The sequence below is a fragment of the Caulobacter sp. LjRoot300 genome (assembly GCF_964253875.1).
GTDB lineage: Bacteria > Pseudomonadota > Alphaproteobacteria > Caulobacterales > Caulobacteraceae > Caulobacter.
Genome location: NZ_CAXUSA020000002.1, coordinates 107,303 through 222,645, shown reverse-complemented (window position 1 = coordinate 222,645; position 115,343 = coordinate 107,303). Strand labels below are relative to the sequence as shown.

Annotated in this window: 91 protein-coding genes and 1 pseudogene (2 of these 92 running past the window's edge); 65 read left to right on the top strand and 27 right to left on the bottom strand. The window is 69.0% G+C overall.

Features of this window, described 5'->3' with window-relative positions; translation table 11 throughout:
- On the top strand, positions 1–1,777 hold the 3' portion of the coding sequence (locus tag ACSQ2G_RS06395; protein ID WP_436029265.1) for an EAL domain-containing protein. 647 nt of this gene lie to the left of the window's left edge; 1,777 of the gene's 2,424 nt are visible here — the last part of the coding sequence; its start codon lies beyond the left edge, outside the window; its stop codon occupies positions 1,775–1,777.
- A gap of 70 nt (positions 1,778–1,847) precedes the next feature.
- Here the strand turns inward: ACSQ2G_RS06395 and ACSQ2G_RS06390 are convergent, their stop codons facing one another.
- Together ACSQ2G_RS06390 and ACSQ2G_RS06385 are read right to left on the bottom strand one after the other, a co-directional pair.
- Positions 1,848–2,012, bottom strand: a complete 165-nt coding sequence (locus ACSQ2G_RS06390) for a hypothetical protein (RefSeq protein WP_436029263.1) — start codon at positions 2,010–2,012, stop codon at positions 1,848–1,850.
- Between the two features lie 237 nt (positions 2,013–2,249).
- Positions 2,250–3,794, bottom strand: coding sequence for a helicase HerA-like domain-containing protein (locus ACSQ2G_RS06385; protein WP_436029261.1), 1,545 nt, complete (start codon positions 3,792–3,794; stop codon positions 2,250–2,252).
- Positions 3,795–3,908: 114 nt separating this feature from the next.
- On the opposite strand from ACSQ2G_RS06385, the gene ACSQ2G_RS06380 reads away from it, so the two are divergent.
- From ACSQ2G_RS06380 to ACSQ2G_RS06370, 3 genes are all read left to right on the top strand, one after another.
- Positions 3,909–5,066, top strand: a complete 1,158-nt coding sequence (locus ACSQ2G_RS06380) for an AI-2E family transporter (RefSeq protein ID WP_436029259.1) — start codon at positions 3,909–3,911, stop codon at positions 5,064–5,066.
- Positions 5,067–5,323: 257 nt separating this feature from the next.
- Positions 5,324–10,174 carry an NAD-glutamate dehydrogenase gene (locus ACSQ2G_RS06375; RefSeq protein ID WP_436029257.1) on the top strand — a complete coding sequence of 1,617 codons (4,851 nt, stop codon included), beginning with the start codon at positions 5,324–5,326 and terminating at the stop codon, positions 10,172–10,174.
- Positions 10,175–10,447: 273 nt separating this feature from the next.
- Positions 10,448–11,680: a DUF418 domain-containing protein gene (locus ACSQ2G_RS06370; RefSeq protein ID WP_436029255.1), complete on the top strand. Its 1,233-nt coding sequence runs from the start codon at positions 10,448–10,450 to the stop codon at positions 11,678–11,680.
- Positions 11,681–11,713: 33 nt separating this feature from the next.
- Here ACSQ2G_RS06370 and ACSQ2G_RS06365 read toward each other — a convergent pair whose 3' ends face one another.
- The gene (locus ACSQ2G_RS06365) at positions 11,714–12,502 is read right to left on the bottom strand and encodes a dienelactone hydrolase family protein (RefSeq protein WP_436029253.1); all 789 of its coding nucleotides are present in this window, start codon (positions 12,500–12,502) and stop codon (positions 11,714–11,716) included.
- 294 nt (positions 12,503–12,796) lie between these two features.
- Between ACSQ2G_RS06365 and ACSQ2G_RS06360 the strand changes: the two genes are divergently transcribed.
- From ACSQ2G_RS06360 to ACSQ2G_RS06320, 9 genes are all read left to right on the top strand, one after another.
- Positions 12,797–13,546: an exopolysaccharide biosynthesis polyprenyl glycosylphosphotransferase gene (locus ACSQ2G_RS06360; RefSeq protein WP_436030534.1), complete on the top strand. Its 750-nt coding sequence runs from the start codon at positions 12,797–12,799 to the stop codon at positions 13,544–13,546.
- Between the two features lie 178 nt (positions 13,547–13,724).
- The gene (locus tag ACSQ2G_RS06355) at positions 13,725–15,059 is read left to right on the top strand and encodes a spinster family MFS transporter (protein WP_436029252.1); all 1,335 of its coding nucleotides are present in this window, start codon (positions 13,725–13,727) and stop codon (positions 15,057–15,059) included.
- Between the two features lie 183 nt (positions 15,060–15,242).
- Positions 15,243–18,539, top strand: coding sequence for a glycosyltransferase (locus tag ACSQ2G_RS06350; RefSeq protein WP_436029250.1), 3,297 nt, complete (start codon positions 15,243–15,245; stop codon positions 18,537–18,539).
- A 260-nt stretch (positions 18,540–18,799) separates the two neighbouring features.
- On the top strand, positions 18,800–19,999 hold the full coding sequence (gene sucC / locus ACSQ2G_RS06345; RefSeq protein WP_436029248.1) for an ADP-forming succinate--CoA ligase subunit beta: 1,200 nt from the start codon (positions 18,800–18,802) through the stop codon (positions 19,997–19,999).
- Positions 20,000–20,004: 5 nt separating this feature from the next.
- On the top strand, positions 20,005–20,889 hold the full coding sequence (sucD, locus tag ACSQ2G_RS06340; protein ID WP_028038794.1) for a succinate--CoA ligase subunit alpha: 885 nt from the start codon (positions 20,005–20,007) through the stop codon (positions 20,887–20,889).
- Positions 20,890–21,060: 171 nt separating this feature from the next.
- Positions 21,061–24,024 carry a 2-oxoglutarate dehydrogenase E1 component gene (locus ACSQ2G_RS06335; protein ID WP_436029247.1) on the top strand — a complete coding sequence of 988 codons (2,964 nt, stop codon included), beginning with the start codon at positions 21,061–21,063 and terminating at the stop codon, positions 24,022–24,024.
- Between the two features lie 62 nt (positions 24,025–24,086).
- Positions 24,087–25,307 carry a 2-oxoglutarate dehydrogenase complex dihydrolipoyllysine-residue succinyltransferase gene (gene odhB / locus ACSQ2G_RS06330; RefSeq protein WP_436029245.1) on the top strand — a complete coding sequence of 407 codons (1,221 nt, stop codon included), beginning with the start codon at positions 24,087–24,089 and terminating at the stop codon, positions 25,305–25,307.
- Between the two features lie 122 nt (positions 25,308–25,429).
- Complete coding sequence (gene lpdA, locus ACSQ2G_RS06325; RefSeq protein WP_310079912.1) at positions 25,430–26,830, top strand: dihydrolipoyl dehydrogenase; 1,401 nt, start codon at positions 25,430–25,432, stop codon at positions 26,828–26,830.
- A 78-nt stretch (positions 26,831–26,908) separates the two neighbouring features.
- Positions 26,909–27,235, top strand: coding sequence for a hypothetical protein (locus ACSQ2G_RS06320; RefSeq protein WP_436029243.1), 327 nt, complete (start codon positions 26,909–26,911; stop codon positions 27,233–27,235).
- Positions 27,236–27,378: 143 nt separating this feature from the next.
- On the opposite strand, the gene ACSQ2G_RS06315 is transcribed toward ACSQ2G_RS06320, so the two are convergent.
- Positions 27,379–29,376 carry a methyl-accepting chemotaxis protein gene (locus tag ACSQ2G_RS06315; RefSeq protein ID WP_436029241.1) on the bottom strand — a complete coding sequence of 666 codons (1,998 nt, stop codon included), beginning with the start codon at positions 29,374–29,376 and terminating at the stop codon, positions 27,379–27,381.
- A 266-nt stretch (positions 29,377–29,642) separates the two neighbouring features.
- Here ACSQ2G_RS06315 and ACSQ2G_RS06310 point away from each other — a divergent pair, with 266 nt between their 5' ends.
- Entirely contained in the window at positions 29,643–31,682 is a 2,040-nt protein-coding gene (locus tag ACSQ2G_RS06310; protein WP_436029239.1) for a sulfatase-like hydrolase/transferase, read from the top strand.
- Positions 31,683–31,745: 63 nt separating this feature from the next.
- Here ACSQ2G_RS06310 and ACSQ2G_RS06305 read toward each other — a convergent pair whose 3' ends face one another.
- Positions 31,746–32,696: a tyrosine recombinase XerC gene (locus ACSQ2G_RS06305; RefSeq protein ID WP_436029237.1), complete on the bottom strand. Its 951-nt coding sequence runs from the start codon at positions 32,694–32,696 to the stop codon at positions 31,746–31,748.
- 172 nt (positions 32,697–32,868) lie between these two features.
- Positions 32,869–33,549: a DUF484 family protein gene (locus ACSQ2G_RS06300; protein ID WP_310079906.1), complete on the bottom strand. Its 681-nt coding sequence runs from the start codon at positions 33,547–33,549 to the stop codon at positions 32,869–32,871.
- A 165-nt stretch (positions 33,550–33,714) separates the two neighbouring features.
- On the opposite strand from ACSQ2G_RS06300, the gene ACSQ2G_RS06295 reads away from it, so the two are divergent.
- A complete protein-coding gene (locus ACSQ2G_RS06295; protein WP_436030532.1) occupies positions 33,715–35,877 on the top strand; it encodes a primosomal protein N' in 2,163 nt (720 codons plus the stop codon).
- Between the two features lie 49 nt (positions 35,878–35,926).
- Here ACSQ2G_RS06295 and ACSQ2G_RS06290 read toward each other — a convergent pair whose 3' ends face one another.
- Positions 35,927–37,498, bottom strand: coding sequence for an MDR family MFS transporter (locus ACSQ2G_RS06290; RefSeq protein ID WP_436029235.1), 1,572 nt, complete (start codon positions 37,496–37,498; stop codon positions 35,927–35,929).
- A gap of 106 nt (positions 37,499–37,604) precedes the next feature.
- A complete protein-coding gene (locus ACSQ2G_RS06285; protein ID WP_436029233.1) occupies positions 37,605–38,381 on the bottom strand; it encodes a TerC family protein in 777 nt (258 codons plus the stop codon).
- Between the two features lie 117 nt (positions 38,382–38,498).
- On the opposite strand from ACSQ2G_RS06285, the gene ACSQ2G_RS06280 reads away from it, so the two are divergent.
- The 4 genes from ACSQ2G_RS06280 to ACSQ2G_RS06265 all read left to right on the top strand — a co-directional run bounded on the left by ACSQ2G_RS06280 (position 38,499) and on the right by ACSQ2G_RS06265 (position 42,696).
- On the top strand, positions 38,499–39,593 hold the full coding sequence (locus ACSQ2G_RS06280) for an acyltransferase family protein (RefSeq protein ID WP_436030530.1): 1,095 nt from the start codon (positions 38,499–38,501) through the stop codon (positions 39,591–39,593).
- A 70-nt stretch (positions 39,594–39,663) separates the two neighbouring features.
- Positions 39,664–40,368 carry a CHAP domain-containing protein gene (locus tag ACSQ2G_RS06275; protein ID WP_436029232.1) on the top strand — a complete coding sequence of 235 codons (705 nt, stop codon included), beginning with the start codon at positions 39,664–39,666 and terminating at the stop codon, positions 40,366–40,368.
- Between the two features lie 51 nt (positions 40,369–40,419).
- A complete protein-coding gene (locus ACSQ2G_RS06270; protein WP_436029231.1) occupies positions 40,420–41,379 on the top strand; it encodes a magnesium transporter CorA family protein in 960 nt (319 codons plus the stop codon).
- A gap of 69 nt (positions 41,380–41,448) precedes the next feature.
- Positions 41,449–42,696, top strand: coding sequence for a pentapeptide repeat-containing protein (locus tag ACSQ2G_RS06265; RefSeq protein ID WP_436029229.1), 1,248 nt, complete (start codon positions 41,449–41,451; stop codon positions 42,694–42,696).
- A gap of 5 nt (positions 42,697–42,701) precedes the next feature.
- Here ACSQ2G_RS06265 and ACSQ2G_RS06260 read toward each other — a convergent pair whose 3' ends face one another.
- Complete coding sequence (locus ACSQ2G_RS06260) at positions 42,702–43,562, bottom strand: crotonase/enoyl-CoA hydratase family protein (RefSeq protein ID WP_436029227.1); 861 nt, start codon at positions 43,560–43,562, stop codon at positions 42,702–42,704.
- Between the two features lie 97 nt (positions 43,563–43,659).
- Between ACSQ2G_RS06260 and ACSQ2G_RS06255 the strand changes: the two genes are divergently transcribed.
- Positions 43,660–44,451 carry an SH3 domain-containing protein gene (locus ACSQ2G_RS06255; RefSeq protein WP_436029225.1) on the top strand — a complete coding sequence of 264 codons (792 nt, stop codon included), beginning with the start codon at positions 43,660–43,662 and terminating at the stop codon, positions 44,449–44,451.
- 159 nt (positions 44,452–44,610) lie between these two features.
- Positions 44,611–45,519: an alpha/beta fold hydrolase gene (locus ACSQ2G_RS06250; RefSeq protein WP_436029224.1), complete on the top strand. Its 909-nt coding sequence runs from the start codon at positions 44,611–44,613 to the stop codon at positions 45,517–45,519.
- Positions 45,520–45,541: 22 nt separating this feature from the next.
- Here ACSQ2G_RS06250 and ACSQ2G_RS06245 read toward each other — a convergent pair whose 3' ends face one another.
- The 5 genes from ACSQ2G_RS06245 to ACSQ2G_RS06225 form a co-directional block, all read right to left on the bottom strand.
- On the bottom strand, positions 45,542–46,489 hold the full coding sequence (locus tag ACSQ2G_RS06245) for a thioesterase family protein (protein WP_436029222.1): 948 nt from the start codon (positions 46,487–46,489) through the stop codon (positions 45,542–45,544).
- 304 nt (positions 46,490–46,793) lie between these two features.
- On the bottom strand, positions 46,794–47,279 hold the full coding sequence (locus ACSQ2G_RS06240; RefSeq protein ID WP_436029220.1) for a transcriptional repressor: 486 nt from the start codon (positions 47,277–47,279) through the stop codon (positions 46,794–46,796).
- 45 nt (positions 47,280–47,324) lie between these two features.
- On the bottom strand, positions 47,325–48,098 hold the full coding sequence (locus tag ACSQ2G_RS06235) for an acid phosphatase (protein WP_436029219.1): 774 nt from the start codon (positions 48,096–48,098) through the stop codon (positions 47,325–47,327).
- Between the two features lie 60 nt (positions 48,099–48,158).
- Positions 48,159–49,211 carry a 1,9-bis(guanidino)-5-aza-nonane synthase gene (locus ACSQ2G_RS06230; protein ID WP_056754391.1) on the bottom strand — a complete coding sequence of 351 codons (1,053 nt, stop codon included), beginning with the start codon at positions 49,209–49,211 and terminating at the stop codon, positions 48,159–48,161.
- Between the two features lie 300 nt (positions 49,212–49,511).
- A complete protein-coding gene (locus ACSQ2G_RS06225; RefSeq protein WP_436029218.1) occupies positions 49,512–50,771 on the bottom strand; it encodes a type III PLP-dependent enzyme in 1,260 nt (419 codons plus the stop codon).
- Between the two features lie 247 nt (positions 50,772–51,018).
- Between ACSQ2G_RS06225 and phnC the strand changes: the two genes are divergently transcribed.
- From phnC to ACSQ2G_RS06190, 7 genes are all read left to right on the top strand, one after another.
- Positions 51,019–51,813, top strand: a complete 795-nt coding sequence (gene phnC / locus ACSQ2G_RS06220; protein WP_436029216.1) for a phosphonate ABC transporter ATP-binding protein — start codon at positions 51,019–51,021, stop codon at positions 51,811–51,813.
- Positions 51,789–52,850 (top strand): phosphate/phosphite/phosphonate ABC transporter substrate-binding protein, encoded by a 1,062-nt coding sequence (gene phnD / locus ACSQ2G_RS06215; RefSeq protein WP_436030528.1) that lies wholly within the window; start codon positions 51,789–51,791, stop codon positions 52,848–52,850. Before phnC ends, phnD begins: the two co-directional genes overlap by 25 nt.
- A 197-nt stretch (positions 52,851–53,047) precedes the next feature.
- Positions 53,048–53,875 (top strand): phosphonate ABC transporter, permease protein PhnE, encoded by an 828-nt coding sequence (gene phnE / locus ACSQ2G_RS06210; protein WP_436029214.1) that lies wholly within the window; start codon positions 53,048–53,050, stop codon positions 53,873–53,875.
- A 160-nt stretch (positions 53,876–54,035) separates the two neighbouring features.
- Positions 54,036–55,322 (top strand): OprO/OprP family phosphate-selective porin, encoded by a 1,287-nt coding sequence (locus ACSQ2G_RS06205; protein ID WP_436029212.1) that lies wholly within the window; start codon positions 54,036–54,038, stop codon positions 55,320–55,322.
- Positions 55,323–55,398: 76 nt separating this feature from the next.
- Complete coding sequence (locus ACSQ2G_RS06200) at positions 55,399–56,442, top strand: substrate-binding domain-containing protein (RefSeq protein ID WP_436029210.1); 1,044 nt, start codon at positions 55,399–55,401, stop codon at positions 56,440–56,442.
- Positions 56,443–56,551: 109 nt separating this feature from the next.
- Positions 56,552–57,844 carry a hemolysin family protein gene (locus ACSQ2G_RS06195; RefSeq protein WP_436029208.1) on the top strand — a complete coding sequence of 431 codons (1,293 nt, stop codon included), beginning with the start codon at positions 56,552–56,554 and terminating at the stop codon, positions 57,842–57,844.
- Between the two features lie 7 nt (positions 57,845–57,851).
- Positions 57,852–58,508 carry a GNAT family N-acetyltransferase gene (locus ACSQ2G_RS06190; protein ID WP_436029206.1) on the top strand — a complete coding sequence of 219 codons (657 nt, stop codon included), beginning with the start codon at positions 57,852–57,854 and terminating at the stop codon, positions 58,506–58,508.
- Between the two features lie 254 nt (positions 58,509–58,762).
- On the opposite strand, the gene ACSQ2G_RS06185 is transcribed toward ACSQ2G_RS06190, so the two are convergent.
- The gene (locus ACSQ2G_RS06185; RefSeq protein WP_436029205.1) at positions 58,763–60,235 is read right to left on the bottom strand and encodes a M20 family peptidase; all 1,473 of its coding nucleotides are present in this window, start codon (positions 60,233–60,235) and stop codon (positions 58,763–58,765) included.
- A 351-nt stretch (positions 60,236–60,586) separates the two neighbouring features.
- Here ACSQ2G_RS06185 and ACSQ2G_RS06180 point away from each other — a divergent pair, with 351 nt between their 5' ends.
- Positions 60,587–61,552, top strand: a complete 966-nt coding sequence (locus ACSQ2G_RS06180; protein WP_436029203.1) for an NAD-dependent epimerase/dehydratase family protein — start codon at positions 60,587–60,589, stop codon at positions 61,550–61,552.
- 89 nt (positions 61,553–61,641) lie between these two features.
- Here the strand turns inward: ACSQ2G_RS06180 and ACSQ2G_RS06175 are convergent, their stop codons facing one another.
- Complete coding sequence (locus tag ACSQ2G_RS06175; protein ID WP_436029201.1) at positions 61,642–63,537, bottom strand: class I SAM-dependent methyltransferase; 1,896 nt, start codon at positions 63,535–63,537, stop codon at positions 61,642–61,644.
- Positions 63,538–63,642: 105 nt separating this feature from the next.
- Between ACSQ2G_RS06175 and ACSQ2G_RS06170 the strand changes: the two genes are divergently transcribed.
- Both ACSQ2G_RS06170 and ACSQ2G_RS06165 read left to right on the top strand, forming a co-directional pair.
- Entirely contained in the window at positions 63,643–64,722 is a 1,080-nt protein-coding gene (locus ACSQ2G_RS06170; RefSeq protein ID WP_436029199.1) for a polysaccharide pyruvyl transferase family protein, read from the top strand.
- 58 nt (positions 64,723–64,780) lie between these two features.
- Positions 64,781–66,028, top strand: coding sequence for a phytanoyl-CoA dioxygenase family protein (locus ACSQ2G_RS06165; protein ID WP_436029197.1), 1,248 nt, complete (start codon positions 64,781–64,783; stop codon positions 66,026–66,028).
- Here the strand turns inward: ACSQ2G_RS06165 and ccrA are convergent.
- The gene (gene ccrA / locus ACSQ2G_RS06160; RefSeq protein WP_436029195.1) at positions 66,012–67,283 is read right to left on the bottom strand and encodes a crotonyl-CoA carboxylase/reductase; all 1,272 of its coding nucleotides are present in this window, start codon (positions 67,281–67,283) and stop codon (positions 66,012–66,014) included. The two genes, ACSQ2G_RS06165 and ccrA, sit on opposite strands and share 17 nt — an antisense overlap.
- Before the next feature lie 284 nt (positions 67,284–67,567).
- On the opposite strand from ccrA, the gene ACSQ2G_RS06155 reads away from it, so the two are divergent.
- The 6 genes from ACSQ2G_RS06155 to ACSQ2G_RS06130 all read left to right on the top strand — a co-directional run bounded on the left by ACSQ2G_RS06155 (position 67,568) and on the right by ACSQ2G_RS06130 (position 72,560).
- Positions 67,568–68,323 (top strand): enoyl-CoA hydratase/isomerase family protein, encoded by a 756-nt coding sequence (locus tag ACSQ2G_RS06155; protein ID WP_436029193.1) that lies wholly within the window; start codon positions 67,568–67,570, stop codon positions 68,321–68,323.
- A 391-nt stretch (positions 68,324–68,714) separates the two neighbouring features.
- Positions 68,715–68,840, top strand: a complete 126-nt coding sequence (locus ACSQ2G_RS06150; RefSeq protein ID WP_155856733.1) for a hypothetical protein — start codon at positions 68,715–68,717, stop codon at positions 68,838–68,840.
- A gap of 22 nt (positions 68,841–68,862) precedes the next feature.
- On the top strand, positions 68,863–69,195 hold the full coding sequence (locus ACSQ2G_RS06145; RefSeq protein ID WP_436029190.1) for a DUF6481 family protein: 333 nt from the start codon (positions 68,863–68,865) through the stop codon (positions 69,193–69,195).
- Positions 69,196–69,220: 25 nt separating this feature from the next.
- Entirely contained in the window at positions 69,221–69,469 is a 249-nt protein-coding gene (locus ACSQ2G_RS06140; protein WP_310083830.1) for a hypothetical protein, read from the top strand.
- A complete protein-coding gene (locus tag ACSQ2G_RS06135) occupies positions 69,466–69,780 on the top strand; it encodes a hypothetical protein (RefSeq protein WP_436029188.1) in 315 nt (104 codons plus the stop codon). Before ACSQ2G_RS06140 ends, ACSQ2G_RS06135 begins: the two co-directional genes overlap by 4 nt.
- Positions 69,781–69,917: 137 nt before the next feature.
- The gene (locus ACSQ2G_RS06130; RefSeq protein WP_436029186.1) at positions 69,918–72,560 is read left to right on the top strand and encodes a glycoside hydrolase family 3 C-terminal domain-containing protein; all 2,643 of its coding nucleotides are present in this window, start codon (positions 69,918–69,920) and stop codon (positions 72,558–72,560) included.
- Positions 72,561–72,705: 145 nt separating this feature from the next.
- Here ACSQ2G_RS06130 and ACSQ2G_RS06125 read toward each other — a convergent pair whose 3' ends face one another.
- A complete protein-coding gene (locus tag ACSQ2G_RS06125; RefSeq protein WP_436029184.1) occupies positions 72,706–73,797 on the bottom strand; it encodes a glycosyltransferase family 4 protein in 1,092 nt (363 codons plus the stop codon).
- A complete protein-coding gene (locus ACSQ2G_RS06120) occupies positions 73,797–74,621 on the bottom strand; it encodes a UDP-2,3-diacylglucosamine diphosphatase (RefSeq protein WP_436029182.1) in 825 nt (274 codons plus the stop codon). The genes ACSQ2G_RS06125 and ACSQ2G_RS06120 overlap by 1 nt, the downstream gene beginning before the upstream one ends.
- Before the next feature lie 261 nt (positions 74,622–74,882).
- Between ACSQ2G_RS06120 and ACSQ2G_RS06115 the strand changes: the two genes are divergently transcribed.
- A complete protein-coding gene (locus ACSQ2G_RS06115; RefSeq protein ID WP_436029181.1) occupies positions 74,883–75,512 on the top strand; it encodes a TetR/AcrR family transcriptional regulator in 630 nt (209 codons plus the stop codon).
- A gap of 15 nt (positions 75,513–75,527) precedes the next feature.
- On the opposite strand, the gene ACSQ2G_RS06110 is transcribed toward ACSQ2G_RS06115, so the two are convergent.
- Entirely contained in the window at positions 75,528–76,721 is a 1,194-nt protein-coding gene (locus ACSQ2G_RS06110) for an MFS transporter (RefSeq protein WP_436029179.1), read from the bottom strand.
- A gap of 127 nt (positions 76,722–76,848) precedes the next feature.
- Between ACSQ2G_RS06110 and ACSQ2G_RS06105 the strand changes: the two genes are divergently transcribed.
- Positions 76,849–77,442: a TetR/AcrR family transcriptional regulator gene (locus tag ACSQ2G_RS06105; RefSeq protein WP_436029177.1), complete on the top strand. Its 594-nt coding sequence runs from the start codon at positions 76,849–76,851 to the stop codon at positions 77,440–77,442.
- A 9-nt stretch (positions 77,443–77,451) separates the two neighbouring features.
- On the opposite strand, the gene ACSQ2G_RS06100 is transcribed toward ACSQ2G_RS06105, so the two are convergent.
- Complete coding sequence (locus ACSQ2G_RS06100) at positions 77,452–77,919, bottom strand: Lrp/AsnC family transcriptional regulator (RefSeq protein WP_436029175.1); 468 nt, start codon at positions 77,917–77,919, stop codon at positions 77,452–77,454.
- A gap of 118 nt (positions 77,920–78,037) precedes the next feature.
- On the opposite strand from ACSQ2G_RS06100, the gene ACSQ2G_RS06095 reads away from it, so the two are divergent.
- Both ACSQ2G_RS06095 and ACSQ2G_RS06090 read left to right on the top strand, forming a co-directional pair.
- Entirely contained in the window at positions 78,038–78,289 is a 252-nt protein-coding gene (locus ACSQ2G_RS06095; RefSeq protein ID WP_310083804.1) for a DUF6356 family protein, read from the top strand.
- A gap of 235 nt (positions 78,290–78,524) precedes the next feature.
- Positions 78,525–79,955, top strand: a complete 1,431-nt coding sequence (locus tag ACSQ2G_RS06090; protein ID WP_436029173.1) for an amino acid permease — start codon at positions 78,525–78,527, stop codon at positions 79,953–79,955.
- An 8-nt stretch (positions 79,956–79,963) separates the two neighbouring features.
- Here the strand turns inward: ACSQ2G_RS06090 and ACSQ2G_RS06085 are convergent, their stop codons facing one another.
- A complete protein-coding gene (locus tag ACSQ2G_RS06085; RefSeq protein WP_436029172.1) occupies positions 79,964–80,644 on the bottom strand; it encodes a phytanoyl-CoA dioxygenase family protein in 681 nt (226 codons plus the stop codon).
- Between the two features lie 157 nt (positions 80,645–80,801).
- On the opposite strand from ACSQ2G_RS06085, the gene ACSQ2G_RS06080 reads away from it, so the two are divergent.
- Positions 80,802–81,950: an acyl-CoA dehydrogenase family protein gene (locus ACSQ2G_RS06080; RefSeq protein WP_436029170.1), complete on the top strand. Its 1,149-nt coding sequence runs from the start codon at positions 80,802–80,804 to the stop codon at positions 81,948–81,950.
- A gap of 188 nt (positions 81,951–82,138) precedes the next feature.
- On the opposite strand, the gene ACSQ2G_RS06075 is transcribed toward ACSQ2G_RS06080, so the two are convergent.
- On the bottom strand, positions 82,139–82,450 hold the full coding sequence (locus ACSQ2G_RS06075; RefSeq protein WP_012284370.1) for a hypothetical protein: 312 nt from the start codon (positions 82,448–82,450) through the stop codon (positions 82,139–82,141).
- 347 nt (positions 82,451–82,797) lie between these two features.
- Between ACSQ2G_RS06075 and ACSQ2G_RS06070 the strand changes: the two are divergent.
- From ACSQ2G_RS06070 to ACSQ2G_RS06010, 13 genes and pseudogenes are all read left to right on the top strand, one after another.
- A pseudogene (locus ACSQ2G_RS06070) lies at positions 82,798–84,811 on the top strand (methyl-accepting chemotaxis protein).
- Entirely contained in the window at positions 84,811–85,098 is a 288-nt protein-coding gene (locus ACSQ2G_RS06065) for an STAS domain-containing protein (RefSeq protein WP_310083789.1), read from the top strand. The pseudogene ACSQ2G_RS06070 and the gene ACSQ2G_RS06065 overlap by 1 nt, the downstream one beginning before the upstream one ends.
- On the top strand, positions 85,095–85,460 hold the full coding sequence (locus tag ACSQ2G_RS06060) for a response regulator (RefSeq protein WP_028038734.1): 366 nt from the start codon (positions 85,095–85,097) through the stop codon (positions 85,458–85,460). Before ACSQ2G_RS06065 ends, ACSQ2G_RS06060 begins: the two co-directional genes overlap by 4 nt.
- Positions 85,461–85,507: 47 nt before the next feature.
- Entirely contained in the window at positions 85,508–87,766 is a 2,259-nt protein-coding gene (locus tag ACSQ2G_RS06055; protein ID WP_436029166.1) for a chemotaxis protein CheA, read from the top strand.
- Between the two features lie 4 nt (positions 87,767–87,770).
- Positions 87,771–88,238, top strand: coding sequence for a chemotaxis protein CheW (locus ACSQ2G_RS06050; RefSeq protein ID WP_310083785.1), 468 nt, complete (start codon positions 87,771–87,773; stop codon positions 88,236–88,238).
- Between the two features lies 1 nt (position 88,239).
- The gene (locus ACSQ2G_RS06045) at positions 88,240–89,121 is read left to right on the top strand and encodes a CheR family methyltransferase (protein ID WP_436029164.1); all 882 of its coding nucleotides are present in this window, start codon (positions 88,240–88,242) and stop codon (positions 89,119–89,121) included.
- Positions 89,121–90,149 carry a protein-glutamate methylesterase/protein-glutamine glutaminase gene (locus ACSQ2G_RS06040; protein ID WP_436029162.1) on the top strand — a complete coding sequence of 343 codons (1,029 nt, stop codon included), beginning with the start codon at positions 89,121–89,123 and terminating at the stop codon, positions 90,147–90,149. Before ACSQ2G_RS06045 ends, ACSQ2G_RS06040 begins: the two co-directional genes overlap by 1 nt.
- Positions 90,150–90,153: 4 nt before the next feature.
- A complete protein-coding gene (locus ACSQ2G_RS06035; protein WP_019847929.1) occupies positions 90,154–90,543 on the top strand; it encodes a response regulator in 390 nt (129 codons plus the stop codon).
- 26 nt (positions 90,544–90,569) lie between these two features.
- Complete coding sequence (locus tag ACSQ2G_RS06030) at positions 90,570–91,112, top strand: chemotaxis protein CheD (RefSeq protein ID WP_436030526.1); 543 nt, start codon at positions 90,570–90,572, stop codon at positions 91,110–91,112.
- 4 nt (positions 91,113–91,116) lie between these two features.
- The gene (locus ACSQ2G_RS06025; RefSeq protein ID WP_436029160.1) at positions 91,117–91,506 is read left to right on the top strand and encodes a chemotaxis protein CheU; all 390 of its coding nucleotides are present in this window, start codon (positions 91,117–91,119) and stop codon (positions 91,504–91,506) included.
- A gap of 3 nt (positions 91,507–91,509) precedes the next feature.
- Positions 91,510–92,094, top strand: a complete 585-nt coding sequence (locus ACSQ2G_RS06020; protein ID WP_436029158.1) for a response regulator — start codon at positions 91,510–91,512, stop codon at positions 92,092–92,094.
- Positions 92,091–92,561 (top strand): chemotaxis protein CheE, encoded by a 471-nt coding sequence (locus tag ACSQ2G_RS06015; RefSeq protein ID WP_436029156.1) that lies wholly within the window; start codon positions 92,091–92,093, stop codon positions 92,559–92,561. The genes ACSQ2G_RS06020 and ACSQ2G_RS06015 overlap by 4 nt, the downstream gene beginning before the upstream one ends.
- Positions 92,562–92,901: 340 nt before the next feature.
- Positions 92,902–95,901: a TonB-dependent receptor gene (locus ACSQ2G_RS06010; RefSeq protein WP_436030524.1), complete on the top strand. Its 3,000-nt coding sequence runs from the start codon at positions 92,902–92,904 to the stop codon at positions 95,899–95,901.
- Between the two features lie 89 nt (positions 95,902–95,990).
- Here the strand turns inward: ACSQ2G_RS06010 and nagA are convergent, their stop codons facing one another.
- The 3 genes from nagA to ACSQ2G_RS05995 are packed head-to-tail and all read right to left on the bottom strand — an operon-like array spanning position 95,991 to position 99,069.
- On the bottom strand, positions 95,991–97,130 hold the full coding sequence (gene nagA, locus ACSQ2G_RS06005; RefSeq protein ID WP_436029154.1) for an N-acetylglucosamine-6-phosphate deacetylase: 1,140 nt from the start codon (positions 97,128–97,130) through the stop codon (positions 95,991–95,993).
- On the bottom strand, positions 97,130–98,221 hold the full coding sequence (locus ACSQ2G_RS06000; RefSeq protein ID WP_436029152.1) for an SIS domain-containing protein: 1,092 nt from the start codon (positions 98,219–98,221) through the stop codon (positions 97,130–97,132). Before ACSQ2G_RS06000 ends, nagA begins: the two co-directional genes overlap by 1 nt.
- Positions 98,222–98,274: 53 nt before the next feature.
- A complete protein-coding gene (locus ACSQ2G_RS05995; protein WP_310083758.1) occupies positions 98,275–99,069 on the bottom strand; it encodes a GntR family transcriptional regulator in 795 nt (264 codons plus the stop codon).
- Positions 99,070–99,269: 200 nt separating this feature from the next.
- On the opposite strand from ACSQ2G_RS05995, the gene ACSQ2G_RS05990 reads away from it, so the two are divergent.
- From ACSQ2G_RS05990 to ACSQ2G_RS05945, 10 genes are all read left to right on the top strand, one after another.
- Entirely contained in the window at positions 99,270–102,041 is a 2,772-nt protein-coding gene (locus tag ACSQ2G_RS05990; protein ID WP_436029150.1) for a TonB-dependent receptor, read from the top strand.
- A gap of 213 nt (positions 102,042–102,254) precedes the next feature.
- Positions 102,255–104,612, top strand: coding sequence for a family 20 glycosylhydrolase (locus tag ACSQ2G_RS05985; protein ID WP_436029148.1), 2,358 nt, complete (start codon positions 102,255–102,257; stop codon positions 104,610–104,612).
- A gap of 27 nt (positions 104,613–104,639) precedes the next feature.
- Positions 104,640–107,156, top strand: coding sequence for a phosphoenolpyruvate--protein phosphotransferase (gene ptsP / locus ACSQ2G_RS05980; protein WP_436029146.1), 2,517 nt, complete (start codon positions 104,640–104,642; stop codon positions 107,154–107,156).
- A gap of 5 nt (positions 107,157–107,161) precedes the next feature.
- Positions 107,162–108,922 carry an N-acetylglucosamine-specific PTS transporter subunit IIBC gene (gene nagE / locus ACSQ2G_RS05975; RefSeq protein WP_436029144.1) on the top strand — a complete coding sequence of 587 codons (1,761 nt, stop codon included), beginning with the start codon at positions 107,162–107,164 and terminating at the stop codon, positions 108,920–108,922.
- A 41-nt stretch (positions 108,923–108,963) separates the two neighbouring features.
- A complete protein-coding gene (locus ACSQ2G_RS05970; RefSeq protein ID WP_436029142.1) occupies positions 108,964–110,559 on the top strand; it encodes a tryptophan halogenase family protein in 1,596 nt (531 codons plus the stop codon).
- Complete coding sequence (locus ACSQ2G_RS05965; RefSeq protein ID WP_436029140.1) at positions 110,556–111,272, top strand: DUF6445 family protein; 717 nt, start codon at positions 110,556–110,558, stop codon at positions 111,270–111,272. Before ACSQ2G_RS05970 ends, ACSQ2G_RS05965 begins: the two co-directional genes overlap by 4 nt.
- A 185-nt stretch (positions 111,273–111,457) precedes the next feature.
- Positions 111,458–112,294, top strand: coding sequence for an alpha/beta fold hydrolase (locus ACSQ2G_RS05960; RefSeq protein WP_436029138.1), 837 nt, complete (start codon positions 111,458–111,460; stop codon positions 112,292–112,294).
- Positions 112,295–112,496: 202 nt separating this feature from the next.
- Complete coding sequence (locus tag ACSQ2G_RS05955) at positions 112,497–113,276, top strand: prolipoprotein diacylglyceryl transferase (RefSeq protein ID WP_436029136.1); 780 nt, start codon at positions 112,497–112,499, stop codon at positions 113,274–113,276.
- A complete protein-coding gene (locus ACSQ2G_RS05950) occupies positions 113,182–114,627 on the top strand; it encodes a radical SAM protein (protein WP_436029134.1) in 1,446 nt (481 codons plus the stop codon). Before ACSQ2G_RS05955 ends, ACSQ2G_RS05950 begins: the two co-directional genes overlap by 95 nt.
- Positions 114,624–114,872 carry a hypothetical protein gene (locus tag ACSQ2G_RS05945; protein ID WP_436029132.1) on the top strand — a complete coding sequence of 83 codons (249 nt, stop codon included), beginning with the start codon at positions 114,624–114,626 and terminating at the stop codon, positions 114,870–114,872. Before ACSQ2G_RS05950 ends, ACSQ2G_RS05945 begins: the two co-directional genes overlap by 4 nt.
- Here ACSQ2G_RS05945 and ACSQ2G_RS05940 read toward each other — a convergent pair.
- Positions 114,859–115,343 carry the end of an alpha-glucosidase gene (locus tag ACSQ2G_RS05940; RefSeq protein WP_436029130.1) on the bottom strand. The gene runs 1,198 nt beyond the window's last position, so only the last 485 of its 1,683 coding nucleotides appear in the window; the start codon falls outside the window, past its right edge — the gene reads right to left on this strand; it ends in the stop codon at positions 114,859–114,861. The two genes, ACSQ2G_RS05945 and ACSQ2G_RS05940, sit on opposite strands and share 14 nt — an antisense overlap.

The window sequence follows — 115,343 nt, the reverse complement described above, 5'->3', positions numbered from 1 at the left end:
GACCCTGGCCGTGACCTCGATCACCGGCATGATCATCCTGGGAGGGCTGGGCGCGGTGGCCATCGAGTCGTCGACCAGCCGCTCGGCCCTGGACCGCATCCGCCGCCTGGCCAACGCCGCCTACGAAGGCATCGTGGTGGTCCAGGACGGCCGTATCAACGACGCCAACGCCGCCTTCTGCGAACTGGCCGGCGCCGAGCTGGACGCCCTGCTGCGCACGCCGCTGTCCGACCTGCTGACCCTCGACAGCGACGCCCCGACCCGCGAGGGCCTGCGACGCGAAGGCGTGCTGCAGCCCGCCGACGGCGACCGCGCGATTCCGGTCGAGGTGTTTTCGCGCCTGATGGACGACGGCGCCCGGTCCGAAACCTCGGGCCTGACGGTGCTGGCCGTCCGCGACCTGCGCGAGCGCCGTTCGGCCGAAGAGAAGATCCGCTATCTGGCCGAGCACGATGGCCTGACCGGCCTGCCCAACCGCAATTCGCTGCAGGCGCGCCTGGCCGCGGCCCTGGATCGTGTCGAGGCTTCGGGCGAGAGCCTGTCGTTGATCTGCATCGACCTGGACCACTTCAAGGAAGCCAACGATCTGCACGGCCACCTGGCCGGCGACGCCCTGCTGGTCGAGACCGCCCGCCGGCTCCAGGACAGCCTGACCGGTTCGTCCTTCGCCGCGCGTCTCGGCGGCGACGAGTTCATCGTCGTTCAGGTGGCGGCCGGCGACCAGCCCGCGGCCGCCGCCGAACTGGCGGGCCGACTGCTGGAGACCTTGTCGACGCCGGCGACGTACGAGGGCCGGGAGCTGGCCATGGGCGCCAGCCTGGGCGTTTCGCTGTTCCCCGACGATGGCCGCACGGCCGAGGCGCTGCTGGCCAACGCGGACATGGCGCTGTACCGCGCCAAGGAAGGCGGCCGCGGCGCCTATCGCTTCTTCAAGCGCGAGATGGACGAGTCGATCCGCGAGCGCCGGACCATGGCGCGGGAGCTGCGCCAGGCGATCGCCGACGAGGAACTGACCGTCCACTACCAGCCGCTGGCCAGGGCGTCAGACGGCGAGGTCTGCGGCTTCGAGGCCCTGGTGCGCTGGAACCACCCGGCGCGCGGCATGGTTCCGCCGCTGGAGTTCATCCCGGTCGCCGAGGAGAACGGCCTGATCGCCCAGCTGGGCGAGTGGGTCCTGCGCCGGGCCTGCGCCGACGCCGTCGGCTGGGAACGGCCGCTGCGCATCGCGGTGAACCTGTCCCCGCTGCAATTGAACCAGCCGAACCTGCCGGCCCTGGTGCACGAGGTGCTGGTCCAGACCGGCCTGTCGCCCCGGCGGCTGGAGCTCGAAGTCACCGAGAGCGCCCTGTTCAAGGACTACCAGCGGGCGCTCGACAACCTGCGCCGGCTGAAGGCCCTGGGCGTGCGGATCGCCATGGACGATTTCGGCACCGGCTTCTCGTCGCTCTCGACCCTGCAGTCGTTCCCGTTCGACAAGATCAAGATCGACAAGAGCTTCGTCGAGAACATCCACCGTCACGACCGCGCGACGGTGATCGTCCGCGCCGTGCTGGGCCTTGGTCGGAGCCTGGATATCCCCTGCGTCGCCGAGGGGGTGGAGACCCAGGAGCAGATCGACTTCCTGCGGGGCGAGGACTGCGCGGAGCTGCAGGGCTATGCGATCGGTCGTCCCGCCCCGGTCGACACGCTTTCCGCCTGGACGCTGGCGAGCGAAGCCGCGGCGAAGCCGTCCGTGGCCGTGGCGGACAGGAAGACTTTAAAGCGCAAACGCGCCTGATCGGTGGAAGACCGTCTCACCCACCTCGTGCGCGGGCGAGCCTAATTCGAGACCACAGATGCGTGTCGGTTCAGCGGCCCATGACGACGAAGCCGAAGATCACCGCCACCCAAACCGCCAGGCTGAAGCCGGCGCAGAGGATCAGCGGCCATCGGATCTTGTACCGACGCGGCGCAGGCCGGGTGGCGCGCAGAAAAGGAGTGTGCGTTTGAACGTTCGAGGGACCGAACTTCATTTGCGTTTCCTCCGGCGCCCAGCTTGATCCAGGGTCTCTGCCCCGCCCGCCATGTACGCTCATCGATAAGAGGCCTAGATTAGCTCTAGCGCAAGGCATACACACGCATAGGGCGTGGAAAAATGCGTCAAATTCGCGCAATTCCGGCTGAGTGCCGCCCTTTCCCGCGGACAGGCTTCGATTTTCTCAGGCGAATCCGAAGCGTCGGCCCGGTTCACCGCAAGCTTTGCCTTTGATTTAGCGTCTCCGACTCATGCCGCCCATCAGGCCGCGCATGATCTCGCGGCCAGCCTGGTTGGCGATCGTCCGCAGCAGCGAGGTGGCGAAGGCCTCGCCCATCGACTGGCGGCTGGACGCGCGTGGACGCGGCGCGGCGCGCGTCTCCCGCGCCTCCTCCCGTTCGCGCACCTTCTCGGCGGCGACGCGCTGGCGCTCGGCCTCGGCCTGGGCGGCGGCGGCGTCGGCCTGCTGCTGGGCCTGGGCGGCGCGTCCTTGCAGGGTCTCGTAGGCCGAGGCCCGATCCAGCGCGGTGTCGTAGAGGCCGGCGACCGGGCTCTTGGCGATTAGGGCCGCGCGCTCTTCGGGGGTCAGGGGACCCAGGCGCGAGGCGGGCGGCCGGACCAACGTCTTCTGGACGACGCAGGGCGCGCCCTTGGCGTCCAGGGTCGAGACCAGGGCCTCGCCGACGCCCAGAGCCTGGATGGTCTCGGCGGTGTCGAAGGCCGGATTGACCCGGAACGACTGGGCGGCGGCCTTCAGGCCCTTCTGGTCGGCCGGCGTGTAGGCCCGCAGGGCGTGCTGCACCCGCGCGCCCAACTGGCCCAGGACGGCGTCGGGGATGTCGGCCGGGTTCTGGGTGACGAAATAGATGCCCACGCCCTTGGAACGGATCAGCCGCACGACCTGCTCGATCTTCTCCAGCAGCGGCTTTTCGGCGTCGTTGAACAGCAGGTGGGCCTCGTCGAAGAAGAACACCAGCTTGGGCTTTTCGGGATCGCCGACCTCGGGCAGTTCCTCGAACAGCTCCGACAGCAGCCACAGCAGGAAGGTCGAATAGAGCTTGGGCGACTGGATCAGCTGGTCGGCCGCCAGCAGGTTGACGTAGCCGCGACCCGCGGCGTCGGTGCGCATCAGGTCGGCCAGCTTCAGGGCAGGCTCGCCGAAGAAGTTCTCGGCCCCCTGGCTCTGCAGGGTCAGCAGCTTGCGCTGGATCGAGCCAACCGTGGCCGGGGCGACGTTGCCGTACTGGGTGCCGATCTCGGCGGCGTGATCGGCGACATATTTCAGCGCCGCCTGCAGGTCCTTCAGGTCCAGCAGCAGCAGGCCGTCCTGGTCGGCGACGTGGAAGACCACGGTCAGCACGCCTTCCTGCACGTCGTTCAGTTCCAGCAGCCGCGACAGCAGCAGCGGGCCCATCTCGGAGATGGTGGTGCGGATCGGGTGGCCCTTCTGGCCGAACAGGTCCCAGAACACCACCGGCGGGGCGGACGGCGTCAGGGTCAGGTCCATGGACGCGGCGCGGGCCAGCATCTTGTCGTTGGGGACCCCGATCGCGCCGACGCCCGAGAGGTCGCCCTTCACGTCGGCGGCGAACACCGGCACGCCGGCGTCCGAGAAGGCCTGGGCCATGACCTGCAGGGTGACGGTCTTGCCCGTTCCCGTCGCGCCCGCCACCACGCCGTGACGGTTGGATCGATCGAGACGCTGGGTCACCGGTCCGCTCTCCACGCTCCCTTGGGCCAGCCCGATGAGGATTTCGCCTTCGCCGATCGTCAGGGTCATACGCAACGTCCTTTGCCTTGAGAGCTTAAGCCTAGACCCGGCCTTGCGCCGCGCCAATCGCCTCGCGCAATGTGGCGACAGTCTTTTACAGACCTTTCGAGAGAGATCCCGCCGATGTCCATCTCCCCGTCGATCACCGGCCGCAACGCCCTGGTGTTCCTGGCGGTCATCGCCGGAGCCGCCGCGTTGTACTGGATGCGCGGCATCCTCACGCCCCTGGCCATGGCCGCGTTCCTGGCGGTGATGATCGACAGCTTCGCCCGCGTGCTGGTCGAGCGGTTGCCCAGGTTCCACAGGAACCTGGCCCTGCCGGCCGCGATCTTCCTGTCGATCGCCATGTTCGTCGCCGCGGTCTGGGTGGTGACCGCCAACGGCGCCAGCTTCGTCGGCCAGATTCGCGACTACGCGCCGCGCCTCAACGAGGTGATCGCCAAGGTCGCCTCGCTGGTCGGGATCAAGGTGGCGCCGACGATCGGCGACCTGATCAACCAGCTCAATCCCAGCAAGTACGCCGGGGCGGCGGCCCAGAGCCTGCAGAACTTCGCCTCCAACGCCATACTGGTGCTGATCTATCTGGGCTTCATCATCGCCTCGCGGCGGGGCTTCAGTCGCAAGATCGTCGCGCTCTATCCGCATCATGCCGAGCGCGACGGAGCGGTTCAGCTGTTCCAACGCATCCGTAACGGCGTCGAGCAGTACCTATGGATCCAGACGGTCACCGGCCTGATGATCGCCGCCGCCGCCTGGGTGGTGATGATGCTGCTGCGGCTGGACAACGCCCTGTTCTGGGCCTTTCTGATCTTCGTGGCCGCCTACATCCCGATCATCGGCGGGGCGGTCGGCTGCATCCTGCCGCCGCTGTTCGCCCTGGTGCAGTTCCCCGACAGCTTCTGGCCGGCCCTGATCCTGTTCGGCGCCTTGGAGCTGATCTTCTTCGTCGTCGGCAACGTCATCTATCCGCGCATGCAGGGCGACAGCCTGAACATCGACCCGACGGTCGTGCTGCTGTCCCTGGCGGTGTGGGGCGCGCTGTGGGGCGTGACGGGCATGTTCCTGTCCACGCCGCTGACCGTGGCCCTGATGCTGATCATGGCCCAGTTCGAGGGGACGCGCTGGATCGCCATCCTGCTGTCGGAGGACGGCGACCCCAGCGGCGCGGGCCTGGACCGCAAGACGCCGGGCGCGCCCGACAAGACTTCGTCCGACAAAAAAGCAGGTTCCACGTTGGCTTCGCGACAGAAGTCGACCAGGGGGACTTCAAATCCCAAATGACCTTCCTATCTAGATCCTGTCGGCAGCCCCCCATGCCGACCCCGCACGACGCAGACCGATTTTCTGGAGCGTCCGATGCGGAATCGCCCGCCTCCCCCCGGGCGGGCCCGCGCCGCCGGTTCCCCCCAACCGGCGGCGCTTCCGCGTCCGCGGCCGGTGGATATCCTTCGGTAAGATATTCTGTGCCTTTCCCGAGCTACGGTTGAAACCGGGCCCGAAAAGGCTAGGTTGTCGCCAAAAATTCGCGAGGAAATCCCATGGTCGGTGCAAAACTTGACCCCAAGGCGGCCGCTGCTCAATCCGACGGTTTGATTTCGGCCTTCGGCGCGGCCCTGGGGCAGGAGGCTATGACAGGGCCCCAGGCCCGGTTCGCGGCCCAGGTCCAGGAGGACTGGTCGGCCGAAGAGCTGCCGGGCTTCGATCCCACCGATGTCGCCCACGCCCTGGCCGACTTCTGGCGCTTCGGCGAAAGCGCTTCGGAGCCCCTCTCGATCCGCGTCCGTCCGGCTGTCCGCGCCGACGGGACCGACCTGAAGAGCGACCTGCTGGAGATCGTCCAGCCCGATCGTCCATTCCTGGTCGACAGCATCATGGGCGCCATCGCCGAGCACGGCTTCTCGGTGCGGGCCATGTTCCACCCGGTGATCGACACCCCGGACTTGGGCGAGGGGGCTGGCCGGCGCTCGATGATCCAGGTCTACCTGGCCCCCGTGGGCGAGGACCGCGAGGCCGCGCTGGTCGGGGCCGTCCGCGAGGCCCTGGCCGATGTCCAGCTGGCGGTCGACGACTTCCACGCCATGAAGGCCCTGATCCGCCGCTCGATCGAAGAGCTGCGCGCCTCCCAGGCCCCGATCCCCGAGGGCGAGCGCGAGGAGGGCCTGGCCTTCCTCGACTGGCTCGAAGGCGACCGCTTCGTGTTCCTGGGCGCGCGGGTCTACGACTATCCCCGCACCGCCGAAGGCGGCTACGCGGCCGAGGAGCCGCTGTATCAGCCCGAGGGCAGCCTGGGCGTGCTACGCGACCAGACCCTGACCGTGCTGCGCCGGGGCAGCGAGCCGGCGATCCTGTCGCCCCAGGTCCGCGACCACCTGCTGCTGGGCGCCCCCCTGGTGGTGGCCAAGTCGAACCTGCGCTCCAAGGTCCATCGCCGCGGCTACATGGACTATGTCGGCGTGCGCCGGTATGGCGCCGACGGCAAGCCGTCGGGCGAGGTCCGGTTCGTGGGCCTGTTCACCGCCGAGGCCTACGAGACGCCCGCCCACGAGGTGCCGGTGATCCGCCGCAAGGTCGAGCACGTGCTCACCGAGGCCGGCAAGGATCCGGAAGGCCACAGCGGCAAGCGCCTGCGCAACATCCTGGAGACCTGGCCGCGCGACGAGCTGTTCCAGATCTCCGAGGACGAGCTGCTGTCGATGGCCATGGGGGTGCTGCACCTCTACGACCGGCCGCGCGTGCGGCTGTTCGCCCGCCGCGACCCGTTCGACCGCTTCATCTCGGTGCTGATGTTCGTGCCGCGCGAGCGCTACGACAGCGGCGTGCGCGAGCGGGCCGGCAAGATCCTGGCGCAGGCCTTCGAGGGCCGGGTCAGCGCCTACTATCCCAGCTTCTCCGACGCGCCCCTGGCCCGTGTCCACTATGTGCTGGGCGTGACGCCGGGCAAGCACGGCGATCCGGACCTGGCGGCGCTGGAAGCCGCCGTCGCCGAGACCGCCCGCACCTGGGACGACCGCTTCGAGGCCGCCGTGCGCGACGGCGGGGCTCCGGGCCGTGTCGCCGAGACCCTGGCCCGCTGGCAGGGCGCCTTCCCGCCCGGCTATCGCGACCAGTACGACGCCGCCGAGGCCCTGGCCGACCTGGCCGTGGTCGATGACCTGGCCGCCGACGAGGCGGTACGGGTCCGCGCCTTCCGCCTGGCCGACGACGACAAGCTGACCTTCCGATTCAAGCTCTATCGCCCCGGCGCCGCCGCGCCCCTGGCCGACGTCCTGCCGATCCTCGAACACATGGGCCTGAAGGCGCTGATCGAGGACGGTTTCAAGCTGACGCCGGCCAGCGACACCCACGCCAAGGTCTGGGTCCACGAGTTCACCCTGCGCGACGAGCGCGGCGAGAACCTGTCGTTCGGCGACATCAAGACCGCCTTCGAGGCCGCCTTCGTCGCCATCTGGACGGGCCGGGCCGAGAGCGACGGCTTCAACCGTCTGGTGCTGGAGCTGGGCGTCGGCTGGCGCGAGGCCGCCCTGGTCCGCGCCCTGGCCCGCTATCGCCAGCAGACCGGCCTGGATCCCAGCCAGGGCGTGCAGGAGCAGGCCCTGTCGGACAATCCCGGTGTCACCCGCCTGATCCTCGACCTGTTCCGCATCAAGTTCGACCCGGCCGTGCGCGCCGACCTGACCGCCCGCGAGGAACAGGCCAAGGCCGTCGAGGCCGACATCAACGAGGCCCTGCAGGCGGTCGCGAGCCTGGACGCCGACCGCGTCCTGCGTCGCATCGCCGCCCTGATCGGCGCCATCCAGCGGACCAATTTCTTCCAGGTCGGCCCGGACGGCGAGCCCAAGCCCTATATCAGCTACAAGATCGCCTCGCGCGAGCTGGAGGACCTGCCGGCTCCCAAGCCCTATCGCGAGATCTATGTCTCGGCCCCGCACGTCGAGGGCGTGCACCTGCGGTTCGGTCCCGTCGCCCGCGGCGGCCTACGCTGGTCCGACCGCCGCGACGACTTCCGCACCGAGGTGCTGGGCCTGGTCAAGGCACAGCAGGTCAAGAACGCGGTGATCGTGCCGGTCGGCTCCAAGGGCGGCTTCTATCCGAAGAACCTGCCGCGCGGCGGAGATCGCGACGCCATCCAGGCCGAGGCGATCCGCGCCTACAAGACCTTCCTGTCGGGCCTGCTGGACATCACCGACAACATCGACGCCGACAACCGGATCGTGCCGCCGGCCAGCGTGATCGTCCATGACGGCGAGGACCCCTACCTGGTCGTCGCCGCCGACAAGGGCACGGCCACCTTCTCCGACATCGCCAACGGCGTGGCCGAGGACTACGGTTTCTGGTTGGGCGACGCCTTCGCTTCCGGCGGTTCGGTCGGCTACGACCACAAGGTCATGGGCATCACGGCCCGCGGGGCCTGGGAAGCGGTCAAGCGCCACTTCCGCGAGCTGGGCAAGGACATCCAGACCGAACCCTTCACCGTGGTCGGCGTCGGCGACATGAGCGGCGACGTGTTCGGCAACGGCATGCTGCTGTCCAAGCAGACCAAGTTGCTGGCCGCCTTCGATCATCGCCACATCTTCCTGGATCCCGATCCCGATCCCGCGACCTCGTGGGCCGAGCGCGAGCGGATGTTCAAGCTGCCGCGCTCGTCCTGGGACGATTACGACAAGAGCCTGATCTCCAAGGGCGGCGGCGTCTTCGCGCGCTCGCTGAAGACCATCGCCCTGTCGCCGGAAGCGCGGGTCCTGTTCGAGATCAAGGCCGAGACGGTGACCCCGGCCGAACTGCTGACCGCGATTCTGAAATCCAAGGCCGAGCTGCTCTATCTCGGCGGCATCGGCACCTATGTGAAGGCCAGGAGCGAGAGCCAGGCCGAGGCGGGCGACAAGGCCAATGACGCCATCCGCGTCAACGGCGCCGACCTGCGGGTCAAGGTGGTGGGCGAGGGGGCCAACCTGGGCCTGACCCAGGCCGGTCGCATCGAGTTCGCTCAAGCCGGGGGGCGCCTGAACACCGACGCCATCGACAACTCGGCCGGCGTCGACAGCTCCGACCACGAGGTCAACATCAAGATCCTGACCGGGATCCTGGAGCGCGGCGGCAAGCTGGACCGCGAGGCCCGCAACCGGCTGCTGCCGACCATGACCGACGACGTGGCCGGCCACGTGCTGGCCGACAACTACGACCAGACCCTGGCCCTGTCCCTGATGGAGAGCGACGCCGTCTCCGAGGTCGAGTCCCACGCCCGGTTCATGGCCGAGCTTGAGGCCAAGGGGCGGCTGGACCGCAAGGTCGAGGGCTTGCCGGAGGCGGGAGCCCTGGCCGAGCGCGCCAAGGCCGGCAAGGGCCTGACCCGACCGGAAATGGCCGTGCTGCTGGCCTATGGCAAGATCGACCTGTTCGACGACATCGTCGCCTCCCAGGCGCCGGACGATCCTTGGTTCGAGGCGACGCTGAAGGGCTATTTCCCGCCGGCCCTGGGTCCGTACGGCGACGCCATGCAGCAGCACCGCCTGAGGCGCGAGATCATCGCCACGGTGCTCGACAACCAGATGATCAACATGTGCGGCCCGACCTTTCCCAGCCGCCTGCGGGCCGCCGCGGCCTGCGACACCACCGCCCTGGTGATCGCCTTCGCCGCGGCGCGCGAGATTCTCGGGATCGACGTCCTGTGGGACCAGGTCGCGGCCCTGGACGGCAAGGTCTCGGCTAGCGGTCAGCTGGCGCTGTACAAGGCCCTGGCCTACGCCCTGCGCAGCCTGACCTTCTGGCTGGCCCGCCGGGCGTTCAAGGACAAATCGACCGTCGGCCAGCTGGTCGAAGCCTACGGGCCGTCGGTCAAGGCGCTGTCGACCCTGGGGACCACGATCCTCTCGCCGTTCGAGCAGAAGGCCTCGGCCAAGCGGGCCAAGGCCTATGTCGCCGACGGCGCGCCCGAGGCCCTGGCCCAGGCCGTGGCCGCGCTGCAGCCGATGACCACCGCTGCCGACCTTGTGGACCTGGGCAACGCCTCCAGTTGGTCGGTCGAGAACGTCGCCCGCCTCTATCACCAGGTGGGCGCGGCCTTCGGCTTCGACCGCCTGCGTTCGGCGGCCGGATCGTTCGTGGGCGGCGACGCCTTCGAGCGTCTGGCCGTCCGCCGGCTGATCGAGGACATGCTCGGCGAGCAGACGGCGATCACCCAGACGGTGCTGAAGTTCGCCGCCAACGCCCAGGCGGGCGAAGACGAGGTCTCGGCCAAGGCGGCGGTCAACTCGTGGGGCGCCCTTCGCGCCGAAACCGTCCGCGCCGCCAAGCGCACGGTGGAGGACATCGAACAGGCCGGCGGCGGCTGGACCTTCGCCAAGCTGACCATCGCCAACGCGGCGCTGCGGGGCCTGGCGACGGCCTCGTAACCTCGTTCGGGAAAAACCTGTCATCCCGGACAAGCTCGGCGAAGCCGGGCGCCGATCCGGGACCGCCGCAAGCGCCGAGCTCACGCGTCGGTCCCGGATCTTCGCGCTGCGCACTCGTCCGGGATGACAACCGTTTTCGGTGGCGATAGCCCTGCCTTGGAGGGATTGCTGGAGCGCTCCGGCGTCGCCATGCGACACCTCTGGGTTGTCTCCAAGGCCGAGCCGGTACAGGATCGGCTCCGGTCGGCGTGGGCCAGGCGTTTGGGGGGCTGCATGGTCAAGGATCGTATCGTTCTGCTGGACTCCCTTCGGGGCCTGGCGGTGCTGGGCATCTTGCTGTGCAACATCCCGATCTCGGCCGAACCTCACGAGGTGGCCACCAGCCTGACCCTTTGGCCGCTCGGCATGGCGCCGGCTTCGGTCGCGGTCTGGTGGGTCACCCAGGTGTTCTTCCAGCAGAAGTTCTATTCGATGTTCGCCATGCTGTTCGGCGCCTCGATCCTGCTGGTGGGCGGCGAGGGCGACGCCGGCCCCGACGCTGGAGAGCGTCGCAGGATCCTGGTCCTGCGCCTGGTCAGCCTGCTGGCGATCGGCCTGTTCCACGGCCTGGTCATCTGGCAGGGCGACGTGCTGAACACCTATGCGATCGTCGGGCTGCTGGCGATGTGGGCCCGCTCGTGGCCGGCCAAGCGCCTGCTTCAGGCCGGGATCGGCCTGCATCTGGGCCTCTCGGCCTGGGGCGCCTGGAACATGCTCAAGCACGCGGCCGAGGGCGGCGGCGACCCGCCGCCGGCCGCCATGGCCAAGTTCCTGGCCCAGGTCCATGCCGACAGCGCCCAGTACGCCGGGAGCTTCGCCCAGTCCTTCGTCCAGAACGCCAGGGACTATTGGGACTACGTGTCCGCCTCCTTCACCCAGTGGCCCCCGACCTGGCCCTTGCTGGTGCTGTCGCTGATGCTGATCGGCATGGGGCTCTACAAGCTGGGCGTCCTGACCGGCAAGGCCTCGACCGGCCTCTATCGCGGCCTGATCGGCGCGGGCCTGGGCGCCCTGGTGATCGTCGGCATGGCCGAGACGCTCTACATGGTGCTGCCGACCCATCCCTGGGCGCCGCGGGCCATGGCCCGCTGGCTGCAGAGCGCCACGGCGCCCGTGGTCAGCCTGGGCTATGTGGGGTTGATGATGCTGGCGGCCCAGGCCAAGGTCTGGAAGGCGATCCCAGCGGTGCTGGCGCCGGTGGGCCAGATGGCCTTCACCAACTACCTGAGCCAGTCGATCCTGATGACGATCCTGCTGTACGGCGGTCGTGGTCCGGGGTTGTACGGCAAGGTCGACCGGCCGTTCCTGGCGGGCGCGGTGGCGGTGATCTGGCTGCTGCAGATCCTGTGGTCGCGCTGGTGGATGGCGCGCTTCACCATGGGGCCGCTCGAATGGCTGTGGCGGCTGGCCTATCGCGGTCCCATGCCCCTGCGCCGCGAGCGCCCGACCGCGCCGGTTCCCGCCTGATCAGGCCATTCGGTCAGATCGCGTTCGGGGCGCTCAGCCAGCGCTCGTCACGACCAGGGCCTGGGCGAAATAGTCCTGCGTCCGGGCGAACAGGTCGGGGCGATACCTGGCGCGCGGATCGTTGGCGCGATCGTCGTCAAAGGCGTGGGTGGCGTCCGGATAGAAGAGCGTGTCCACCGTCACGCCGTCGCGCCTCAGCCGGTCGAGCGCCAGTTGCGGATATTTCCAGCCGACGACCTGGTCCTTGCCGCCAATCACCGAGAACACCTTGGGGCTCACCGCGTCGTCGAGCGCCCCGGTCCACCCGAGGCTGGAGGTCAGGGACGGATAGGCCGCGTACGGATAGACCAGCAGCGCGCCCTTGACCCGCGTCCGCAGCTTCAGGGGATCGGCGTCGATGATCCCCGTGGCGCGGGCTGCGTTCGCGCCGACCGCATAGCCGTCCATGATCGACCAGCCGCCATGGCTCCAGCCGGCGAGGAACACGCGCTCGGCGTCGGCCCAGGGCTGGTCCTCCAACCAGGCCAGCATCGCGAAGATGTCGGCGGAACGCTTGAGGCCCTGCAGCGTGGTTCCCGTGCAGACCGTCAGCTTGGCGCGCAGGGGCGAGATGCCGCGCGGCGCGAAGCTGTCGACCACCACGGCCGCCCAGCCGGCCTCGACGGCGACCTGGGCGTAGGTCTCCAGGAACGGCGTCTTGCCGCCGCAGCCGTGCAGGATCAGCGCGACCGGAAACGGCCCTGATCCCGACGGCCTGAAGATCCTCGAGGCGCCGGCGACCTTGCCGCCCCATTCCGCGGCCATCAGAGCGGCGCCGGCCATCCGTTTCTCCCGTTGGTCGCGAGCGACATGAAATTTTCAATACGGGGCTGCATGGCCCAATTCGAGACACTAGTTTGGTGTCACAAGAATCTGACCCATGTCGGGAAGCGCCGAAAGAGTGTCAAAACGATCTAGCGTTGTGGCGAAAAAATATGCCGTCGCTGTCGCTTGAACAACCAGATCGCAAAAAAGAGCTTTCGCGTGTTCCCTTATGGCTTCTGGATTGTTAATGGGGATCTCAGTGTGGACCAAGAAACAATCTCAGCAAAGGTCTCGAACAAGCGGCCGTTCGAAATGGTTGAGCTTGGAAACTTGACTGGCGCGACCCTTGCTAGGGACGACTCCGAGGGCGCTATTCCATCGGCCCGGCACGAAAGACGGATGAGGTCTGATATGGAACAGGGGTACGCCATTACTAGTTTGGAGCGGCCGAGCATGCCTCGCAGCGGCCCGGCTTACAGCCTTCAGAAGCGTTTCCTCGACCTCGCCGGTTCGCTCGGCCTGCTGATCTTCCTGGCGCCGACGCTGTTGCTGATCGCCTTGGCGATCAAGCTCGACAGCCGCGGACCGGTCCTGTTCGTGCAAAGACGGACCGGCCTGAACGGTGTGCCGTTCCGCGTCTACAAGTTCCGCTCGATGACGGTCGCCGATGACGGCGACGTCGTGAAGCAGGCCACCCGCAACGACAGCCGGGTCACGCGCGTGGGGCGGTTCCTTCGCCGCTCCAGCCTGGACGAACTGCCGCAACTCCTGAACGTGCTGAAAGGCGACATGTCGCTGGTCGGGCCGCGCCCGCACGCCCTGGCCCACGACGAATATTACGGCTCCAACATCGCCGACTACCACAAGCGCTTCCGCGCCCGCCCGGGGATCACCGGCCTGTCGCAGGTCAAGGGTTTTCGCGGGGAAACCGAGACCGTCGCCGACATGGAGCAACGCATCCGGTTCGACAACCTCTACATCGAGAGCTGGTCGATCCTGAAGGACGTCTGGATCCTGGTCTCGACGGCCGTCATCGTGCCGCTGCAGCGCACGGCCTACTGAGTCCCGCTTCGTTCGAAGGAGACCGCCCCGGAGCCCGGCTCCGGGGCGGTTTTCGTTTGCGCGCCTTGCGGCCTGTCGAACTCAAATCGACGCAAGCGCGCATAAAGGTCGGCGACGGCTTGCCGTTGAGCGCCGTCGCGGGTTCCCTGTCCTCCTCACGATTCGCGGCGGAACCCCCATGAGCAACGCAAGCAGGCAGATCCAGACCCCCGGCGCGCGCTACCGCTACGTCGTGCTGGCCATGCTGATCCTGGTCTACACGCTCAACTTCCTGGACCGGCAGATCCTCGGCATCCTGGCCAAGCCGATCAAGGAGGAGTTCGGCCTGACCGACGGCCAGTTCGGGCTGATGAGCGGCCTGGCCTTCGCCCTGCTCTACACGACCCTGGCCATCCCGATCGCCTGGCTGGCGGATCGTTTCAGCCGGGTGTGGATCATGACCGCCGCCCTGACCCTGTGGAGCGGCTTCACCGCCCTGTGCGGCTTCGCGGGCGGGTTCTCGGCCCTGTTCCTGGCGCGGATGGGCGTGGGCATCGGCGAGGCGGGCGGAGTCGCCCCGGCCTATTCGATGCTGGCCGACTATTTCCCCAAGTCCCAGCGGGCCCGCGCCCTGGCGGCCTATGCGTTCGGCATTCCGCTGGGCACGGCGGCCGGAGCGCTGGTTGGCGGCCTGCTGGCCGTGCATTTCGGCTGGCGGACGGCGTTCATCGCGGTGGGCGCGATCGGCCTGCTGCTGGCCCCGGTGTTCCGCCTGGTGGTCCGCGACCCGCGCCGGGGCGGGGCCGACATGGCGGCGGGCGATACCACGACCGTCCAGGCCCCGGCCGCGCCGCTGAGCCAGGTCATCCGGGTGCTGGCCGCCAAGCCCAGCTTCTGGCTGCTGTCGTTCGGCGCGGCGTCGTCCTCCGTCTGCGGCTACGGCGTGGCGCTGTGGCTGCCGTCGTTCTTCATGCGCAGCCTGGGCCTGACCCTGCGCGAGACCGCCTGGTACTATTCCGGCATCGCCTTCTTCGGCGGCGTGCTGGGCATCTGGCTGGGCGGGGCGGTGGCCGACCGGCTGGGGGCGAAGTCCAAGGCCGGCTACCCGCTGACCCCGGCCGTGGCGTTCCTGATCTCGGTGCCCTGCTTCCTGCTGGCCATGAACAGCGGGTCGCTGGTCGCCGGACTGGGCGGGCAGATGGGCGGAAGCGCGGCCCTGGCCCTGGCCTTCGGCATCTTCCTGATCCCCACGGGGCTGAACCTGGCCTGGCTGGGGCCGATCACCGCCGCCGTCCAGCACCTGGCGCCGGCGCCGATGCGCACCACGGCCTCGGCCCTGTTCCTGCTGATCAACAACCTGCTGGGGATCGCGGTCGGCACCTATTATTTCGGCCTGATCTCGGACCTGCTGAAGCCGGCCTTCGGGCAGGAATCCCTGCGTTGGTCGATCTATACCGGCATGGGCTTCTACCTCGTCGCGGCCCTGCTGTTCTTCCTGGCCTCGCGTCGCCTGGCCCGCGACTGGGTGGATTAGGCCCGGACCGCCGGATGGGGCGCCGGATGGGGCGCCGGATGGGGCGATTGACCGCACCTGAAGAAGCGCCACTGTTCCGACACGTTCAGGTTACAAGAGCCGGCTGACGAACGCGGGACTGCGAGCATGGGCGGCGACGACCGGCATATCTTCCACGACCCCACCGGACGGCGGGACCGGAGGATGCGACTGATCCTCGGGATCACCCTGTCGGCCCTGGCCGCGATCGTGGCGGCCTTCCTGGCCACCCTGGCCTTCGCGCCGCGCCTGCCGACGGTGACGCTGAAGGACCCGCACGTCCTGTCGTCGCTGCACAAGGAGACGGCGCACCGGCTGAAGCCGAACCTCGACTGGCGCAAGGTGCCGAGGCCGACCGCCGGTCGAGGCGGCGCGGCCCAGTCGCGGCCGATCAGCGTCGGCTTCTATGTCAGCTGGGACGAGGATTCCCGCGAGTCCCTGCGCCGCAACATCGACAAGCTGGACGTGGTCTCGCCGCAGTGGGTGGCGCTGCGGGGGCCGGACGGCGACATCGCCATCGACGACGACCCGCAGGGCGTGGCCCGGATCGCCGCCGCGCCCAACCATCCAGCCGTGCTGCCCCTGGTCCACAACTCGGCCAACGCCGCCTTCAACGGGCCCCTGGCCGACGCCCTGCTGGCCAATCCCAAGGCCCGGGCCAAGCTGATCGCCGGCCTGGCCGACCTGGCGGTCAAGCGCGGCTATGGCGGCTATGTCTTCGACCTCGAGAACCTGTCGCCCGCGGGCCTGGCCAACTATCCCAAGCTGCTGGCGGAGGCGCGCGTAGCCTTCAAGCCGCAGGGCCGAGAGGTCTGGGTCACCGCGCCGTTCGACGGCCAGGGCTGGCCGCTGAAGGCGCTGCAGGACGCGTCCGACACCCTGGTGCTGATGGCCTACGACCAGCACTACGGCGGCGGCGATCCCGGGCCCAACGCCGGCCAGGACTGGTACGAGGGCGAGCTGGCCAAGCGCTTCGCCAAGCTGGATCCGGCCCGCACGGTCATGGCCCTGGGCGCCTATGGCTACGACTGGACCCTGAACAAGGCGGGCAAGGCCGTGGCGGGCTCGCCGGCCACCTTCCACGAGGCGATCCGCAACGCCCAGGACGCCGGCACGACCATCGACATGGACGACGACGCCCTGAACCCGACCTACGACTATGTCGACGACAGCGGCGACAGCCACGAGGTCTGGTTCCTGGATGCGACGACCCTGTTCAACCAGGTCAAGGTCACCGACGCCTGGAAGCCGCGCGGCTACGGCCTGTGGCGGATGGGCATGGAGGACCCGGGCGTCTGGAGCGTACTGGGCAAGCCCTACGGCCAGGCCTCGGCCGCCGGCCTGACCCGCATCCCGGCCGGAACCAGCGTCGACTTCGACGGCGGCGGCGAGGTGCTGCGGGTGGCCAACCTGCCGACGCCCGGCAAGCGGAGCGTGGCGTTCGATCCCGACACGGGCCTGATCTCGGACCAGACCTACGACGTCCTGCCCAGCTCGTACGTGATCGAGCGCTACGGCCAGAAGTCGGGCCTGGTGGCCCTGACCTTCGACGACGGCCCCGACGCGCGCTGGACGCCGAAGATCCTCGACATCCTCAAGGAAAAGAAGGCGCCGGCCACCTTCTTCGTGATCGGCGAGAACATGCAGACCCGGCCCGACCTGGTGAAGCGCGAGGTCGCCGAAGGCCATGACGTGGGCAGCCACACCTGGACCCACCCCAATATCGGCGAGATCCCGATCGCCCAGACCGACGTCGAGCTGAACGCCACCCAGCGCCTGTTCGAGGTGATCACCGGCCGCTCGATGCGGCTGTTCCGGCCGCCGTTCTTCGGCGACGCCGAGCCGTCGACCCCGCACGAGGTGGCCCCGCTGGTGATCGCCCAGGAGCTGGGCTACCTGATCGTCGGCCTGCGGATCGACCCCGACGACTGGCAGAAGCCGACGCCGCAGACGATCATCGACCGCACGCTGGAGCGCCTGGACCATCCCGGCGACCGGCCGGGGCAGGTGGTGCTGCTGCACGACGCCGGCGGCAACCGCTCGCGCACCGTCGCCGCCCTGCCGGGCCTGATCGACGCCATCCGCGCCCGCGGCTATCGCCTGGTCACCATCGGCGAGCTGGCCGGCATGACCCCCGCCCAGGCGATGCCGGTCAGCGACCGCGATCCCCTGGCCCTGGCCCTGGACCGCGTCGGCTTCGGCCTGTTCCGCGCCCTCAAGTTCCTGCTGAGCGCGCTGTTCATCACCGCCATCGCCCTGGGCCTGGCGCGGCTGGTGTTCCTGGCCGGTCTGGCCCTGGTCCACCGCTGGACGCACCAGAGCCCCGAGAACCTGGATCCCGAGACCGGTCCGCTGGTCAGCGTGCTGATCCCCTGCTTCAACGAGGAAAAGGTGATCGCCGCCTCGGTGTCGCGGATCCTGGAATCGGAGTGGAAGAACATCGAGGTCCTGGTCCTGGACGACGGCTCCAAGGACGGCACCGCCGAGGCGGTGCGCCAGGCCCACGGCTCCGATCCGCGCGTGACCCTGCTGAGCTTCGAGAACGGCGGCAAGGCGCGGGCGGTCAACCGCGGCCTGGCCGTGGCCAAGGGCGAATATGTCGTGGCGCTGGACGCCGACACCCTGTTCCCGCCCAAGACCATCGGCCGGCTGGTGCGCTGGTTCCAGGACCCGATGATCGGGGCGGTGGCCGGCAACGCCATCGTCGGCAACCGCCTGAACACCGTCACCCGCTGGCAGGCGCTGGAATATGTCACCGCCCAGAACCTGGAGCGCCGGGCCCTGGCGGCCCTTGGGGCGGTGACCGTGGTGCCGGGCGCGGTCGGCGCCTGGCGCAAGAGCGTGCTGGACGAGTTGGGCGGCTATCCGTCCGACACCCTGGCCGAGGACCAGGATCTGACCATCGCCTGCCAGCGCGCCGGCTGGAAGGTGGCCTTCGACCCCGCCGCCCAGGCCTTCACCGAGGCCCCCGACACGGTCGGCGGTCTGCTCAAGCAGCGCTTCCGCTGGTCGTTCGGCACCCTGCAATGTGTCTGGAAACATCGCGCGGCCCTGTTCAATCCCAAGGCCCCGGCGCTCGGTTTCGTGGCCCTGCCGCAGATCTGGCTGTTCCAGATCCTGTTGGCCGTCGCCGCGCCGCTGGTCGACCTGGCGGTGGTCTGGAGCCTGGTCTCGGGCCTCTACGGCGCCATCGCCCACCCGGTGGAGTGGTCGCCCGACGACACGATCCGCGGCCTGCTCTACTGGGGGGCGTTCATCCTGGTCGACCTGTCGGCCGGCGCCCTGGGGATGGCCCTGGAGAAGCGCGCGCCCTGGGCCGACCTGCCGTATCTGCCCGTGCAGCGCTTCGGCTACCGGCAGCTGATGTACTACGTGGTCGTCAAATCGGTGCTGACCGCGGCCCGCGGCGGACGCGTGGGCTGGGGCAAGCTGGAGCGACGGGCCACCGCGACGGTCAAGTGAGGGATGAGGCGGGGGCATGACAAGGCTGTCATTCGCTCCCGCGAGTGGTAGCGGTACCTTTTTTGCGCCGCCCAAGGGGCGACCCGACCCTTGGACGCCCTGCGTTCGGTGAAAAAGTCCAATCGGTTCCGGGCTTGCGCGAGTCCGACCCACTTTTTCACATCAGCCGAACAATCGGTCCAAGCGCGGTTGCGCCTGCGAAATCACACTCCTATAACCCGGCCACAATTTTCAGAAGCCGTCGTCGAGACCGGTCCCTCATGAACATCCACGAACACCAAGCCAAAGCCGTCCTCGCAGAGTTCGGCGCCCCCGTTCCGCGCGGCTATCCCGCCTTCACCGTCGAGGAGGCCGTCGCCGCCGCTGAAAAGCTGGGCGGACCGGTGTTCGTCGTGAAGTCCCAGATCCACGCCGGCGGCCGCGGCAAGGGCAAGTTCGAGGGCCTGGGCCCCGACGCCAAGGGCGGCGTCCGCGTCGTCAAGTCGGTGGAAGACGTCAAGACCAACGCCGCCGAGATGCTCGGCCGCGTGCTGGTGACCCACCAGACCGGCCCCAAGGGCAAGCAGGTCAACCGCCTCTACATCGAGGAAGGCGCGGCGATCGCCAAGGAATTCTACCTGTCGCTGCTGGTCGACCGCGAGACCTCGATGGTCTCGGTCGTCGCCTCGACCGAAGGCGGCATGGACATCGAGGACGTCGCCCACGCCACCCCCGAGAAGATCCACTCCTTCTCGATCGATCCGGCGACCGGCGTCTGGCCGACCCACGCCCGCGCCCTGGCCAAGGCCCTGGGCCTGACCGGCGGCCTGGCCAAGGAAGCCGCGACCCTGCTGGGTCAGCTCTATACGGCGTTCCTGGCCAAGGACATGGCCATGCTGGAGATCAACCCGCTGATCGTCACCGCCGACGATCACCTGCGGGTCCTCGACGCCAAGCTGTCGTTCGACGGCAACTCGCTGTTCCGCCACCCGGACATCCGCGCCCTGCGCGACGAGAGCGAGGAAGACCCCAAGGAAATCGAAGCTTCCAAGTACGACCTGGCCTATATCGCCCTGGACGGCGAGATCGGCTGCATGGTCAACGGCGCCGGCCTGGCCATGGCCACCATGGACATCATCAAGCTGTACGGCGCCGAGCCGGCCAACTTCCTCGATGTCGGCGGCGGCGCCAGCAAGGAGAAGGTCACCGCGGCCTTCAAGATCATCACCGCCGACCCGGCCGTCAAAGGCATCCTGGTCAACATCTTCGGCGGCATCATGCGCTGCGACATCATCGCGGAAGGCGTCATCGCCGCCGTCAAGGAAGTGGGCCTGCAGGTCCCGCTCGTCGTCCGCCTGGAAGGCACCAACGTCGAACTCGGCAAGAAAATCATTTCGGAAAGCGGCCTGAACGTCATCGCCGCCAACGACCTGTCGGACGGGGCCGAGAAGATCGTCGCCGCTGTCAAAGGGGCTGCGTAACTCTCATGTCCATCCTCATCGGTTCTGAAACCAAGGTCATCTGCCAGGGCATCACCGGCGCCCAGGGCACGTTCCACTCGGAACAGGCGATCGCCTACGGCACCAAGATGGTCGGCGGCGTAACCCCCGGCAAAGGCGGCCAGACCCACATCGGCCTGCCGGTGTTCGACACGGTCGGCGAAGCCAAGGAAGCCACCGGCGCCGACGCCTCGGTGATCTATGTCCCGCCGCCCTTCGCGGCCGACTCGATCCTGGAAGCCATCGACGCGGAAATCCCGCTGATCGTCTGCATCACCGAAGGCATCCCGGTGCTGGACATGGTGCGCGTTAAGAAGGCCCTGCAAGGCAGCAAGTCGCGCCTGATCGGCCCGAACTGCCCCGGCGTCCTGACCCCGAACCAGTGCAAGATCGGCATCATGCCGGGTTCGATCTTCTCGAACGGCTCGGTCGGCGTCGTCTCGCGCTCGGGCACCCTGACCTACGAAGCCGTGTTCCAGACCACGAACGCGGGCCTCGGCCAGACCACGGCCGTCGGCATCGGCGGCGACCCGGTCAAGGGCACCGAGTTCATCGACATCCTTGAGCTGTTCCTGGCCGACGAAGCCACCAAGTCGATCGTGATGATCGGCGAGATCGGCGGCTCGGCCGAGGAAGAAGCCGCCCAGTTCCTGGCCGACGAAGCCAAGCGCGGCCGCAAGAAGCCCATGGTCGGCTTCATCGCTGGCCGCACGGCCCCTCCCGGCCGCCATATGGGCCACGCCGGCGCGATCATCTCGGGCGGCAAGGGCGGCGCGGAAGACAAGATCGCGGCGATGGAGGCCGCGGGCATCCGTGTCTCGCCGTCGCCGGCCAAGCTGGGCGAAACCCTCCTCGAGGTGCTCAAAGGCTAATCACGACACCGAAACCCCGCCCCGCGCGGGGCCCAGGTTTTTTGCGACCGCCAGTCGACGATCCGAAAAAATCACCTGGGCCCCGTTCGTTCTACGGGCGTCCGGTGATTGAGAGACTATATTTACGCAACGCAGGTAGCGGTGGCGTAAAAGGATCGTAAGGCAAAGACGATGGCGGACGACGCAGGCATCATCAATCAGGTCTTGACCGAGACCTCGTTCCTCTACGGGGCCAACGCGGCCTTCGTGGAAGATCTCTACGCCCGGTGGGCGGAGAATCCCGGATCGGTCGAGCCCTCTTGGGGCGCCTTCTTCGCCACGCTTTCGGACCAGGCCGACCAGGTCAAGCGCGCCGCGCAGGACCCGGCCTGGACGCCCCGCCAGGCGCCGGCTGTCCGTCCCGAATGGCTGTCGGCCATCGACGGCCAGTGGCCGACCGTGGCCCCCGCCGTCGAAGCCAAGATGACCAAGGCCATCGAGGCCAAGGCTCCCGGTTCCTCCGCCGAAGCCGTCCGCGCCGCCACGCTGGACAGCTTGCGCGCCATCATGATGATCCGGGCCTACCGGATGCGCGGCCACCTAGCCGCGAATCTCGACCCGCTGGGCCTGGAGCCCAAGGCTTCGGCTCCGGAACTCGACCCCTCGACCTACGGCTTCTCGGAAGCCGACTACGACCGCCCGATCTTCCTGGACTATGTGCTGGGCCTGGAATCCTCGACGATCCGCGAGATCCTGTCGATCCTGCGCCGCACCTACTGCGACAACGTCGGCGTGCAGTACATGCACATCTCGGATCCGACCGAGAAGGCTTGGCTGCAGGAGCGCATCGAGGGCCGCGACAAGGAGATCGTGTTCTCCAAGGAAGGCAAGGTCGCCATCCTCAAGAAGCTGATCGAGGCCGAGGGCTTCGAACGCTTTCTGCACAAGCGCTTCCCCGGCACCAAGCGCTTCGGCCTCGACGGCGGCGAAGCCTGCATCCCGGCGCTGGAGCAGATCATCAAGCGCGGTGGCGCCCTTGGCGTGAAGGAAATCGTCATCGGCATGCCGCACCGCGGCCGCCTCAACACCCTGGCCGCCGTGATGGGCAAGCCCTATCACGTGATCTTCCATGAGTTCCAGGGCGGTACCAGCCTGCCTTCGGACGTCGAGGGTTCGGGCGACGTCAAGTATCACATGGGCGCCTCGTCGGACCGCGAGTTCGACGACAACAGCGTCCACCTGTCGCTGACCGCCAACCCCTCGCACCTGGAAATCGTCAACCCCGTGGTGATCGGCAAGGCCCGCGCCAAGCAGGCCTTCACCCTCCGCGAACAGCCCGATGCCGGCCGCGGGCACGTGCTGCCGCTGCTGCTGCACGGCGACGCGGCCTTCGCTGGCCAGGGCGTGGTGGCCGAATGCTTCACCCTGTCGGGCCTGAAGGGCTACCGCACGGGCGGCACCATCCACTTCATCGTCAACAACCAGATCGGCTTCACGACCAACCCGCGCTATTCGCGCAGCTCGCCCTATCCCTCGGACGTGGCGCTGATGGTCGAGGCCCCGATCTTCCACGTCAACGGCGACGACCCCGAAGCCGTGGTCTTCGCGGCCAAGGTCGCCACCGAATATCGCCAGATGTTCGGCAAGGACGTGGTCATCGACATGTTCTGCTACCGCCGGTTCGGTCACAACGAAGGTGACGACCCGACGATGACCCAGCCCTTGATGTACGCCAAGATCAAGGATCACATCTCGACCCGCGAGATCTACAGCCGCCGCCTGGTGGCCGAGGGCGTGGCCAGCCTGGCCGAGGTGGACGGCTGGGTCACCGAATTCGAGAACTTCCTCGACAAGGAATTCGACGCCGGCAAGACCTACAAGGCCAACAAGGCCGACTGGCTGGACGGCAAGTGGAAGGGCCTGGCCCTGCCCGGCGACGAAGAGCGCAAGGGCAAGACCGACGTGGCCAAGACCAGGCTCTTGGAGCTTGGCCGCCAGATCACCACCATCCCCGACCGGATCAACGCCCACAAGACCGTCAAGCGCGTGATCGAGAACCGCCGCGAGGCGATCGAGAAGGGCGAGGGCATCGACTGGGGCACGGCCGAGCACCTGGCTTTCGCCACCCTGCTCGACGAGGGCTTCCCCGTCCGCCTGTCGGGCCAGGACAGCGTGCGCGGCACCTTCACCCAGCGCCATTCGGACATCATCGACCAGACCACCGAAGAGCACTACACGCCGCTCAACAACCTCCGCCCCGGCCAGGCCCACTACGAGGTCATCGACTCGGCCCTGTCGGAAGAGGCGGTGCTGGGCTTCGAATACGGCTTCTCGCTGGCCGACCCGAACACCATGACCCTGTGGGAAGGTCAGTTCGGCGACTTCGTGAACGGCGCCCAGGTGGTCATCGACCAGTTCATCAGCTCGGGCGAGCGCAAGTGGCTCCGGATGAGTGGCCTGACCATGCTGCTGCCGCACGGCTACGAAGGCCAGGGCCCCGAGCACAGCTCGGCGCGCCTGGAACGCTTCCTGCAGTCGTGCGCGGAAGACAACATGCAGGTGGTCAACTGCACGACCCCGGCCAACTACTTCCACGCCCTGCGTCGCCAGATGCACCGCGAGTTCCGCAAGCCCTTGATCGTCATGACGCCCAAGAGCCTGCTGCGCCATAAGCGGGCGGTGTCCAACCTGTCGGACATGGCCGACGGCTCCAGCTTCCACCGCGTGATGGTGGACGGCGCCGAAGCCGGCTGCGACGTCGGCGGGATCACGCTGAAGAGCGACGACAAGATCACCCGCGTCATCGCCTGCTCGGGCAAGGTCTATTACGACCTGATCGACGCCCGGGCCAAGGCCGGCCGCGACGACGTCTACATCGTGCGCCTGGAGCAGTTCTATCCCTGGCCGCTGAAGTCGGTGCTGGGCGTGCTCGGACGCTTCAAGAACGCCGAACTGGTCTGGTGCCAGGAAGAGCCCAAGAACATGGGCGGCTGGACGTTCGTGGATCCGTGGATCGAGCTCAGCCTGGCCAAGCTCGACGTCAAGGCCAAGCGCGCCCGCTACGTGGGTCGTCCCGCCTCGGCCTCCACGGCCGCGGGCATGATGAGCCGCCACCTGAAAGAACTCGAGACCTTCCTGAACGAAGCCTTCGCCTGATCGCTTCCTTCAGAGCCTGAACCGAACCCGCCCGGACCAAACAAGAGACATCGGAACCCCACATGGCCGACATCATGACCCCCGCCCTCGGCGAATCCGTCACCGAAGCGACGGTGGCCCGCTGGACCAAGAAGGCCGGGGAGGCGGTGAAGAAGGACGAACTGCTCGTCGAGCTGGAAACCGACAAGGTCAGCCTTGAAGTCGTGGCTCCGGCCGACGGCGTCCTGGCCTCGATCAACGCCGAGGAAGGCGCCACCGTGGTTCCCGGCACGGTCCTGGGCGTGGTGACCGAAGGCGGCGCCGCGACCGCCGCCCCGGCCGCCCCCGCGCCGAAGGCCGCTCCGGCCCCCGCGCCGGCTCCGACCCCCGCGCCCGCTCCAGCGGCCGCTGCTCCGGCTCCGGCCGCCGCCCCGGTCAGCCCGGCCCCGGCCCGCGTCGCCGCCGAGAACAACCTCGACCTGTCGAAGGTCGCTGGCACCGGCAAGGACGGCCGGGTGACCAAGGGCGACGCCCTGGCCGCCCTGGAAGCCCGCGCCAACGCCCCGGCCCCCGTCGCCGCTCCGGCCGCGCCGCGCGCCATCCACGAGCGCGAAGAGCGGGTGAAGATGACGCGCCTGCGTCAGACGATCGCCCGCCGCCTGAAGGAAGCCCAGAACAACGCCGCCATGCTGACGACCTTCAACGAGGTCGACATGACGGCGGTGATGGCCCTGCGCAATTCGTACAAGGACGTGTTCGAGAAGAAGCACGGCGTGAAGCTGGGCTTCATGAGCTTCTTCACCAAGGCCGTGGTCGCCGCCCTGAAGGCCGTGCCGGACGTCAACGCCGAGATCGACGGGACCGACATCGTCTACAAGAACCACTACGACATCGGCGTGGCCGTCGGCACCGACAAGGGCCTGGTCGTTCCAGTGGTCCGCGACGCCGACGTGCTGAGCCTGGCCGAGATCGAGAAGGCCATCGGCGCCCTGGGCAAGAAGGCCCGCGACGGCCAGCTGGCCATCGAGGACATGCAAGGCGGCACCTTCACCATCACCAACGGCGGCATTTACGGCTCGCTGATGTCGACCCCGATCCTCAACGCGCCGCAATCGGGGATCCTGGGCATGCACGCGATCAAGGAGCGGGCCATGGTGGTTGGCGGCAAGATCGAGGTGCGCCCGATGATGTACCTGGCGCTGAGCTACGACCACCGCGTGGTCGACGGCCAGGGCGCGGTGACCTTCCTCGTGAAGGTCAAGGAAGCCCTGGAAGACCCGCAGCGCCTGCTGCTGGAGCTGTAGTCCGCTTGGAACCCTCGTCCCGGCGGACGGGGGTTTCGCTTTATCCGGCGCCCGGCGCGCCCTCGGCCCCACCGCCCGACGCATGCAGGACGGCGGGGTGTTCCTAGGATAAGAGACCCACCATGGCTCAATACGACGTCGTCATCATCGGGGGCGGTCCCGGCGGCTACAACGGCGCGATCCGCGCCGGGCAACTGGGTCTGAAGACCGCCATCGTCGAGGGACGCGGCAAGCTGGGCGGCACCTGCCTGAACGTCGGCTGCATGCCGTCCAAGGCGCTGCTGCACGCCTCGGAGATGTTCGAGGCCGCCAGCGGCGGCGAGTTCGCCAAGCTGGGCATCGAGGTCAAGCCGAAGCTGAACCTGGTGCAGATGATGGCCCAGAAGGCCGAGAGCGTCGAAGCCCTGACCAAGGGCGTCGAGTTCCTGATGAAGAAGAACAAGGTCGACTACATCAAGGGCTGGGGCCGCATCGACGGGCCCGGCAAGGTGGTGGTCAAGGCCGAGGACGGCACGGAAACCGTGCTCGAGACCAAGAACATCGTCATCGCCACCGGCTCTGAGCCGACCCCGCTGCCGGGCGTGACCATCGACAACAAGCGCATCGTCGACTCGACCGGCGCGCTCAGCCTGCCCGACGTACCCAAGAGCCTGATCGTGGTCGGGGCTGGCGTCATCGGCCTGGAACTGGGCTCGGTCTGGAAGCGCCTGGGCGCCGAGGTGACCGTGGTCGAGTTCCTGGACCGTATCCTGCCCGGCACCGACACCGAGGTCGCCAACGCCTTCCAGAAGATCCTGGGCAAGCAGGGCTTCAAGTTCAAGCTGGCCTCCAAGGTCACCAGCGCGACCGCTGGCGACAAGCAGGTCCAGCTGACGGTCGAGCCCGTGGCCGGCGGCGACGCCGAGACCCTGCAGGCCGACTACGTGCTGGTGGCCATCGGCCGGCGCCCGTTCACTCAAGGGTTGGGCCTGGAGACGGTCGGCATCGTCCCGGACAAGCGCGGCGTGATCGCCAACGACCATTACAAGACGACCGCGCCGGGCGTGTGGGTGATCGGCGACGTGACCAGCGGCCCGATGCTGGCCCACAAGGCCGAGGACGAGGCCGTGGCCTGTATGGAGCTGATCGCGGGCAAGGCCGGCCACGTGAACTACGACATCATCCCGGGTGTGATCTACACCAAGCCGGAAGTCGCCACGGTCGGCAAGACCGAGGAGGACCTGAAGGCCGCGGGCGTCGCCTACAAGGTCGGCAAGTTCCCGTTCCTGGCCAACAGCCGAGCCAAGATCAACCACGAGACCGACGGCTTCGTGAAGGTGCTGGCCGACGCCAAGACCGACCGCATCCTCGGAGCCCACGCCGTGGGCCCGAACGTTGGCGACATGATCGCCGAGATCTGCGTGGCCATGGAGTTCGGCGGCGCGTCGGAAGACGTCGCCCGCACCTGCCACCCGCACCCCACCCGTTCGGAGGCCTTCCGCCAGGCGGCCATGGGCGTCGAAGGCTGGACGATGCAGGCCTGATGGGCCCGTCCCTAAATTAACGGGCGTTCGCGTTCGACTGGACGTAGAGTGGCGGGGTTCGAAAAACGGAGCCCCGCCATGTTTTTGTCAGCCCTGTTGCTGGCTTCCGCCCTTCAGGCCACGCCAACGCCGGCGGCGTCCACGCTGAGCGACGAGGTCATCGTGGGCCCGACGGCGTTCTATCGTTCCATCGAAGAGGTTCGCGCCACCATCAAGACGCGAGCGGCCTGTCGGGAATCGGGCGTCGAGTTGGCCGTCAACACCGAGCCCACGACCCGAGCCAACGTGAAGAAACTCGGCGACCTGCCGCCGGCCAACCACACCCTGACCGTGCTGCGCAGCGTCGACGGCTGTCCGGTGTCCTCGACCGTCCGCTTCAACGTGGATCGGCCGGCGGGGCGGTAGAGCCGCCGGCTTTTCGAATGGGAGGGCGGGTCCTGGATCGGGGACAGGCCCATGGGCCTGTCCCCGGCCATGTCCACTTCAAAGAAAAGCCCCGCCGGGCGAACGGCGGGGCTTCCCCAAGATCCTCGAGGGGAGGAGCGCCCCTAGAATTCTTCCCAGTCGTCCGAGCTCGGCTGGGCCGAGCCGGCGAAGGCGGCCAGCTTGGCCTGGGCGGCGCGGACCGGGTTTGCGCCGGGGCGGCTGGCGGCGGTGGCGGGGGCCATGGCCGGGCGCGGGGTTGGACGGTTCACCTGGGTCGGCGGAGCGGTCCGGCGGGTGCTGGAGCGCACCGCGACGCCCCCTTGAGCAGCTTGGGCGCCGCTCACCTGGAAACGCCCGATCATCTGCATCAGGCCATTGGCCTCGCCCTTCAGGGCGTGGCTGGCGGCGGTGGACTGCTCGACCATGGCGGCGTTCTGCTGGACCGTCTGGTCCATCTGGTTGACGGCGGCGTTGACCTGGTTGAGACCCGTGGCCTGCTCCGCGCCCGAGGCGGCGATCTCGCTGACCAGGCCGTCGATCTCGCTGACCTTGCCGACGATGGCCTGCAGGGCCTCGCCGGTCTGGCCGACCATCGACACGCCCTGGCTGACCTGCTGCGAGGAGGTCGAGATCAGGGTCTTGATCTCCTTGGCGGCGTCGGCCGAGCGCTGGGCCAGGGCCCGCACTTCCTGGGCGACCACGGCGAAGCCGCGGCCGGCGTCGCCGGCCCGGGCGGCTTCAACCCCGGCGTTCAGGGCCAGCAGGTTGGTCTGGAAGGCGATCTCGTCGATCACGCCGATGATCTGGCTGATCGATTGTGACGACTTCTCGATCTGGTTCATGGCGTCGACGGCGCCGCGCACCACCACGGCCGAGCGTTCGGCGTCCGATCGGGTCGAGGTGACGACGCGCGAGGCCTCGACGGCGCCGGCCGACGAGCGCTTCACCGTGGCGGTGATCTCGTCCAGGGCGGCGGCGGTTTCTTCCAGGCTGGCGGCCTGCTGTTCGCTGCGGCGCGACAGGTCGTCGGCGGCCGAGGCGATCTCGTCCGAGCCCGAGCCGATGCTGTTGGCGGCCTGGACGATGGTGCGCATCGCCTCTTCCATCTGGGTGATGGCGCCGTTGAAGTCGCTCTGCAGGCGCTGGTAGGCCTGGGGGAAGTCGGCGTCGACGCGATAGGTCAGGTCGCCGTCGGCCAGGCGGTTCAGGCCGGTGGCGATATGCTCCATGACGAAGGCCTGCTCGCGGGCGGCGGCCTCGGCGGCCTCCTGGTTGCGGCGGCGCTCGGCGTCGGTCTCGGCGCTGGCGCGCTGCTGGGCGGCCTCGGCGGTGCGTAGGGCCAGGGCGTTGTCCTTGAACACCTGGACCGAGCGGGCCATGGCGCCGACCTCGTCCTTGCGCTGGGCGCCGACCACCTCGACGTCCACCGCCCCCTGGGCCAGGACCTCCATGGTGCGCGATAGGCCCGCCAGCGGCGCCGCGATCTTCGAGCGGCCGATCCACAGGGCGAAGGCCAGAGCGGCGGCCGAGGCGATCAGGCCGAAGGCGATGGTCATCACCATGCCGGTCTTGGCCTGTTTGGCGGCCTGGTCGACCATGGCGCGGGTCTCGTCGCTATGGGTGTTGGTGTAGGTCGAGATGTCCTTGCTCAGGCTGGCGATGTCGGGGTCGATCACGCCCATGACCATCTTGGCCGCGTCGTTGGCGTTCTGCAGGCCCAGATCCGCGCCCTGGCGGGCGCTGGAATAGATACGGTCCAGGCGAACCTGGAAGTCGGCGGCCTTCTTGGCGGCGGCCGGATCGGCGGCCTTGAGCTTGCCGAGGGCGATCTTGCCCTCCCTGTAGGCGCTGTCGATCTCGTCGCTGGCTTGCTTCGCCTCGGGCGAGGCGGCGTCGTTGGCGATCGTGCGGTAGGCGGCGTAGCCGATGGTCACGACCCGGCGGTTGAACCGCGAGCCCTCCAGCGCGGCGGGGGCGCGCTGTTCGACGAGCACCTTGGTGGCGGCTTCCGCGACCCTGGCCTGCCACGCGCCGACGCCGGTGATCGCCAGGGCCACCACGGTCAGGATGACGGCCGGCAAGGCCACCTTGGCGGAGATCTTCAGATCGTCGAACTTCATCTCTAACCCCATGTCCGGTCATATCCCACAAGGATGGGCGGGTTCCGGTGCTCGGGGTCCAGAAGCGGGCATCGCCGTAAAAAGCCAGTTAACTGCAAGGCTTGACCATCCTTTGGCGACGGAATGTCACAGCCCGTGGTCGCCGCCTCCCTGGCGATATACGATCAGGAGTAATCAAGCATCGACTATTCAACTTAATAGTGTATTCTTCAAGCGCCATGCAGCGACATGGCCGCGCCGATCACGGCGCGAGGGGAGAGCGAACCATGGCCCAGGCGAACCGGCCCAACATCCTGCTGATCACCTGCGACCAGTATCGCTTTCCGAGGTTCTCCTACGGGGCCGAAGCCGGATTCGACGAGCCGCTGAAGCGGATCCTGGGCTTCCAGCGCGAGGACCAGGCCCACAACCCCTACGCCCAGTACTTCCCCGGCCTGCTGGCCCTGCGCGAGAACGCGGCCCTGCTGCGCAACCACACCATCGCCGCCAGCGCCTGCACGCCCAGCCGGGCGACGATCTATACCGGCCAGTACGGGACCAGAACGGGGGTCACCCAGACCGACGGCCTGTTCAAGAGCGGCGATTCCTACAATTTCCCCTGGCTGGCGGCCGACGGCGTTCCCACCCTGGGGACCTGGATGCGCGCGGCCGGCTACACCACCCACTATTTCGGCAAGTGGCACGTCAGCAACCCGCCAGAGCACTCGCTCGACCGCTACGGCTTCGATGATTGGGAGGAGTCGTATCCCGAGCCGCATGGGGCGGCGATCAACAATCTGGGCGTCTATCGCGACGTGGGCTTCACCGACCAGGCCTGTGCCTTCATCCGCCGCAAGGCCCTGGCCCTGAACTACAACCGCGCCCAGGCCGTCGAGCAGGCGCAGGACCCCTACGCCGCCGGACCCGAGATCGACGCCATCCCGCCCTGGTTCGCGGTGGCCTCGTTCACCAATCCCCACGACATCGCCACCTATCCGGCGGTGATCGCCCAGGCGCTTCCGACGCCGGACAATTCGGGCACGCAGTCGATCTTCGGTCCGCTGACGACGCCGCTGGCGGGTCAGAAGACGCCGCCGCCCACCGCTGGCACGATCCAGATCGCGCTGAACGAAGGCGGCTTCCCGCAGGACTGCGCCAGGCCTTCGCCCACCCAGAACGAGTCCCTGGCCGACAAGCCCAGCTGCCAGCACGACTACGCCTACAAGGTGGGCCTGGCCCTGAACGCCAAGACCGGCTTCAACATCGTCAACACCGCCAAGACCAAGATCGACGACAAGTTCCCCGACCTGCCGGGTCCCGACCTGCTGGACGACGAGCGGTCGATGCGGATCGCGGTCCAGCAGGCCCTGAACGGGGTGCTGCCGTTCCAGCTGAGCGAGGAGCCCGAGCGCTACGCCCTGGGGTTCCTGCAGCTCTACGCCTGGCTCCATGCGATCGTCGACACCCACGTGGCCGCGGTCCTGAAAACGCTGGAGGAGACCGGCCAGGCCGAGAACACCATCGTCATCTTCCTGGCCGACCACGGCGAGTACGGGGCGGCCCATGGCATGATGATCGAGAAGTGGCACACCGCCTACCAGGAGGCGCTGCACGTGCCGGTCGTCGTCCGCTTCCCGCCCTCGACCCGGGTGGTCGAGAACGAGCCGGGCGACAGCGACGGGCCGCTGGGCTTCACGCCGCGCCAGATCGACGCCCTGACCAGCCATATCGACATCCTGCCCACCGTGCTGGGCCTGGCCGGGGTGACGCCCGAGCAACGGGCGACGATCGCCGAAGACCTGGGCCGCCATCGACCCGTGCCGCCGCTGCCAGGCGTGGACCTGTCGGGCCTGCTGATGGGCGAGACCCACCGCGTGGTCGAGCCGGACGGCCGCGAGCGCCAGGGCGTGCTGTTCATCACCGACGACGAGATCACCGCCCCGTCGCCCTCGAACGACGACCCGGCCAATCTCAAGTGCGACAAGGAATTCGAGGTCTACAAGCGGGTGGTCGACACCGTGAACCAGGACCATCCGGCCGTGAACCTGGCGCCGGGCTCGGTGCGCCAGCCCAACCATGTGCGCTGCGTGCGCACCGCGCGCCACAAGCTCAGCCGCTATTTCGACCCGTCCGGACGGGCGGCCCAGGAATGGGAGATGTACGACTTGGAGCGGGACCCCAACGAGACCGTCAACCTGGTGCAGGTGACGCGCTCGCCGCCCACCGCCCGCACGGACCTGCCGTCGCCGTTTGTGTCGGCGGCGGTACAGACCGAGGCGGATCGGCTGGCGGTGCTGCTGGCCGAGCTGGAGGCCAGGGATTTGTAGGGCCGGGGACATGCACTCGTGCGTGTCCCCATCCTAGTCACCCATCCTAGTCACCCATCCTAGTCACGCCCGCGGATGCGCCTTGCCATAGGCCGCCAGCAGGCCCGCCGCGTCGACCTGGGTGTAGCGCTGGGTGGTCGACAGCGAGGCGTGGCCCAGCAGGTCCTGGATCGAGCGCAGGTCGGCGCCGGCCCCCAGCAGGTGAGTGGCGAACGAATGGCGCAGGGCGTGCGGCGTGGCCCGGTCCGACAGGCCCAGGCGGCTCCGCAGGTTCTGCATGGTCGCCTGGACGTGCCGCGGCGACAGCGGCCCGCCGCGCTTGGCGCGAAACAGCGGATCGTCCGGCTCCAGGGCGAAGGGCAGGGTGGTCAGATAGGTGTCGATCCGCTCACGGACGATGTCGAGGACCGGCACGATCCGGGTCTTGCCGCCCTTGCCGGTGATCCGCAGGCTTTCGGCCAGGGGGGCGTCGCGGCGGGCCAGGGACAGGCCCTCGGAGATCCGCAGGCCGCAGCCCCACAGCAGGGTCAGCACCGCCTCGTCGCGGGCCGCTTCCCAGTCCTCGCGGTCCGGATCCAGCGCCAGCTCCGCGATCAGGCCGTGGGCCTGGTCTTCGGAGACGGGACGCGGCGCCCCGGCCTTGATGCGCGGCCCACGCACCAGGCCGATGGCGGCGTTGGGCGTGTCGAGCCGGTGGTCCAGATAGCGGTGGAAGGCTCGGATCGACGACAGGCTCTGCGACAGCGAGCGCGGCGACAGGCCGTCGCGATCGTCGCCATTCTGGGAAGGCGGGGGCTCACGACGGAACGCCAGGTAGGCGCGCAGCTCGGCGGCCGAGATCCCGCCCAGCTCGGCGACCGACAGGGTCTCGCCGCGATGGCGCTCCAGGAAGTTCAGATAGGCCAGGACGTTGTCGCCATAGGCCCGCACGGTGCGCGGCGAGGCGCGTTTTTCGTTGGCCAGATGATCCAGCCAGGCGGTCAGGGCGGAGCGGGCGGTGGCGGGGATGTTCATCTCGTTATCCCCAAAAGCCTGTCATCCCGGACAAGCGCGCAGCGCGCCGATCCGGGACCGCCGGAAGCGCCTGCGCTCAGGCGTTGGTCCCGGGTCTGCGCTTCGCTCCGCCCGGGATGACAACCGTTGTGGAGTTTGCGCGTATCCTCCCCGTCGCGGGGGAGGAGAGCCGTCACAGGATCGGCCAGCGTTCGGCCGTGCGCTCGACGACCCGGGCCAGGAAGGCCACCAGGTCCGTGCCCATGTCGGCCGTGAAGCCCTCGGGATCGGCCGAGCCGAAGGCCAGCAGGCCTTGGCGCGAGGGCTCCCAGAGAGCCATGCGGACCAGGGCCATGCTCCTGATGTCCTGGATGCGGTCGCCGAACAGGCCCAGGGCCGGGGCGTGAAAGCCCATGCGCGCGACGCCGTGCTCGCCCATGGTCATGTCGATCTGGCCGGCGATCAGGGCGTGCCAGCCGGCGGGCACGCGGCCCGGGCCTTCCAGGACGACAACGCCGGCGGCCAGGCCGAAGCGCAGAATGGCCATCTCGTCGACCCGACGGGCCAGGTCGGAATGGTTGCGGGCGTCCAGCAGGTCGATCACCGCGGCGTGGGTCTGGGCCTGGGCCGAGAAGTTGGCGCGGGCGGTGGCCTCGATCTGGCGGCGCACCAGGGCCTCGCGCTCGTGGGCGGCCGAGACCCGGGCCAGGGCGGCGGGGCCGAAGTCGACGATGTTGCTGGCGTCCGGGCGCAGCCCCAGGTCGCTGAGCAGGTCGGGATCACCGTGCAGGAAGTCGGGCTCGGCCCTGAGGAAGTCGCGGACCAGCGCCGGGTCGACCACCGGAAACAGCCTGGCTTGCGTCGCGTCGGTCATGGGGCGGGCCTACTCCGTTCACACTTCGTCCCCATATCGTTCACAGCCGGGGCGACACCGATGAAGCCCCAAGTCGGTTAACAGCGGCTTGATGGCGCGGCCACGGGTCCTCTCGACCTGGGGACGTTTCCGAGGCAGAACCCGATCGTCCCCATGTCTGGTCCCATGCCCCGCATCGCCTCCGTCCTGCTGCCCATGCCGCTGCCCGAGGCGTTCGACTACGCCGAGCCGGAAGGCCTGGGGCTGGCGGTCGGCGACCACGTGACCGTGCCGCTGGGCCCGCGGGTGATTCGCGGCGTGGTGACGGGGCTGCGCGACGGGACCGGCGGCAACCGGCCGCTCAAGCCCGTGCTGGAACGCGTCGACGACCCGCCGCTGCCGCCCGGCGTCCTGGCCTTCGTGGAGTGGGCCGCGCGCTATTCGGTCGACATTCCCGGCTGGCCCCTGGCCATGGCCCTGCGCGGCCTGCGCCATCCGGCCGCCAAGCCCGACAAGGCCCTGGTGCTGACCGGGGCTCAGCCGGCCAAGATGACTCCCGCGCGGCTGAAGGTGCTGGCCGCCGCCGAGCATGGCCCGCTGGCCTCGGGCGCCCTGGCGACCGCCGCCGGCGTTTCGGCCGGGGTGGTCAAGGGCCTGGTCGACGAGGGCGTGCTGGCCGTCACCTGGATCGAGCCTGACGCCAGCTTTCCCCAGCCGGACCTGTCGCGTCCGCCGCAGACCCTCAATCCCAGCCAGCGGGCCTCGGCCGACGTGCTGTCCGAGATGCTGGAGGCCCGCGGCTTCCAGGCGGCCCTGCTGGACGGGGTGACGGGCTCGGGCAAGACGGAGGTCTATCTGGAGGCGGTGGCCGCCGCCCTGGCCGCCGACCCCGACAGCCAGGTGCTGATCCTGCTGCCCGAGATCGCCCTGACCCAGGCGGTGCTGGCCCGCTTCGAGGCCCGCTTCGGCGTGGCCCCGGTCGAGTGGCACTCGGCGGTCTCGCCGCCTCGCCGTCGCCGGGCCTGGGAGGGCGTGGCCACGGGCGCGGCGCGGATCGTGATCGGCGCCCGCTCGGCCCTGTTCCTGCCGTTCCGCAAGCTGCGGCTGGTGGTGGTCGACGAGGAGCACGACGGCTCGTTCAAGCAGGAGGAGGGCTTTATCTACCAGGCCCGCGACCTGGCAGTAGCCCGGGCCAAGATCGAGGGCGCGCTGGTGGTGCTGGCCTCGGCCACGCCCTCGCTGGAAAGTCTGTGGAACGCCCAGCAGGGCCGCTATCGCTGGCTGCGGCTCAGCGCTCGCCACGGCGCGGCGCAATTGCCCGACATCGACCTGATCGATATGCGCGAGACCCCGCCGGAGCCCGGCCGCTGGCTGTCGCCGCCGCTGGTCAAGGCGGTGTCGGTCGCCTTGGCGCGCGGCGAGCAGGCTCTGTTGTTCCTCAATCGCCGGGGTTATGCGCCGCTGGTGCTGTGCCGGGCCTGCGGCGAGAAGATGAAGTCGCCCGACACCGACAGCTGGCTGGTCGAGCACCGCTATACCGGCCGCCTGGTCTGCCACCTGACGGGCTTTTCGATGAAGAAGCCCGAGGCCTGCCCGCACTGCGGGGCCAAGGACAGCCTGACCTCGATCGGCCCCGGGGTGGAGCGGGTCGAGGAGGAGGCGCGCCACCTGTTCCCCGACGCCCGGATCGCGGTGTTCTCGTCCGACACCGTGTTCGACGCGGCGGGCGCGCGGGCCCTGGTCGACAGCATGGCGGCCGGCGAGATCGACATCCTGGTGGCCACCCAGGCCGCGGCCAAGGGCCACAACTTCCCCAACCTGACCCTGGTGGGGGTGGTCGACGCCGACCTTTCCTTGCGCGGCGGCGACCTGCGGGCCGGCGAGCGGACGTTCCAACTGCTGGCCCAGGCGGCGGGACGGGCGGGGCGGCACGAGAAGCCCGGCCGGGCGCTGCTGCAGACCTACGCGCCCGAGCACGGCGTGTTGCAGGCCCTCAAGGCCCAGGACCGCGACGCCTTCGTCGAGGCCGAGATGGCCATGCGCCAGGAGGCCGGGCTGCCGCCGTTCGGCCGGCTGGCGGCGGTGATCGCCTCGGGACCGGATCCGGTGGCCCTGGACGCGTATTGCAACGCCTTGGCGGCCGCCACGCCCAACGCCGAGGGGGTGGAGGTGTTCGGCCCGGCCGACGCGCCCCTGGCCCTGGTGCGCGGCCGGCGGCGCAAGCGCTTCCTGGTCCGGGCCGACCGGACGGTGGACCTGCAGGGCTTCCTGGCCGCCTGGCGGGCCCGGGCCAAGGTCCCGAATTCGGTGCGCGTGGTGTTCGACGTCGACCCGTACAGTTTTCTATAGTCGCGGATGAGGCTGGGGACAGGCGCACGCGCCTGTCCCCGACCCGATCTCAGACCGCTTCCTTTTCCAGCACCGGCTCCGGTCCCGGTTGCCGGCTCCGCAACGGCAGTTCGGGGATCAGGAAGATCACCACCAGCCCCGCGGCGATCACCAGCAGGCCGGCGGCGAACACGCCGGTGATGGCGTGGGTCAGGGCCTGGGCCAGCACCGGGTCGGCATGGCGGGCCGCGCCCTGCGCCGTGGCCTTCAAGGCCAGGCCCTGCAGGGAGCCCAGGTCGAAACCCTGCCCCTCGGTGGCCAGGCGGTGGGTCAGCAGGGCGCCGAACAGCGCCACCCCGATGGTCGAGCCGATCTGGCGGAAGAACTGGTTGGAGCTGGTGGCCACGCCGATGTCGCGCACCTCGACGGCGTTCTGGGTGGCGAGGTTGAACAGGCTCTGGCCGGGGCCCAGGCCCAGGCCGACGATGGCCATCCGCCAGCACAGGTCCGGCAGGGTGGTGTGGGCGGTCACCCGGGTCAGCAGCCCGATCCCGACCAGCAGCAGCACCGCCCCGGCGATCATCAGCGGCTTGTAGCGGCCGGTCTTGCTAACCAGTTGGCCCGCGCCGGTCGACGAGACGATCAGCCCGCCCATCAGCGGCAGGATGGCCAGGCCCGACGTCGTGGCGTTCACCCCCAGGCCCAGCTGCATGTAGAGCGGCAGGAAGGTCACCACCCCCAGGAAGGCCATGGAGATCAGGAAGCCCGCCAGATTGGCCGTGGCGAACACCCGGTTGGCGAACAGGCGCAGGGGCAACAGCGGATTGCTGACCTTGGTCTCGGCGTACAGGAACAGCGCCAGGGCCGCGGCGGCGAAGGCGAACAGGCCGAGGGCCTGGGGCGAGCTCCAGGCGAAGTCGTGGCCGCCCTGGCTGAGGGCCAGCAGCAGCGGCACGAAGGCGGCGACCAGCAGGATGGCGCCAAGATAGTCGACCGCTCCGGACCGGCGGTGCTCCAGCGGCGGCATCTTCACCAGGATCATGAACAGCGACAGCAGGCTGAGCGGCAGGTTGACATAGAACACCCAGCGCCAGCCGGCGATCAGGTGGCCGCCCAGGTGGACCGTGCCATGGTCGGTGAAATAGCCGCCGATCAGCGGACCCAGCACGCTGGCCAGGCCGAACACCGAGCCGAAGATGCCGGCGAACTTGCCCCGCTCGCGCGGCGGATAGAGGTCGGCGATGATCGCGAAGGCGGTGGTGAACAGGGCCCCGCCGCCGATCCCTTGCAGGGCGCGGAAGACAATCAGCTGGACCATGCCGCTCATGCCCAGCACCGCGCCGAATTCGCCCGACAGGCCCGACAGCCACGAACCGGCCAGGAAGATGGCGATGCCGGCCAGCAGCACGGGCTTGCGACCATAGATGTCGCCCAGCTTGCCCCAGATCGGCACCATCACCGTCGAGGTCAGCAGATAGGCGGTGGTCACCCACGAATAGAGCGTCAGGCCGTTCAGCTCGGCGATGATCCGCGGCATGGCCGTGGAGACCACCGTCTGGTCCAGGGCGCTGAGCAGGAAGACGATCAGCAGGCCGGCCAGGGTGGTCCGGCGCTCGGTGTCGGTGAAGGTCTGGGCGGTCATCGCATCCCCACGTGTCGGCGCGCCGCTACATGCGGGCGTGTCGAATGGTTCGCAAGTCGCTCCGAGCTGGATCGGGGACAGGCGCATGCGCCTGTCCCCGGCCGTATCAGCCCTTCTTGGCGCCCTTGCGCCGCGACAGCATGTTCAGGCCCTCGACGCCGGCCGAGAAGGCCATGGCGGCGTAGATGTAGCCCTTGGGCACGTGCACCCCGAAACCCTCGGCGATCAGCACGGCGCCGATCATCAGCAGAAAGCCCAGGGCCAGCATGACCACGGTCGGGTTGTCGTTGATGAAATTGCCCAGCGGATCGGCGGCCAGCAGCATCACCGTGACCGCGACGATCACCGCGACGATCATGATCGGCAGGTGGTCGGTCATGCCGACGGCGGTCAGGATCGAATCGATCGAGAACACGATGTCCAGCAGGATGATCTGGAAGATCGCCCCGCCGACGTTCGAGATCGCCGCGGTCTTGACGTCCGGGGCGGATTCGTCGGCGTCTGGATCGACATTGTGGTGGATCTCCTTGGTGGCCTTCCAGATCAGGAACAGGCCGCCGGCGATCAGGATCAGGTCACGCCACGAGAAGGCCGTCTCGAAGGTCGGCTCGCCGTGCGACAGCGGCCCGGTCAGGCCCAGGTCGAACACTGGGGCGGTCAGGCCGACGATGAAGGCGATGGTCGACAGCAGGACCAGCCGCATGATCAGGGCCAGGGAGATGCCGATCCGACGCACCCTCTGGCGCTGCTCCGGCGGCAGCTTGTTGGAGAGGATGGAGATGAACACCAGGTTGTCGATGCCAAGCACGACTTCCATGACGATCAGCGTGACCAGGGCCGCCCAGGCGGCGGGGTCCGCGACGAGGTGAAGGAGTTCGTTCATCGTACCGATCTAAGCTCGAGTTCGGAAAACGCGTCATCGCCTACCCCTCCGTAGGCGCCGTTCATGCAAGGAACGCGACGGAAGCCCCCAGGCTTCGCCAAACCGAGAGTCGAGATGATGCCAGACGCCGCCAATATCAAGCCCCTGACGGCCCTTCGCTTCTTCGCCGCCTTCTGGGTGGTGCTGTACCATTATTGGCCAAACCTCTCGACGGCGGTTCCGCCGGCGATGATCGGCAAGGGCTATCTGGGGGTCGAGGCGTTCTTCACCCTGTCGGGCTTCATCCTGTGCCACGTCTATCTGCAGGGCGTGGGGACGGGGACGTTCCGCTATGGCGACTTCCTGTGGAACCGGCTGGCGCGGGTCTATCCGCTGCACCTGGTCACCCTGGCGGGCGTCGGGCTGATGGCCGCCGCCGCGGGCCTGGCTGGCATCGCCGTCGACCAGAACATGCTGGCCTGGAGCGCCCTGCCGGCCAACCTGCTGCTGGTCCAGGCCTGGGGCTTCGCGCCGGTTTCGGGCTGGAACCATCCGTCGTGGTCGATCTCGGCCGAATGGTTCGCCTATCTCAGCTTCCCGGCCTTCGCCTGGGCCGCCTGGCGGCTGCGCGAGCGGCCGCGCCTGGCCGTCGGCCTGGCCCTGGTCCTGATCGCCGCCCTCTATCCGGCCTTCCAGGCCCTAGCCGGCTTCCCGCTGACCGAGGCGACGATCCGCTGGGGCTTCCTGCGCATCGTCCCGTGCTTCGCCTATGGCTGCGCCCTGCACGCCCTGTGGCGCTCGGGCGCCGTCACCGGCCGCTTCTCGGGCCTGGGCGCCTGTCTGGCGGGCGCCGCCGTGCTGCTGGCCGTGCATTTCAAGGCGCCCGACCCGGTGATCGTCATGACCCTGGGGGGGCTGATCGTCATGCTGGCGGCCCTGGCCGCGGCTGGCTCAAGCTTCGCGACTCAGGCTCCGCTCGTGTATCTGGGCGAGATCAGCTACTCGACCTACATGATCTGTATCCCCTGGAAGATCCTGGCGGTCAATGCCGCGCTGAAGCTTCTGAAGATCGAGGGCGATCAGCTGTCGTTCTATGCTTGGCTGTTGATTGTCGCCGCACTGGTTCCGCTGTCGGCGATGTCGTATCACATCATCGAAAAGCCGGCCCGCGAGCGCATGAAAGCTTGGGTGAAAGGCTGGCGTCAGCGGCGACCTGCCACGGCGAAAGCCTAATAAACAGACTTTTCATATTTCCCTGTCAGGGTTATCCCTTAGCCCAGTGACGCGGGGGAGTACCCACAGCATGACGAAACGGACGAGAACCCTCTGGGGTTCCCTGGCCGCCGCCGCCATGATCAGCCTCGTGCCGATGTCCGGCGCGATGGCCGACGGGTACTGGCAATGCGTCCCGTTCGCGCGTCTGATGTCGGGCATCCAGATCTTCGGCGACGCCCGCACCTGGTGGAGCCAGGCGGTCGGCAAGTACGACACCGGCTTCGTGCCCCGCGCCGGGGCCGTGCTTTGCTTCAAGCCCACCGGCCGCATGAACCTCGGCCACGTCGCCTTCGTCAGCCAGGTGCTGACCGACCGCGTGATCCAGGTCACCCACGCCAACTGGTCGATCATCGACGGCGGCCGCGGCCAGATCGAAAAGGACGTCACGGTCGTCGATGTCTCGCCGGCCGGCGACTGGAGCCAGGTCAAGGTCTGGTACGACCCGATCCGCGACCTGGGCACGACCGTCTATCCGACCCACGGCTTCATCTACCAGAACAACCAGGCGGTCACGATCGCCGCCGCCACCAGCAAGCTGGCCCTGGCCCAGAACGCCGCCGTCACGCTGGCCAAGTCGGCCGCCAACCAGGTCGCAGCCTCAGTGCGGGCCAGCTCGCCGCTGGACATGATCAACCAGGCCGCCGATTCGACCGACCGCATCGCCGCCCTGATCTCGCAGTCGCAATCCTCGGGCCAGGCGCAGGACGCCGACAAGCCGCAAGCTCCGCGTTGACGCCGTGCGCGCTCTGGGTCATGCCCGGGGCGTGAACAAAGCTGGTGTCCCATGCTGAGGGTGCTGCGCCATGGCGCGCCGGGTTTCGAGCCCGGCGGCTTGACGCCCGACTGGGCGCTGCCCGCCGACGCGGTGTGGATCGAGCTGGTCAGCCCCACCCGCGCCGAGGAAGTGGCGGTCGAGAAGTCGATCGGCCTGCTGCTGCCCACCCGCGAGGAGATGGCCGAGATCGAGGCCTCCTCGCGCCTCTACCAGGAAGACGGCGGCACGTTCATGACCGCCACGGTGCTGGTCAACGCCGACGGCGACCTGCCGACCGCCGCGCCGGTGACCTTCGTGCTGACCGGCGACCGGCTGGTCACCATCCGCTATGTCGAGCCCAAGGCGTTCGCGGTGTTCGCCGCCCAGGCCGAACGCCAGCCCAGCCTGTGCCCCGGCGGCGCCCAGACGTTCCTGGGCCTGCTGGACGCGGTGATCGACCGCACCGCCGACATCCTCGAGCGCACCTCCAGCGAGGTCGAGACCCAGTCGCGGATCATCTTCAGCCGGCCGCGCGGCGCGGCGTTCGAGGCGATCCTCAACCGCCTGGGCCGGGCCCAGATCGTCAATTCCAAGGCCCGCGACAGCCTGGTCAGCCTGGCTCGCCTGCTCAGCTTCGCCTCGCTGGCCGACCAGTTCGAGGGCGACAAGGAACTGCGCGACCACCTCAAGTCGCTGCAGCGCGACGTCCAGTCGATCACCGACCATTCTGGCTATCTGTCGGGCAACATCACCTTCCTGCTCGATGCGGCCCTGGGCCTGATCAACATCGAGCAGAACGCCATCTTCAAGATCTTCTCGGTGTTCTCGGTGATGTTCCTGCCGCCGACCCTGGTGGCGGGGATCTACGGCATGAACTTCGCCCACATGCCCGAGCTCAACTGGCTGCACGGCTACCCGTTCGCCCTGGCGCTGATGGTGATCGCCGCGGCCGGGCCGCTGCTGTGGTTCAAACGCCGTGGATGGCTTTGAGTTTTCGGACTAAATCGAACGTTTCCTTAAAGGTCGCGTGACACGGTTCGCCGAAAAAGAGCGCCGTCCATGTCCGCCCCCGCCTTCTCCGATCGACCCGTCCAGCCTTCGCTGTTCCGCACCCTCGCGCCCGCCGCGCTGAAGGCGGCCGTCGAGGCGCATCTGCGCTATCTGAAGGGGCTGCCGGCCGGCGTCCGCGCCAACCTGTCCTATGTCGATCTCGACCACGTCGACCTGGAGGGCGTCGACCTTTCGGAGGCCGACCTGACGGGCGTGCGCCTGGCCGGCGCGCTGCTGTCGCGCGCCGTGCTGAGCCGGGCCAACCTGTACGGGGCCGACCTGCGCGACGCCGACCTGCGCGAGGCCAATCTCTCGCGCTGCGACCTGCGCGGCGCCTGCCTGCGCGGAGCCAATCTTAGCCGCGCCGACCTGACCGCCTGCGACCTGCGCGAAGGCGTCATCGCCACCCAGGACAGCGTCGACGGCTTCAAGATCCTCAAGCACCGCGCCCAGCCCGGCGAGCTGGAGCACGCCGTAACGCGAGGCGCGCGACTGGACGGCGCCCAGGTGGGCCACGCCTTCGCCCGGGTCGCCGACCTGACCGACGCCGACCTGGCCGGGGCCAGTCTGAAGGGCGCCCGGCTGAACCGCGCCACCCTGGACGGCGCCAACCTGTCCCAGGCCAATCTGCACAACGCCGACCTCGCCGGCGCCTCCCTGCGCCGCGCGGTGCTGACCGGCGCGGACCTGGCGGGAGCCTCCTTCGACGGCGCGGACCTGACCCAGGTGCTGCGCGCCCCGCCGCCGATCGTCTATGTCGACGACGCGCCCCTGCACGAGATCCTCGAGGCGCACGAACTCTATGTGACCAGCGACGGGCGGGACGGCGCGGCGGCCCGAGTGGCGGCGGTCGACTTCCGGCCGTTGCGGCGGCTGCGCGGCCGCCGGCTGGCGGGCCTGTCGGCGCCGGGCGCGATCTTCTTCGGCATGGACCTGGAGAAGGTCCAGCTGCAGGGCGCCAACCTCGCTGAAGCCGACCTGCGCGGCGCCAATCTGCGTGGGGCCGACCTGCGGGGCGCCCGGCTGGTCGGCGCCCAGCTGTCGCGGGCCGACCTGTCCGGCGCCCGGCTGGGGCCGCTGACCATCGCCCAGGGCCGCGTCCTGCGCACCGACCTCAGCCGCGCCGCGCTGCAAGGCGCCGACCTGACCGGCGCCGACGCCCGCCGCGTGCGCCTGATCGACGCCGACCTGACCCGATGCCGGCTGGACGGCTGCGACCTGACCAGCGCGGAGCTGCCGGAAGCGGTCGAGGGGTAGGAGGCCTACATCCGCTTCCTGAGCGGCACGAGGTCGGGATAGACCGGCTCGCGGCCCTGGGCCTTGGCCTGGAAGGCCTCCATCATGTGCGGCGGCGAGAACATGCCGGTCTGCCAGGTGGCGATGTAGTCCAGCCCGTCCTTGATCGAGTGGTCGCGGGCGTAGTTGATCATCACCTTGCTGCCGGCCACGGCCAGGGGCGACTTGGAGGCGATCTCGCGAGCCGTCGCCAGGGCGTGGGCGACGACCTCCTCGTGGGTGGCGAATACCTCGTTGACCAGGCCGATCTCGCGGGCCCGGGCGGCGGGCAGCCGCCGGCCGGTGTAGGCCAGCTCGCGCACCCAGCCCTCGGGGATCAGCTTGCACAGCCGCGGGAACGTCCCGACGTCGGCGGTCATGCCGATGTTGATCTCGTGGATCGTGAAGAAGGCGTCGGCGCTGGCGTAGCGGATGTCGCAGGCGCTGGTGAAGTCGACCGCCCCGCCGATGCAGCCGCCCTGGATGGCGGCGATCACCGGCATGCGCGCCTCGTCCAGGCAGGAAAAGGTGTCCTGCAGGTGATGGACGTGGCGGCGGAAGCTCTCGGCGGCCACGAAGCGGTCGGCGGGCTCGCCCCCGGTCACGCCCTCGCCGTCGGTGAACACCGACAGGTCCATGCCGGCGCAGAAATGCTTGCCGGTCGAAGAGATGACGATGCAGCGGGCGCGGGCGTTGTCGTCGATGTCGCGGATGATCGCCGGCAGCTCGTTCCAGAACGCCCGGGTCATGGTGTTGAGGGCCTCGGGACGTTTCAGGCGCAGATGCGCCACGCCTGTCTCGATCTCGACATCGAAACAGCTATAGTCTGGCTTGTCCGGCACGCTCATCTCTCCCTTATCGTTGATCAGTTTGTATCACGCGGGCGCCGGACGCCAACCGGCCTTCATCCGGGGGCCGAAAGACTTGTTCAGGAGACCTTCCCCCATGGTCAGACATTCCATCGCCGCCACCCTGTCGGTCGGCGCCGTCCTCGCCTCGCTGGTCGTCGCGCCGCTGCCGGCGGCGGCCCAGTCCAAGGGCATCAGCGGCCTGTTCGGCTGCGAAGGCTCGGGCAAGAAGCAGGAGGGCGGCGCCTTGATCGGGGCCGCGGCCGGGGCCCTGGTCGGCCGCGCGGTCAGCAAGAACGAGAAGACCCTGGGCACGGTGCTGGGCGCGGCGGCCGGCGCGGCGGCGGGCGCCTATATCGGCTGCCGCATGCAGTCGACCGACCAGGCCATGGCCCAGCAGGCCACCAAGCGCGCCCTGGACAGCGGCCGCTCGGAAAGCTGGAGCAATTCGCGCACCGGCGCCTCGGGCCGCATCGACGTGGTCTCCTCGTCCTACGGCCCGCCGATCGCCGGCGAGACCCTGCGCTTCGAACGCGGCGTCCAGGCGCTGCGCAGCTATGACGCCGTCGGCGGCGATTACACCGCCCGGGGGAGCGCCAACCTGCGGTCCGGCCCGTCGACCACCGGCAAGGTGGTGGGCAAGCTGTCGGCCGGCCAGCGGGTCGAGGTGCTGGGCGGCGCGCCCAACAGCAACTGGCTGCTGGTGGGCCGCGACGGCTACGGCGTCGGCTATGTCTCGGCCCCGCTGCTGGACCAGAGCGGCTATGGCCCGGAAGCCAGCTGCCGGATCATCAACGCCTCGATCAGCACCCGCAACGACCGCCCCACGACCGAGCGCTACAGCGCCTGCAAGGACGATCGCGGCGAGTGGCAGCTGACGGCGGCGTAGGGGCGACCTCGCACTTGCCCCCACCTGGCGGCTCCGGAGCGCTCTTCCCCCCTTTGGGGGAAGACGGCCGAAGGCCCGTAGGGGGCAAGTGCGGACTCCCAATGTCGCGGCCATGGGCCTAACTTAGGAACCAGCCGCCGCAACAGGAGCTCTTCCGCCATGGACGCGGCCGTCTTCCGGGAACCTCGCCGACGCTTCATCCCGATCGCCAGCCGCGCCGGGGCGGGCGAGATGGCGGTGCTGGAGTTCGGACCCGCCGACCGCCCGGTGGACGTGGTCTTCGTCCACGCCAACGGCTTCAACGGCCAGACCTACCGCGCCCTGCTGGCCCCCCTGTCGGCTGGGTTGCGGGTGTTGGCGGTGGACCAGCGCGGCCACGGCTCCAGCCGCCTGGCCGCCAATCCGGAGCGCCGGCGAAGCTGGCTGGACCTGCGCGACGACCTGCTGGCCCTGCTGACCGCCCTGGACCAGGCGCCGGTGGTGCTGGCCGGCCATTCGATGGGCGCCACCGTCAGCCTGCTGGCCGCCGAGGCGGCGCCGGACGCCGTGCGCGGCCTGGTGCTGCTGGACCCGGTGATCATGCCCCGGATCATGGCCTTCTACGCCCACATGCCGTGGACCTCCGGGGCGCTGTGGAAACACCTGCCGCTGGTCCAGGGGGCGCTGCGCCGCCGGGCCGTGTTCGACACCCGCGAGGCCGCCTTCACCGCCTATCGCGGGCGCGGGGCGTTCAGGACCTGGCCCGAGACCATGCTGGCCGACTATGTCGGCGGCGGCTTCAAGGATCGCGAGGACGGCAAGGTCGAGCTGGCCTGCGCCCCGGCCTGGGAAGCTTCCAACTACAGCGCCCAAGCCCACGACCCCTGGCGGGCCATGAGCCGCATCCGCTGCCCGGCCCGGCTGCTCAGAGCGGAGAAGGGCTCGACCGCCCATGTCGGCGACGAGGTGGCCCTGATGCGCCGCCACCCGGCGATCCGCGTCGAGACGGTGGTCGGCGCCAGTCACTTCCTGCCGATGGAACGCCCGGACCTGGCGCGCGAGGCGATCTTCGAGATGGCGGCGGGGTAGGGGCGCCGCGCTCGTGATCGGCCTACAGCGCCAGCCCCTCCACCGCCGCCGTCGCCAGTTCCGCCCGCGCCGCTTCGCTGATCGGCACCACCTTCCGCGCGTCGAGGTCGAAGGTGACGGCCACGGCCTCCGACGTGCCCCAGGGCTGTCCGGTGGTGGGATCGAGCATCCAGTGGACCACGCGCATCGCCTGGCCCTCGGTTCCGACCAGGCCCGACCGCAGCTCGACCCGGTCGCCGGCCCGCGGCCAGGCCAGCTGGGCCAGGCGGTATTCCAGGACCGCGCCGCCGACCCGGGCGGGCTTGGGCTCGGCATGGGCGACGACGATGTCGCGGAATGCGCCGATGAAGGCGCTGATGCCGTCCGAGACCCGGCCGATGAACTGCTCGGCCCGCATCCGTCCGAACACGTCGCAATCGGTCGGCGACAGGGCGCCCAGGCCGATCCGCTTCAGGCCCAAGGCATCGGCGCGCTCGAGGCTGGCGGTCGGCGCGAACGGCGACAGGTCCAGGCTGCGCGCCCGCGCCTGTTCCGGAACCTCGACCTTCAGGGCCGCCGCGCGGTCATGGACGACGCGCGGCCATGGGAACGCCTCGCCTTCGCGCGGGGTGACGTGGGCGAGGGTGGTCTGGAAGGTCGCCGCCAGTTGGCCGGTGGCCGTGTGGACCAGCAGCTGCAGGACCCGCGCCTCGGTTTCGCAGATGGCGATCACGCCGCCCAGCATGTGCAGCGTCGCCCCGGCCTGGGCCTCGCGCAGGAAACGGATGTGCTGCTCGCGGACCACCAGGGTGGCGTTGGCGTAGGGCGAGAAGGCGTGCGGCAGGCCGAGTTCGGCCGCGAGCCCGGCCAGCCCCTCCATGGCCCGGGTGACGTAGAAGCGCACGTTCATGTGCCCCATCTCGTCGCAGTCCCAGGTGTTGACGCCGCCGCGCCAGATCTCGACGCCAGGGAATCCCACAACGCCCATCATGGCGCGGCTCTTTCCCAAACAAGAGTGGCGCGCCAGATCTCGACGCCGGGGAATTCCACAACACCCGTCATGGCGCGGCTCTTTCCCAAACAAGAGTGGCGCGCCATATCTCGACGCCGGGGAAGGTCTCGGTGGGCGTCATGGGAAAGATCCGGGAAGGTTGGACGGCTGTTTGGAGCCTAACGGCGTTTGCGCAATCTTCGCAATCTCCGCCGGGGACATGCCCTTGCGGCGTGTCCCCAGATACATCTCCGGCGCCTTGCCCGTGATGGGGACACGCCGCGAGGGCATGTCCCCGACTGGATTACCCCCGGCAATCCGCGCATAGCCCGTGCGCCTCGATGGTCACGGCGGTCAGGGCGTAGCCGGCGGCGGCGCCGGCGGCGATGATCTCGGCGCTGGCCTTGGGCTCGATCTCGCGGGTGGCGCCGCAGCAGTCGCAGATCAGGAAGGCGGCGGCATGACCGTCGGCCTCCTTGCGGCAGGCGACATAGGCGTTGAGGCTCTCGATGCGGTGGGCGAAGCCCTGCTTCTCGAGGAAGTCCAGCGCCCGGTAGACGGTCGGCGGCTTCGCGGGTGGACCGTCGATGGCGAAGCTGGCGATCAGGTCATAGGCCTTCACCGGCTGGCCGGCCTGCAGCAGCAGCTCCAGCACCCGGCGGCGCGGGGCGGTCAGGCGCTGGTCGGCGGCGCCGCAACGCGCCTCGGCGGCGTTCAGCTCGGCCGCGAGGGCCGAACCGGCGACGCCGTGGTTGTGATGGTCGTGATCGCACGCGGCATGATGGGCCATGACCAAGAGGTAGAGGGCGCGACCGTCCCGCGCAAGCTTGCGGGCTCAGTAGGGCGTCTGGGCCAGCACGGCGGCCTCGGCCGCGCATCGGGCGGGATCCGGCGCCGGGCCCTCCGCCCGCGCGGCGTCCAGCTCGCGCCCGACGGCCGCCAGGTCGGCCGCGAAGGCCGGCGAGGTCTCCAGGGTCTTGACCAGGGCGGCGGCGTTCAGCCGGCCCGCCTCGACCGAGGAAGCGTTGTGCACGCCGCAGACGACCCGGCTTTCGCCATAGGCCCTGGCCCGGGCCAGGATGGCGTCGGCCCTTTGCGGCTGGGCCTTGGCCAGGGCCAGGCCGACGGTCCAGCCCCAGGTGGCGTGGCCGGACGGATAGTCGGGGCTCAGGGCGGTGATCAGGCCGCTGCGCACGCAGATCGCGCCGTGATCGACCTGGTAGGGGCGCTTGCGGTCGTAGAGCCGCTTGGGGCTCAAGACGGCCGGCCGCACGTCTTGGCGGATCCGGCGCAGCATCGCCGCCAGCCGCGGCGTGGCCTGGCGGCTGGGCGTCACGCCCAGGGCGCAGCTGTAGGCGTCCAGGATCTTGGCCTTGCGCGCGTCCTGCCTGGCCAGCGACCAGCGCGGGGTGTCCTCGAGGCGGCGGGTGGCCAGGAAGGTGCGGCGGTCGCGCTGGTCGATGGCGGACCCGGCCGCCGGCGGGGGCGGCACGGCCTGGCGCGCGTCATAGGCTCCCTCGGCGAGATAGGGGATCGCCTGCGATCCCGTCAGGCTGGCGCAACCGGCCAGGGCCAGGCCCGTCATCCCGATCATCAGCCAGGCGCGCATGAAAAAGGGTCCCCGAAGCAATTTCGGGGACCCTGCAGTCTCAAGTCGTCCGTATCAAGCCTACTTGCCGAACAGCTTCTGCCAGCGCGGCTTCTCGCGGCCCTTCCAGTGTTCGCGGTGATAGGCGTCCGAGGCGATCAGCGGCACCACGGTGGTGGCTTCGGCGAACACCATCTGCTCGTAGGTGGTGTTGACCTTGCCCCAGCTGGCGGCTTCCTTCAGCGTCGAGCTGCTGCAGGCGCCGTCGCGGACGTCGGCGACGGTGATCTGCACCGCGTACTTGTGCATGTCGGCCTCGACGCCGAGGATCTCGGCGCAGACCACGGTGTCTTGGGCGAAGTTCTTGGGCACGCCGCCGCCGACCATGAACAGGCCGGTGGTGCCGGCCGCGATCTTGATGTCGGTCAGTTCACGGAAGTCCGCCACCGCGTCGATCATCAGATAGGGCTGCTTGGCGGCGATGCGCTCCTTCTGGTGCTTGACCAGGCCAAAGCCCGCCGAGCTGTCGACGAAGGCCGGGCAGAAGATCGGCACGCCCTCTTCATACGCCGTCTGGATCAGCGAGCCTTGCTTCTTGGCGTTGCCTTCCGACAGCCACTTGCCCATTTCCCAGATGAACTCGCGCGAGGAATAGGCGCGCGGCTCCAGGCGATTGCAGATCTCCAGGATCGTGTGGTCGCAGTTCTGGAGCTCTTCCTCGTCGATATAGGTGTCGTAGATGCGGTCGATATAGTTGTCGCGCAGCACGTTGTCGTCGACCGGGCCGGCGGCCTGGTAGTGCTTGAAGCCCAGGGCCTCGAAGAAGTCCATGTCGACGATCGAGGCGCCGGTGGCGACCACGGCGTCGATCATGCCGTTCTTCACCATGTCGCGGTAGACGTGCATGCAGCCGCCGGCCGAGGTCGAGCCGGCCAGGATCAGCCACGGCGAGCAGGACTTGTCCTCCAGCGCCATGTTGAAGATGTCGGCGGCGCGGGCGGTGTCGCGCGAGCTGAACGACATCTTGCGCATGGAGTCGATGATCGGGCGGGCATCGAACGACGTGATGTCGATATGCTCGACGACGTTCTGCAGCAGCTCGGCCTTCTGGTTGTTCGGAACGGGAGCGTTCATCGCTTCGGTTTCCCTGACTTTGGACGCCCGTCGTTGAAACTGGCCGTCCACCGGGACGGAGCGACCGGTGGGGGCGATGGGTTCGCATCCAAACGCGCGAGCGGTCGATGCGGCGCGGGTTTAACGCACATTTGTCGCGACGCTTAGTGACGATTTCGCGTCGCGCGCCGTGCGTCCTTCGAGGCCCGCTATCGCGGGCGCCTCAGGATGAGGAATTCAGCGCAAGGAGGTCCTCATCCTGAGGTGCGAGCCGTAGGCGAAGCCTCGAAGGACGCACGGCGGTCACGCTCTGGATTTCAACTAGCGACGACGGCGCTTCTTGCCGGCCGCGCCTTTCGGCCGCGAGAACCGCACGATCTTGCGTTCCTCGGCCTCGGGCCGCGGGGTCGGGATCGAGCGCTTGGCCAGGCCGTACATCGAGGCCATCGGCGCGTCCCGCACCTGGGCGATGTCGGTCTCGCCAAAGCCGTTGAAGCGGGTCGACATGGCCACGCCGTAGGCGCCCAGCATACCGATCTCGATGTAGTCGCCCTCATCGACGCTTTCCGGCAGGTAGAACGGGCCGGGCATGTGGTCGACGCTGTCGCAGGTGGGGCCGTAGAAGCGGAAGGGCTTGAGGCCCTCTTCCACGACTTCGCCGTTCTTGCGGAACAGCTTGACCGGGAACGGCCACTTCATGTGGGCCGCGTCGAACAGCGAGCCGTACGAGCCGTCGTTCAGATAGAGCGCGTCGCCCTTCTTCAGCTCGACCTTGACCAGCAGGGACGAGGCCTCGGCCACCAGGGCCCGGCCAGGTTCGCACCACAGCTCGGTGGTCTCGTGGACCATCATGTCCGAGAAGCCCCGGTCGATGGCGGCCAGGTATTCGGACATGTCGGGCGGAACCATGCCGGGATAGATCGACGGGAAGCCGCCGCCCACGTCGACGACGTCGGCCAGCACGCCGGCCCGCACCAGGGCGCGGGAGGCCTGGGCCATCGCCGCCTGGTAGGCGGTGGGGCGCATGCACTGGCTGCCGACGTGGAACGACACGCCCATCAGGTCCTGGGTCGAGCGGCGGGCCGCCAGCAGCAGGGCCGGGGCGTTGTGCGGCTCGACGCCGAACTTGCCCGACAGGCTGTAGGCCGCGCCCTCGGCCTGCACGCCCATGCGGACGATCAGGTTCAGGTCCTTGGCCTGGCCGGTGGCGTCCAGGATCTTGGCCAGTTCCTCGTGGGTGTCGAACGAGAAGGTCCGCACGCCGTGATCGAAATAGGCGGCCGAGATCGCCACCCGGCTCTTCACCGGGTGCATGAAGGCCATGCGCGAGCCGGGGGCGTGGTCGCCGACCAGCTCGATCTCGTTGAGCGAGGCCACGTCGAACGACCGGACGCCGGCGTCCGCCAGCTCACGGATCACCCACGGCGAAGGATTGGCCTTCACCGCGTAAAAGACATCGCCCTTGAATTCAGCCTGGAACCAGCGCGCCGCTACGGAAACCGCGTCGGGCCGCACGAGTGCGACGGGACGTTCCGGTGACCGCTCACGGACCAGGTCCAGGGGATTATGGTACGTGTGCAATTCACGTAGACCCCTGCAGAAGTGAAACCCAGGCCGGCGTTAGCAGCGCTTATGAGGACTTCGGGTCCGCCGGAGCGAGCGAAATAGGGTCATCGCCGCACGATGTAAAGAGTCTTTTGGACGCGGGCTTCCGCTCGCCCTTGCGGTGAATTGATCCACGGACCGTCACAAATCCATTGCGTCCGTGCCCCAAACCGACGAACGCACTTCCCAGCGCCCAAAACCACGTTAAGGATTCGTCCCGACCATGACGTCGGACCCTGTTCTCTCGATCCGCGCCGCCTCCAAGACCTTCGGGTCGCGGCGGGCGCTGGACGCCGTCTCGCTCGACGTGGGGCGCGGCGAGATGATCGCGCTCATCGGTCCGTCGGGCTCGGGCAAATCGACCCTGCTGCGCTCGATCGACGGCCTGCAGACGATAGATGAGGGCGAAGGCGTGATCACCGCCTTCGCCGGTCCGGTCCAGGCCAAGGGGCGGGTCAGCGACCATGTGCGCAAGGCGCGCATCCGCATCGGCTTCATCGCCCAGCAGTTCAACCTGGTCGGCCGGCTGAGCCTGTTCACCAACGTCGCCCTCGGCTCGCTGGGGCGGATCGGCACGCTGCGCGGCTTGTTCGGGGCCTGGCCGGACGAGACCCGAACGGCGGCCATGGCCGCCCTGCACCGGGTGGGGGTGGCCGACTACGCCGCCCAGCGCGCCAACACCCTGTCGGGCGGCCAGCAGCAGCGCGGGGCCATCGCCCGGGCCCTGGTGCAGAAGGCCAAGATCATCCTCGCCGACGAACCTGTCGCCTCGCTCGACCCGGTCTCGGCGCGCAAGGTCATGGAGATTCTCCGTGATCTGAACAAGACCGACGGCCTGACCGTGGTCGTCACCCTGCATCAGGTCGACTACGCCCTGCGCTATTGCGACCGGGTGGTGGCGCTGAAGGCTGGCCGAAAGGTCTATGACGGCCCGACCAGCGGTCTCGGCCGCGACAAACTCATCGACATCTACGGCCCGGAATTCGAGGACGTATTCTGGGAAGGAGCTCCGCAATGATCCGCCGCACCCCGATCTCGCGCCTTGTCGCCGCCGGCCTTGGGGTCGTCGCGGCCCTGACGCTCGCCGCGTGCGGGGAGCGGAAGGCCGCCGGACCCGCCGCGCCCAAGGACACGATCGTGTTCTCGATCCTGTCGACCGAGTCGGCCCAGAACATGGAGAGCTACTGGAAGCCGATCCTGGTCGACATGGAAAAGTCGACCGGAATGAAGGTGAAGCCGTTCTTCTCGTCCAACTATTCGTCGCTGATCGTGGCCATGGGCGCCAAGCAGACCGACGTCGGCTGGTTCTCCAACCAGTCGGGCCTGGAAGCCGTGCGCCGCTCGGGCGGCGAGGTCTTCGCCCGCACCTTCGACCCGTCGGGGACCGACGGCTACAAGTCGGTGATCATCGTCCCGATCGACAGCAAGCTGACGGTCGAGGGTCTGCTCAAGTGCGACAAGACCCTGAACTTCGGGATCGGCGACAAGAAGTCGACTTCGGGCACGCTGGCCCCGATGACCTACCTGTTCATCCCGGCCGACAAGAAGCCCGAGACCTGCTTCAAGACCGTGCTCAGCGCCAGCCATGACGCCAACCTGTTCGCGGTGGCCAACCACAAGCTGGACGCGGCCACCAACAACACCACGGCCCTGAAGCTCAACGCCCAGGCCAAGGGCGGCGCGCAGTCCAGCAAGGTCAAGGTGATCTGGGAATCGCCGACCCTGCCGGAGGACCCGATCGTCTGGCGCAAGGACCTCGACCCGGTCGTGAAGGAAAAACTGCGCCAGTTCTTCCTGACCTACGGCCAGGGCGACACGCCTGTGGCGGCCCAGCAGCGCAAGAACCTGGCGCGGCTGTCGATGGGCGGCTTCAAGCCCGCCGACGACACCCACCTGCTGGTGGTGCGCGAGATGGAGGCCCTGGAGCAGGTCGGCCTGGCCCGCGAAGCCGGCGACAAGGCCAAGCTGGCCGCGGCCGAGACAAACCTGGCCGGCATCAAGGCCGAGCGCCTGGCCGCCGAGGGCAAGGCCGGCCTCGCCGCGCCGGCCAACTAGGGGGCGGACCCCGTGAAGTCCAATCACCGTTGTCATCCCGGAAAGCGCGGAGCGCTTGTCCGGGACCCAGGGGCAACCGCACCGCCTTCGCCCAGTCCCCTGGGTCCCGGACAGCCTCTGCGAGGCTTCCGGGATGACAACGGTTTGGAATTTACCGGCCGCCTGGGCGACCTTGGATCAGATCTTCAGAGCCCGTCATGAGCGCCCCAGCTAGCGACGCCGTCCCGCCTCCGCCCAGCAAGCCGATCTCGGCCCGCGCCTTCGATCTGCTGCTGTGGGGCGGGGTGATCGCCCTGTTGGTGGTCAGCTTCAAGCCGGCCGAGATCGACAAGTTCCCGCAGCTGTTCACCGACGCCAGCAAGATGCAGGGCTTCGCCAGCGGCTTCTTCTCGCCGTTCATCGATCCCAAGGCGTTCATGGCCGCCGACTGGGAGCTGTACATCGGCAAGATGTGGCAGACGATCCAGATGGCCCTGTGGGGCACGGCCCTGGCCATCGTCGTGGCCATTCCGCTGGGCCTGCTGGGCGCGCGCAACATCAGCCCGTGGTGGATCCAGCAGCCGGTCCGCCGCCTGCTGGACCTGATCCGCTCGATCCCCGACCTGGTGGTGGCGCTGATCTTCATCACCGCCGTGGGCCTGGGCCCGTTCGCCGGGGTGATGGCCCTGATGTTCAACACCGGCGGGGTGCTGGCCAAGCTGTTCGCCGAAGCCGTCGAGTCAATCGACAAGGGCCCGGTCGAGGGCGTGCGGGCGACCGGCGCGGTCAAGCTGGCCGAGGTGGTCTGGGGGGTGATCCCGCAGGTGGCGCCGCTGTGGACCAGCTATGCGCTGTACCGTTTCGAAAGCTCCAGCCGATCGGCGACCGTCCTGGGTCTGATCGGGGCCGGCGGGGTGGGCCAGGTGCTGCTCGATTCGATCAACGGCTTCCAGTACGACCAGACCGGCTGCATCGTCCTGGTCATCGTGGTGGCCGTCTCGCTGATCGACCTGCTGTCGCAGATCATCCGCACACGTCTGCTTTAAGGACTGTTTATGTGGCCCTGGGGCCACAATTAACGCCTTGAAAAGGCTTGTCATCGGTCTGTCATCAAAGGGTGGCGGAACCGTCACGGGACCCCCGTAAAGCGCTCCTACCTGATCCGGACCAACGGGCAGGGGGCAAAGCCTTAAGGGGAATTCTCACATGCGGAACAAGACCTCGCTGGTCTGCGGCGCGGCGCTGGGCGCCATGCTGGCCTGCGGCCTCGGCGTCGCGGCTCACGCGCAAGACAACACGATCGCCTGGAAGGGCGCTCCGCAGTGGACGAACGACGACGTCTATTTCAAGGTCCGCGGCCGGATCCTGGTGGACGGCGTGTTCCAGGACGTCGACCGCGAAGGCGCGGCGACCGACTACAAGACCAGCAACATCCGCGGCCGCCAGGTGTTCATCGGCATCGAAGGCAAGCTGAACAACTACATCGCCTACAAGGCCGAAGGCGGCTGGGTGAACGGCGGCAACCCGTCGTGGGACGACGTGGTCATCGAGGTCAAGCCGACCGAAATGACCTCGATCCTGATCGGCAACGTCAAGGCCACCGGCCTGGAAAACCTGACCTCGACCCGCTTCACCACCTTCATGGACCGCGGTCCGTACGGTGACTTCGGCGTCGACAGCTATCTGCTGAGCGTCGTGGGCAAGGTGCAGGGTCCCAACTGGAGCGTCACCGGCGCCGTCCAGGGCGACAGCATCAACAGCAACGACATCAACAACACCTCGTCGGCCGCCAACACCAACCAGAACTCGCAGGAGCGCCTGGGCTTCACCGGCCGCTTCCACTACGCGCCGCTGGTGACCGACACCGACAAGGTCCACCTGGCCGTGTCGGCCCGCTACCGCAACCACGGCAACGAAGGCGCCTTCAACTACCAGGGCCGCCCGGACACCAATTACGGCACCAGCGGCCTGTACTACAAGACCGGCGCCATCGCCGACCGCGACACCACCATGGCCGCGGAAGGCGCCTGGATCCACGGGCCGTTCTCGGTCCAGGGCGAATATTCGAACATCTCGGTCGAGCGCCTGGCCACCACGGCCCCGGGGTCGAACCCGGACATCAAGGTCGGCTACGCCTTCGTCAGCTTCTGGCCGACGGGCGAGACCCGCAACTACGATCCGGTCGCCGGCGAGATCAAGCGTCCGAAGATCCTGAACCCGATCACCGCCGGCGGCTTCGGCGGCGTCGAACTGGCTCTGCGCTACGACTACGCCGACCTGACCGACGCCTACAAGTCGGCCTCGACCGCGGCCAGCAAGACCCTGTCGCAGGACGCCGGCAAGTACACGGCCTGGACCCTGGGCGTGAACTACTACCCGACCGCCTATGTCCGCTTCCAGGCCAACTACACCGACGGCTCGGTCGATCCGGTCGTCGTCGGCCGCGGCACGGACATCAAGCAATTCCAGCTGCGCGCCCAGCTGGACTTCTAAGACCCTTCCTCCAGGCCGGCGCGAACGCCGGCCTGGACCCTTTCTCGCAACGCTCCAGAGACTCCAGGAGTCCTCCATGAAGAAGCTGCTTTCCTGCGCGGCCGCCGCCGTGGCCCTTTCGGGCCTCGCCGCCGCCCCCGCCCACGCCGCCCGCGACTATGTCTGGGCCGCCGGTTCCTCGACCGTGTTCCCGTTCGCCACCCGCACCGCCGAAAACTTCGCCAAGAAGACCGGCAAGAAGGCCCCCAAGGTCGAAAGCCTGGGCACCGGCGGCGGCATCAAGCTGTTCTGCTCGGGCGCCGGCGAAGGCTTCCCCGACATCGCCAACGCCTCGCGGCCGATGAAGAAGTCGGAATTCGACGCCTGCGCCGCCAAGGGCGTCAAGGACATCGTCCAGATCAAGATCGGCTTCGACGGCATCGTCGTAGCCACCGACAAGGACGGCGCCGACTACAACTTCAAGACCGAGCACCTGTATCTGGGCCTGGCCAAGCAAGTGCTGAAGGGCGGCCAATTCGTCGCCAACCCGTACAAGACCTGGGACGAGATCGGCTCGGGCCTGCCGGGCAACCGCATCCAGGTCTATGGCCCGCCGCCCACCTCGGGCACCCGCGACGCCTTCGTCGAGCTGGCCATCGAGGCCGGGGCCCGCAAGTTCCCGACCGCCGACGCCATCCGCGGCGACAACGAGAAGAAGTTCAAGGCCCTGGTCGACCCGCTGCGCAACGACGGCTGGATCGACGCCGGTGAGAACGACAACGCCATCGTCGGCACCCTGACCAAGACCCCCGGCTCGCTGGGCGTCTTCGGCTGGTCCTACCTCGAAGAGAACATGGACAAGATCAAGGGCGCCTCGGTCAACGGCGTGCGTCCCTCGGCCCAGACGATCGCCGACGGCTCGTACCCGCTGTCGCGCTCGCTGTTCATCTACGTCAAGAAGGCCAATATCGGCGTGACGCCGGGCCTGGCCGAATTCGTCACCGAGTTCACCTCGGACGCGGCCACGGGTCGGGGCGGCTATCTGCAAGGCCGCGGCCTGATCCCGCTGCCCCCCGGCCAGCACGACGCCCAGAAGCAAGTCGCCGCCAACAAGACGGCGATGGCGCGTCCGGCCCAATAGGCGACTCGACCTCGAACAAGGCGACGCCGCGGTCCCCAGTGGGCCGCGGCGTTTTCTTTTGTATAGTGGGCCCCCGCGCCCGCCTGGGTCGCGCCAACCCTGAAGGGCCATGATCCTCCTCGCGCTCGCCGTCGTCCTGCTCCTCGTTCTGCTGAACGGGGTGTTCTCCATGTCCGAACTGGCGGTGGTCTCGGCCCGCCGCGCCCGGCTGCAGACCTTCGCCGACCGGGGCGACAAGGGGGCCAAGCTGGCCCTGGCCATGGCCGAGCACCCGACGCGGTTCCTGTCGGCCGTGCAAGTCGGCATCACCCTGATCGGCATCTTGGCGGGCGCCTACGGCCAGGCAACGATCGCCGGGGCCCTGGACCTCTATCTCAAGCCCTTCCCGGTGATCGGCGCCCACTCCGAGGCGATCGCCACCACCATCGTGGTCATCGGCCTGACCTATGTCTCGGTGATCCTCGGCGAGCTGGTGCCCAAGCGCCTGGCCCTGCTGTTTCCCGACGTGATCGCCCGCCGCATGTCGCCGTTCCTGGCGGTGGTGGCCACGGTGCTGCGCCCGTTCGTCACCCTGCTGACCGCCTCGACCGCCGGCATCCTCAAGCTGCTGGGCGTGCGCGACGAGCGGACCAACGACATCACCGCCGAGGAGGTCGAGACCGTCCTGGCCGAGGGGGCCGACGCCGGGCTGATCGAGCCCGAGGAGCGCTCGATGATCCAGGAGGTGCTGCGCCTGGGCGACCGCCCGGTCCGCGTGGCCATGACTCCGCGCCGCGACCTGTTCTGGATCTCGCTGACCGACAGCCAGGACGAGATCCTACGCGAGATCCGCGACTGTCCCTATTCGCGCATCGTGGTGGCCAGCGAGGGCGACCTGGACGGCGACATCGGGGTGATCCTCAAGAAGGACCTGCTGGACGCCTGCCTGGGCGGCGAGGCCATCGACATCAAGAGCCACGTCCAGCAGCCGATCGCCATCCCCGAGACCATGTCTCTGCTGCGGGCCATGGCGGTGTTCAAGCAGACGCCGCTGCACATGGCCCTGGTGGTCGACGAGTTCGGCTCGATCCAAGGCGCGATCACGCCGCTGGACCTGCTGGAAATGATCGCCGGCGACTTCCCCGAGGACCACGACGAGACCGAGACCCGCATCCTGCGCCGCGAGGATGGGACCTGGCTGGTCGACGCGCGGGTGGACATCCAGGAGCTGAACGACGCCCTGGGCGAAAGCTTCGAGGCCGAAGGCGGCTATCACACGGTGGCGGGGCTGTTGCTGGATCGGCTGGGGAGGATCCCCCGGGAGGGCGAGATCGTCGAGTTGGGCGGGTTCGACGCGGAGGTCGTCGACATGGACGGGTCGCGGATCGACAAGGTGATCCTGCGGTGCGTGCCCAAGGAGTAGGACGCGCATGAACGGATCCGCCGATGCGGCGCTGGTCGAGGCGTGGGCGACAGGCTGGGCGCTGTCGCGAGGCGTCGGCGCGCCGATCCGGGCGGCGGGCGGCCATCGGATCGTGGTGGGAGAGCCCGGACATGCCGAGCGTTATATCTTCCCGATGCTCGACGCGGCCGCTCTGTCGGGCCTGGCGGCCAGCATCTCCGCGCCCGGGATTTTCCTGAAGGCCTTCTGTACGCCCGAAGCGCTGCTGGCCGCCATCGACGCGCGCTGGAGCCCGCAGGCGCCGGGCGACCTGATGGCCATCGATCTGGTCGCCGTTCCGCCGCCCCCACCCCTGGCCGCGGGCTACGTTCACGCGCTCCGCGCCGAGGGGGCGGTGCTGGTCGTCGAGATCCACGACGCGGGCGGGGTCTTGGCGGCTTCGGGCCGCGCCGCCCTGACCGGCGGCTTCGCGGTTTTCGACAAGATCGTCACCGACCCGGCGCATCAGCGGCGCGGCCTGGGGCGGTTCGTGATGGGCGTCCTGGGCGAACGGGCCCGGGCGCTGGGCGCGGCTCGGGGCGTCCTGGTCGCCACGCCGGAGGGGCGGGCGCTGTACGAAGTGCTGGGCTGGCGCTTCGAGGGGCGAATGGAGACGGTCGTGATCCCGGACGAGGTGGTCGGCTGAAGGCGGGCCCTGAGCCGCTTCCATCGAAATCCATCCAAACGGTGTCATCCCCGAAAGCGCGCAGCGCTTGTCCGGGATCCAGGACGGCCGCACCGCATCGACTCGGTCTCCTGGATCCCGGACAGCCTCGGCGAGGCTTCCAGGATGACAACGAATTTGGGCCCGATCGCGCCGGCGGGGTCCCGTGAACAGTTTGTGGCGGTGCAGGGTCGGGGACAGGCGCATGCGCCTGTCCCCGGCTTTCGCTCGAACCCCTACCGCGCCGCGGTCTCCACCAGCCGCTGGTAGAACCGCACCATGCGTTCGACATTGGCGAGGGTCATGTGCTCGTTGGTGCCGTGGATCATCTCGGTGTCCTTCACCGACAAGACCAGGGGCTGGAAGCGGTAGATGTCGTCGGCGATCGGGCCCATGTAGCGGCTGTCGCTGGCGGCGGTCATCAGGGCCGGGGCGACCGGCGCCTTGCTTTCGTCGCCGGCCAGGGCGGCCAGGGTCTTCCAGCCCTCCGACGTGGTCGACGAGACCTTGCTGGGCTCGTCCGGCGTCTTCACCCAGGCCAGCTTGACCGGCAGGTCGCCGACCGCGTCCTTGGCCTTGGCCATCACCTTGGCCGAGCTGTCGCCGGGCGCGATGCGGTAGTTGATCCAGGCCGTGGCGTCCTGCGGCAGCACATTCTCCTTGGGCGAGCCCTTCAGCATGGTCGGGGCGATGGTGGTGTGCAGCATGGCCGCCCCGGCCGGGGTCTTGGCGGTCTGGCTGACCAGCAGCGGCGAGAACAGCCAGGTGTTGGCCGCCGCCATCCTGATCGTGGTCGAGCTGTGCGGGGCCAGGCTCTTGAGCATATCAGCGCCGGGACCGCTGAACCTCATCGGGAACGGATGGTCGGCGATCGCCAGCACGGCCTTGGCCAGGGTGGTCACGCCGGTCTGAGCCGGCGGGGCCGAGGAGTGGCCGCCGACGGCGGGGGCCGTCACGGTCAGGGTGGCGTAGCCCTTCTCGGCCGTGGCGATCAGGGCCACCGGCTTGTTGGTCACCGGATGGTCCTCGACCACCACCATGCCCTCGTCGAGCACGAACTGGGCCTTGACCCCGCGCGCCTTCAGCAGGGCCGCCGCGGCCCGCGCGCCGCCGCCGCGCACCTCCTCGTCGTGGCCGCTGACCAGGATCACCGTACGCTTGGGGGCGAAACCCGCCTTGGCCAGGCCGTCCAGCGCCTCGAATAGCGTGACCAGGCTGCCCTTGTCGTCGATCGAACCCCGGCCCCAGACGGCGCCGTCGGCGACCACCCCGTCGAACGGCGGGTGGGTCCAGGCCCCCTCGCTGCCGGGGGTGACCGGCACCACGTCCTGGTGGGCCATCAGCACGATCGGGGCCAGGCTCCGGTCGGTCCCCTGCCAGGTGTAGACCAGGGCGTGGCCGGCCACGACCTCGCGGCCCATCACCCGGTGGGCGTCGGGATAGGTCGCCTGCAGCCAGGCGTGCAGCCTGTCCCACTCGCCCGGCTGGTCCTCGGCGGGATCCTGGTGGCTGACGGTCCGGAAGCGCACGGCCTCGCCCAGATGCCGAGCCGCCAGGTCGACGTCGAACGGACGGGCCGAGGCGAGGTGGATGCTGGCGGTGTCGACCGCCGCCGGCGCCTTGAACGTCGCCGTGCGCACCGCGACCACGGCCGAGGCCGCCACCACCAGTCCCACGGCCGTCAGCGCCGCCTTGCTCTTCCAGCCCATGGTCCCACTCCCCCCAATTTCAGCCGAACACTTGTTTGCGCCGACTGTGCGACGGGTCGCGGGACATGCCAACCAGCAAAGTTTGGCGCGTGATGGGTAGGAGCTTTGTCGATCCCCTTTCAGCCGTCATCCCGGGCCTTGTGCCCCGGACCTCTGGTTCAGCTTAACTGTGAGGCGCAAGCGGTTCGCTGGCGAACCGCCCCTGCTGCACTTGCGGCGGGCGGAGGGGTCCCGGGCACGAGGCCCGGGATGACGAGCGAGGAGGAAGGACAGCCCCGGCATCGCGCGTTTGCGTCGAAGCGGCGGCTCGCGCATACGCTGGCGCCTGGCGAAGACGTTGCGGGAAGCAGCATGGGCGTCCTGGTCCTTGGAGGGACGGGTTTCATCGGCGGGCCGGTGGCGGCGCGGCTGCTCGCCCAGGGCGTCGAGACGGCGGTCGCCCATCATGGCGCGCGGCCGGTCGCGGCCGGGGCGGCGTCAGTGGTGCTGGACCGCCGCGACCCGGCGGCGGTGCTGGCCGCCGTGCGCGACCTGGGCGCGGATACGGTGGTCGACCTGATCGCCTACACGCAAGCCGACACCCTGCCGCTGATCCAGGCCTTGTCCGGCCGCATCGCCCGCTACGCGGTGGTCAGCTCGGTGGACGTCTACCGCAACTACGAGGGCCTGCACCGCAAGGGCCGGCCGACGCCGATCTGGGACCGGCTGACCGAGGACGCGCCGCTGCGCGCCAGCCGCTTTCCCTACCGCCTGGCCAGGCCCCGTCCGGTCGGCGACCCCCAGGCCTGGATGGACGGCTACGACAAGATCCCGCTGGAAGAGGCGGCCCGCGCGGCCGCGGGGCTGGAAACCACCATCCTGCGCCTGCCGATGGTGTTCGGGCCCGGCGACCGGCAGCGGCGGTTCTCCTGGGCGATCCGGCCGATGGTCCAGGGCCGACCCCGGTTCGTGATTCCCCATCCGTGGGCCAGTTGGCGAGCGACCTTCGGCTATGTCGACGACGTGGCGGCGGGGATCGCCCTGGCGGCCGTCCATCCCCGGGCCAGCGGGGAGACCTTCAACCTGGGCCGCGCCAACACCCCGACCAGCCTCGCCTGGGCGGCGACCTTCGCCGAGCACCTGAACTGGCCCGGCGAGGTCCAGCTGGCCCATCCGAACGTGGCCCGCGGCGCCCTGGCCAAGGCGGTGTCGGGCCTGGACCTCGGCTACCCGCTGTTCATCGACAACGCCAAGATCCGCCGCCGACTGGGCTATGCCGAGGTGACGGACTTCGACGACGCCCTGGCGCGGACGGCGGCGGACGAGATGGGGCGCTGACGCCCTTTCCTTTTCGGCGGCAGGGTGTCGTCGTCGCGCCCCTCCTCTGAGGGATGCTCGATGGCCATTCCGGCCTAACCGAGGTTGCGTCAGGGCGCCGTCACCATGCCCCAGCCGTACAGCTGGCTCCGGTTGCGGTCGAGATCCTGGCCGGCGTTGCGGGCGAAGGCCTCGCCAACCGGCGTCCGTACATCCGCCTCGCAGAACCGCAGGGCGGCGTCCAGGAGGGCGGGATGCATGGCCTTGCGGCAGAGGAACAGCTTGTTTTGCACATAGGCGAACGGGACTAGGTCCGAAGCCCGGGCAAGGTGCTCGTGTATGGCTTGGCCCACATCCAGGCGGACGGGGTTGAGAAAGTCGTCGCAAGCGATGATCCCTTCGGGCGCCAAGATCGCGTCGCAGATCGCCAGGTCGTGCCGCACGTCGTCATACAGGTGCGAGCCGTCGATACTGACGAATCGGGGTCGACCGCCAAGCAGGTCCAGCAGGCTTTCGGCGCCATGCTGGGCCGAGTGCGCCCGCACCAGCCGAACTACACCGCCTCGCAGGCCGGCGGCCGCCAGGTTGGCCAGGACAGTCGCCTCGTCGACCCGCTCGTAAGGGTCCAACCCTACGACCAGTTCGCCCGTCACCACCGCCTCGCGCAGCAGGACCGAGAAATATCGGCCGGCATAGACGCCAATCTCCAGCAGCGGTCCGGTCGCGCCGCGGACAGTCTGCCAGCGCAGAAGATCCATCGTCCGCAGGGCGGCGTAATCTTGCAGCCAGCCCGGAACGCGCTTGGCGATCTCATCCAGGAAGGCCTGGTCGGCCTCCGGCGTGCTCGGCGCCGACACCTTGAGGGGCTTGGTGGTTCTTTCGCGCGGCTGGGCGTCCTGAAACCAGGCCTCCAGATCATCGACCATGTCCCACACCAGCTCATAGTCGCCCGCGGTGACAGGCGCGGTGAAGACGTGCAGGAAGGTGGTCTGGCCGCCCGGCGGCGTCCGGTCGGTGACCGGACAGCGGCCGCCAAAGTCCCAAGTCTCCCTGCCATGGGCGTCGACCAGGTGGACCCCCAGGCCCAGGATCGCGCCCCGGGCCGAGACGTTGGGCGCCCAGGCCAAGCCGCCAGTATTGCGCACCGTGATCGCCGCCACCATCGTCTTGCCAGCCTGAACCGTGACGGGCAGGTCGACGCGGACGATCTCGCAACCCCAGGCCGCGCGGCACGGCAGGGTGGCGTCACGGGCCTCGGCGTGGACGACCGCGCCGCCGCCCGGTCGGAGGCAAGGCTCGACGACGGTCGGGCCGCTCGCCGGGCGTCGCGGCGCCAGGATCTCGGGCGGATACTGCAGGGCGGTGATCGGGTCTGCACCCGCCTTGCGATAGCGTTCCAGCTTGGCCTGGCGCTCGGCAGGCGCGCACCACACGGGCTCGAAGTGTAGGATGGCGGCCCTGGAGTCGAAATAGCTCGCGCCCAGGACGTGGTAGCCGCTGTGCGGCTTGGCTGGCTTCCAGACCAGGGTGGCGTCGTTGCGAAACAACCGCATCTGCCAGTCCGGATACCAAGGCGGCACGTCGGCGAATTCGTAGGGAGCGTCGCCGACGATCCACTTGCGCGGAAACCAGTAGTGCGTGACCTCGGTGCGCGACATCAGTTCCGGTAGCAGCGCCGCGAAGCCAGCCTCCAGGCTTTCGTCGTCGTCGATCACTAGGATCCAGTCGCCCACGGCGTAGTCAAAGATCATCATCCGGGCCGCCGACATGGCGCCAGCGTGCCGGAAGGTAAACACTACGTCGGCCATGCGTTTGGCGATCTCTAGCGTATCGTCGGTTGAGGCCGCGTCAACGCCGACGACGATCTGGTCGGCGAACCAGGACGCCTCGGCTAGCAGTCTCTCGAGACGATCCGCCGAATTCCGCGTAAGGATGCTTACGGTCAAGCGTGGCCGCGGGTTTGGGTCGTCGAGAGATTGCACCGCGACTGGCTGGTGTTTCGACATCCCCGACATCCAACCTTCCACGCCCCCTTTTTCGCGCTATGGTGTATCCGGGCGCCGCATCGACGTCCACGTCCACCTCCAATTGAAAGCGCCGCGTCCGCTGTTATGACGACCCTGTTCTGCGTTCGCCCCACGACGCCCAATATCGGAAACGACCTGATCAACAAGGCGACCCGCGACCTGCTCTATGAGGTGTTCGGGCCAGACGTTTCTGTCGTCAATGTTTCCGCTCTGGGGGCGGGGGGGCGGGGCGGGCTGACCGCGTCTCAAATCTACGACATGAACCAGTTCGCCGACGGCGTGGTCATCGGCGGCGGAAACCTGTTCGAGAACGGCCAGTTGACGGTCGACACCAACGCCCTGCGCGCCCTGCGCGCGCCGATGATGATGATCGGTGTCTCGCACGGGCGGATCTATGAGGCGTCTGGCGCCTGGGTGCATCGCACGGACTCTATGCCCGATACGACGATCCGCCAACTGGTCGCCAAGGCCGAGGTGGCCATGGTTCGCGATCACGGCTCGCGGGCTCTGCTTCACGAAGCGGGTGCGGGCAATGTCGAGTTGGCCGGGTGTCCGTCGCTGTTCCTGCCGGCCAACGCCTCTGCCTTCGAGCCCGCTCGCCAGGACGACCGCCGAGTGCTGCTGTCGATCCGCCATCCAACCCGGATGAGCGTGCCGCCCGCGCTGCAATGGCGAACCCCGCACGACCTGCGCCGCCTGATTGATGCACTACGTGGCGAATACGGCGACCACGTTCACCTGGTCTGCCATGACTACATGGACCTGGACTTCGCCGCGGGCTATCCGGACGTGCCGCATCTGTATTTCGATGATGTCGAACGCTACATCGACGCCCTGCGGAGCTGCCGTCTGAACGTGTCCTACCGCCTGCACGCGTTTCTGCCCTGCGTGGCCTTCGGCGTCCACTCGATCCACCTGTCGTACGACGAGCGTGGCAAGGCCATGGTCGCGACCGCGGGGCTGGGAGAATGGGACATCGACCTGATGACCGAGACCGACATGGTGGCCACGGTGCTGGCCCGTGCCCGCGATATCGAGACCTATCATCGCCTGCGGGTCGCCAGTGCGGCCGAGACGCGGCGGATGCGCGAGGTTACCGTGGAGGGTCTGCGACGTTTCGCGCAGACCGTGGAAAGGCGGCGAGCCGATGCCAGTCGATGCTAACCCCATAGACCGCCCGGCGCTCGCCCCACGATCGTACGGAATCTTTGGTCCCCAGTCCTTGCCAGGCCTGGACCGGCTGCACGGTCGCGTCGTCGAGCGGATTCTCGGGGCCCTGGTCGAGTTGAAGGGGCCCGAGGCCGTTACTACCTTGGGCGGCGACCTGGGCCGGCTGCACCATGTGCTGGATGTCGAGGATGTCGGGCCCCTGCGCGACTGGGTGATCGAAAGCCTGCGCGGCGACCTGCTGGCCCTGGCCGTCCAGGTGGGGCGCTGGGCCCTGGGCTGGACGCATGACTTTCACGTCGACGACTACCTGATTCTGCGGATCAACTTTCCTTACGCCCTGGCGCGTTACGCCAAGGCCAGCGCCGAGAACCCAGGCATTGGCCGCGTCAGCCCTGCGGTTCGCCCGATCGCCGCCGCCCGGCGAGTCAAGAACCCGGTCTATGATCCCAGCGCTTATCACCGAGACCATCCACCCCCGGCCTGGGCCCATGGACCGCACTTGGACAGTTGGACGGGTCACTCGCGCGACGGCTTCAACATCTGGTGGGCGATCGGTGACGTGCCGCCCGAGGCGGGCATGGTGCTGTATCCGCAGCTGACCGACGCGCCCCTGGCTTGCGACCGCCGCAGCCTCTATCTGGCCGCGGGCCATCCCCTGCCGCCGCCGACCTTCGCGCCGCTCGCGGCTGGTGAGATGCTGGTCTTCGATCCGGAGATTTTGCACGGCACCCACCTGAACGTGACCGACCGCACCAGGGTCGCCATTTCGCTGCGCCTGAACACGGCTCGACCGACGTTCGATCCGGCCTCGTTCTACGCGCGCGAGTTCTGGCGCACGGCCGGCGACATCGAGGCCGGCCGTTTGGACAGGATCATTCACCTCAAGCGCGAGGATCACCTGGCGTCCGACGCTCCCGATCCCGTGCGCGCGCCCACGCTGCGGGCGGCGATCGCGCCGACGCAGGTCGACGGCGCCCTCGTCTGGATCACGCTGGACCAGCCGCTGGCTCTGGGAGAGCGGATAGCCGTGGCGCTGAACGATGATCGCCGCCTGATGCTGGTGCGCGCTCAGGATGGGCTGCGCGCGTTGGACGGCGCCTGCCCGCACTACGGGTTGGACCTGATGGACGGCGGTGTTGAAGCCGGGCGGCTGTATTGCCCCGGTTGCGCCATCGGTTTCGATATGGCGACTGGGCGCTCGTCCTGCGCTGACCTGGTTCTGCGGACCTACGGCGTGCGCGAGACGGCCGACGGCGTGGTGATCGCGCTGAACGAGGCGGGCCCTACAGCCCCGCGCTGATCTCCACCACCTCCTCGAACGTCCTAAGCCCCGGCCGCTGGGCGCAGACCAGCACGGCCATGTTCCCCGGCAAGTGCTGGTTGGCCAGCATCTTCTCGTGGGCGGCGGGGATGTCGGTCCAGGGGAAGACTTCCGACAGGCAGGGGTCCACGCGGCGGTCGATGACCAGCTGGTTGGCGGCGCTGGCCTGCATCAGATTGGCGAAGTGGCTGCCCTGGACGCGCTTCTGGCGCATCCACAGGAAGCGGGCGTCCATGGTCAGGTTGAAGCCGCTGGTGCCGGCGCAGATGGCCACCATGCCGCCGCGCTTGACCACGAACACGCTGACCGGGAAGGTCGATTCGCCCGGGTGCTCGAACACCAGGTCGACGTCGCGGTTGCCGGTGACCTGCCAGATGGCTTTGCCGAACTTGCGGCTTTCCTTCATGTAGTCGGCGAACTCGGGGCCGTTGACCTTGGGCAGCTGGCCCCAGCAGTTGAATTCCTTGCGGTTCAGCACCGCCTTGGCGCCCATGCTCTTCACATAGTCGATCTTGTCGTCGTCGCTGACCACGCCGATGGCGTTGGCCCCGACCACGGCGGCCAGCTGCACGGCGAACACCCCCAGCCCGCCCGAGGCCCCCCAGACCAGCACGTTCTGGCCGGGCTTCAGCTCGTGCGGCTTGTGGCCGAACAGCATGCGGTAGGCGGTGGCCAGGGTCAGGGTGTAGCAGGCGCTCTCCTCCCAGGTCAGGTGCCGGGGGCGCGGCATCAGCTGGCGTGACTGCACCCGGCAGAACTGGGCGAAGCTGCCGTCCGGGGTCTCGTAGCCCCAGATCCGCTGGCTGGCCGAGAACATCGGGTCGCCGCCGTTGCACTCCTCGTCGTCGCCGTCATCCTGGTTGCAGTGGATGACCACTTCGTCGCCGAGCTTCCAGCGCTTGACCTTGGCGCCGACCTTCCAGACGATCCCCGAGGCGTCGGACCCGGCCACGTGACAGGCCTGCTTGTGGACGTCCAGCACGCTGACCGGTTCGCCCAGCGCGGCCCAGACGCCATTGTAGTTGACGCCGGCGGCCATCACCAGGACCAGCACCTCGTCCTCGCCGATCTCCCAGGTGGGCACGACCTCGACCTGCATGGCGTCGGACGGCTTGCCGTGGCGTTCCTTGCGGATGGCCCAGGCGTACATGGTCTTGGGCACGTGGAAGGCCGGCGGGATCTCGCCGATCTCGTAGAGGTCCTTCAGCCCGGTCTTGTCCAGCGTGTCGGTCATCTCGCTCCCCGGTTTCTTCGGCGCCGCAACACGAACGCTCGAACGGTTTCCCGCGCTCCGTGGACCGTTCCGCCGGCTCGGAACCCGGCGTCGGTCCATCGTTCTGGCCTCCGCGCGCGCCGTTCCGCCGCCAAGGTCGACCCAGGCTGTGACAAGCGTTTGACTCTGGCAAGGGGAAAGTTGTTGCGTCGCAGCATGGTTACGCGTGAAACGACGGTCTTCCTCGCGGCGAAGAACAAACGGCTCAGCTTTCCAAACCAGCCCTCATCCGCCACGTTCGGCCGATGAGCGCGATGATCCACGTCAGCCGCCCCACCGGCTCGATCCTGCTGCTGGAGCTGGACGCCCCGCCGGCCAACGCCCTGGGGCTGGCCGTGCGGGCCCAGCTGGTGAAGATCCTCGACGAGATCGCCACCGACGACGAGGTCCGCGCGGTGGTGCTGACCGGCCGGGGCGGGGTGTTCTGCGCTGGCGACGACCTGCGCGAGGCCGCCGCACGCCAAGCAGGGGGCCGCGCCGCGCCCGACGCCCTGGCGGCGGTCGAGAACTTCAATCGGCTGATGGACTGGATCGAGGCCCTGCGCGTGCCGCTGATCGCCGCCATCGACGGCTGGTGCTTCGGCGGCGGGCTGGAGCTGGCCCTGGCCTGCGACATCCGCCTGGCCAGCGAGCGGGCGGTGTTCGCCGCGTCCGGGGTCAATATCGGGCTGATGGCCTCGGTCACGCGCCTGCCGCGGTTGATCGGCGTCGCCCGGGCCAAGGCCCACCTGCTGACCGGGGCCCAGTTCGGTCCCGAGCGGGCCCTGGCCGACGGGATCGTCACCGCTGTCCACGCCCCCGAGCGCCTGCTGCCGGAGGCCTTCCGCCTGGCCGAATGGATCGCCTCGCGCGCGCCCCTGGCGGTGGAGGCCACCAAGCGCGTCGTCGATGGCCGGTCCTATGTCGAGGAGGAGCTGCCGGCCCTGGTGGCCAGCGCCGACCACCGCGAGGCGATCGCGGCGTTCATGGCCAAGCGGACGACGCTGTTCAAGCGGGGGTGACCCAAGACGCCCGGACGTGGGAACGTATTTCCAACGGCCGGTCCCGCAACCGTGCTAAGCTCCATCAAGGCGCTAGGACGCGCCCTCGACGAGTTCCAGCCCGCTTGGCGGGCCGTCTCGACGCACCCCGGAAAGGGGTCGCATGACCGTCAGCCGCCACGACCAGCGCCCTTCACGGACCTGATATCGCCGTTCACCGCGCGCGCCGTCGCGCGCGGTTTTCTCTTCGAAAAAGGAACGCTCCTTGTCCAAAGGCAATCGTGAAGTCCGCAAGCCCAAGACCGTCAAGCCCAAGGTGATCGCCGCCGCCGCGCCGACCCTGCTGTCTCCGCTGGGCGGCAAGAAGAAATAGCCGCCGCGTTCCCGTCGCCCCCGATCGAAGGAGACTCCCATGAAGACCTATCCCGGAACTCGCCCCACGGGGCCCAAGGGCCTCAACGACCCCCGCTCGACCGGCGGCCAGCCCTCGCGGCCCCGGCCGATCGATCCCGACGCCCTGCGCGGCACCAAGACCTGACCCTTCCGATGAAGAGCGCGACATGAACGAAACCAAGGGCGCCCGGCTGGCCGACCGGCTGAAGACGGCCGCCGAGGCTCGGCAGGCCCTGCTGGCCAAGTTCAGGCCCAGGTCGGCGGCGGCCGATCCGCTGTTCGTCGAGCGCGGCGTCGCGGCGGCGGCCGAGCTGAAGGCCGTGCGGGCCGAACGCCAGGCGGTCCGCACCGTCAAGAAGAAAGCGGCCGACGCCGTCGCCGCCGGGGCGGCGGTCGCGGCCATCGAGCGCGCCGAACGCAAGCGCGCCAAGGCCCCCACCGAGGCCGAGGCCAAGGACAAGCGTGACGCCAAGTACGCGGCCCGCAAGGCGCGCCGCTGATGGCTCTTGCTGATGGTCCCCGCTGATGGCTAAGCGCGCGCCGGTCCCGGTCTCGCCGTTCGGCTCGCAGGATTACGAGCTGCTGTGCGACAACCTGATCACCCTGCGCGAGGCCCATATCCGCTCGCGTCATGCCCGGCCGATGCGGGTGGGCGACCTGTGCACGCTCACCCAGGACGGCGAGGTCTACGAGCTGGTGGTCACCGACTTCACCGACCGCGGCGGCGAGGGCTGGAGCGTCCGCTGCCGGATCATCGAGGCGCTCCGCCGATGAGCGCCTTGTCCGGACGGCGGCGACGACTCCGAAGCGAAGGGGCCAGGCGGATCGGGCCCGAGCGGCGGATCGGCGGGCTCGTGCGCTGGCAGGTCTTCCCGCGTCGGGCCGGCGGGACGCGGCCGGGCCTGTGGATCGCCATCGCCGCCGCCGCCGTGCTGCTGATCCTGTTCCTGATCGCCGCGCGCACCGCCGGCGGACCGCGTTGGGGAGGTCCGCTGCTGCTGGTCCCGGCCGCAGGGCTGCTGGCGACGTTGGGAGCGGCTTTCGTCGTTCTGGCCCGGCGGGCCCTGGCCTGGCTGGCGGGATAGGGCGGCCATGGCGGGCTCGCCAAAGGTACCGGTACCTTTTTGCTGTTCCTGATCCTCGGCCTGTGTCTACATACCTCTGACACCGGTGTCGCGCCGGGCAAGACGACCTTTCAAGGTCGCGGGACGAGGGGAAACGCGTGAAGGCTCCAGCGATCATTCCATCCAGCGGCGCGCTCGCCCTGGCTCTGGCCTTGGCGGTCATGGGCCTGGGGCCGCCCGCCTTGGCCCAGGCGCCGGCGGCGTTCCTGGACCCGGCCCTGAAGCCCGACGCCCGCGCCGCGGCCCTGGTCTCGGCCATGACTCTGGAGGAGAAGGCCGGCCAACTGAAGCACGCCGCCCCCGCCATCCCGCGCCTCTCCGTCCCGGCCTACAACTGGTGGAGCGAGGGGCTGCACGGCGTGGCCCGGGCCGGGGAGGCCACGGTGTTCCCGCAGGCCATCGGCCTGGCCGCCACCTGGGACGCGCCGATGGTCCACGGGATCGCCGACACCATCGCCACCGAGTTCCGCGCCAAGTACGTCGCGACGCGCGCGGCGGACGGCGGCTCGGCCCAGTATCGCGGCCTGACCGTCTGGTCGCCCAACATCAACATCTTCCGCGATCCGCGCTGGGGCCGGGGCCAGGAGACCTATGGCGAGGATCCTCACCTGACGGCCGAGATGGGCGTGGCCTTCGCCACCGGCCTGCAGGGCGACGACCCGGCCTATTACAAGACCGTGGCCACCGCCAAGCACTTCGCGGTCCACAGCGGCCCCGAGGCCGACCGCCACCGCGACGACATCCGCCCCTCGGCCCACGACCTGGAGGACACCTACCTGCCGGCCTTCAAGGCCCTGGTGACCCGGGCCCGGGTCGAGTCGGTGATGTGCGCCTATAACGCCGTCGATGGCGCGCCGGCCTGCGCCAACACCGCCCTGCTGGCCGACCGGCTGCGGCGCGACTGGGGCTTTTCCGGCCATGTGGTCTCGGACTGCGCGGCGATCGCCGACGTCTTCCAGCCGACCTCCCACGGCTATGTGAAGACCGCCGAGCAGGCCGCCGCCGTCAGCATCAAGGCCGGGACCGACCTGTTCTGCGGCGAGTTCGGGCCCGACAAGAGCGCCGACATCGCGCCGATCGTCGACGCCGTCCATCACGGCCTGCTGAGCGAGGTCGAACTGGACCAGGCGGTCCGGCGCCTGTTCGTCGCCCGGCTGAAGCTGGGCCTGTTCGACCCGCCCGCGCGCGTGCCGTACTTCAAGATCACGGCCGCGCAGAACGACACCCCGGCCCACCGCGCTCTGTCGCTGGAAGCCGCCAAGGCCTCGCTGGTGCTGCTGAAGAACGACGGCCTGCTGCCGCTGAAGGCCGCCCCGGCCCGGATCGCGGTGATCGGCCCCAACGCCGACAGCCTGGACGCCCTGGTCGGCAACTACAATGGCACGCCTTCCAGGCCCGTCACCGTGCTGGCCGGTCTGCGCGAGCGGTTCCCCAACGCCCGGATCGACGTCGTCGAGGGGACGGGCTGGACCGGCGCGCCGCGCGAGAACGTGCCGGACGCGATGCTGAAGGACCTGAAGGTCCAGACCTTCCAGGGCCTGGAGCTGGCCGGAGCGGCGACGGCCCCGGAACCGGCGACCAACGCCGCCTTCGGCTGGGGCCGTCCCCAGCGCCAGGAGCGCAAGACCTCGATGCGCTGGACCGGGACGCTGGTCCCGACCGAGACTGGCGTCCACCGCCTGTCGGTCAGCGGCGAGGGCGGCTACCGGGTGATCGTCGACGGCCGGACCGTGGTCGACGCCTGGGCCCGGGCCCCGGACTCCGCCCCGGACGGCGAGGTCGCCCTGACGGCGGGCAAGGCCCATGCGATCGTTGTCGAGGCCAACCAATCCGGCTCGCGCGGCGACCTGCGCCTGCAATGGAGCCGGCCCAGCCGAGGGGCCGAGGCCGCCGTGGCCGCGGCCAAGGCCGCCGACCTGGTGGTCTTCGTCGGCGGGCTGACCGCCAAGCTGGAAGGCGAGGAGATGTCGGTGCGAGCCCCGGGTTTCGCCGGCGGCGACCGCACCAGCCTGGACCTGCCCGCCGCCCAGGAAGGCCTTCTGGAGCGCCTGCACGCCGTTGGCAAGCCGGTCGTCCTGGTGCTGACGAACGGTTCGGCGCTGAGCGTGAACTGGGCCGACGCCCACCTGCCGGCCATCGTCGAGGCCTGGTATCCGGGGGGCGAGGGCGGTCGCGCCGTGGCCGGCCTGCTGGCGGGCGACTTCAGCCCGGCCGGCCGCCTGCCCGTGACCTTCTACCGCTCGGCCGACCAGCTGCCGCCGTTCAAGGACTACGGCATGGCCGGCCGCACCTACCGCTATTTCGGCGGCGAGGCGCTGTATCCGTTCGGCCATGGCCTCAGCTACACGCGGTTCGCCTATGGCAAGCCGGTGCTGGAGCGCGCGGCGGTCAAGACCGGCGAGGCCCAGGGCGTGGCGGTCGACGTCACCAACAGCGGGCCGCGCGACGGCGACGAGGTGGTGCAGCTGTACGTCTCGCGCGACGTCGCCGGCGCGCCGGTCCGGTCGCTGCACGGCTTCCAGCGGGTGCATCTGAAGGCTGGCGAGACGCGCCGCGTGCGGTTCGCCGTGGACGGCGCGGCGATGAGCGTGGTGGGGGCGGACGGCTCGCGGTCGATCGCGCCCGGACCGGTGACCCTGTGGATCGGCGGGGGCCAGCCGGTGAGCCGGCCGGGGCTGGCGAAAGCGGCCGGGGTCGAGGCGCGCTTCGAGGTGGAGGGGAGCAAGGCGGTGGGGAACTAGGGGGCTATTCTAGATCCTCCCCCTGTGGGGGAGGTGTCGGCGAAGCCGACGGAGGGGGGAGTGATCGGTATCTGGCCGGGTTTCGGACCTCGATCCTATAACTCCCCCCACCGGCCTTCGGCCGCCTCCCCCAGAGGGGGAGGACCTAAGCCGCCGGTCTGCGCCTCAGCCGCGCCAGGCGCCGCAGCCGGCGCCAGAAGCGGGTCTTTTCCGGCTCGGGATAGGGCTGCAGGTTCTTGTAGAACTCCTCGGCGCAGGCGCGCCACGAGAAGCCTTCGGCGAACTTGCGCACCGTGGCGTGGTCGATGTCCAGGCAGGCCAGGCACGCCTCGCGCAGGCCGTCGGTCTGGCCAGGGGCCAACACGCCGGCGCCCGAGCCGGGGATGATGTCGATCGGCCCGGGGGCCGAGAACGCCGCCACCGGCACGCCGGCCGCCATGGCCTCCAGGATCACCAGGCCGAAGGTGTCGGTCAGGGACGGGAAGCAGAAGACGTCGGCGCAGGCGAAATAGCGGGCCAGCTCCTCGCCGAACTTGGCGCCGGCGAACACCACGTTCGGATACTTCTCGGCCAGCTCCTCGCGTTGCGGGCCGTCGCCGACGATCACCGTGGTGCCGGGCAGGTCCAGGCCCGCGAAGGCCTCGATGTTCTTCTCGACCGCCACGCGGCCGACATTGAGGAAGATCGGCCGGGCCAGGCCCTCGAACACGTCCGGCTCGCCTTCCTGGCGGGGGCGGAACACGTCGGTGTCGACGCCGCGCGTCCAGGGCGAGATGTTGCGAAAGCCGTGGCGGATCAGCTCGTCGCGCATGGTCGGGGTGGCGACCATCAGCCGGCCCGACGGCTTGTGGAACCAGCGCATGTAGGTGTAGCCGGCCGACAGCGGCAGCGGCAGGCGCGCCGACACGTATTCGGGGAACCGCGTATGGTAGCTGGTGGTGAATGGCAGCTTCCATTCCAGGCAGATGCGGCGGGCGGCCAGGCCGATCGGACCCTCGGTGGCGATGTGGATCGCCTCGGGCTCGAACGACTTGAAGCGCTCCATCACCGGCTCGTAGGCGCCGATGGCCAGCTTGATCTCCGGATAGGTCGGCAGCGGGAAGGTGGGGAACTGGTCGGGGCTGACGACGTCGATCTCGTGGCCCATCGCCTTCAGCTCGGCCATCACCTTGGTGAGGGTCCGAACCACGCCGTTGACCTGCGGTTCCCAAGCATCTGTGGCGAGTAGTATCCGCATCAGGCGGCGGCAGGCTCCGCTATGGGGGGCTCGACGGGGAGCGCCCTTGCCCGGTCGATCACCGACCAGGACCTAAGCTTGGACCATTCCAGGATTTCGAGCCGTCCGTCCATATGTTCCACCAGCGCGGTGCAGCTTTCCACCCAATCGCCGTCGTTGACATAGAGCACGCCGTCGATCTCGCGCATCTCGGCCTTGTGGATGTGACCGCAGATCACGCCGTCGACGCCGCGCCGACGGGCTTCGTCGGCGACCGCGGCTTCGAAATTCTCGATGAATTGCAGCGCGTTCTTCACCTTGACCTTCAGATAGGCCGAGAGACTCCAGTAGCCGAACCCCATTTTCCGACGCGCGCGGTTGAGCAAGGTATTCAGCATCAGGATGGTCCTATAGGACCAGTCGCCCAGGAAGGCCAGCCACTTGGCGTGCTGCACCACCCCGTCGAACTCGTCGCCATGGACCACCAGGTAGCGCTTGCCGTCGGCCGCCTCGTGGATCACGTCGCGGACCACCACCACCCCGCCGAAGTGGACGCCGCAGAAGTCGCGCACCCGGTCGTCGTGGTTGCCGGGCACATAGATCACCTCGACCCCCTTGCGGGCCAGGCGCAGGATCTTCTGCACCACGTCGTTGTGGCTCTGGGGCCAGTACCAGCCGCTGCGCAGCTTCCAACCGTCGATGATGTCGCCGACCAGGTAGAGCTTGTCGCATTCGACGTGACGGATGAAGTCCAGCAGCAGCTCGGCCTGGCAGCCGCGGGTGCCCAGGTGCACGTCGCTGATGAAGATCGAGCGGTAGCGGCGGATCTCGATGTCGGTGACCATGTTAGCCCCTCCGGCGGTTCTGGTCGGCGTTCAAGCCGATCCCCCCGGACCGGCCCCCGGCCCCGGATGGCGTTGGGGCGAGCCGTCCGGCGATTAAGCTGATTGCATGTCGCTTTCGTGAAATGGCGTCGCGCCCGCCGCGCGACGCCGTGTCGCACCAACGCCCGAATTTTGACCATCCCGTCGATCTTGTCGGACAAGACGAAGCCCGGCCGGCGCTCGGCTGTTGCAGCGCAACATGGCTTTGACTAGATCAAGGTCATGGACGCCGCCCGCCTCGCCAAGGATACGCCCAAGTCGCTGAAGACCCGGGCGCGGATTCTCGACTGCGCGATGCGCCTGATCGCCGAGATCGGCTATCACGCCGCGACCAACCCGGTGATCGCCGACGCCGCCGGCCTGACGCGCGGGGCGATGCTCTACCACTTCCCCACCCGCGAGGCCCTGGTCGAGGCGGCCGTGGCCCACGTCCAGGCCGAGCGCTCGGCCCTGTTCCGCGCCGCCGCCGACGGCCTGCCCTCGGGCGCCGACGTCACCGAGCACGCGATCGACAGCTACTGGGATCTGCTGCACACCGTGCCGTTCCTGGCCTTCGCCGAGCTGGAGGCGGCCGGCCGCACCGACCCGGCGGTCCAGGCCCTGCTGGCCCCGGCCCAGGCCGAGTTCGACCGCGCCCAGGCCGGCGACCACTTCCTGAAGATCCTCCACGCCGGGGCCGGGCCGCGCTTCCAGGCCAGCCGCGACCTGGCGCGGTTCATGCTGGAAGGCCTGGCGCGGGCGTCCCTGACCTATGACAGCGACGGCCGGCGCGAGCGGCTGCTGACGCTGATCAAGCGGGCCACGCACATGCTCAACCGCAAGGGGGATGTGCAGGATCTTTGGCCGGACTGACGGGCGAAGCGCCGGCTAGGCCGCCGGCGCGCGCGCCTCGCCCAGGACGCGCTGGCCGGCCGTGACGGTCAGCAGGGCCAGGCTCGCCGCGGCCACCGACACCCAGAAGCCGCTTCGCGGGCCGAAGCTGTCGACCACCCAGCCGGACACGAAGGCCCCCAGGGCCATGCCGATGCCGATCCCCGTCATCACCCAGGTCACGCCCTCGGTCAGGGCCGCGGCCGGCACGCGCCGTTCGATCAGGCCGAAGGCGGTGATGAAGGTCGGCGAGATCGCCACGCCGCTCAGGAAGATCGCCGCGGCCAAGGCCAGCACGCTGCCCACCAGCAGCAAGGGCAGGGTGGTCAGCAACAGGACGATCAGCGCCGCCAGCAGCTGACGCTGCAGAGGCGCCTTCAGCGCCAGGGCCCCGACCACCAGGCCCACGACGAACGAGCCGGTCGCATAGACCCCGATCACCAGGCTGGCGGCGTCCGGCTGGCCGAGTTCGCGGGTCAGGGCCACGGTGCTCACCTCGGCGGTGGCGAAGATCGCGCCGACGAAGACCAGGGCGGCGGTGACGATCTGGACGGGCCGCAGGGCGATGGCGGATCCGCCCGCGCCCGCTTCGGCGCTTTGGACCTTCGGTTCGGAGCCGCGCTGGAGCACGAAGGCGGTGACGCCGGCCGCCAGGAACAGCGTCGAGGCCACGAGCCCGGCCTCGGGGAACACGGCCACGCTGAGCCCGACCGAGACCGAGGCCCCGGCGATATAGACCAGCTCGTCGGCCGCGGACTCGAAGGCGAAGGCGGTGTGGAGCTCGGGCCGGTCGCGGAAGACCTCGGTCCAGCGCGCCCGCACCATGGCCGGGATGCTGGGCATGGCCGCCGCCAGCAGGGCGGAGGCGAACAGGGTCCAGGTCGGCCAGTGCAGCCGGGTCGCGAGGATCAGGGCGATGAAGGCCACGACCGAGACCGCCGCCGTCGGCGCCAACAGCCGGCCCTGGCCGAAACGGTCGACCAGTCGCGAGATCTGCGGCGCGGCGAAGGCGTTGGTCAGGGCGAAGGCGGCGGCCACCGCCCCGGCCAGCCAGTATTCGCCGTGGGTCTGGGACAGCATGGTCACGATGCCAATCGGCGCCATGGCGATCGGCAGGCGGGCCACGAAGGCGGCGGCGGCGAAGCCCTTGGTTCCGGGCGCGCGGAAGATCTCGCGATAGGGATTGGACATGGACCTGGCCTTTCGATGGTGGCGTCGCCCGTTCCGAAAGCATACATACGCCTCGTATGTCAGTCAGGTGGTTGCATACGTGACGTATGTCAATGAGCCGCTGATACTTTTCGCCAGGAGTTTCGCGATGTCGCGAAGATCGCGTCCCGAGATGATCGCCGAGACCCGCGCCAAGCTGATCGCCGCGGCCCGCAAGGCCTTCGGCGAGCGGGGCTACGCCGAAGCCTCGATGGACGATTTCACGGCCGAGGCCGGCCTGACGCGCGGCGCGCTCTATCACCATTTCGGCGACAAGAAGGGATTGTTCGAGGCGGTGGTCCACGAGATGGACGCCGAGATGGCCGAGCGGCTGAAGACGATCTCCGACGCGGCGCCGACGCGGTGGGACGGTTTCGTCGCCGAGAACGTCGGCTATGTGAAGATGGCGCTGGAGCCCGAGGTCCAGCGGATCGTGCTGCTCGACGGTCCCGCCGTGCTGGGCGACCCGTCGGTCTGGCCCAGCGCCGACGGCTGCATCGCCTCGCTCCGCGCCAGCCTGGAGCAGTTGCAAGCCGACGGGGTGGTCCGGGAAGATATCGACGCCGACGTGGCCGCGCGCCTGGTCTCCGGCGCCTCGACCGACGCGGCCATGTGGATCGCCAACGCCCCCGACGCCGCCTCCGCCTCGCGCAAGGCCATCCCGGCCTTCAAGGCTTTGATGGAAGGCCTGCTGCGGCGGTGAAATCGCCCGTCAGGACAGGGCGATCGGCAAGGCCGTCGTGAACTTGATCTGCTCCATGGCGAAGCTGGACGACACGTCGGTCAGCGGGGCGGTGGCGATCAGGCGGCGGTAGAAGCGGTCATAGGCGGCGATGTCGCGAACCACGACCTTGAGCAGGTAGTCGACCTCGCCGCTCATCCGGTAGAACTCGACCACCTCGGGCAGAGCCTTGGCCCCGGCCGCGAAGGCAGCCAGCCAGTCCTCGTCGTGGCGGCCGGTCTTGACGGCCACGAACACCGTCAGCGGCAGGTCCAGGGCGTCGCGGTCGATCAGGGCGACGCGGGCGGTGATCACGCCGCTGTCCTGCAGCCGCTTGACCCGCTTCCAGCACGGGGTCTGGGACAGTCCCACCCGCTCGGCCAGCTCGGCGACGGGGACGGTGGCGTCCTGCTGCAGGATCGCCAGCAGGCGGCGGTCGATCTGGTCCAGCGAGATCATTCTCTCCGAGGCCCTGTCTGGAGAACTGAATTCCCTATACCTGCCATGATGGCGCGACTGAGACCATGTTATTCTCGCGAAGCGCGGCATGATGGAAGGACGTTCCATGAGGCCCGTCATGTTCGATCTCTTCACCCGTCATCCCCGCTCGGTCGACGAGACCTATGGCGAGCACATGGCCGTGGCCTGGAGCTTCGCCGTTCCGATGCTGCTGGGCGGCCTGGCCTGTTTCGTCCACGGAATCTTCCCGTTCCTGTTCGAGACCACCGGCAGCCGCTGCGTGAAGCTGCTCTACACCCGGATCGCCAACCGGGGCCGCAAGCCCGACGCCGAAATGCCCAACTGGGCGGCGTTCGACGCGGTGATCTGAACCCAATCCTCCCCCCGTGGGGGAGGTGTCGGCGCAGCCGACGGTGGGGGGAGTGATCGGCCGGCGGCCCGATCCAAAATCAACGATCCTGCAACTCCCCCCACCGATCGCTACGCGATCACCTCCCCCACAGGGGGAGGAGCGTGCTCGAAACGTCGTCGGCGGAGCAAATTCTCCCCCTTGGCGGCGGCGCGTCGCTAGCCCATCGTCCCGGCGAAAGAGTCGGGAGGACTGGATGAGTTTCTGGACGCGCCGCAAGGCGATCGACACGGCCGGCGGCGACGCGGCCCACGCCCTGAAGAAAACCCTGAGCTGGTACCACCTGGTCGCCTTGGGCGTCGGGGCCATCGTCGGCACCGGCATCTACACCCTGACCGGCGTCGGGGCGGGCCTGGCCGGGCCGGGCGTGATGCTGTCGTTCCTGATCGCCGGGGCGGTCTGCGCCTGCGCGGCCCTGTGCTACGCCGAGCTGTCGACGATGATCCCGGCGTCGGGCAGCGCCTACACCTACAGCTACGTGGCCATGGGCGAGCCTGTCGCCTGGTTCGTCGGCTGGAGCCTGATCCTCGAATACACCCTGGTCTGCGCGGCTGTGGCGGTGGGCTGGTCGGCCCACGCCCAGGGGCTGTTCCAGATGGCCGGCTTCCCGCCCGCCCTGCTGGCCGGACCGCACCAGGGCGGGCTGGTCAACCTGCCGGCGGTGATCATCTCGTTCGCGGTGGCCGGGCTGCTGGCCCTGGGGACCAAGGAGAGCGCCACCGTCAACATGGTGCTGGTGGTGATCAAGATCGCCGCCCTGGCGGTGTTCGTCGTCCTGTGCCTGCCGGCCTTCGACGCCAGCCACTTCACGCCGTTCATGCCGCAGGGCTTCGCCGCCCACACCGCCCAGGGGACGGGCGCCGACGGCGTCAAGGTCGGGGTGATGGCCGCCGCCAGCCTGATCTTCTTCGCCTTCTACGGCTTCGACGCGGTGTCGACCGCCGCCGAGGAGACCAAGAACCCGAGGCGCGACCTGACCATCGGCATCGTCGGCTCGATGTTGGCCTGCACCCTGATCTACATGCTGGTGGCCGGCGTCGCGATCGGCGCCTCGCGGGCCGAGGTGTTCTCCAAGAGCGAAGCGCCGCTGGTCTTCATCCTGGAGACCCTGCAACACCCGAGAATGGCCCAGCTGGTGGCCCTGGCCGCGGTGGTCGCCCTGCCGACCGTGATCCTGGCCTTCATGTACGGCCAGAGCCGGATCTTCTTCGTGATGGCCCGTGACGGCCTGCTGCCTCCGGCCCTGTCGCGGGTGAACCCCAAGACCGGCACGCCGGTGCTGATGACCCTGCTGACCGGCGCCCTGTCGGCCCTGCTGTCGGGCCTGCTGTCGCTGAAGGACATCGCCGAGCTGGCCAACGCCGGCACCCTGGCGGCCTTCATCGCCGTGGGGCTGTCGGTGATCATCCTGCGGGTGCGCGACCCGGGCCGGCCGCGGATGTTCTCCACCCCGCTGTGGCAAGTGGTGGCGCCCGGCGCCATCCTCGGCTGCCTGTATCTGTTCTACAGCCTGCCCTCCAAGACCCAGCGCTACTTCCTGTACGCCCACCTGATCGGGGCGGCGGTGTACTTCCTCTACGGGGTGCGACGTAGCGCCCTCGCGCGGGCCGAGGCCGGAAGGGTGTAGGCGGGCGCCTACGGCGCGAACATCTCGCCGGTGTCCATGCGCACGTTGCGGATGGCGCGGCAGGCGTCCTCGTCCGCCCGCGAGCGGGCGGGCTTGAAGCTCAGCAGCAGCGATCGCCGCCGCGCGCCGGAGCGGTTGCGGGTCGCCCCGTGCAGCAGGTCGGCGTCGAACGCCAGGATGTCCCCCGCCTCGCCCGCCAGGACCAGCGACGCGGCCTCGTCCGGCTCGCCGTCCAGGTCGCCAGGATCGAGCGGGCGCGGGACCACGCGGGTGGCGCCGTTGCCTGGTCCGTAGGAATCCAGGAAGACCAGGGCGGCGACGGCGTTCTGGCCCACGCCGTCGCGATGCAGGGCTTGATAGCCGGCGTTCGGCAGCGGCTCGCGGCCCTCGACCTGGCAGAGGAAGAAGGGTTCGCCCAGGATCCGTCCGGCCGCGGCCAGCAGGGACGGCAGCCGGCAGGTTCGCCGCACCGTGGGATCCAGGTCGACCAGGGCGTGGCGCCAGCCGACGCCGCGCGGCGCGGCCCATTGGTCGTCAGGTCCCACGCCGGCCTCGAACGCGTCGCGCAGGGCCTCGCGCCAGGCCTGCGGCACGGCGCCGCGCAGCAGCAGGTAGCCGTCGCGGTCCAGGGCGGCGGCCTGCGGCGCCGCCAGCGGGTCGACCTTTGTCGGCGTGAGGAGATCGCTCATGGCGGGAGCCTAGCAACCCGGGGTCGCTTTTGAAGCGGAAAGACAGCGTCGCTTCGTGATCGCCGTCGCCAGACGCGGTCGCGCACTCGGCGCTTTCCTTCCGACGCGTCGCCGCTACAGTCTGCTCAAAACAGATGTTTGAAGTGGAGGGAGCGCCATGGCCCTGGACCTGGAGACCCGCGAGCAGCTGATCGACACCGTCCGGCGGTTCGTCGCCGAGCGGCTGCGGCCGATCGAGGCCAAGGTCGCCGAGGACGACGCGGTGCCCGCCGAGGTCATCGAGGACATGAAGGGGCTGGGCCTGTTCGGCCTGTCGATCCCGGAGGAATTCGGCGGCCTGGGCCTGAACATGGAGGAGGAGTGCCTGGTCGGGATCGAGCTGGGCCGCGCCTCGCCGGCCTTCCGCTCGGTGTTCGGCACCAATGTCGGCATCGGCAGCCAGGGGCTGGTGATGTTCGGCACCGATGAGCAGAAGGCCCGCTGGCTGCCGGGCATCGCGTCCGGCGAGATCGTCACCTCGTTCGCCCTGACCGAGGCCGAGGCCGGGTCCGACAGCGCCGCCGTCCAGACCCGCGCGACCCTGGACGGCGACGACTATGTGCTGAACGGGTCCAAGCGCTACATCACCAACGCCGGCAAGGCCTCGCTGTTCACGGTGATGGCCCGCACCAATCCCGAGGCCAAGGGCGGCTCGGGCGTCTCGGCCTTCCTGGTGCCGCGCGATCTGCCCGGCCTGAGCGTCAGCAAGCCCGAGAAGAAGATGGGCCAGCAGGGGGCCCACATCCACGACGTCACCTTCGATAATGTCCGCGTGCCGGCCTGGAATCGACTGGGCGAAGAGGGCGAGGGCTTCAAGGTCGCCATGCAGGTGCTGGACCGGGGCCGCCTGCACATCGCCGCCGTCTGCGTCGGCGTGGCCGAGCGCCTGCTGGTCGACTGCGTGGCCTATGCCAGCGAGCGCAAGCAGTTTGGCCAGCCGATCGCCAGCTTCCAGCTGATCCAGGCGATGATCGCCGACAGCAAGACCGAGGCCCTGGCCGCCCGGGCCCTGGTGCTGGAGACGGCCCGCCAGCGCGACGCCGGCCGAGGCGTGACCCTGGAGGCGGCGGCCGCCAAGCTGTTCGCCTCGGAAATGGTCGGCCGGGTGGCGGATCGGGCGGTGCAGATCTTCGGCGGGGCCGGCTATGTCGCCGATTACGGCATCGAGCGCCTGTATCGCGACGTGCGGATCTTCCGGATCTACGAGGGCACCAGCCAGATCCAGCAACTGGTCATCGCCCGCGAAACGCTGAAGCGGGGCGGTTAGGGGATTTGTTGCTGGGGACATTTGCTGCTGGGGACAGGCACACGTGCCTGTCCCCACTCGGCGCACGACCCCTTAAAACGCAAAACGCCCCCACCGGCCCCGGGCCGGAACGTCCCCTGTAAGGACGCTCCGGCGGAGCCAGCGGAGGCGTATTAAGATCTCTCCAGGAAGGGAGAGAGCTTTTAGACTTACGCGCCGCCCGGGAAGCGGAACGGAACCTTCACGGTGCCGGTCTTGGCGCCCATCGGCAGCTTTTCAGCGATGCACATGGCGGCCTTGTCGAAACCCTTGCCGGCCGCGCTGTTGTCGACGACCTTGCACTCGGTCAGCTTGCCGGCGTCGGCGGTGCATTCCAGCATCACCTGGGCCGCGTCGCGCGTGTTGGCGAACTGCTGCAGGCAACGGCCCATTTGGTCTTCGAAGCCGCCAGCCGCCGAGGCGGCTTGAGCGACGAAAAAGCTGCCAGCGATTCCCGCGGCAATAGCGATCGGATATTTCATCCCGCTGCTCCTAATAGTGTGTCTCGCCCTTCGGACGTCGCGTCGTCCGGACGCCTGAGCTTTTTCGCAGAACCGAGTTAAAATATTCTGAGTCACCGGAAGATAGTTTTATTCATTCATCGGTAACCACGTTTACTTGCCGAATACGTTGTTTCACTTGAAACTACACTCAGATTTCAGCGTCGTCTTCGCGTACGCGACTCGCGCGCGCCCATTCCTTATTCCAGGACCAGGCGGCCGGGGCTTTGCGCGGCGCGGAATTTTTGGGGTGCGACACGCCCTGCGGCACAGGCTCTTAACCAAAGTCAGGAACTATTAGGAATATGCCGTGATGATCGCCCTCGACGTTGGTGATCCGTGCGCACGGAAACACCGCTAGAGGGGACCCATCCGATGAAGCGCTTTCGGCTCGTCGATCTTCCGTTGATCATCAAAATCGGCTTCGCGCCGGCTTTCGCTCTGCTCATGCTGGCCCTGATGGCCGGCGGCGCGATCGTCGTGCAGAAGAGCCAGTCCGCCGCGCTCAAGCAGGTCGTCGAGAACGACATGCGCGAGAACATGGAGATCCAGGCGATCTCCAAGCGGATCTCCAACATCAACGGCGAACTGTTCACCGTGATGACCCACAAGGCCGGGAACATCGAGGTCGACAAGAACGACGCCCGCATGGCGGCGATCCTGACCGAGACCGACGCGATCAAGAAGGACCTGACCGCTCTGAAGGGCAAGCTGCCCAAGGACGAGCAGGGCAAGATCGTCGAGCTGATCAAGTCGCTTGATGAATGCCGCAGCGCCATCGACACGGTCAGCGGGATGATCGGCGTCGACTTCAACATGGCCGCCGGCTTCATCGCCCCGTTCGAAGAGCAGTACGCCAAGATGACCGCCCAGCTGGACGGTGTCGTGGCGTCCGCCAACACCCGCGTCGCCACCGAGACCGCCAAGAAGCAGGCCGAGGCCAATGCGGCGATGAGCGCCACGATCGTCCTGTCGCTGATCACGCTGTGCGCGGTCGCCGGCCTGGCCTTCATGACGGTCATGACCACCCGCAAGTCGATCGGCGACATCGCCGGCGCCACCGAGAAGCTGTCGAAGGGCGACAACACGATCGACCTGGAGAAGATGACCCGCGGCGACGAGCTGGGCGCCATCGTCCGCTCGCTGAAGGTCTTCCGCGACAACCAGCTGCACCTGGAGCAGATGCGCGCCGAGCAGGAGAAGTCGGCCGCCCTGACCGCCGACGAGCGCCGGGCCAAGGAAGAGGCCGCCGCCGCCGCCGCCCGCGAGAACGCCCTGGTGGTGTCGTCGCTGGCCGACGCGCTGGAGCACCTGGCCAAGGGCGACCTGACCTATCGCGTCCAGGCCGACTTCCCAGGCGACTATCGCAAGCTGAAGGACGACTTCAACGCCGCCATCACCCAGCTGCAGGAAACCATCAAGGTCATCGCGGCCTCGACGGACGGCCTGCGCACCGGCGCCGACGAAATCGCCCACGCCTCGGACGACCTGTCGCGCCGCACCGAGCAGCAGGCCGCCTCGCTGGAAGAAACCGCCGCCGCCCTGGACGAGCTGACCGCCACGGTGCGCCGCACCGCCAGCGGCGCCAAGCAGGCCTCGGAAGTGGTCTCCAGCACCCGCGGCGAAGCCACCCATTCGGGCCAGGTCGTGCACGAGGCCGTCTCGGCCATGGGCGCCATCGAGGACTCGTCCAAGCAGATCAACCAGATCATCGGCGTCATCGACGAGATCGCCTTCCAGACCAACCTGCTGGCCCTGAACGCCGGCGTCGAAGCGGCTCGGGCCGGTGACGCCGGCCGCGGCTTCGCGGTCGTCGCCCAGGAAGTGCGGGCTCTCGCCCAGCGCTCGGCCGAAGCGGCCAAGGAGATCAAGACCCTGATCTCGTCCTCGACCCAGCAGGTCAGCCAAGGCGTCAGCCTGGTCGGCCAGACGGGCGAGGCCCTGCAGCGGATCGTCACCAAGGTCGGCGAGATCGACGCTCTGGTCACCGAAATCGCCGCCTCGGCCGCCGAGCAGGCGACCGGCCTCAACGAGGTCAACACCGCCGTCAACCAGATGGATCAGGTGACCCAGCAGAACGCCGCCATGGTCGAGCAGTCGACCGCCGCCACCCACTCGCTGAAGGGCGAGACGGGCGAGCTGGTGCGCCTGATCGGCCGCTTCAACGTCGGCAGCGGTCGCCAGCAGGCGTCCTACGAGCGTCCGCAGATGGCTGATCCCGCCTACCACGCCCCCGCCGCCAATCCCGTGGCCGAGCAGCGCGCCCGCCTCAACGCCTTCGCCCGTCCCGGGCGTGGCGGCGCGGCGGCCGCCCCCGCCAGCGACGGCTGGGAGGAGTTCTGATGTCGACAGCGATCGCCCTGCCCGAAACCCTTGACCTGAAGGCTTCGGGGCCGCTCAAGCAGGCCTTCGTCGAGCGCCGCGGCCAGGACATCGAAGTCCATGCCGACCAGGTGCGCCGCCTCGGCGGGCTGTGCCTGCAGGTCCTGCTGGCCGCCCGCAAGGCCTGGGCCGAGGACGGCAAACCCTTTTCGATCACCGCGCCTTCCGAGGCGTTCGTGGAAACCATCCGTCTTTTCGGGGCCGAAGGGGTCCTGCTTCAGGCCGAAATCCAAGGAGCTGCATCGTGACGCGTACTGTCCTCACGGTCGATGACTCGCGTACGATGCGGGACATGCTGCGCATGGCCCTCGCCGGCGCCGGGTTCAACGTCGTCGAAGCCGTCGATGGCGAACACGGGCTGGAAGTGCTGTCCGCCCATCGCCCCGACGTGATCATCACCGACATCAACATGCCCAAGCTGGACGGCTTCGGCTTCATCGAGGCGGTGCGGGTCGACGACGACTATCGCGCCATCCCGATCCTGGTCCTGACCACGGAAAGCGACCCCAGCAAGAAGCAGCGGGCTCGCGAAGCCGGCGCGACCGGCTGGATCGTCAAGCCGTTCAATCCCGAGAAGCTCGTCGAGGCGATCCGCCGCGTCGCGGCCTGATCGTCAGGTGTTCTAGGTACTGAAGCGCCTTTGTAGGAAGTCGGGGAATGGACGAGCTAGAGGCCATCAAGGTCACCTTCTTTCAGGAATGCGAGGAACTGCTCGCCGATCTTGAAGGCGGGCTCTTGGCCATGCAGGACGGCAACGACGATGGCGACACCGTCAACGCCGTGTTCCGGGCCGTGCACTCGATCAAGGGCGGGGCCGGCGCCTTCGGCCTGGAACCGCTGGTGCGCTTCGCCCACGTGTTCGAGACCCTGCTGGACGCCCTGCGGTCGAACGAGATCCCCGGCACGCCCGACCTGACGGCCCTGCTGCTGCGCGCCTCGGACGTGCTGGCCGACCACGTCAGCGCCGCCCGCGGCCTGGGCGTCGTCGACATGGACGTCTCGGCCGCCATGGCCGCCGAGCTGAAGATCGCCACCGACCCCAGCGCCGCCCCGGCCGCCGCCGCGCCCGTGGCGGAAGTTTCCCAGTATGTCGACGCCGCCCCGATCGTCATCGGGTCGGATGACGGCCTGGACGACGACGACCTGGGCTTCGACTTCCAGCCGATGACCATCAGCCTCGACGCCCAGGCCGCCGACGCGGCCGTGCTCGACGGCAATGTCTGGACGGTGTCGATCCGTCCGAAGTCGGACCTCTACCGCAAGGCCAACGAGACGGCCCTGCTGCTGCGCGAACTGAGCCGTCTGGGTCCGATCCAGGCCACCCTGGACGACAGCGCCCTGCCGACCCTGGAATTCATCGACCCCGAAGCCGCCTACGTCACCTGGAGCGTCCGCCTCGAGACCGAGCAGGGCGAGGAGGCCATCCGCGAGGTCTTCGAATTCGTCGACGGCGACTGCGAACTGGAGATCACCCGCGGCGAGGCCCCGGTGGCCGAGGTGCTGGCCACCCTGCTCGAAGTGGCCGCCCCGGCGCCTGAACCCGCGCCCGCCGCGATCGCGACCCCCGTCGAAGCGCCGGTCGCCGCCGCTCCGGTCGTCGAGATCGCCCCGCCGGCCCCCGTCGCCGCCCCGGTCGCCGCCAACGCCCCCGCCGCCCCGGCCGCCCCGGCCGCCAAGCCGGCCCAGATCGACGTCCCCGGTCCGGGCCAGTCGGTGATCCGCGTCGATCCCGAGCGCATCGACCGCCTGATCGACCTGGTCGGCGAACTGGTCATCAACCAGGCCATGCTGGCCCAACGCGTCGGCGAATACGGCATCGCCCCGTCCTCCAACCTGGCCATGGGTCTCGACGAGCTGGAACAGCTCACCCGCGAGATCCAGGACAGCGTCATGGCCATCCGCGCCCAGCCGGTGAAGTCGGTGTTCCAGCGCATGCCGCGCCTGGTCCGCGAAGTCGCCAACATGACGGGCAAGCAGGCTCGGCTGGTGATGGACGGCGAGAACACCGAGGTCGACAAGACGGTCATCGAGCGTCTGGCCGACCCGATCACCCACATGCTGCGCAACGCCATCGACCACGGGCTGGAAAGCCCTGAGGAGCGCAAGGCGGCCGGCAAGAATCCCGAGGGCGTCGTGCGCCTGGCGGCCCTGCACCGCAGCGGCCGGATCGTCATCGAGGTCCAGGACGACGGCAAGGGCATCAACCGCGAGCGGGTGCTCTCGATCGCGGTCAAGAAGGGCCTGATCTCGCCGGACCTGACCCTGACCGACGAGGAGATCGACAACCTGATCTTCCTCCCCGGCTTCTCGACCGCGGACAAGATCTCGGACGTCTCCGGCCGCGGCGTCGGCATGGACGTGGTCAAGCGCTCGGTGCAGGCCCTGGGCGGCCGCATCTCGATCACCTCGCGTCCGGGCCTGGGCTCGACCTTCACCCTCAGCCTGCCGCTGACCCTGGCCGTCCTGGACGGCATGGTGGTCGACGTCGCCGGCGAGACCCTGGTCATCCCCCTGGCCTGCATCGTCGAAAGCCTGCGTCCGAAGGCGGAGGAAATCCGCCCCCTGGGTCCTTCCGGCCACGTGCTCGCCGTGCGCGACAGCTTCGTGCCGCTGATCGACGTGGGCCTGACCCTGAACTACCGCGACCGCTCGCCGGCTGCGACCGAGGGCGTGGTCCTGCTGGTCGAGGGCGAGGACGGCTCGCGCGCCGCCCTGGTGGCCGACGCCATCCACGGCCAGCGCCAGGTGGTCATCAAGTCGCTCGAGCAGAACTACCAGCAGGTCGAGGGGGTCGCGGCTGCGACCATCCTGGGCGACGGCCGGGTGGCGCTGATCCTCGACGTCGACGCGGTGATTAACCTGCGCCGCCGTGGTCCGCCGCAGCCTTCCGACCCCACCCTCATCGCCGCGGAATAGCCCGATGACCGAACCCACCCCCACGTCCAGCACCGAAACCCGCGAACTGATCTCGTTCCGCGTGGGCGAGCAGGAATACTGCGTGGACATCATGGCCGTCCGAGAGATCCGCGGCTGGAGCCCGGCCACCACCCTGCCGCAGTCGCCCGCCTACATGCGCGGCGTGATCAACCTGCGCGGCGCGGTCCTGCCGATCATGGACCTGGCCGCTCGCATCGGCATGCCGACCACCGAGCCGAACGTGCGCAGCGTGTTCATCGTGGTCCAGGCCGGCGACCGCACGGTCGGCCTGCTGGTCGACGCGGTGTCCGACATCCTGTCGATCACCGACGCCATGTGCCAGCCGACCCCGGACATCGCCTGCGAGAACGTCCGCCACTTCGTGCGCGGCATCATTTCCATTGAAGGGCGGATGATCAGCGAGATCTCGCTGGACCGCCTGCTCCCCGAGCGCGAGGCCCTGGCCGCCTGAGATGACCACACCCTCGACCTCCTTCACCGATCGCCGCGAGGCCCTCGTCGATGGCGAGTTCGCCTTCACGAGCGCCGACTTCAAGCGGATCGCCGCCCTGCTGTACGACCAAGCCGGCATCAGCCTGCCCGACAGCAAGGCGACGCTGGTCTATTCGCGCCTGGCCAAGCGCCTGCGCACCCTGGGCCTGAAGTCGTTCGCCGAGTACTGCGCGTTCGTCGCCCAGGACGGCAATGTCGACGAGCAGCAGCACATGCTCCGGGCCCTGACGACCAACGTCACCCGCTTCTTCCGCGAGCCGCACCACTTCGACGACCTGCGCGCCAGCATCCTTGAGCCGATGGCCGACAAGGTCCGGGCCGGCGGGCGCCTGCGCCTGTGGTCGGCGGCCTGCTCGTCGGGCCAGGAGCCCTATTCGATGGCCTTCACGGTGCTGTCGGTGTGGCCGAACGCCGCCGACCTGGACATCCGGATCCTGGGCACCGACATCGACACCAACGTGCTGGCCACCGGCCGGGCGGCCGTCTACGAGGAGCAACTCCTCGAAGGCATCCCCGCCAACATGCGAAACCAGTACTTCGAGCGCGATGCCGGCGACCGCCGCAGCTTCCGGGTCTGCGAGGCGGCCCGCCAGATGGTGGCTTTCCGCGAGCTGAACCTCAACGGCCCAAGCTGGCCGATGAAGGGGCCGTTCGACGCCATCTTCTGCCGTAACGTCGTCATCTATTTCGACGAGCCCACCCAGGAGCGGGTCTGGCAGCGCTTCGCGCCGCTGGTCGCCCCGGGCGGCAAGCTCTATGTCGGCCATTCCGAACGCGTGGGAGCCTCCATCACCGCCTTCGAAAGCGCCGGCCTGACCGCCTACCGCAAGGCAGGTCGCTGATGGCCAGGATTCGTGTTCTCGTCGTCGATGACTCCGCCACCATGCGGAGCCTGATCACGGCCGCCCTGACCCGCGACCCCGAGATCGAGGTGGTCGGCGCCGCCGGCGACCCGTTCGAGGCCCGGGGCATGATCAAGGCCCTGAACCCCGATGTCGTCACCCTCGACATCGAGATGCCGAACATGAACGGCATCGAGTTCCTCGAGAAGATCATGCGCCTGCGGCCGATGCCGGTGGTCATGGTTTCCAGCCTGACCCAGGCCGGGGCCGAGATGACCCTGCGCGCCCTGGAGCTGGGCGCGGTCGACTGCGTGGGCAAGCCCACCAACGCCACCGGCACCGCCGAGGCGCTGGCCGAGGTGGCCGACAAGGTCAAGGCCGCCGCCCGCGCCTCGGTGCGGACCAAGGCCGACGCCGCGCCGGCCACCGCCCGCCGCCTGAACTACGTCCCCTCGGGCGACATCGTGGCGATCGGCTCGTCGACCGGCGGGGTGGAAGCCCTGCTGACGATCCTCAGCCAGTTTCCCGAAACCGGCCCGCCGACGGTGATCACCCAGCACATGCCGGCGACCTTCACCGCCAGCTTCGCCGCCCGCCTGGACCGGGCCAGCGGCGCCCGGGTGCAGGAAGCCGTCGACGGCGCCCTGCTGGAGCCGGGCAAGGTCTATGTCGCCCCGGGCGGCGCGACCCACCTGGAAGTCGTCCGTTCGGCCGGGCTGCGCTGCCGCCTGGTTCAGGGCGACCCCGTCAGCGGCCACCGGCCGTCGGTGGACGTGCTGTTCAACTCGGTGGCCCAGGCGGTCGGCGACAAGGCGGTCGGCGCCATCCTGACCGGCATGGGCCGCGACGGCGCCCAGGGCCTGCTGGCCATGCGCAAGGCCGGGGCCCGGACGGTCGGCCAGGACGAGCAGAGCTGCGTCGTCTACGGCATGCCGCGCACGGCTTTTGAACTCGGCGCCGTGGAGAAGCAGGTCACCCTGTCCTCCATGGGCCAAACCATCCTCGATCTGGCCTCCGCGAGGCGATGAACCCATGCCCCAAGCAAGCTCCATTTCCGTTCTCGTCGTCGATGACCAGCTGACCATGCGGGCGTTGATCCGCAACGCCTTGCAGCAGATCGGCTTCAAGGACATCCGCGAGGCCCCCGACGGCGAGGAGGCCCTCAAGAACCTGCTGGCCAAGCCGGCCAACCTGGTCATCTCGGACTTCAACATGCCGAAGATGGACGGGCTGGCCCTGCTGCGGGCGGTGCGCTCGCACCCGCCGATCCGCCAGACCGCCTTCGTCATGCTGACCGGCCGGGCCGACCGCGAGCTGGTCCAGCGCGCGGTGCAGTTCGGCGTCAACAACTACTGCGTCAAGCCGTTCACCGTTCAGGGCCTAAAGGAAAAGATCGAACAGGTCTTTGGCCAGCTGACATGATCAATCGAGATCCCCACCCAGACGAGATGGGGCCGGCGATCAAGGTTCACGTCACCCAGGGCGAGAGCCACGTGTCGTCGGATCCGCAGGTGGTCATGACGACGGTGCTCGGCTCGTGCATCGCCGCCTGCCTGCGCGATCCGACCACCGGCATCGGCGGCATGAACCACTTCCTGCTGCCCGACGCGGGCGACCGGGGCAAGGACGGCGGCGACGCGGTCCGTTACGGCGCCTACGCCATGGAGCTGCTGATCAACGGCCTGCTCAAGAAGGGCGCGCGCCGCGACCGTCTCGAGGCCAAGATCTTCGGCGGCGGCAAGCTGTTCGACGGCCTTTCGGACGTCGGCGCCAGCAACGCCGCGTTCGCCGAGCGCTTCCTGCGCGACGAGGGCATTCCGATCGTCTCGTCCAGCACCGGCGGCCTGTCGGCCCGACGCGTCGAGTTCTGGCCCGCCTCCGGCCGGGTGCGCCAGCGCCTGGTCGCCGTCGACAACGCCCCGCAGGACGTCCGTCGTCCCGCGCCCGCCCCGATGCCCGCCGCGTCCAGCGGCGACGTGGACCTGTTCTGACCCCATGACCGTCCAGCCGCTGGCCCTGACCGACACCGACGAGACCTTCCCCGGGCAGCTGCCCGTGGGCGAGCTTTCGCGTCGGTTGGCGGCGGAGCTGATGGCGGCGGCGGCCATCTGCCGCGACTGCGAGCACATCGCCGGCGACCTGGCCAGCGGCGGCGCGGCCCTGGAAAACCTGTCGCGGCTGCAGGCCCTCGACGAGCTGAGCCAGCGCCTGCACGGCCTGTCCGACGTCCTGGCCCGCATCGGCCAGCACGCCTCTGGCGAGTGGAGCATGGCGGTCGAGCCGCTGCTCGAGGGTCTGGGCCTGGCCGACTTGGTGATGCGTCTGCGCGACGCGAAGAACCATGACGGCTGGGACGCCACGGCCGGCGAACTCGATTTCTTTTAGGCCATGCGCGAACCGCTCCACGCCTCGGCCCGCATCAATCTCGAGAAGGTCGAGGTCCTGCTGGTCGACGACAGCGTCCCGTCGCTGAACCTGCTGTCCCAGGTGCTGCTCGGCTTCGGGGTGGGCAATCTCACCCGCGCCGACGGCGCCAGGGCGGCCCAGACCCTGCTGCGCGAGCGCACGTTCGACCTGGTCATCAGCGCCACCAACATGGCGGGAGTCGACGGCTACGAACTGGTCAAGTGGCTGCGCCGCGGCGCCCTGGAGGCCAACCGCTACCTGGCGGTGATCCTGGTCTCGGGCCACACGCCGCCCTCGCAGGTGTTCAAGGGCCGCGACGCCGGGGCCAACTTCACGATCGCCAAGCCGATCACGCCCAAGATCGTCCTGGAGCGCATCCTGTGGGCGGCCAAGGAAGACCGCCAGTTCATCGAGTGCGAGACCTATCTGGGGCCCGACCGCCGGTTCAAGAACGACGGCCCTCCGCCCGGCGCCAAGGGGCGTCGCCGCGAGGACCCGCCGCAAGCGCTCCGCCCGCCCGGCGCCCCGTCGCTGGAGTCCGCCGACTCCCAGAAAGCCAAGTCATGAGCGTCATGCGCAAATTCCGCGCCCCCAACCGCCTGTCGATGCTGGTCCGGGCCGACGGCGGCATGATGGCCAAGGACGCCCTGGCCGCCGCCGACGCGGCGCTGGAGCCGCTGCGCGCCGAGTCGCTGGCGGTGCTGGACTCCGCCCTGGCGGAGATGGAGGCCCGGTTCGGCCGATCGGCGGCGGCGACCCGCGCCGCCGGCGTCCACCAGGACCTCTACACCCTGGCCCTGCGCATCATCGACGTCTCCGGCTTCCTGCCGGGCTCGTGCGTCGACCAGGCGGCGATCTCGTTCTGCGCCCTGGTCGACAATTGCGCCGAGGCCGGCGTCTGGCGCTGGGACGCCGTCGACGTGCACATCAACGCGCTGCGGCTGCTGCGCGCGACCGACCTGAGCCCCGACCAGCGGCGCGCGGTGATCGACGGGCTCAACAAGGTCAGTCAACGACGTATCGACGACGCCTGAGGCCGGCGGCGGAATAAGCTTGGCCTTAATGTGGCCGAAACGACACGTTCGCCCGATCGCTACAATCCGCCACGCTTCAGCCATCTTGTGATCGGCGGTTTCATTTGATACCGCTTGCATTGCTACCGGTGTCAAGACGCGCGTCTCGCTCGAATGTGACACCGGTGTCAGAATAGACGGCCCAAGAACGGCCGCGCGGGAAGGAAGCGCGGACGCACTCTTCGGCCGGGCGGCGCGAACGCGTCGTTCAAAAGAAACGTGATCACGGGAGGAGGATCCATTGTCTCAGGTCTCTAAGCAGCGCGTTCGCGCGCTGAAGCTCGGTGCGTCCAGCGGCGCCATGCTCATGGCGCTGGCGCTGGCCGGAGCCGCCGCCGCGCAGCAGGCGCCGGCCCCCGCCGCGGACGACACCGCCGTCGAGGAAGTGGTCGTCACCGGCTTCCGCGCCAGCCTCGCCAACGCCCTGGACATCAAGCGCCGCGAAAACGACCTGGTCGACGTCATCAAGGCCCAGGACATCGCCGACTTCCCCGACCTGAACCTGGCCGAGTCGCTGCAACGCGTGCCGGGGGTGTCGATCGACCGCGACGGCGGCGAAGGCCGCACGATCACCGTCCGCGGCCTGGGTCCCGACTTCACCGTGGTGCGCCTGAACGGCCTGGAGGCCCTGGCCACCACCGGCGGCAAGGACAGCTCGGGCGGCGCCAACCGCGGCCGCCAGTTCGACTTCTCGATCTTCGCCTCGGAGCTGTTCAACAGCGTCACCGTGCGCAAGTCGACCTCGGCCTCCAACGAAGAAGGCTCGCTGGGCGCGATCATCGACCTGCAGGCCTCGCGCCCGTTCGACTTCAGCGGCCCGGCCCTCAGCATGGGCGCCAAGATCGGCTGGAACGACCTGTCGCGGAAGAAGGACCCGCGCTTCACCTTCCTGGCCAGCAACCGCTGGGACACCGGCATCGGCGAGATCGGCGCCCTGATCTCGGTGGCCTATGCCGAGCGCAAGACGCTGGAAGAGGGCTCCTCGACCGGCCGTTGGGAAAACCCTAGCGTCACCAACAACTCCGCGACCATGTTCCCCGGCCCCGCCGGCTCGACGGGCGCGGGCACGCCGACGACCTGTAACAACAACGCCAACTACAACGTCCCCCTGGGTCAGGGCCTGACCTGCGCCCAGATCGGCGGCGTAACGGGCGGCACCACGGTCACCGACGCGGCTGAAAGCGGCACCGCCAACGCTCTGTGGCACCCGCGGATTCCGCGCTACGGCCGCCTGCAGTATGACCAGAAGCGCCTGGGCGTGACCGGTTCGCTGCAATGGCGCCCGACCGAGAACTCGACCCTGACGCTCGACGCGTTGCTGGCCAAGTTCACCAACAACCGCGACGAGACCTATCTCGAGGTCATCTCGTTCAGCCGCAGCGGCCAGGGCCTGCCCCAGACCGACGTCCTGAACTTCCAGGCCGACGACAAGGGCCACCTGATCAAGGGCACGTTCAACGACGTCGACGCCCGGGTTGAATACCGCCACGACGATCTGAAGACCGAGTTCAACCAGTTCACCCTGACCTACGACACCAAGTTCGGCGAGCGGGGCCACCTCAACGCGGTCTATGGCCAATCGCGCTCGATCCAGAGCAACCCCGTCCAGACGACGTTCTCGTTCGATCGTTACGACACCGACGGCTACAGCTACGACTATTCGGGCAATGACACGCTGCCCAGTTTCAACTACGGCTTCGACCCGACCAACGCGGCCAACTTCCAGTATCGTCCGACCAATGACCTGGGCGACGCCTCGCTGCTGCGCCTGCGTCCCAGCAAGGCGGTCAACACCTTCAAGACCTTCCGGGCCGACGTCGATTATGAAATCCTGGACGGCTTCAAGCTGCGCTACGGCTACGACTACAAGGAATACGGCTTCACCTCGTGGGAGAAGCGCCTGTATTCGCGTCAACTGGCGGGCAACAGCGCCACCACCTTCACCGCCGAAGCGGGCTTCGCCCTGCCGGCCGGCGTGTCGGTCGCCGACGTTTCGCGCCTGATCACCGGTTTCGGTCGTGGTCTGGACCTGCCGGCCGGCGTGCCTACCTCGTGGATCGCGCCCGACCTGGAGAAGCTGAAGAAGGTCATCGGCTACGACTGTAACTGCATCAACGCCAACGGCGACTTCCGTCTGAGCACGATCAACCAGCTCGGCGCGGTGCGTGAAATCACCGAGAAGGACACCGCCCTGTATATCCAGGGTGACTTCGACTACGACATCTTCAACATCCCTGTTCGCGGTAACCTGGGCGTACGCTACGTCAAGACCAAGCAGGACGCCCTGGGTCACTTCAACGTCAGGAACAACCCCGTCAGTGTCGCCACGCCGTTCGGTACGCTGAACGAGCAGGTCGGGACCGACGGTATCCAGACCACCTCGCGTGAATACACCAACACCCTGCCGGCGTTGAACATCTCGGCCCAACCGTTCGAGAATTTCTACATCCGCTTCGCGGCGGCCAAGGTGATGACCCGCCCGCAGTTGCAGAATCTGACGCCCGGCTTCACCGCGAACAGCCAAAGCGCCCAGACCCTGACGCGCGGCAATCCGGACCTCGATCCGATGCTGGCCGACAACCTGGACCTCAGCTTCGAATGGTATCCGGACAAGGAAACCCTGCTGTCGGCGGGCTTCTTCCAGAAGGACATCAAGTCCTACATCCAGCAGACCGCCGAGGTCATGCCATGGTCTGAAACCGGCCTGCCCGACAGCCTGCTGACCAACGGCAACACCAGCGCGACGCCGTTCACCGTCACGACCAACGTCAACAGCCCGGGCGGCAAGCTGAAGGGCTTCGAACTGAGCGCCCAGCGTCCGTTCACCTTCCTGCCGGCTCCGTTCGACAAGTTCGGCGCGATCCTGAACTACACCCACGTCAAGAGCGACATCGACTACATCATCAAGTCGCCAACTTATGGCGGCACGCCCCGGGTCCAGACCGCCCCGGCGGTGCTGGTCACCCAGCCACTGCTCAACCTGTCGCCCGACGCCTTCAACGCCACGCTCTATTACGAGAACGCCGGCTTCAAGGCGCGGATCTCGGGTTCGTATCGGGACCAGTACCTGATCCAGGTGGCCCCCTCGGCGACCAACAACAACGACGTGCGGATCAAGGAAAAGACCTTCAACCTCGACGGTCAGGTCAGTTACGAGTTTAATAAGTTCACGGTTACCCTCGAAGCGATCAACCTGACCGACCAGGAAGACAGCAAGGTCGACGACTCCACGCGCATGAGCTCGGAAGAGTACGTTCACTTCGGCCGTCAGTTCTACCTGGGCGTGCGGTACAAGTTCTAGATCGCCGCCTTCCGAAACGACCGAAGGGCGCTGGTGCAGACCAGCGCCCTTCTTCTTTGGTCCTTGTCCGCGTCCCAAAGGGAAGCGGGCTATCGGCTCGCGACGCCGTCGATCCAGGTCTCGCGCACGTTCAGACCCTCGTCCAGCAGCACCAGGTCGGCGGCCTGGCCGACCTGGATGGCGCCGCGACGGCCCGCCAGGCCCAGGAAGGCGGCGGGAGCGGCCGAGGCGATGGCGACCGCGTCCTCCAGCGACAGGCCCAGCATCGCCACGGCGTTGCGCACCGCGCCGATCATGTCGAGGTCCGAGCCGGCCAGGGTGCCGTGGTCGTCGACGCAGACCCCGTCCACCACCCGAATGTGGCGGCCCTGCAGGTCGAAGCTCTTGTCGACCATGCCGACCGTCGGCATGGCGTCGGTCACCAGCATGAAGCGGTCCAGCGGCCGGGTGCGCAGGGCGATGCGCAGCACGGCCGGGTCCACGTGGCGGCCGTCGACGATGATGCCGCACCAGGCGGCCTGGCTTTCCAGGGCCGCGCCCACCACCCCCGGCTCGCGGCTGGTCAGCGGCGACATGGCGTTGAACAGGTGGGTGAAGCCGGTCAGGCCGGCGTTCAGCGCCTTGCGGACCGTGCCATAGGCGGCGTTGGTGTGGCCGGCGGCGACGATCACCCCGGCCTGGGCCAGGCGGCGCACCATGTCCGGCGTGGTGGTCTCCGGCGCCAGGGTCACCAGGGTCTTGCCGCGCTTGAGCGAGCTCAGCAGGGCCACGGCCTTGTCGTCCAGGGTGCGGAACTTGCTGGCGTCGTGGATGCCCTTGCGCTTGGCGTTGAGGAACGGGCCCTCGATGTGCACGCCCAGCACGCCGGGCACGCCCGCCGCGATCGCCTGTTCGGTCGCCCGCATGGCCGCGTCGACCACGGCCAGGTCGTCGCTGATCAGGGTCGGCAGGAAGCCCGTCGTCCCGTAGGGCCGGTGGGCGGCGCCGATGGCGGCGATCGCCTCGACGGTGGGCGAGTCGTTGAACAGCACCCCGCCGCCGCCATTGACCTGGGTGTCGATGAAGCCGGGGACCAGCAGGCCGCCGTCCAGATCGTGGCGCGCCATGCCGGCGGGAATGGCGGCGCTGTCGAGGAGACCGCCGATCCGTCCGTCACGGATCGTCACGGCCTTGCCGTCGACGATGCCTTCGGGCGTTAGGATGCGGCCATTGACGAGAACGGACTGCATCAGACGGTTTCTGTGACCTTGTTGAGGTGCGGCGGGCTGTCGGGGTCGTAGCCGCGGGCCACCGACAGGGCGTTGGCCATGCGATAGAAGCTCTGGATCATCAGGATCGGCTCGATCACCGGGTGGGCGGCGACGGCGGGCAGGATCCCGGCGCCCGCTTCTCCGGCGCCGGCCAGCAGCACGTCGCCGCCGCGCTCGGCCACGCCCTTGGCCATGGCGTCGACGCTGTCGCGGCTCTCGTCGTTCTGGGCGAACACCAGGACGGGGAAGCCTTCCTTCACCAGGGCCATCGGACCGTGCAGCACCTCGGCGGCGCTGAAGGCCTCGGCGTGCAGGCCGCAGGTTTCCTTGAACTTCAGGGCTGCTTCCTGGGCGACGCCGAAGCCGACGCCGCGTCCCAGCACATAGAGGTTGCGCGCCAGCTTCAGGCGCTCGACGGCGGGGGTCCAGTCCAGGGTCCAGGCCCGCGCCAGCAGGGCGGGCAGGGTGGTCAGGGCGGCGGTCAGGTCTTCGTCGCCCGTCCAGGCGGCGACCAGCTGGGCGATGGCGGACAGGGCGGCTATGTACGACTTGGTGGCGGCCACGCTCAGCTCGGGACCGGCGTGCAGCGGCAGCACCTCGTCGGCCAGGGCGGCCAGGGGCGAGGCGGTGTCGTTGACCAGGGCGATCACGAAGGCCCCGGCCGCCTTGGCGGCCTGGACCGAGGCCAGCAGGTCGGGGCTCTTGCCCGACTGCGAAATGGCCAGGTACAGCACGTCGCCGAGGTCCTGCTGGGCGGCGTAGACCGAGCTGACCGACAGGGCGGCCGACGAGGTCAGCACGCCGGTGCGGGTCTCGATCAGGTACTTGGCGAAGGTGGCGGCGTGGTCCGAGCTGCCGCGCGCGCAGGTGACGACGGCGCGCGGCGGGCTGGCGCGCAGGCGCTCGGCGATCCGCGCGGCGCGGGCGGCGTTGGCGCCCAGTTGGGCGGCGACCACCTGCGAGGCCTGGCCGGCCTCGAGGAACATGCGGGTCGATTCCGCGGTCAGGCGCCCACGCGAGGAGGAAGGGTCGGCGGGGGGAGCGGATCGGGTCAAGACATGGGCCTCCAAGACGGGCGTTCCCTTCAGATAAGCGCGGGGCGAGCCCCGTTCAGCACGAACCCTCAGGAAAGGGCGTTCAGTTCGGCGACGAAGTCGTAGGCGTCGCCGCGATAATAGGACTGGGTGACCTCGACCGCCCGGCCGTCCTTCAGGAAGCCGCGACGTTCGATCAGCAGGCCGGCGTCCTTGGCGGGAACGCCCAGGAGCTCGGCGTGTTCGGCGGTGAACAGCACCGCGCGCAGCCGCTGCAGGGCGCGGGCGGGGCGATGACCGGTGGCCTCCAGCGCTTCGTAGAGCGAGACGCCGACCGCCTCGGCCGAGGGAAGGGCGAAGCCGGCGACGGTGGAATATTCGATGGCCATCGGCGCGCCGTCGGCATAGCGGATCCGCGCGAAGCGGTAGACCGGCGTGCCGGGCGACAGGCCCAGGGTCAGGGATTCCTCCGGGGTGACCGAGCCCTCGGCCTTGCTGATCCACTCGCTGCGCGGCGTGCGTCCGCGCGAGATCATGTCCTCGGTGAACGACGACAGCTTGGAGAAGCTCTTCTCCACCCGGGCGGCCACGAAGGTGCCCGCGCCCTGACGGCGGGTCAGCAGGCCCTCGCCGACCAGGCCGTCCAGCGCCTTGCGCACGGTGATCCGCGAGACGCCGAATTCCTCGGCCAGGTCGCGTTCGGCCGGCAGGGCGTCGTCGGGCGACAACACCTTCTTCTGGATGGCCTCGCGCAGGGCGCGCTGCAGTTGCTTGTAAAGCGGGGCGTGGTCGTCGCCGGCCAGGCCGCCGATCCTCTCAGAAAACGTCGCCAATTCCGCACCCCAGCCCAAAACCGCGCCACCCCGTGACCATGGGGATAGCATATGACCATTTCCGTACCAATAAGAACCTGGTCCCGAATTGGTTCTTTTTTGGCCTTGTCATCCAAGCATTTTCCGTCACAGTCACCCTCCGAGGCCCGAGAAGTACCGCATTCTACGGATGTCCGCAGATAATTGGTATCAGATTGGGCTTGGGGCTCGGCTCCAAGTCCAAGAGGCCTGGCAACGGGGAGAATTCGATAATGAGAAAGTTTCACAAAACCATTCTAACCGCGTCCGCCAGCATGCTGGCGGTCGCCCTGGCCGCGCCGGCCTTCGCGCAGGACTCTACACAAGTCGACGAAGTCGTCGTCACCGGCATTCGGGCCTCGCTGCAGGCTTCGGTGCAGGCCAAGCGTAACGCCAACGCCGTGATCGACGTCATCACCGCCGAAGACATCGGCAAGTTCCCGGACAAGAACGTCGCCGAGTCGCTGCAGCGCGTCCCGGGCGTCACCATCCAGCGCGAGTTCGGCGAAGGCGAGCGGATCTCGATCCGCGGCACGGCCCCGACCCTGAACCGCACCCTGCTCAACGGCCACGCCGTGGCCACCGCCGACTGGTTCATTCTCGACCAGTTCAAGGCCAGCCGCAGCTTCAACTACCTGATGCTGCCGTCGGAAATCGTCGGCAAGGTCGAGGTGTTCAAGAGCCCGATGGCCGACATCGACGAAGGCGGCGTGGGCGGCACGGTCAATGTGCACACCCGCAACCCGCTGGACCTGGCGCCGCTGTCGGTGTCCGGCTCGATCCAGGCCTTCCATGACGAAAAGTCGGGCAACACCGATCCGACTGCCTCGGCCATGCTCAGCTGGCACAACGCCGACAAGACCCTGGGCGTCCTGGTCGGCGGCATCTACGACAAGCGCCGCATCCGCCGCGACGGCATCGAGGTCCTGGGCTACCAGGCCGTGACCACCGCCTCGGGCGACGGCACGAACATCAGCGGCATCACCCCGGGCCAGACCGTCTACGCGCCCAGCCTGATCGGCTCGTCGCTGTTCACCCAGACCCGCGAGCGCAAGGGCGCCAACTTCGCCATCCAGTACGCGCCGACCGACAAGTTCGAGCTGAACCTGACCGGCCTCTATTCCAAGATGGACGCCGACAACTTCAACCAGAACTACATGGCCTGGATCAGCCAGAAGGTCGGGGCCCTGAGCACCTCGCCGGGCTCGCAGTTCAACATCACCCGCGTCGAGAACGGCACCGCCACCGCCGGCAACTTCAACGCCATCGGCGGCAACGGCGTGGTGTTCGACGCCATCGACCGCATCGCCCACACCAATGTCGGCTCGATCGACTTGGCCGGCAAGTGGCGTCCGGCCGACGGCTGGGAGTTCAGCGGCCGCGTCGGCTACACCAAGGCCAAGGGCGCCACCGACCTGCAGCCGTTCTGGGAAACCAACGCCCCGACCGGCCTGACCTACGACCTGTCGAACGGCCTGCCGAAGGTCAGCTTCACCGACATCAACCCGACCACGGCCGACGACGAGATGACGCTGGGCTGGGCCTCGGCCAACACCACCGTCAATACCGACGACGAGTTTTACACCTTCGTCGACGGCGAGAAGTTCCTCGACGGCGGCGTGTTCAGCTCGGTCAAGTTCGGCCTGAAATACACCGACCACGACCGCGACGTGGTGCAGACCTACGGCCAACGTCGCGCGTTGTTCGCCAACGGCGCCTGCAACGGCCAGAACTGCTCGCTGGCCAGCGTCGCCAACGGCCTGACCGACAGCGATTATCTGGACGGCATCAAGGGGCCGGGCGTCCTCAGCAGCTATCTCACGGCCGACAAGAATAAGATCGAGGCGCTGTACGCCGCGATGGGGCCGGCCACGGTCTATGACCCGAACAACCCCAATGTCGGGGGCTGCATCGGCCTGGTGAACTGCGACCACTTCGGTCCGCTGGAAAGCTTCGACTTCAACGAGAAGACCTTCGGCGGCTACGTGATGGGCAACCTGAAGGGCGAGGGCTGGCGCGGCAATGTCGGCGTCCGCGTCGTCAACACCAAGATCGAGACCAACGCCTGGCGGGTGGGCGTGTCGGCCGGCACGCCGGGCGCCATCAACAACCCGTTCGGCCTGATGGCCCCGACCGCGGGCGAGAAGGAATATACCGACATCCTGCCGTCGGCGAACTTCTCGTTCGACGTGCGTGACGACGTGGTGATCCGCCTGGCCGCCGCCCGCGTCCTGGCCCGCCCGGACTACGCCCAGATGGCCGGCTTCACCTCGCTGACCGAGTCCCTGCTGACGGCCTCGGGCGGCAACCCGGACCTGGATCCCTATCGCGCCAACCAGTACGACGCGACGGTGGAATGGTACTTCGCCCCGCAGTCGATCCTGTCGGTCGACTTCTTCTACAAGGACATCTCGACCTACATCGTCCAGGGCGCGACGGTCGAGAAGCTGCCGCTGCAGGCCGCCGCCACCGACCCGCGGGTCGTCAACCCGGCCAACAACTGCGTGCTGCAATCGGCCGGCCTCTACAGCTGCGACTATAATGTCGGCCGTCCGGTCAACGTGGCGGGCGGCGAGACCAAGGGCATCGAGGTCAACTTCCAGATGCCCGTCTGGAACGGCTTCGGCGTCCTGGCCAACTATACCTATTCCGACGCCAGTTCGTCGTCGGGCGTGCCGGTGCCGTCGAACTCGAAGAACATCTTCAACGTCAGCGGCTACTACGAGAACGAGCGCTTCAGCGCCCGCCTGTCCTACAACTACCGGTCCAAGTTCTTCGTCGACTACGACGCCGAGCGCGGCTACCGGCAGCTGTGGTCGGACTCGATCGCCTCGCTCGACGCGTCGGCCAGCGTCAACCTGACCGACCAGATCTCGCTCAGCCTCGACGCGGTGAACCTCACCGACGAGAAGCAGACCGACAACTATGACAACGACAAGAACCGTCCGGCCCGTATCTACAAGAACGGCCGGATGATCTTCGGCGGCGTCCGGTTCAAGTTCTAGCCAGCATGGACGGGGTCATCGGCATCCGGGCCGCGGGCCCCGTCCTTGTTTTCGAGATCGTCGCGTCGGATGCGGCATGGTCCAGGATCGTCTCATGACCAGCCCGCCACCGATCGCGACCCAAGTCCTCCTGACTGCAAGCATGGAGCTGGGGCGGAGCGGTCAAACGCTCCGCCCGCTTTTTGCTTTCGGTCGGCCGGTGAGCGTCTCTTGATGATCTTCGCCCCGCCCTTCGCCCGCGCCGCCCAGAGACTGGCCGGCGCCCTGTCGGTTTCGGCCGCCGCCCTGGCCTTCGCCTCGGCCGCCTGCGCCGCTGAACCGACCCTGACCCTGACGCCGGCGCCCGCTCAGGCGACGATGGGGCAGGGGGCGTTCGCCCTGACCGCCAGGACCCGGATCTTCGTCGCTAAGGGCGACGTCGAGGCCCGCGTCGTGGCCGGCCAGCTTGCCGACATGCTGTCGAAGGCCCGGGGCCTGAAGCTCGCCGTGGTCGAGGGCGCGCCGGCCGCCGGCGAGGCGGCCATCGTGCTGGCCCGCGGTCAGGCCGGCAGCGACAAGGCCGAGGCCTATGCCCTCCAGGTCGCCCCGACCAGCGTGACGATCACCGCCCCCAAGCGCGCCGGTCTGTTCTACGGCGCGGTCAGCGTTTGGCAGCTGGCCGTGCAGGACGCCGCCAAGGGGCCCGCCCTGCTGCCGGCCGTCAGCATCGACGACAGCCCGCGCTTCGCCTGGCGCGGCTTCATGCTGGACAGCGCCCGCCATTTCCAGAGCGTCGAGACGATCAAGGCCATCCTCGACACCATGGCCGCCCACAAGCTGAACGTCCTGCACTGGCATCTGGTCGACGACCAGGGCTGGCGGCTGGAAATCAGGAAGTATCCGAAGCTGACCTCGGAAGGCGCCTGGCGCGTCCCAGCCGGGGCGGCGGGCAAGGACCCCAGGACCGGCAAACCGGTCCGCTACCAGGGCTTCTACACCCAGGACCAGGTGCGCGACCTGGTCGCCTACGCGGCGGCGCGCGGGATCACCATCGTGCCCGAGATCGAGATGCCCGGCCACGCCCTGGCGCCGCTGGTCGCCTATCCCCGGTTCGGCATGACCAAGGCCCCGCCGCGCGCGGCCATGGGCGACTGGGGGGTGTTCCCCTACCTCTATCGACCCAGCGAAGAGACCTTCGGCTTCCTGAACGACGTGCTCGACGAGGTGATGGACCTGTTCCCGTCCGAATACATCCACGTCGGCGGCGACGAGGCGGTCAAGGACCAGTGGAAGGCCAGCCCCGAGGTCCAGGCCCAGATCCAGGCCCTGGGCGTCAAGGACGAGCACGGCCTGCAGAGCTGGTTCATCCAGCGGGCCGAAAAGCACATCAACGCCCGCGGCCGGCGGATGATCGGCTGGGACGAGATCCTTGAAGGGGGCCTGGCCCCCAACGCCACGGTGATGTCCTGGCGCGGGATCGAGGGCGCGGTCGCCGCCGCCTCGCAAGGCCATGACGCCGTGCTGGCCCCCGACAGCACCCTCTACATGGACCGCCGCCAGAGCGCCTCGGCCGACGAGCCGCCCGGCCGGATCAAGATCATCAGCCTCAAGGACGTCTACGACTTCGACGCCGCCCCGGCGGCCCTGACCCCGGCCCAGCGCGCCCATATCCTGGGCCTGCAGGCCACCGCCTTCACCGAGCACATGCGCACCGACGAGCGGCTGGAGCGGATGACCTTTCCCCGCCTGATCGCCGTGGCCGAGAACGGCTGGACCCCGGACGACCGGCGCGACTGGGCCAGCTTCGCGGCCCGCCTGCCGGCCGAGAGCGCGCGGCTGGACGTGCTGGGGGTGGCCCACGACACCGTCCCCTACGAGCCGCAGGCGACCCTGAGCCCGGCCGACGGCGGCCAGGTGTCGGTCGCTCTGACCTCGGGCCTGGGCCTGGGCGAGATCCGCTACACCACCGACGGCGGGGCCCCGACCAAGGCTTCGGACATCTACGAAGCGCCCCTGGCCGTGACGCCGGGCAAGACCGTCCGGGCCCGGACGTTCCTGGGCGACGACGCCCTGGGCCGGGTCCGCGACTATCCCGTCAGCCTGCTGGCCGCCCGCACCCGCGACAGCCACCAGCTGGAGCTCTGCGGCAATGGCATCAACCTGTCGCTTGAGGACGACGCGCCGAAGACCGGCTCCGGCGACGGCCCGCGCGCGGTGTTCGCGGTCGACCTGATGAACCCCTGCTGGGTGTGGAAGGGCGCTGACCTGTCGACCGGCCTGACGCTCAGCGCCCGCATCGGCCAGGTCCCGTTCAACTTCCAGATCGGCGCCGACCGCCAGAAGATCCCGCTGCGCCCGCCGGCCACCCCGGCCGGCGAGCTGGAGGTGCGGATCGACGGCTGCGCGGGCCAGCCGATCGCCGCCATCCCGCTGGGCGCCGCCGCGCGCGGACCCGGCCTGGGAACGGTGTCGGGCGTGCTGCCCCGGCGCGAAGGCGTGCACGATCTCTGCCTGACCTTTACAGCGCGCACGGTCGAGCCGACGCTGGTGCTCGACCAGGTCACGCTGACCCCGACCAAGACCTCTCTCTAGATCCTCAAAGAACCAGGAAGCGTACCGGTGCCCAATCTCGTACTGTCCTCGCCGCTGAAGGGCTGGATCGCCCCGCTGGACGAGACGCCCGACGCGGTGTTCGCCGAGCGCATGCTGGGCGACGGCCTGGCCATCGATCCTTTGGGCTCGACCCTGCACGCGCCCTGCGACGGGCGGGTGATCGCCGTGCACGCCACGCGCCACGCCGTCACCCTGCGGGCCGACAACGGCGCCGAGATCCTGATGCACGTGGGGCTGGAAACGGTAGGCCTGGGCGGCGAGGGCTTCGAGGTCCACGTCAAGGACGGCGACGCGGTCAAGGCCGGCGACAAGCTGATCAGCTTCGACCTGGACCTGCTGTCGCAGCGCGCCAAGAGCCTGATCACACCGGTGGTGATCACCAATCCCGACGCCTTCCGGATCGTCCGCCGCGAGCAGGACCACGCCGCCGCGGTCGGCGACTTCCTGATGGAGCTGGCCGCGATCGGCGGGGCCGGCGCGACCCTGGCGGTCGCCGACGGCGAGGTGTCGCGCGAGGTGGTGGTGCCGCTGCAGCACGGCATCCACGCCCGTCCGGCCGCCCGCATCGCCGAGAGCGCCCGCAAGTTCGCCTCGGAGGTCGCCCTGGTCGCCGTCAACCGCCGGGCCAGCGCCAAAAGCCCGGTCGGGGTGATGGCCCTGGCCATCCGCCATGGCGACCGCATCAGCGTGGCGGCCAGCGGGCCGGACGCCGACTTCGCCGTCGCCGCCATCGTCGAACTGATCGAGAGCGGCATGGGCGAGAGCGCCGCCCTGCCGCCGACCACCGCCCCGCCAGCCGTGGTCGAGGTCGTCCGCACCGCGCCGCCTAGCGAGCCGGGCCTGCTGCGCGGCGTGATGGCCGCCCCGGGCCTGGCTATCGGCCAGGCCGTGCGGTTCGTTTCCAGCGACATCGCCGTGGTCGAGGCGGGCGCCGGAGTCGATGTCGAGCGCGCCGCTCTCGAAGCCGCTCTGGCCCAGGTTCGCGCCCGGATCGAGCAGGCGGCCGCCAAAGGCGACACCGCCCGCAAGGCCATCCTCGGCGCCCACCTGGCCTTCCTGGAGGACCCGGAACTGACCGCCTCGGCCCACCGGCTGATCGCCGAGGGCAAGAGCGCGGGCTTCGGCTGGCGGCGCGCCGTCGGCGGCTATGTCGAGGCCCTGCGCGGCCTGGGCGACCGCCGGCTGGCCGAGCGCGTCGACGACCTGATCGACCTGGAGCGCCAGGTGCTGCGCGCCCTCAGCGGCGAAGAGGACGAGGCTCGCTCGCTGCCGGCCGGCGCCATCCTGCTGGCCGACGAACTGCTGCCCTCGCAGCTGATGGGCGTCGAGGCCGGCCAGGTGGCGGGCTTCTGCACCGCCAAGGGCGGGCCGACCTCGCACGTGGCCATCCTGGCCGCCGCCATGGGCATCCCGGCCATCGTCGCCGCCGGCCCCGGCGTGCTGGACGTCACCGAAGGCGCCAGCCTGATCCTCGACGCCGAGAACGGCACGCTTCGCGTTGGGCCGGACGCCAGCCAGCTGGCCGACGCCCAGACCGCCATCGCCGCCCGCCACGAGCGCAAGGCCGCCGCCAAGGCCGCCGCCCACCAGGAGAGCCGCACGGCCGACGGGACGCGGATCGAGGTGTTCGGCAATGTCGGCTCGCTGAACGACGCCCTGGCCGCCGCCGCCAACGGCGCCGAGGGTTCGGGCCTGCTGCGCACCGAGTTCCTGTTCCTGGAGCGCGAGACCCCGCCCGACGAGGACGAGCAGGCTCGTCAGTACCAGGCCATCGCCTCGGCCCTGGACGGCCGGCCGCTGATCATCCGCACCCTGGACGTCGGCGGCGACAAGGCCGCGCCCTATCTGCCGATCCCGGCCGAGGAGAACCCGGCCCTGGGCCTGCGCGGCGTGCGCGTGTCGCTGTGGCGGCCTCACCTGCTGAAGACCCAGCTGCGCGCCATCCTGCGCGTGAAGCCGCTGGGCCAGTGCAGGATCATGGTCCCGATGATCGCCAGCCTGGACGAGCTGCGCGCCGTCCGCGCCGTGCTGGAGGAGGCCAAGCGCGAGCTGCAGATCACCGAGCGGGTCGAGTTGGGGGTGATGATCGAGACCCCCGCCGCCGCCGTCACCGCCGACCTGCTGGCCGCCGAGGCCGACTTCCTGTCGATCGGCACCAACGACCTGACCCAGTACGTGCTGGCCATGGACCGGGGCAATCCGGAGCTGGCCGCCCGCATCGACGCCCTGCACCCGGCGGTGCTGCGGATGATCGCCCAGACCTGCGCCGGCGCCGCCCGCCATCACCGCTGGGTCGGCGTCTGCGGCGGCCTGGCCTCGGACCTAGTCGCCGTGCCGGTGCTGCTGGGCCTGGGCGTCACCGAGCTGTCGGCCACGGCCGCCACCGTGCCGGAGGTCAAGGCCCTGGTCCGCGCCCTGAACCTCGACGCCTGCCAGGCCTTGGCCCGCCAGGCGCTGGACCAGACCTCGCCCGAGGCGGTCCGAGATCTTTGCAAGACCTTCCACGCGAAGGTTGGAGCCTAAAAGCGATGAAGTCCCCGCTCGAATTCCTTCAGCCCCTGGGCCGCGCCCTGATGCTGCCCATCGCCGTCCTGCCGGTGGCGGGACTGCTGCTGCGGCTGGGCCAGCCCGACCTGCTGAACATCGCCTTCGTGGCCGCGGCCGGCGACGCGATCTTCTCCAACCTCGGCCTGCTGTTCGCCATCGGCGTGGCGGTGGGCTTCGCCAAGGAGAACAACGGCGCGGCCGGCCTGGCCGGCGTGGTCTGCTTCCTGATCGCCACCGAGGGCGCCAAGGCCCTGCTGCACGTGCCGCCGGACGTCACGGCCGGTCTGATCAAGGCCCACGCCGACCTCGCCTCGGCCGCCTACAAGGCCAAGGCCCTGGCCAAGCTCAGCGTGCCGATCGGCATCGCCTCGGGCCTGGTCGGCGGGATCTTCTACAACCACTTCTCGACCTTCAAGCTGCCCGAATACCTGGCCTTCTTCAGCGGGCGGCGGTTCGTGCCGATCATCAGCGGCCTGGCCGGCCTGCTGATCGCGGTGCTGATCGGCCTGGGCTATGACGGCATCAACGGCGCGGTCGACGGGGCCAGCCGGGCCATCGTCGGCTCGGGTGAGACGGGCCTGCTGGTCTACGGCTTCCTGAACCGGATCCTGATCGTCACCGGTCTGCACCACATCCTCAACAACATCGCCTGGTTCGTGATCGGCGACTATCACGGCGCGACCGGCGACCTGCGGCGGTTCTTCGCCGACGACCCCAGCGCCGGCGGCTTCATGAGCGGGTTCTTCCCGGTGATGATGTTCGGCTTGCCCGCCGCGTGCCTGGCCATGTACCACACGGCCCGGCCGGAGAAGAAAAAGGCGGTCGGCGGCATGCTGACCTCGCTGGCCCTGACCTCGTTCCTGACCGGCGTGACCGAGCCGATCGAGTTCTCGTTCATGTTCCTGGCCCCGCTGCTCTATGCGGTCCACGCGGTGCTGACTGGCGTGGCCATGGCGGCGATGAACGCCCTGGACATCAAGCTGGGCTTCACCTTCTCGGCCGGCCTGTTCGACTATGTGCTGAACTTCGGCAAGGCGACCCACCCGCTGTGGCTGCTGCCGCTGGGGGCGCTGTACGCCGGGATCTATTACGGCCTGTTCCGCTTCTTCATCGTCAAGTTCGACCTGAAGACCCCGGGGCGCGAGGCCGACGACGTGGTGACCGCCGAGGCGGCGACCACGGGCGGCGGACGCGGGGCGGACTTCGTCCTGGCCCTGGGCGGCGCGGCCAACCTGGTGTCGGTCGACGCCTGCACCACCCGCCTGCGCCTGATCGTCGCCGACCAGGGCGCGGTCAACGAACCGGCCCTCAAGGCCCTGGGCGCGCGCGGGATCGTCAAGCCCTCGGACAAGGCGCTGCAGGTGGTGTTGGGCCCGATCGCCGACGGCGTGGCCGGCGAGATCCGCGCGGCCATGGCCGGGGGCGCCGGCGCCGCGCCGGTCCCGGCCAAGGCCGTCGTCGCCAAGGTCGCGGCGCCCGTCGCCCTGCCGACCGCCGCCGACGACGCCAAGGCCGAGGCCCTGGTCGGCGCCTTGGGCGGCTTGGCCAATGTCGAGGCGGTCGGGGCCTGTTCCAGCCGGCTGCGGCTGGTGGTCCGCGACAACGCCGCCGTCGACGAGGCGGCCCTGGCGGCCCTGGACTCGCGCGGCGTGGTTCGGGTCGGCGAGCGGTCCGTGCACGTGGTGCTGGGTCCAGACGCCGAGCGGATCTGCGAGGCCGTGCGCTGCCTGTTGCCGGTCTGAGCAGGCCGCGCCAAGAACGGTGAAGGGGTGAGGGAGCCAGGGTGACGGACAGGCCGATCAAAGACATCCTGATCGTCGGCGGCGGCACGGCCGGCTGGATGACCGCCGCCTACCTCGCCCGGCGGCTGGGCTCGACCCGGCCGGACGGGGTGCGCATCACCCTGATCGAGTCCAGCGAGATCGGCATCATCGGGGTGGGCGAGGGAACGTTCCCGACCATCCAGAACACCATGCGGACGCTCGGCGTCGACGAGGCGCGGTTCCTGCGCGAGGCCGGGGCCGCCTTCAAGCAGGGCATCAAGTTCGTCGACTGGAAGACCGCGCCCAGGGACGGGGTCCACAGCCATTACTACCATCCGTTCGCCCAGCCCCGGCTGCTGAACGGCGGCCTGGACCTGGCGCCCTACTGGCTGATGGGCGAGGCGGGGGACATCCCGTTCTCCGACGCCGTCACCCTGCAGGACAAGGTCTGCGAGGCGATGCGCGGGCCCAAGCGGCGGGACGATCCGCAGTACGGCGGGCCCATGGCTTACGCCTATCACTTCGATGCCGGAAAGCTGGCGACCCTGCTGCGCGACGTCGGCAAGGCCACGGGGGTCCGGCATCTTCTGGGCAACGTGCTGGCGGTCAACAAGGCCGACGACGGCGCGATCGCCTCGGTGACGACCCGCGAGCACGGCGACCTGGTCGCCGACCTCTATATCGACTGCACGGGCTTTGCCGGCGCCCTGATCGGCGAGGCCATGGGCTCGGCCTGGATCGACAAGGGCGACACCCTGTTCGTCGACCGGGCCCTGGCCCTGCAGGTTCCCTACGACCGCCCCGACGCCCCGGTGGCCGCCACCACGATCTCCACCGCCCACGAGGCCGGCTGGACCTGGGACATCGGCCTGCCCGACCGGCGGGGCACGGGCTATGTCTATTCCAGCCGCCACACCACCGACGACCGCGCCGAGCAGATCCTGCGCGGCTATGTCGGCCAGGCGGGCGAGGGGCTGACGCCGCGCCTGCTGAAGCTGAAGGTCGGCCATCGCCAGGCGCACTGGATCAGGAACTGCGTCGCCGTCGGCCTGTCCGGCGGCTTCCTGGAACCGCTGGAATCGACAGGCATCGTGCTGATCGAGGCCGCCGCCTACATGCTGGCCCGCAACCTGCCGCGCCGGGGCGGGATGGAGGCCGCCGCCCGCCAGTTCAACGCCGCCATGACCGACCGCTACCTGCGGGCCATCGACTTCATCAAGCTGCACTACTGCCTCAGCCAGCGCACCGACAACCGCTTCTGGACCGACAACGCCGATCCGGCCTCGATCCCGGAGACGCTGCGGGACCACCTGGCGATGTGGAAGCACCGCCCGCCCAACGTGTTCGATTTCCCGAACCTGCACGAGAGCTTCAAGTACTTCAATTACCAGTACATCCTGTACGGCATGGGCTTCGAGACCCAGGTCGACCCGGCCGCCCACGTCCATGGCGACCTGGCCCGGGCCGACTTCGCGCGGGTGCAGGAGGCGGGCCTGCGCGCCGTCGCCAGCCTGCCCGACCATCGCGCCCTGCTGACCGAGATCCATGCCCGCGGCTTCTCGACCAAGGCCCCCGACCTCGCCACGGCCGAGGCCGGCGAGGCGCCCCGGCGGTGAGCGGGCTCGCCTTCGCGCCGGGTCCCGATCCGCGGGTCGAGGTGCTGCGGGTTGGCCGCGAGGCGCGGCCGGTGCTGGTCGTCGACGGCCTACTGACCGGCGCGGAAGATCTGGTCGCGTTCGCCGCCGACACGGCCGTGCTGGCTCCGGTCAAGGCCGCCGCCAACTTCTATCCCGGCGTCCGCGCGCCCGCGCCGGCCGGCTATGTCCAGGTGCTGGTCACCGCCCTGCGGCCGCATCTGGCGGCGACGTTCGGCGCGCCGCCCGACGGCCGGGCCCACGTCACCTGCGCCCTGTCGATGGCGACCCTGCCGGCCGACCAGGCGAGCCTCGCCCAGCGGCTGCCGCACATCGACACCACCAACCCGCTCCAGCTGGCGATCCTGCATTACCTGTGTGGACCCCCGCACGGCGGCACCGCCTTCTACCGCCATCGCGCCACCGGCTTCGAGGCGATCGATTCCGCGCGTGCGCCGGCCTATCTGGCGGCGGCGCGTCGCGAGATGGCCGAGAGCGACGGCGGCCAGGACGGCTACATCACCGCCTCCAATCCGCTCTACGAACAGACCGTCGTCGTGGCGCCGGTCTTCAATCGGATCGTGGTCTACGCCAGCAACCTGCTGCACGCCGGCGTGCTGGCCGACCGGCCCGCCAGCGCCGACCCCCGCCTCGGCCGGCTGACCGCCAACACCTTCTTTCGCGCCGAGCCCTGACCGCGCCCGGACGCCAAGGTCGTCAGGCGCGAAGAACCTTCAAGTCGCGACAGGCATGTCCAAGCTTTAGGGCGGCGAACGGCCTAGCCTGCGGCCTGAGCCTGGCGGTCCTTCCGCCCCTCGCGCCGACTCCCCCGTCCGCGGCGACGCCCAAGGCCTCGCCCAAAACTCCAGGAGACACGAAAATGAGCAGCGGCTTTCTCACCGTCGAGGACGGCACGCAGATCTTCTACAAGGACTGGGGTCCCAAGACCGCCCAGCCGATCGTGTTCCACCACGGCTGGCCGCTCAGCGCCGACGACTGGGACAACCAGATGATGTTCTTCCTGGGCGAGGGCTTCCGGGTCATCGCCCACGACCGCCGCGGCCATGGCCGCTCCAGCCAGACCGACACCGGCAACGAGATGGACACCTACGCCGCCGACGTCATCGCCCTGGCCGACCACCTGGATCTGAAGAACGCCGTCCACGTCGGCCACTCCACCGGCGGCGGCGAGGCCATCCACTACGCGGCCCGCGCCAAGCCCGGCCGGGTGGCCAAGGTGGTGCTGATCGGCGCGGTGCCGCCGATCATGGTCAAGTCCGACAAGAACCCCGGCGGCCTGCCGATCGAGGTGTTCGACGGCTTCCGCGCCGCCCAGAACGCCAACCGCGCCCAGTTCTTCCACGACGTCGCGGCCGGTCCGTTCTACGGCTTCAACCGGCCGGGCGCGAAGGTCTCGCCGGCCACGGTCGAGAACTGGTGGCGCCAGGGCATGATGGGCGGCGCCAAGGCCCATTACGACTGCATCAAGGCCTTCTCGGAAACCGACTTCACCGAGGATCTCAAGGCGGTCGACCTGCCGGTGCTGCTGATGCACGGCGAGGACGACCAGATCGTGCCGATCGCCGACAGCGCCCTGCTGGGGATCAAGCTGGTCAAGTACGGCACGCTGAAGACCTATCCGGGCCTGCCGCACGGCATGTGCACCACCCACCCGGAGATCATCAATCCCGACCTGCTGGCCTTCATCAAGGCGTAGGGTCGGCTGAACTGAAGCACGCCTCCGCCGTTGTCATCCCGGAAAGCGCGCAGCGCTTGTCCGGGACCCAGGTGAACCGCACCGCCTTCGCCCAGTCCCCTGGGTCCCGGACAGCCTCTGCGAGGCTTCCGGGATGACACCGGCTTAGGGGCGCCCCTTTTCGCGTCCGGCGGCTTGCGAAGCGGCGCGCGATGGGGGCTGCATGCAGGCCATGATCCACGTCGCGACCGCCCCCTGGGCGCATCTGCCCTTTGACCTGCTGGCCTGGAGCGCGGGGACCGCCTCGACGGCCGCCGTCTACCGCTGGCGGCTGAAGGATCAGGTCCGGCCGGTCGCGGCCCGGGTCGACGGCGGCTATTTCCTGTTCCTGGCCCTGGGCGCCATCCCCGGCGCCTGGCTGGCCGGCTCGTTCAACTCCCTGCGCGAGCACGCGCCCGCCCTGTCGCACAGCGTGGCCGGCGCCCTGGTCGGCGCCATCGTCGGTGTCGAGGTCTACAAGGCCCTGCGCGGCGTCAAGGGTTCGACCGGCGGCGTCTTCGTCGCTTCGTTCAGCCTCGGCGTGGCGGTCGGGCGGCTGGGTTGCTTCTTTGCGGGCCTGCCGGACGACACCTATGGCGCGCCGACCCGGCTGCCCTGGGCGGTGGACCTGGGCGACGGGGTGGGCCGTCATCCGGTGCAGCTCTATGAGTCGGCCAGCATGGCCCTGTTCCTGGCCGTCTACCTCATGGGCCTGGCGCGCCGGCAGGACTGGGCGATGCGGCGCGGCTTCTACCTGATGTGCGGCTGGTACGGCCTGCAGCGGTTCTGCTGGGAGTTCCTAAAGCCCTATCCCAGGTTGATGGGGCCGTTTAACCTCTTCCATCTGCTTTGCCTGGGGCTGGTGATCTATGGATGGGTCTATTACCGCGCCGATCGGCGACGAGAGCGTCGCGCGCAAGACCGCCCCCTACCTGTTCCTGGGCCAGACCACCAGCCTGTGTGAGACCTGCCTGGCCCTGGTCCCGGCCAAGATCATCGCCGAGGGCGAGCGGGTCTATTACCAGAAGCGCTGTCGCGAGCATGGCGTCCAGAAGACCCTGATCGCCGACGACCTGGGCTACTGGAAGGCCCAGAAGGACTGGCTCAAGCCGGGCGACCGGCCGCTGGCCGTTCAGACCCGCACCGACCACGGCTGCCCCTACGACTGTGGCCTGTGCCCCGACCACGAGCAGCATTCCTGCCTGGCGATCCTGGAGATCAACGAGGCCTGCAACCTGACCTGCCCGGTCTGTTTCGCCGGCTCGTCCACCGGCCTGGACGCCCATCGCCCCCTGGCCGAGGTGGAGGCGATGCTGGACGTCGTCGTCGCCTCCGAGGGCGAGCCCGACCTGGTGCAGCTGTCCGGCGGCGAGCCCACCCTGCATCCGCAATTCTTCGAGATCCTGACGGCCGCCCGGGCCCGGCCGATCCGGCACCTGATGATCAACACCAACGGCCTGCGCATCGCCCGCGAGCCCGGCTTCGCCGAGCGCCTGGCGACCTATATGCCGAGGTTCGAGGTCTATCTGCAGTTCGACAGCCTAAAGCGCGACGCCCTGATGCAACTGCGCGGCGCCGACCTGGTCAAGGTCCGCGCCCAGGCCCTGGAGGCGCTGGAGCGCAACAACATCCCGACCACCCTGGTGGTGACCCTGAAGAAGGGCGTCAACGACGACGAGATCGCCGACATCGTCCGCCACGCCCTGACCTGGCGCTGCGTGCGCGGCGTAACCTTCCAGCCGATCCAGGACGCCGGCCGCAACGACGGCTTCGACGCCCGCGACCACCGCATCGTCCTGACCGAGGTTCGCCGCCGGATCGCAGAGGCGGGGGTGTTCGCCCTGGAGGACCTGATCCCCCTGCCGTGCAATCCCGACCAGATCTGCATCGGCTATGGCCTGCGCGACGGTCAGGACGTGGCGCCGGTGACCTCGCTGCTGCCGCGCGAGCTGTTCGTCGCCGCCGCTCCCAGCACGGTGACGTTCGAGGCCTATCCCGAGCTGCAGCGGAAGGTCTTCGACCTGCTGTCGCTGTCCACCGCCCAGGCCGACACCTCCGACAAGCTGGCCGCCCTGCTGTGCTGCCTGCCCGAGGCCGCCGTGCCGCAGAGCCTGGCCTACGAGCACACCTTCCGGGTGGTGATCTCGCAGTTCCTCGACCGCTACAATTTCGACCTGGGGACGGTGAAGCGCTCGTGCGTGCACTTCGTCGAGCCGGACGGGCGGATCATTCCGTTCGACACCTACAACACCTTCTACCGCCCTGGCGCCGCCGGCGCCGGGGCGCTCGCGCGCGGCCAGGGGAGGACGACATGAGTTCGGACCAGAACGGGCGCGATCCCGTCGTCAGGCTGTTCGGGGCGCTGCTGATGGGGGTGGGCGTGCTGATGATGACCCTGTGCGGCCTGTGCTCGCTGGCCGCCCTCGTTTTCACGGGCGGCAGTGGAAGCGAGGCGGGCGGCATGCTGCTGCTGGTCTTGGTCATCGGCGGCGTGCCGATCGCTGTCGGTTTCGGGATCTTCTGGCTCGGCCGCTGGCTCCGGCGGCCTAAGGCGCGCTGACCGCCAGGATCGCGAAGGCCCAGCCCGCCAGCGTCACGACCCCGTCGGCGACCTGCGCCGTCCCGAACGCCGCGCCCTCCACCCCCAGGCCGTCCGGCACGGCGTAGCGCACCGTCTCGCGGCCGAAGTTCAGCAGCACCAGGATCCGCTCGCCCCGGCGATAGGCGAAGACCCGCGGGTGATCGGGGTCGAGGTCGCGATAGTCCCCCTCGCGCAGGTCGGCCGAGCCTCGCCGGAAGGCGATCAGGGCGCGGGTGTGGGCCAGCACCGAGTCCGGCCGCGCGGCCTGGTCCGCCGCGTTGATCGCCGCGGCGTTCGGGTTGACCGCCAGCCAGGGCTGGCCCGTCGTGAAGCCGCCGTTCGGGCCGTCCGTCCACTGCATCGGCGTGCGGCTGTTGTCGCGGCCCATGGCCCGGGCGTTGGCCAGGTACTCTTCCTCCGACACCCGGTGGCGCACGTCGCGCCAGCGGC

Bases quoted from the DNA above. Each gene is read 5' to 3' on its own strand.
- ACSQ2G_RS05990 (WP_436029150.1), top strand. From the start codon at position 99,270: ATGAGAAAGTTTCACAAAACCATTCTAACCGCGTCCGCCAGCATGCTG.
- ACSQ2G_RS06350 (WP_436029250.1), top strand. From the start codon at position 15,243: ATGCGACTGATCCTCGGGATCACCCTGTCGGCCCTGGCCGCGATCGTG.
- ACSQ2G_RS05945 (WP_436029132.1), top strand. From the start codon at position 114,624: ATGAGTTCGGACCAGAACGGGCGCGATCCCGTCGTCAGGCTGTTCGGG.
- ACSQ2G_RS06020 (WP_436029158.1), top strand. From the start codon at position 91,510: ATGCGCGAACCGCTCCACGCCTCGGCCCGCATCAATCTCGAGAAGGTC.
- ACSQ2G_RS06390 (WP_436029263.1), bottom strand. From the start codon at position 2,012: ATGAAGTTCGGTCCCTCGAACGTTCAAACGCACACTCCTTTTCTGCGC.
- ACSQ2G_RS06080 (WP_436029170.1), top strand. From the start codon at position 80,802: ATGGCCCTGGACCTGGAGACCCGCGAGCAGCTGATCGACACCGTCCGG.
- ACSQ2G_RS06015 (WP_436029156.1), top strand. From the start codon at position 92,091: ATGAGCGTCATGCGCAAATTCCGCGCCCCCAACCGCCTGTCGATGCTG.
- ACSQ2G_RS05985 (WP_436029148.1), top strand. From the start codon at position 102,255: ATGATCTTCGCCCCGCCCTTCGCCCGCGCCGCCCAGAGACTGGCCGGC.
- ACSQ2G_RS06055 (WP_436029166.1), top strand. From the start codon at position 85,508: ATGGACGAGCTAGAGGCCATCAAGGTCACCTTCTTTCAGGAATGCGAG.
- ACSQ2G_RS06140 (WP_310083830.1), top strand. From the start codon at position 69,221: ATGGCTAAGCGCGCGCCGGTCCCGGTCTCGCCGTTCGGCTCGCAGGAT.
- ACSQ2G_RS06010 (WP_436030524.1), top strand. From the start codon at position 92,902: ATGCTCATGGCGCTGGCGCTGGCCGGAGCCGCCGCCGCGCAGCAGGCG.
- ACSQ2G_RS06385 (WP_436029261.1), bottom strand. From the start codon at position 3,794: ATGACCCTGACGATCGGCGAAGGCGAAATCCTCATCGGGCTGGCCCAA.
- ACSQ2G_RS06115 (WP_436029181.1), top strand. From the start codon at position 74,883: ATGGACGCCGCCCGCCTCGCCAAGGATACGCCCAAGTCGCTGAAGACC.
- phnE (WP_436029214.1), top strand. From the start codon at position 53,048: ATGAGCGCCCCAGCTAGCGACGCCGTCCCGCCTCCGCCCAGCAAGCCG.
- ACSQ2G_RS06045 (WP_436029164.1), top strand. From the start codon at position 88,240: ATGACCACACCCTCGACCTCCTTCACCGATCGCCGCGAGGCCCTCGTC.
- ACSQ2G_RS06255 (WP_436029225.1), top strand. From the start codon at position 43,660: ATGGTCAGACATTCCATCGCCGCCACCCTGTCGGTCGGCGCCGTCCTC.
- ACSQ2G_RS06300 (WP_310079906.1), bottom strand. From the start codon at position 33,549: ATGACCGACGCGACGCAAGCCAGGCTGTTTCCGGTGGTCGACCCGGCG.
- ACSQ2G_RS06230 (WP_056754391.1), bottom strand. From the start codon at position 49,211: ATGAACGCTCCCGTTCCGAACAACCAGAAGGCCGAGCTGCTGCAGAAC.
- sucC (WP_436029248.1), top strand. From the start codon at position 18,800: ATGAACATCCACGAACACCAAGCCAAAGCCGTCCTCGCAGAGTTCGGC.
- ACSQ2G_RS06180 (WP_436029203.1), top strand. From the start codon at position 60,587: ATGGGCGTCCTGGTCCTTGGAGGGACGGGTTTCATCGGCGGGCCGGTG.
- ACSQ2G_RS06380 (WP_436029259.1), top strand. From the start codon at position 3,909: ATGTCCATCTCCCCGTCGATCACCGGCCGCAACGCCCTGGTGTTCCTG.
- ACSQ2G_RS05995 (WP_310083758.1), bottom strand. From the start codon at position 99,069: ATGCTATCCCCATGGTCACGGGGTGGCGCGGTTTTGGGCTGGGGTGCG.
- ACSQ2G_RS06355 (WP_436029252.1), top strand. From the start codon at position 13,725: ATGAGCAACGCAAGCAGGCAGATCCAGACCCCCGGCGCGCGCTACCGC.
- ACSQ2G_RS06105 (WP_436029177.1), top strand. From the start codon at position 76,849: ATGTCGCGAAGATCGCGTCCCGAGATGATCGCCGAGACCCGCGCCAAG.
- sucD (WP_028038794.1), top strand. From the start codon at position 20,005: ATGTCCATCCTCATCGGTTCTGAAACCAAGGTCATCTGCCAGGGCATC.
- ACSQ2G_RS05960 (WP_436029138.1), top strand. From the start codon at position 111,458: ATGAGCAGCGGCTTTCTCACCGTCGAGGACGGCACGCAGATCTTCTAC.
- ACSQ2G_RS06050 (WP_310083785.1), top strand. From the start codon at position 87,771: ATGACCGAACCCACCCCCACGTCCAGCACCGAAACCCGCGAACTGATC.
- ACSQ2G_RS06320 (WP_436029243.1), top strand. From the start codon at position 26,909: ATGTTTTTGTCAGCCCTGTTGCTGGCTTCCGCCCTTCAGGCCACGCCA.
- ACSQ2G_RS06125 (WP_436029184.1), bottom strand. From the start codon at position 73,797: ATGCGGATACTACTCGCCACAGATGCTTGGGAACCGCAGGTCAACGGC.
- ACSQ2G_RS06120 (WP_436029182.1), bottom strand. From the start codon at position 74,621: ATGGTCACCGACATCGAGATCCGCCGCTACCGCTCGATCTTCATCAGC.
- ACSQ2G_RS06360 (WP_436030534.1), top strand. From the start codon at position 12,797: ATGGTTGAGCTTGGAAACTTGACTGGCGCGACCCTTGCTAGGGACGAC.
- ACSQ2G_RS06305 (WP_436029237.1), bottom strand. From the start codon at position 32,696: ATGAACATCCCCGCCACCGCCCGCTCCGCCCTGACCGCCTGGCTGGAT.
- ACSQ2G_RS06185 (WP_436029205.1), bottom strand. From the start codon at position 60,235: ATGGGCTGGAAGAGCAAGGCGGCGCTGACGGCCGTGGGACTGGTGGTG.
- ACSQ2G_RS06200 (WP_436029210.1), top strand. From the start codon at position 55,399: ATGAAGAAGCTGCTTTCCTGCGCGGCCGCCGCCGTGGCCCTTTCGGGC.
- ACSQ2G_RS06260 (WP_436029227.1), bottom strand. From the start codon at position 43,562: ATGAGCGTGCCGGACAAGCCAGACTATAGCTGTTTCGATGTCGAGATC.
- ACSQ2G_RS06315 (WP_436029241.1), bottom strand. From the start codon at position 29,376: ATGAAGTTCGACGATCTGAAGATCTCCGCCAAGGTGGCCTTGCCGGCC.
- ACSQ2G_RS06280 (WP_436030530.1), top strand. From the start codon at position 38,499: ATGCCAGACGCCGCCAATATCAAGCCCCTGACGGCCCTTCGCTTCTTC.
- ACSQ2G_RS06250 (WP_436029224.1), top strand. From the start codon at position 44,611: ATGGACGCGGCCGTCTTCCGGGAACCTCGCCGACGCTTCATCCCGATC.
- ACSQ2G_RS06095 (WP_310083804.1), top strand. From the start codon at position 78,038: ATGTTCGATCTCTTCACCCGTCATCCCCGCTCGGTCGACGAGACCTAT.
- ACSQ2G_RS06065 (WP_310083789.1), top strand. From the start codon at position 84,811: ATGTCGACAGCGATCGCCCTGCCCGAAACCCTTGACCTGAAGGCTTCG.
- ACSQ2G_RS05955 (WP_436029136.1), top strand. From the start codon at position 112,497: ATGCAGGCCATGATCCACGTCGCGACCGCCCCCTGGGCGCATCTGCCC.
- ACSQ2G_RS06170 (WP_436029199.1), top strand. From the start codon at position 63,643: ATGACGACCCTGTTCTGCGTTCGCCCCACGACGCCCAATATCGGAAAC.
- ACSQ2G_RS06265 (WP_436029229.1), top strand. From the start codon at position 41,449: ATGTCCGCCCCCGCCTTCTCCGATCGACCCGTCCAGCCTTCGCTGTTC.
- lpdA (WP_310079912.1), top strand. From the start codon at position 25,430: ATGGCTCAATACGACGTCGTCATCATCGGGGGCGGTCCCGGCGGCTAC.
- ACSQ2G_RS06285 (WP_436029233.1), bottom strand. From the start codon at position 38,381: ATGAACGAACTCCTTCACCTCGTCGCGGACCCCGCCGCCTGGGCGGCC.
- ACSQ2G_RS06075 (WP_012284370.1), bottom strand. From the start codon at position 82,450: ATGAAATATCCGATCGCTATTGCCGCGGGAATCGCTGGCAGCTTTTTC.
- ACSQ2G_RS06295 (WP_436030532.1), top strand. From the start codon at position 33,715: ATGCCCCGCATCGCCTCCGTCCTGCTGCCCATGCCGCTGCCCGAGGCG.
- ACSQ2G_RS05950 (WP_436029134.1), top strand. From the start codon at position 113,182: ATGGATGGGTCTATTACCGCGCCGATCGGCGACGAGAGCGTCGCGCGC.
- ACSQ2G_RS06110 (WP_436029179.1), bottom strand. From the start codon at position 76,721: ATGTCCAATCCCTATCGCGAGATCTTCCGCGCGCCCGGAACCAAGGGC.
- odhB (WP_436029245.1), top strand. From the start codon at position 24,087: ATGGCCGACATCATGACCCCCGCCCTCGGCGAATCCGTCACCGAAGCG.
- ACSQ2G_RS06100 (WP_436029175.1), bottom strand. From the start codon at position 77,919: ATGATCTCGCTGGACCAGATCGACCGCCGCCTGCTGGCGATCCTGCAG.
- ACSQ2G_RS06365 (WP_436029253.1), bottom strand. From the start codon at position 12,502: ATGGCCGGCGCCGCTCTGATGGCCGCGGAATGGGGCGGCAAGGTCGCC.
- ACSQ2G_RS06090 (WP_436029173.1), top strand. From the start codon at position 78,525: ATGAGTTTCTGGACGCGCCGCAAGGCGATCGACACGGCCGGCGGCGAC.
- ACSQ2G_RS06175 (WP_436029201.1), bottom strand. From the start codon at position 63,537: ATGTCGAAACACCAGCCAGTCGCGGTGCAATCTCTCGACGACCCAAAC.
- ACSQ2G_RS06275 (WP_436029232.1), top strand. From the start codon at position 39,664: ATGACGAAACGGACGAGAACCCTCTGGGGTTCCCTGGCCGCCGCCGCC.
- ACSQ2G_RS06375 (WP_436029257.1), top strand. From the start codon at position 5,324: ATGGTCGGTGCAAAACTTGACCCCAAGGCGGCCGCTGCTCAATCCGAC.
- nagE (WP_436029144.1), top strand. From the start codon at position 107,162: ATGAAGTCCCCGCTCGAATTCCTTCAGCCCCTGGGCCGCGCCCTGATG.
- ACSQ2G_RS06040 (WP_436029162.1), top strand. From the start codon at position 89,121: ATGGCCAGGATTCGTGTTCTCGTCGTCGATGACTCCGCCACCATGCGG.
- ACSQ2G_RS06310 (WP_436029239.1), top strand. From the start codon at position 29,643: ATGGCCCAGGCGAACCGGCCCAACATCCTGCTGATCACCTGCGACCAG.
- ACSQ2G_RS06025 (WP_436029160.1), top strand. From the start codon at position 91,117: ATGACCGTCCAGCCGCTGGCCCTGACCGACACCGACGAGACCTTCCCC.
- ACSQ2G_RS06205 (WP_436029212.1), top strand. From the start codon at position 54,036: ATGCGGAACAAGACCTCGCTGGTCTGCGGCGCGGCGCTGGGCGCCATG.
- phnC (WP_436029216.1), top strand. From the start codon at position 51,019: ATGACGTCGGACCCTGTTCTCTCGATCCGCGCCGCCTCCAAGACCTTC.
- ACSQ2G_RS06145 (WP_436029190.1), top strand. From the start codon at position 68,863: ATGAACGAAACCAAGGGCGCCCGGCTGGCCGACCGGCTGAAGACGGCC.
- ACSQ2G_RS06085 (WP_436029172.1), bottom strand. From the start codon at position 80,644: ATGAGCGATCTCCTCACGCCGACAAAGGTCGACCCGCTGGCGGCGCCG.
- ACSQ2G_RS06240 (WP_436029220.1), bottom strand. From the start codon at position 47,279: ATGGCCCATCATGCCGCGTGCGATCACGACCATCACAACCACGGCGTC.
- ACSQ2G_RS06245 (WP_436029222.1), bottom strand. From the start codon at position 46,489: ATGATGGGCGTTGTGGGATTCCCTGGCGTCGAGATCTGGCGCGGCGGC.
- ccrA (WP_436029195.1), bottom strand. From the start codon at position 67,283: ATGACCGACACGCTGGACAAGACCGGGCTGAAGGACCTCTACGAGATC.
- ACSQ2G_RS06370 (WP_436029255.1), top strand. From the start codon at position 10,448: ATGGTCAAGGATCGTATCGTTCTGCTGGACTCCCTTCGGGGCCTGGCG.
- ACSQ2G_RS06190 (WP_436029206.1), top strand. From the start codon at position 57,852: ATGAACGGATCCGCCGATGCGGCGCTGGTCGAGGCGTGGGCGACAGGC.
- ACSQ2G_RS06155 (WP_436029193.1), top strand. From the start codon at position 67,568: ATGAGCGCGATGATCCACGTCAGCCGCCCCACCGGCTCGATCCTGCTG.
- ACSQ2G_RS06270 (WP_436029231.1), top strand. From the start codon at position 40,420: ATGCTGAGGGTGCTGCGCCATGGCGCGCCGGGTTTCGAGCCCGGCGGC.
- ACSQ2G_RS06150 (WP_155856733.1), top strand. From the start codon at position 68,715: ATGAAGACCTATCCCGGAACTCGCCCCACGGGGCCCAAGGGCCTCAAC.
- ACSQ2G_RS06335 (WP_436029247.1), top strand. From the start codon at position 21,061: ATGGCGGACGACGCAGGCATCATCAATCAGGTCTTGACCGAGACCTCG.
- ACSQ2G_RS06290 (WP_436029235.1), bottom strand. From the start codon at position 37,498: ATGACCGCCCAGACCTTCACCGACACCGAGCGCCGGACCACCCTGGCC.
- ACSQ2G_RS06030 (WP_436030526.1), top strand. From the start codon at position 90,570: ATGGGGCCGGCGATCAAGGTTCACGTCACCCAGGGCGAGAGCCACGTG.
- ACSQ2G_RS06035 (WP_019847929.1), top strand. From the start codon at position 90,154: ATGCCCCAAGCAAGCTCCATTTCCGTTCTCGTCGTCGATGACCAGCTG.
- ACSQ2G_RS06235 (WP_436029219.1), bottom strand. From the start codon at position 48,098: ATGCGCGCCTGGCTGATGATCGGGATGACGGGCCTGGCCCTGGCCGGT.
- nagA (WP_436029154.1), bottom strand. From the start codon at position 97,130: ATGCAGTCCGTTCTCGTCAATGGCCGCATCCTAACGCCCGAAGGCATC.
- ACSQ2G_RS06195 (WP_436029208.1), top strand. From the start codon at position 56,552: ATGATCCTCCTCGCGCTCGCCGTCGTCCTGCTCCTCGTTCTGCTGAAC.
- ACSQ2G_RS06135 (WP_436029188.1), top strand. From the start codon at position 69,466: ATGAGCGCCTTGTCCGGACGGCGGCGACGACTCCGAAGCGAAGGGGCC.